Here is a 112,610-nt window from a genome sequence, read left to right as displayed (position 1 = left end):
CTGGTGCGGGCGCTCGCCGACGGGCCTGGGATCGTCGTCTTCCGCGGTGCCTTTCCCGACCCGGTGGTCGTGGACCGGGCCACCGAGGTGTTCGAGGCGCTGATCGCCGAGCAGCGCGCCTCCGGCGCGACGGCAGGTGACCACTTCGCCAAGCCGGGTGCCAACGACCGGGTGTGGAACGCGCTGGAGAAGGCGGCCCTCCACGACCCGGAGGCCTTCGCCGACTACTACGCGAACGACATCCTGGCCCTCGTGGCCACGGCCTGGCTGGGCCCCGGCTACCAGGTCACCTCGCAGCTCAACGTGGTCAACCCGGGCGGCGCCGCCCAGACCGCGCACCGCGACTACCACCTGGGCTTCCTGTCGAACGAGGCCGCCGCCGCCTATCCGGCGCAGGTGCACCGCCTCTCCCCCGTGCTGACGCTCCAGGGCGCGGTCGCGCACTGCGACATGCCGGTGGAGTCCGGGCCGACGATGTACCTGCCGCATTCGCAGAAGTACGAGCCGGGCTACCTCGCCTGGCGGCTCCCGGAGTTCCGGGCGTACTTCGAGGCGCACCAGGTGCAACTGGCGCTCGCCAAGGGCGACGCCGTGTTCTTCAACCCGGCCCTCTTCCACGCGGCCGGCACCAACCGCTCGGCGGACATCCGGCGCATGGCCAACCTGCTCCAGGTGTCGTCCGCGTTCGGGCGTGCGATGGAGACGGTGGACCGGGAGGCGGTGTCCAACGCGGTGTACCCGGTTCTCCTCCAGCGCAAGGCCGAGGGGGCCGACCAGGCCTGGCTGGACCAGGTGGTCGCGGCGAGCGCCGAGGGCTACCCCTTCCCCACCAACCTCGACAGCGACCCGCCGGTCGACGGTCTGGCCCCGCCCTCGCAGGCGGATCTGGTACGGCGGGCGCTGCGCGAGGACTGGACGCCGGAGGCGCTCCGGGCGGAGCTGCGGACCGGTACCGAACGGCGAGAGAGCTGAGGAATTCGATGGGACTTCTCGACGACAAGGTCGTCCTGGTCAACGGCGGCAGCCAGGGGGTCGGCGCGGCCATCGCCCGGGCCGCGGTCCGCGAGGGGGCGGTCGTGGCCGTCACCGGGCGGCGGGCCGGCCCCGGCGAGGCGCTGGTGGACGAACTGACCGCCGCGGGCGGCAAGGCCCTGTACGTCCAGGCCGACCTCTCGGACGCCGAGCAGGCGAAGGCCTCCGTGGCCCGGGCCGTGGAGACGTACGGCCGGGTCGACTGCCTCGTGAACTCCGCCGGTCTGACGTCCCGGGGGACGTTGCTGGACACCACGCCCGAGTTGTTCGACCAGCACATCGGGATCAACCTCAAGGGCCCGTTCTTCGCGATGCAGGCGGCGGTCGCGGACATGGTGGGGCGCGAGGCGCCCGGCACGATCGTCAACATCATCACGTCGTCGGCGCACGGCGGACAGCCGTTCCTGGCGCCCTACGTCGCCGCCAAGGCCGGGTTGATCGGGCTGACCCGCAACGCCGCGCACGCGCACCGGTGGGACCGGGTCCGGATCAACGGCCTCAACATCGGCTGGACGGCGACCGAGGGCGAGGACGCCACGCAGAAGACCTTCCACGGGGCCGGGGACGACTGGCGCGAGGAAGCCGCCGCGAAGCTGCCCATGGGCAAGCTCGGCCAACCGGACGAGATCGCCGACTTCGTCGTCTTCCTGCTGTCGGACCGGTCCGGGGTGGTCACCGGGTCGGTGATCGACTGGGACCAGAACGTCCTCGGTGGACTCGACTGAGCACTCTCCGCAAGAAACCCTCCCCCCTTCTCTAGGAGCAGCACCCCCATGCGTATCGGAATCCTCGGCCTCGGCCGCATCGGCGCCTTCCACGCCGAGACCCTCTCCGGACTCGACGCCGTCGACTCCCTCGTCGTCACCGACCCGTTCGCGGACGCCGCCAAGGCCGCCGCCGAGCGCTTCGGGGCCGAGGTCGTGGATTCGCCGGAGGCGCTGCTGGCCGCCGGCGTGGACGGCATCGTCGTCGCGGCGGCGACGGACGCCCACCCGGCGCTGATCCTGGCCGGGGTCGAGGCCGGCGTCCCCGTCTTCTGCGAGAAGCCCGTCGCCAGGACCATGAGCGAGGGCGTCGAGGTACTCAAGGCCGTGCGCGGCCGGGACGTGCCGATCCAGATCGGCTACAACCGCCGTTTCGACGCCGGGTTCGTGGGCGCCCGCGCCGCCGTGCAGAGCGGTGAGCTGGGCACACTGCACACCGTCCGCTCGACCACGCTCGACCCGGCGCCGCCTCCGGCCGCGTACATCGCCGCCTCCGGCGGCATCTTCCGCGACTGCTCGGTGCACGACTTCGACATCATCCGCTGGGTGACCGGCCGCGAGGTCAGGGAGGTCTACGCCGTCGGCGGCAACCGGGGCGCCGACTTCATCAAGGAGGCCGGCGACGCCGACACCACCGGCGCGATCCTCACCCTCGACGACGGCACCATCGCGGTCGTGTCCAACTCCCGCCACAACGCGCGCGGTTACGACGTCCGCATGGAGATCCACGGCTTCCAGGACTCCATCGCCGTCGGCCTGGAGGACAAGCTGCCGCTGCGCTCGGTCGAGCCGGGCGTGACCTTCCCCGCGGGCACCCCGCACGACTTCTTCATGGACCGCTTCACCGAGGCCTACCGTGCCGAACTGACCGCGTTCACCGAGGTCGTGGCCGGCACCCGCCCCTCCCCCTGCACGATCGAGGACGCCCTGGAGGCGGGCTGGATCGCGGACGCGTGCACACTGTCCCTGCACGAGCACCGTCCCGTGACGATCGAGGAGGTACGGCAGGCATGAGCGAGAAGGGCCGGGAACCCCTGCGCATAGGTGTGCTGGGAGCCGCGCGGATCACCGAACGCTCCCTGATCGACCCGGCCCGGGCGACCGGCCACCGCCTCGTCGCGGTGGCCGCCCGCGACCGTGCCCGCGCCGAGGCGTTCGCCGCCGGGCACGGAGTGGAGCGGGTGGCGGGCTCGTACGCCGAGCTGATCGCCGATCCCGAAGTCGACGTCGTCTACAACCCGCTCGCCAACGGCCTGCACGGCCCGTGGAACCTGGCCGCCCTCGCGGCCGGCAAGCACGTGCTGTCGGAGAAGCCGTCGGCGAGCAACGCAGCGGAGGCTGCGGAGGTGCGTCAGGCCGCCGGGAACGCCGGGACGGTCTTCATGGAGGCCTTCCACTACCTCTTCCACCCCGTCACCCGGCGCCTCCACGAGCTGCTGGCCTCGGGCGAACTCGGCGACCTGCGGCACGTCGAGGCCATGGTCGCCATCGCCGCCCCGCCGGACACCGACCCGCGCTGGGCGCTGCCGCTGGCCGGCGGCGCCTTGATGGACCTCGGCTGCTACAGCCTGCACGCGCTGCGGATGCTCGCCCCCTGGGCGGGCGGCGCCCCGCGCCTGGCCGCGGCCCGGGCCGGGGAGCGCGCGGGCGCGGCCGGGGTCGACGAGTGGCTGGACGCCGACCTGGAGTACCCCGGCGGCGCGACGGGCTCGGCCCGCTGTCACATGGCGTACGACGGCCTGGACATGAGCATCCGGCTCGTCGGCTCCCGGGGCGAGGCGACGGCCCCGAACTTCGTCCTCCCTCATCTGGACGACAGGATCGTGATCCGCACCCCTCAGGGCGAACGCACGGAACACCTCGGCACCCGCTCGTCGTACACGTACCAACTGGAGGCGTTCGCGGCCCGGGTGCGGCAGGGGACGCCGCTGCCGCTGGACGCGGGCGACGCGGTGACGACGATGGAACTCATCGACGCGTGTTACCGGGAGGCCGGGTTCGAGGTCCGGCCCCGCACGAGGATCTGAGGCACGGCGAGAGGGGCCCGGGGTACGGCTCCGGGCCCCTTTCTCACGCGTACAGCGCCGGCTTCTCCACCAGTTCGATCTCCACCCGTCCCCCGTCCTCCAGCGCCCGCACCCCCGCCTCGCACACCGCCGCCGCGGCGTAGCCGTCCCAGGTGCTCGGGCCGGTGACCTCGCCGCGGCGGGTGGCGTCGATCCAGGTCTGGATCTCGTGGTCGTAGGCCGCCTCGAAGCGGTCGGTGAAGTCCTGGGCGATGGTGCCGCCCCAGCGACCGGCCATGTTGGTGACCAGGGCGTGGCCGTCGCCGATGCGGGCGGTGCCGCGTTCGCAGACCACCTCGGCCTGGACCTGGTAGCCGAAGCCGCAGTTGACGAAGATCTCGACGTCGCTGAGGGCGCCGCCGTCGGTCTCGAAGACGACGAACTGGGGGTCCTGCAGGGCGTTCGGGGCGCTGGCCGACGGGGTGGGGCGCAGCACCGTGACCGCCGTGATCTCGTGGCCCAGCAGCCAGCGGGTCGCGTCGGCCTCGTGGGCGACGGAGTCGCTGATGAGCATGGAGCTGGTGAAGAAGGGCGGGCTGGCCGCGTTGCGGTGCCGGTTGTGCACCATGAGCGGGCGGCCCAGCTGGCCCGTTGCCAGCAGGGCCTTCAGCTTCGCGTACTCGGGGTCGTAGCGGCGCATGAAGCCGACCTGGACCCGGCGGTGGCCGAGTCGCTGTTCGGCTTCGAGGACGCGCAGGGCGGAGGCCGCGTCGGGGGTGAGCGGCTTCTCGCACAGGACGGGCAGATCGTGCTCGAAGGCGGCGAGGAGTGTGGCCTCGTGGGCCGGGCCCGGGGAGGCGATCAGGACGGCGTCGACGTCGGCCGCCGCCATCGCGGCCGACGGGTCGGTGTAGGCGGTGCAGCCGTCGACACGGGCGGCGACGGCCTTCGCGCGCTCCGCGTCGACGTCCACGACGGCTGCCACCCGCGCTCCGCTGGTGACGGCGTCGATGCGGCGCACATGGTCGGCGCCCATCCTTCCGGTACCGATGACCGCGACTCCCAGAGTGGCACGTTCCGTCATGGCCGTCCTTTCGGTTCGTCAGGCGCCGCAGGACCTCAGGAACTTGCGGGTGCGCACCGCGATCGGCAGCGGCTTGTCCGGCTCGCAGGGGTACATGTCCTGCTCGACGATGGCGAAGAGGTCCACGCCGAGCTTCTGCGCGGCCGTCAGGACGGGGCCCAGCTCCGGGACGCCTGCGGGCGGTTCGCACATCACACCGCGCGCGACGGCCGGGCCGAACGGGACCTCGTTCTTGACGACGTCGGCGAGGATCTCCGGGTCGACCTGCTTGAGGTGCAGATAGCCGATGCGCTCGCCGTACGTCTCGATCAGCTTGACGCTGTCGCCGCCACAGTAGGCGTAGTGCCCGGTGTCCAGGCAGAGGTTGACCGCGTCGGAGTCGGTCGAGTCGAGGAACTGCTCGACGTGCGCCTCGGTGTCGATGTGGGTGTCGGCGTGCGGGTGGACGACGATGTCCAGGCCGTACCGGTCCTTCACCTCGCGGCCGAGGCGCTCCATGCCCGTGGTGAGGTTGCGCCACTGCTCGGTGGTGAGCTCCGGGGGCTCCAGGATCTCGGCGGTCTTGTCGTCGCGCCAGAAGGACGGGATGACGACCAGGTGCTTCGCGTCCATGGCTTGAGTGAGGGCGGCGACCCGGCTGACCTGCTCCCAGGTGGAGTCCCACTCGGAGGGACCGCGGTGCAGTCCGCAGAAGATCGTGCCCGCGGAGACCTTCAGGTTCCGCTTGGTCACCTCGTCGGTGAGCCGGGCCGGGTCGGTCGGCAGGTAGCCGTACGGGCCGAGTTCGATCCACGAGTAGCCGGCTTCGGTGACCTCGTCGAGGAAGCGTTCCCAGGGCACCTGCTGGGGGTCGTCGGGGAACCAGACGCCCCAGGAGTCGGGGGCGGAGCCGACCCGGATGCGGTCGAGCGCGAAGGCCATGTCAGGACTTTCCTTCCGAAGACGTGGCTACGGGAGCGGTGAGGTCCGCCTCCTCGGGGAGCTCCTCGACGTCGACGCCGCGAACCTGCGCCAACTCGTGCTTGAGGGAGGCGAGTTCGGTACCGCCGGCCATGTGGTTGGTCAGCTCTTCGAGGCTGACCTCGCTGCGGGATGCGGACAGTTCCATGGTGCCGAGGCGCAGCACGCTGAAGTGGTCGCCGACCATGTAGGCGTGGTGCGGGTTGTGGGTGATGAAGATGACGCCCAGGCCCTTCTCGCGGGCGGCGGCGATGTACTTCAGCACCACACCGGACTGCTTGACGCCGAGGGCGGCGGTCGGCTCGTCCAGGATGAGGACGCGGGCGCCGAAGTAGACGGCGCGGGCGATGGCGACGCACTGGCGCTGGCCGCCGGAGAGCGTGCCGATGGGCTGCTCCATGTCGTCCAGGACGATGCCCATGTTGCGCAGCTCTTCGTCCGCGGTCTTCTTCATCTTCTCGATGTCGAGACGGCGTACGGGCCAGGGGCCCTTGGTCATCTCGGAGCCGAGGAAGAAGTTGCGCCACACCGGCATCAGCGGGACGACCGCGAGGTCCTGGTAGACCGTCGCGATGCCCTTGTCGAGGGCCTCGCGCGGGGTGGAGAAGCGCACCGGTTCGCCGTCGACGAGGAACTCGCCCTCGGTGTGCTGGTGCAGCCCCGAGATGATCTTGATGAGAGTGGACTTGCCGGCGCCGTTGTCGCCGAGGACGCAGGTCACCTTGCCGGGGTGGACTTCGAGGCTCACGCCGTGCAGGGCGCGGATGTTGCCGTAGGACTTGCCGGCGTCGCGGAGTTCGACGAGGGGACGCTCGCCGGCGGGCGGGGTGTCCTTGCGGACGGCACCGTGGGTGCCCGTTTCTTTGCTGGTCATCGCGGTCACCTCCGGGTCGCCGTGCGCTGGACCCACAGATTGATGAGAACGGCGCCGAGGAGCATCACGCCGAGGAAGGCCTTGAACCAGTCGGGGTTCCAGCCGGCGTAGACGATGCCCTGCTGCACCATGCCGAACATGAAGGCGCCGAAGACCGGGCCGATCGCGGAGCCGTAGCCACCGGTGAGCAGACAGCCGCCGATGACGGCCGCGGCGATGTAGATGAGCTCCTGGCCCACGCCCTCGCCGGACTGGACGGTGTTGAAGGAGAACAGCTGGTGCATGCCGACGAACCAGGCGCCGAAGCCGACCAGCATGAACAGCGAGATCTTGGTGAAGGTCACGGGCACACCGACGGCCCGCGCGGAGTACTTGTTGCCGCCGACGGCGAAGATCCAGTTGCCGTACTTGGTGCGCAGCAGCACCCAGGTCGCCAGGGCCGCGAAGACCAGCCACCACACCACGGTGATCTTGACGTTGACGCCGCCGACCTCGAAGGTCGAGGCGAAGAGCTTCTGCGCCTGCGTGAAGCCGTCCATGTCGCTGATGTCGTCGGTGGCGACGTTGCCGGTGACCAGCTTGGTCACGGCGAGGTTCACGCCCTGGAGGATCAGGAAGGTGCCGAGGGTGACCAGGAAGCTGGGCAACCCGGTCTTGACCAGCATCCAGCCGTTGAACGCGCCGATCGCGAGCGACACCAGGAGGGCGACGATCACGCCGACCCACACGTTCATGGTCAGCTGGTAGCTGAGCATCGACGCGGTGAGCGCCGAGGTGACCACGGCGACACCGGCCGACAGGTCGAACTCGCCGCCGATCATCAGCAGGGCCACGGGCAGCGCCATGATCCCGATGGTCGACGACTGGTACAGGATGTTGGCCATCGAGCTGCCGTCGCGCACCGGCGGCGCCGCGAACAGGAAGAACACGAGCACGGCGACGGCGCCGAGGAACACACCGACCTCGGGCCGGGCGAGCAGCCGCAGCGCCAGCGGGCGCTGCCTCGTCCGGCCGTCGGACTGCTTCCGGCCGGGGGCCGGCGGTGTGTCCACCGCCGGCTCAGCCTGCTGGGTCATGCTCATCACCGGGTGCCCTTCGCGGCGAACTCCCCGATCTTGTCGACGTTGGACTTGTCGACGAAGGCCGGACCGGTCAGCACGGGCTGCTCACCGCCGCCGCTGTAGTTGCCGTTGTTCTTGTAGAGCCACAGGCCGTCGACGGCCAGGTAGCCCTGGAGGTAGGGCTGCTGGTCGACGGCGAACTGGATGTCGTCGCCCTTGATGGCCTTGATGAGGTCCTTGTTGAGGTCGAAGGTGGCGACCTTCGCCTTGCTGCCGGCGTCGCCGATCGACTGCACGGCGGTCAGCGCGAAGGGCGCGCCGAGCGTGACGACGTAGTCGATGGAGGGGTCCTGCTTCAGCTTGGCGGTGATCGTCGACTTCACGGACGGCATGTCGGTGCCGTTGACGTTCTGGGTGTCGAGCTTGCCGTCGAAGGTCTTCTCCACGCCGTCGCAGCGCTGGGTGAGGCCCACGTTGCCCTGCTCCTGGACGACGCAGAGCGCGTGCTTGGCGCCGACCTCGTTGAGCTTCTTGCCGAAGGCCTCGCCCGCGACGGACTCGTCCTGGCCGAAGAACTCCAGCATGTTGAGGTTCTTCCAGTCGCTCAGGCCGGAGTTGAGGCCGACGACGGGTATGCCGGACTTCTCGGCCTTGCCTATGACGCTCTTGAGGGCGTCCGGCTTGGCGAGGGTGACGGCGATGCCGTCGACCTTCTGGTCGATGGCGTTCTGGACCAGGTTGGCCTGATTGCCCGCGTTCGGGTCGGCGGAGTAGATGAGCTTGATGTTGTCCTTGGCGGCCGCGGCCTCGGCGCCCTTGCGGACGGTGTCCCAGAAGGTGTCGCCGGGTGCCTGGTGGGTCACCAGGGCGACGGTCATGCGGGGCGTGGTCGCCTTGCCCGCGGAGGCGTTCGCGGCGCCTTCCTCGGACTTCTTGCCTCCGGAACTGCTGGAGCAGCCGGCGAGGGTCAGGGCCGCTGCCGCGGCCACGGCGACGACGGGCGCGAACCTGCGAGAGCGGGGGTGAGAAGAGCGGTCCATCTTTCCTGGCACCTCACTGTGCTACTGCGGGGGAAAGGAAGGGATCACGAAGGGATCCGTGGTCCCGGAGCCTTACGGAGTCCGGATCATGATGCCGCAAACCGACTGTTGCGATGGCACGGGATACAAGTCCCTGCCGCGCCCGCTGTCAATACTTTGTCAAGACATCATTTCACGAGCAGGTCCGAATGTAAGTACAAACTATTGACAGCGCCGCCCTCCGCGACCTACACCTGGGGGGCGGCAGGTCCCGTGGATCCACGCCCCCACCGTGTCAGGGCGCCTCAGGACCCGCATCCCCAGCTTCCCGAGGAGGTCGCGCATGGCCGAGCCAGCCCAGTATTTCGATGTGATCACGATGGGCCGCATCGGGGTCGACCTCTATCCCCTGCAGACCGGGGTCCCCTTGGCCGAAGTGGAGACCTTCGGGAAATTCCTGGGAGGTTCGGCGGCCAACGTGGCGGTCGCCGCGGCCCGCCTCGGACGCCGGACGGCGGTGATCACACGCACCGGCGACGACCCCTTCGGCACCTACCTGCACGAGGAGCTGAAGGGCTTCGGCGTCGACGACCGCTGGGTCACCCCGGTCGGCGCGTACCCGACGCCGATCACGTTCTGCGAGATCTTCCCGCCGGACGACTTCCCGCTGTACTTCTACCGCCGCCCCAAGGCCCCCGACCTGGAGATCCACACCGACGAGCTGGACTTCTTCGCGATCCGCGGCGCCCGGATCTTCTGGATCACCGGCACCGGCCTGAGCGAGGAGCCGAGCCGCTCCGCCACGCTCGCGGCCCTCAAGGCCCGCGACAATTCGGGGATCACCGTCTTCGACCTCGACTGGCGGCCGATGTTCTGGCGCGACCCCGCAGAAGCCCGCCCGTACTACCGCGAGGCGCTGCGCCACGCCACGGTCGCCGTCGGCAACCTGGACGAGTGCGAGATCGCCACCGGTGTGCGCGAGCCGCAGGCCTGCGCGGACGCGCTGCTGGAGGCGGGCGTGGAGCTGGCCGTCGTCAAGCAGGGCCCCAAGGGCGTGCTCGCCGTGCACCGCGACGGCAGCCGGGCCGAGGTACCGCCGGTGCCCGTCGAGGTGGTCAACGGCCTGGGCGCGGGCGACGCCTTCGGCGGCTCGCTCTGCCACGGCCTGCTCGCCGGCTGGGACCTGGAGAAGACCATGCGCCACGCCAACGCCGCCGGCGCCCTCGTCGCCTCGCGCCTCGCCTGCTCCTCCGCGATGCCCACCGAGTCCGAGGTCGAGGACCTCCTCGCCGGGGTGCCGTCGCCGAGCACGAGCCACTGAAACGGAGTCTTCCTTGAACATCGGCATCCCCGACCTCACCACGGTCAGAGCCCGCAACCCCGAGGCCGTCGCCGAGGCGGCGGCCCGGCGGGTGCGGCGGCCGTTGATCGGCGGCAGCGGCCGGCTGATGATCGTGGCCGCCGACCACCCGGCGCGCGGCGCCCTCGGGGTCGGCGACCGGCGCCTGGCCATGGCCAACCGCGCGGACCTGCTGCGGCGGCTGTGCATCGCGCTGTCGCGGCCCGGCGTCGACGGGGTGCTCGCCACCGCCGACATCCTGGAGGACCTGCTCCTGCTCGGGGTGTTGGAGAACAAGGTCGTCATGGGCTCGATGAACCGCGGCGGACTCGCCGGCGCCTCCTTCGAGATGGACGACCGCTTCACCGGCCACCGCGCCGAGGACATAGCCCGGCTCCGCTTCGACGCGGGCAAGCTCCTGGTCCGCATCGACTACGACGACCCGGGCTCGCTGACCACCCTGGAGTCCACCGCGCGGGCGATCGACGCCATGGCGGACCGGCGACTGCCCCTGTTCGTCGAGCCGTTCATCTCCCGGCGGGTCGACGGCAGGGTCCGCAACGACCTGTCCGCCGAGGCCGTCACCCGGTCCGTCGCCATCGCCTCCGGGCTGGGCGGCACCTCCGCCTACACCTGGCTGAAGCTGCCCGTCACCGACGACCCGGACGACATGGCCGAGGTCCTGGAGACCTCCACGCTGCCCGTCGTCCTGCTCGGCGGCGAGATCGGCGATGACCAGGAGGGCGCCTACGAACGCTGGCGCAAGTCCCTGCGGCTGCCCACCGTCCAGGGCCTGGTCGTCGGGCGGTCGCTGCTCTACCCGGCCGAGGGCAGCGTGGAAGAAGCGGTGGACACGGCCGTCGGGCTGCTCTGATGCAAGAGGGACCTGTTGTGATCCGAAAGGCACACGATGACGTATCACCTTCCCGCGGGTAAGGCCCTCGGCGGCCCCTACACCGTCGACATCACTCCCGAGAAGGCCGGCTGGGGCCACTCCGGTCTGCGGATCCTGGAGCTGCCGCCGGGCGGCGCGCACTCCTTCGACACCGGTGACAGCGAGTGGATCGTCGTCCCGCTGAGCGGCGGCTGCACGGTCGCCGCGGCGGACGACTTCGGTCAGGACACCTTCGAACTCCAGGGCCGCGCCGATGTGTTCAGCGGCGTCAGCGACTTCGCATACGTCCCGCGCGACGCCCGCGCGTCGGTGACGTCCGCCGGCGGCGGCCGGTTCGCGCTGACCGGCGCACGCTGCACCCGCCGGCTGCCCGCCCGCTACGGCCCGGCCTCCGAGGTGCCCGTGGAGCTGCGGGGCACCGGGAACTGCTCCCGGCAGGTCAACAACTTCGGCGCGGCCGGGGTCTTCGAATGCGACAAGCTCATCGCGGTCGAGGTGATCACCCCGGGCGGCAACTGGTCGTCGTTCCCGCCGCACAAGCACGACGAGCACCGGCCGGGCGAGGAGTCCGTGCTGGAGGAGATCTACTACTTCGAGTTCGCCGGCCACGACGGCACGCCCGGACTCGGCTACCAGCGGGTCTCCCCCTCCGGGCAGGGCCGCGGGACGGACGTCCTGGCCGAGGTCCGCGACGGCGACGTCGTCCTCATCCCGGACGGCTGGCACGGGCCGTCGATGGCCACGCCCGGCCACCACATGTACTACCTCAACGTCATGGCGGGCCCGGAGGCCGAGCGCGCCTGGCTGATCTGCGACCACCCCGACCACGCCTGGGTCCGCGACACCTGGCCGGACCAGCCGGTCGACCCCCGGCTCCCCCTCTACACCGCCCCGGAGACCTCCGTATGAGCGCCCCCACCCGCAGACTGACGACCGCCCAGGCGCTGGTCCGGTTCCTGTCCGTGCAGTACACCGAGCGCGACGGCGTGCGCCGCCGGCTGATCGCCGGGACCTGGGGCATCTTCGGCCATGGCAATGTTGCCGGGGTCGGTCAGGCGCTCCTGGAGGCGGGCGAGCACGTCATGCCGTTCCACCAGGGCCGCAACGAGCAGTCCATGGTGCACGCGGCCGTCGGCTACGCCCGGCAGCTCGACCGCCTGTCCGCGCAGGCGGTGACGACCTCGATCGGCCCGGGCGCCACCAACCTGGTCACCGGCGCGGCCCTGGCGACGATCAACCGGCTGCCGGTGCTGCTCCTGCCCGGCGACTACTTCGCCTCGCACGCCCCCGACCCGCTGCTCCAGCAGCTGGAGCACCCGGTCGAGGCCGACGTGTCGGTCAACGACACGCTGCGCCCGGTGTCGCGGTACTTCGACCGGATCACCCGCCCCGAGGCGCTGATCCCGTCGGCGCTCCAGGCCATGCGGGTGCTGGCCGACCCGGCCGAGACCGGCGCTGTCACCCTCGCCCTGCCGCAGGACGTGCAGGCGGAGGCGTACGACTGGCCGGAGGAGTTCTTCGCCGAGCGCGTCTGGTACGTACGGCGTCCCGCGCCGGACCCGGTCGAGCTGACCGCCGCCGTCGAGGCGATCCGGTCGGCCGAGCGGCCGCTGATCGTGGCGGGCGGCGGCGTCCACCACAGCGAGGCCGAGACGGCGCTCAAGGCGTTCGCGGACGCCACCGGCATCCCGGTCGCCTCCACCCAGGCCGGCAAGGGCTCGCTGCGTCACGACCACCCCGCCGACGTCGGCGGCATCGGCCACACCGGCACGGCGGTCGGCGACGCACTCGCCCGCACCGCCGACCTGGTGATCGGTGTCGGCACCCGCTACACCGACTTCACCACCGCCTCCGGCACGCTCTTCCAGAATCCGGACGTGCGGTTCCTCAACCTCAACATCACCGGCTTCGACGCGCACAAGCTGGCCGCGCGGACGCTGGTGTGCGACGCGCGGTCCGGTCTGGAGAAGCTGGCCGAGGGGCTGGCCGGGCACCGCGTGTCCGAGGCCTACGAGGCCGAGTACCGCGCCGGCAAGGAGCGCTGGGACGAGGTCGTCGAGGCCGCCTACCGGGCCGCCGACGAGAACGCGGTCCCGACCCAGACGCAGGTGCTGGGCGCGCTGGACGCGGCCGTCGGCGACGACGACGACGTGGTCATCAACGCGGCCGGTTCGCTCCCCGGCGACCTGCACAAGCTGTGGCGCTCCCGCAGCCCGCGCCAGTACCACCTGGAGTACGGCTACTCCTGCATGGGCTACGAGATCCCGGCCGGCATCGGCGTCCAGCAGGCCGCCCCGGGCACCCCGGTGTGGGCGCTGGTGGGCGACGGCACCTACCTGATGATGCCCACGGAGATCGTCACCGCCGTCCAGGAGGGCCTGCCGCTCAACATCGTCCTGATCCAGAACCACGGCTACGCCTCCATCGGGGGCCTGTCGGAGGAGACCGGCGGCGAACGCTTCGGCACCGCCTACCGCTTCCGGGCCGCCGACGGCACCTTCACCGGCGCCCCGCTGCCCGTCGACCTCGCCGCCAACGCCGCCAGCCTCGGCATGGACGTGCTGCGCGCCAAGACCGTGCGCGAGCTGCGCGAGGCGCTCGCCGCGGCCCGCGCCTCCGACCGGCCGACGTGCGTGTACGTCGAGACCGACCCGGCCCCGACCGCTCCCCCGGCCGAGGCCTGGTGGGACGTGCCGGTGGCCGAGACCGCCTCCCGCGAGGCGGCCGTCGAGGCCCGCGGGCGCTACGACCGCCAGGTGGCCGGACGCCGCCGCCACCTCTGAACGCCCGCCGATCTCCCCGCTGACGTCAGGCTCCACGAAAGGCCCTTGCGCACCATGAAGACCATCACCCACTGGATCGACGGCAAGCCCGTCGAAGGCACCTCCGGCCGGTTCGGCCCCGTCTACAACCCGGCGTCCGGCGCCCAGGAGAAGCAGGTCGCGTTCGCGTCCGTCGACGAGGTGGATGCCGCGGTCGCCTCGGCCAAGGCCGCGTTCGAGAGCTGGGGTGAGTCCTCCCTGGCCAAGCGCACGGCGATCCTGTTCAAGTACCGCGAGCTGCTGGACGCCCACCGCGACGAGATCGCCGGGCTGATCACCGCCGAGCACGGCAAGGTGCACTCCGACGCGCTCGGCGAGGTCGCGCGCGGCATGGAGATCGTGGAACTCGCGTGCGGCATCTCCGTCCAGCTCAAGGGCGAGCTGTCCACCCAGGTCTCCACCCGGGTCGACGTCGCCTCGATCCGCCAGCCGCTGGGCGTCGTCGCGGGCATCACACCGTTCAACTTCCCGGCGATGGTGCCGATGTGGATGTTCCCGCTGGCGATCGCCTGCGGCAACACGTTCGTGCTGAAGCCGTCGGAGAAGGACCCGTCGGCCTCCTACCGCCTGGCCGAGCTGGCCACCGAGGCGGGACTGCCGGAGGGCGTCCTGAACATCGTGCAGGGCGACAAGACGGCCGTGGACCGCATCCTGGAGCACCCGGACATCGAGGCGGTGTCCTTCGTCGGCTCGACGCCGATCGCCAAGTACATCCAGCTGAAGGCCGTGGAGCACGGCAAGCGGGTGCAGGCCCTGGGCGGCGCCAAGAACCACATGCTGGTCCTGCCCGACGCCGACCTGGAGCTCGCCGCCGACCAGGCGATCAACGCGGCGTACGGCTCGGCGGGCGAACGCTGCATGGCCGTGTCGGTGGTCGTGGCCGTGGGTGACATCGGTGACGAACTGGTCGGCAAGATCGCCGAGCGTGCGAAGAACCTGCGGATCGGCCCGGGCGACGACCCGGCGTCCGAGATGGGCCCGCTGATCACCCGCGAGCACCGCGACAAGGTGGCCTCGTACGTGGCGTCGGCCGCCGGGCAGGGCGCCGAGGTCGTCGTCGACGGCACGGGCTTCTCGGTCGAGGGACACCCCGAGTGTGCGGACGGCTTCTTCCTCGGCGTCTCGCTGCTGGACCGGGTGCCGCTGACGGCGGACGCGTACCGGGATGAGATCTTCGGGCCGGTGCTGTGCGTGGTCCGGGCCGAGACCTACGACGACGCCATCAAGCTGATCAACGACTCCCGCTGGGGCAACGGCACCGCGATCTTCACCCGGGACGGCGGCGCGGCGCGCCGCTTCCAGATGGAGGTCAAGGCCGGCATGGTCGGCGTCAACGTGCCGATCCCGGTCCCCGTCGGCTACCACTCCTTCGGCGGCTGGAAGGACTCCCTCTTCGGCGACCTGCACATCTACGGCAACGACGGCATCGCCTTCTACACGCAGGGCAAGGTCATCACCACGCGCTGGCCGGACCCGTCCGACGGCGGCATCAACCTCGGCTTCCCGAGCAACTCCTGACACCCGAGGGGGTTCATCCATGGCGAAGACCGGTGGCCGGGCCCGTACCACGGCCGCCCACGCGCTCGGTTCGCTGGACTTCGCCCTGGACCGGGGCAGTCCCGTGCCGCTCTACCACCAGCTCGCGCAGCAGCTGGAGGCGGCGATCGAGCACGGGGTCCTCGCCCCGGGGAACCTCCTGGGCAACGAGGTCGACCTGTCGGTGCGCCTCGGCCTGTCCCGCCCCACCGTCCGCCAGGCCATCCAGTCCCTCGTCGACAAGGGGCTGCTGGTCCGGCGGCGCGGGGTGGGCACGCAGGTGGTGCACAGCCAGGTCAGACGGCCGCTGGAACTGAGCAGCCTCTACGACGACCTGGAGGCGGCCGGACAGGCGCCGACCACCGAGGTCGTGCGCCACGAGGTCGTCCCGGCCTCCTGCGACGTGGCCGCCGCCCTCGGTGTGCCCGAGGGCGGCGAGGTGGCCGTCCTGGAGCGGGTGCGCCGCACGCACGGCCGTCCGGTGGCGCTGCTGTGCAACTACCTGCCGGTGTCCCTGCTGGATCTCGACGGCGCCCGCCTGGAGTCGACCGGTCTGTACCGCATGATGCGCTCGGCGGGCATCACCCTGCACAGCGCCCGCCAGACCATCGGGGCCCGCGCGGCGACCGCCGAGGAGGCGTCCCGCCTGGACGAGCAGGAGGGCGCGGCGCTGCTCACCATGCAGCGCACGGCGTACGACGACACGGGCCGCCCGGTCGAGTACGGGACGCACCTCTACCGGGCCGCGCGCTACACGTTCGACTTCCAGTTGCTGGTGAGGCCTTGACCGGACACCGCATCCGGGTGCAAAGTCGTACATATACACCGTAAACATACGGTGCCACCCGACGCGAGAGTGCTGGCATGGCCCGCAGGAGGAAGTCGACGAACGCGCGAGGAGCCGGCTCCTCGTGGGCGCCCTCGACCGTCCTCGTCACCGGCGGGGCCGGTTTCATCGGCAGCCACACCTGCGTGGAACTGCTGGACCACGGCTACGAAGTGATCGTGGTCGACGACTACTCCAACAGCACACCGCAGGTCTTCGCCCGGGTGGAACGGATCGCCGGCCGCTTCGTCGGCGCCGTCTACGAGCTGGACATCCGTGATCGGCACGCCCTCTCGGCCGTTTTCGACCGACACTCCGTGGACGCCGTCGTGCACTTTGCCTCGCACAAGGCGGGGGGCCTGTCGACACGGATGCCCGTTACGTACTACGACACCAACGTCGGCGGCACCACCGCCCTGCTGCGGACCATGCACGAGCACGGGGTGCACCGGCTGGTCTACGCGTCCTCCTGCTGGCTCTACGGCGACGCCGGAGGCGGCCCGCTCGACGAGGCCACCCCGATCCGGCCCGGGACGCCGTACGCGTCCTCGAAGTGGATCTGCGAACAGATCCTCGCGGACGTGTGCCAGCGCCATCCCGAGTACACCGTGCGGTGCCTGCGCTACCCCGTCCCGGCGGGGGCCCACCCCAGCGGACTCATCGGCGAGAACCCGCGCCACACCGAGAACCTGCTGCCGTACCTCGCCCAGGTTGCCGTCGGCCGGCGCGAGAAGCTCTCCGTCTACGGTGACGACTACCCGACCCGCGACGGCACCGGGATCCGGGACTATCTGCACGTCATGGACACCGTCGAGGCGCACCGCGTCGCGCTGGACCACCTGGCCGGCCCGCCGGGCATGCAGGTGTACAACCTGGGTGCGGGAACGGGGAGTTCGGTCCTCGACGTCATCACGGCCTTCACCCGGGCCAGCGGCAGGTCGATTCCGTACGACATCGCGCCCCGCCGCCCCGGAGACGTCGCCGAGCTGGTCGCCGACGCGACGGCCGTGGGGCACGCCTGGGGCTGGCATCCCACCCGGGATCTCGCCGACGTGTGCCTGGACGCCTGGCGCTTCCAGCGGCTCAACCCGCACGGTTACGAGGACACCGCGCGGCGGCCGGAGACGAAGGAGTAGGCCGCCATGCGGCCCCCGCCGACCGGCAGAGGCGGCCCGGCCCGACGCCTGTCGGCCGGCTACGTCGTCCTGATCGTGATTCTCACCGTTCCGTACGTGTCCGTTCCCGCCCTGCGTACGCCGCTGTGGGCCCTCATCGGGCTGGCCGGGGTCGCGGCCGTCCTGACCGGGGTGCGGGTCCGCCACCCCCCTCGGCCCCGGCCGTGGCTGCTGCTCGCCGCCGGGCTGCTGGCCTTCACCGCGGGCGGCACCTTCTCCCCCGCGCAGGAGGCGTACCTCTCCACGTCGAACCCGGTCCCGTCCTGGGCGGACGCCTGCCGGCTCGCCGTGTTCCCACTGATCGCCATGGGCCTGTCCGGTCTGCTGCGCTACCGCTGGACGGGCCGTGACCTGCCCGGCCTGCTCGACGCCCTGGTCATCACCGGCGGGCTCGCGCTGCCGGTGTGGGTCTACCTGGTGCAGCCGCTGGCCCGGCAGGAGGGTCTGACCTGGCAGCAGCGTGCGATCAGCGTCGCCCTTCCGCTCGGGGACATCCTGGTGCTGGCCCTGCTGGTCCGGCTGCTCTCGCGCTGCCCCGCCCCCGGCGCCGGCCGGGCCGGCCGGCTGCTCGTCCTGGGCGCGCTCACCCTGTTCGGCTTCGACATCGCGCACGGCATCCTGCGGCTCAACGGCTCCTGGCAGGCGGGCACGCTGCTGGACGTCGGAGGCATCGCGTTCTGCACCGCCTGGGGCCTGGCCGCACTGCACCCCTCGATGGCCCGGCTGACCGCCCCGAACTCGCCGCCACAGTCGCCGCTGCCGCCCCGACGCCGGCTGCTGCTGCTCGCCGCGGCGACCCTGATCCCGCCCGCGATCCTCGTCCACGAGGAGAGCCTGGGCCTGGCCTACGACGCGACCGTGCTGGCCGCGTTCTCCGGGGCGCTGTTCCTACTGGTGATCCTCCGGCTCGCTCTGATGGTCGTCGCGCACCGCCGGGCCATGACGCGCGAGCTGGCCCTGCGCACCGCGGCCGCGTCCCTGGTCGGCACGTTCTGGCCGACGGAGATCGAGCAGGTCTGCGACGAGGCGGTCACCGACCTGTTCGGGCCGCAGGGCACGCACGTGACCCTGCTGCTGTCGGCCGCGGAGGCCCAGGACCTGTACACGCGTCTGGCGCACCGCCCCGCCTGGGTCGGCGGCCCCGTCGCCACGCGCGACCAGGCCGCCGAGGTGGCCCGGGGCCGCACCGTCATGGTTCCGGTCGACGATCTCGGGCCCGAGATCGCCGCCCGGCTCGGCGCGCTGCAGACCGCCCTGCTCTGCCCCATGGTCCAGCCCGAGCGGCCGGCCGGAAGCGAGCTCCCGGGCGCACTGCTGGCGGCCGGCTCCGAACGCCAGCTCAGCGAGATGCGCGGCTCCCTGGAACTGCTCGCCTCGCAGGCGGGGCTCGCGACGGAACGCATCGCTCTGCGGCGGGAAGTCATCCGCAAGGAGAACGAGGCCTACTTCCGCACGCTCGTGCACAACGCCTCGGACGTCATCCTCATCGTCGACGACGACACCACCGTCCGCTACGCCAGCCCGTCCGCGCCGAGCGTGTTCGGCAGCGCCGAACTCACCGGCATCCGGCTGCCGGACCTGGTAGACCCCCGGGAACGGGACCGGGCCGTCCGGACCCTGGCGGCCACGAGCGACAACGGCCCGCAGGAAGCGCACGACAGCTGGCGGGTGCTCCGGGACACGGACCGCATCGAGGTGGAGGTGCGCTGCCGCGACCTGCGCCGGGACCCGACCGTGGGGGGCCTGGTCGTCACCCTGCGGGACGTCACCGAGCAACGGCAGCTGGAGCAGGAACTCACCCGGAGGGCCTTCCACGACTCCCTGACCGGCCTGCCCAACCGCGCCCTGCTGCTGGAGCGGACCGAACGCGCGCTGCGCCGGGGCCACCGGGAGTCGACGAGCACCTGTCTGCTCTTCGTCGACCTGGACGACTTCAAGATCGTCAACGACACGCTCGGCCACTCGGTCGGCGACCGGCTGCTGTGTGCCGTGGCCGAGCGCCTGTCGGGGACGCTGCGCCGTACCGACACCGCGGCGCGGCTCGGCGGCGACGAGTTCGCCGTGCTGATGGAGGACGCGGAGCAGCCCCTCGACGCCGAAGTGCTGGCCGCCCACGTGGTCCGGACGCTGAGCCGGCCGTTCCATCTGGACGTGGAGACGGTGAGCGTCTCGGCCAGCGTCGGCGTGGCCACGGCTCAGGACAGCACGAACGCCGGGGACCTGCTGGCACTGGCCGACCTGGCCCTCTACGCGGCCAAGACGTCCGGCAAGCGCACCTGGCGCCGGTTCCGGCCCCAGCAGCGGATTCGTGTGGTGGAGCGGCACGACCTGCAGGCACGGCTCGACCAGGCCGTCGCCAAGGAGCAGTTCGGCGTGCGCTATCAGCCGGTGGTGGACATCGCGCGCGGCGACGTCGTGGGATTCGAGGCCCTGCTCCGCTGGCCGGAGTTCGGGCCCGACCCGGTACCCCCGGGCCAGTTCATCCCGCTCGCCGAGGAGACCGGGCACATCTCGGCGCTGGGCGCCTGGGTGCTGCGCAGGGCCACGGCCGACCTCGCCCGGCTCCAGCACCGCACGCCGGGGTTCGGCCCGCCGTACCTCAGCGTCAACGTGTCGGCCCGGCAGTGGCGGGACACCAGCTTCCTGGACGAGGTGTGCACCGCCCTGGACACCACCGGCCTCGCCGCGGGCACGCTGCAACTGGAGCTCACCGAGTCGGTGCTCATGCGGTGGACCGAGCAGATCGGTGCGCAGATCCAGGCGCTGAAGGACCGCGGGGTGCGTATCGCGGTCGACGACTTCGGCACCGGGTTCTCCTCGCTGCGCTATCTCCGTGACTTCCCCATCGACGTACTGAAGATCGACAAGTCGTTCATCGACGGCATCCCGCAGGACCCCCAGCAGGTCGCCCTGGTCGAGGGCATCGTCCATCTCGCCGACACCCTGGGCCTCCAGGTGATCGCCGAGGGCATCGAGGAGGAGCCGCAGCAGGAACTGCTGGCGGACATCGGATGCCGGTACGGACAGGGCTTCCTGTTCGCCCGGCCCTTGACCCTGGAGCAGAGCGAGGCCGTGCTGCGGCAGCGGAACGACGGGCGGCGGGAGGCGAGTTGAGGGCGAGGACCGCCGGCTTCACCAGCGGGCCGTCGGACTTCGCCGGCTCCACGGGGACGCCGGTGACAGTCCGAACGCCGTCTCCACCAGCGCGATGTGGCTGAACGCCTTGGGCGCGTTGCCCAGTTGACGGCCCGCGACCGGGTCCCACTGCTCGGCCAGCAGACCGACGTCGTTGCGGGTGGCGAGGACCCGCTCGAAGGCCTCCTGGGCCTGCCGGCGGTGCCCTGTGGCGGCGAGGGCGTCGGCGTACCAGAGGGAGCAGGAGACGAAAGTGCCCTCGGCGTCGTCCGCTTCACCCGACCCGGCGCCCTGTGTGTACCGCCGGACGAACCCCCCGTGATCGAGCCGGCTCAGTGCGCGCACGGTGCCGGACACCCGCTCGTCGCGGGCGGGCAGGAACCCGACCCGGGGGATGAGCAGCGCCGAGGCGTCCAGGCCGGGTGCTCCGTAGGACCGCACGAAGGACCGCTGGGCGGTGTCCCAGCCCTCCCGGCAGACCTCCCGGTGCACCTCGTCGCGCATGGCCCGCCACTGCCCGGAGGAGCCGTTGCGCCCGAGCAGCTCGCCCATGCGCACGGCGCGGTCGGCGGCCACCCACGTCATGACCTTGGAGTGCACGAACTGGCGTCGCCGGCCGCCCACCTGCCACAGGCCCTGGTCCGGTTCGCGCCAGTGCCGCAGCAGGAATCCCATGAGCGACTCGACCAGCTCCCACACATGGGCCGGCATCGGGATCCCGGCACGCAGCGACAGCCACAGCGTGTCCATGACTTCGCCGTACAGGTCCAGCTGGAAGCAGCTGACCGCCGAGGTCCCGAACCTCACGGGCTGGGAGCCCTCGTAGCCGGGCAGCCAGGGTGCCTCGGTCTCGGGCAGCAGCCGCTGCCCCTTGACGCCGTAGACCGTCTGCAGGTCGGCGGGGTCACCCGCGATGGCCCGCACCAGCCAGTCCAGCCAGGCCGTGGCCTCGTCCCGGTATCCACTGCGCAGCAGGCAGGACAGGGTCCGGCTGGAGTCGCGCAGCCAGCAGAACCGGTAGTCCCAGTTGCTCTCACCGCCGATGCGTCCGGGCAGCGAGGTGGTGGGGGCGGCGACGATGCCGCCCGTGGGGGCGTAGGTGAGGGCCTTGAGGGTGATGAGGGAGCGCACCACGGCGTCCCGCCACGGTCCCTGGTAGCGGCACTGGGCGGCCCAGCGGCGCCAGAAGTCGACGGTCTCCTTCACGGCGGTCTCCGCCGGGACGGACATGGGCGAGGGCGGGGCGGGGCGGTGCGAGGGGGTCCACCCCAGGGTGAGGGCGAACCGGCGCCCGGCCGTGACGGTGAATTCCCAGACGGTGGCGTCCTGGTCGCCCCGGTCCCGCACATGGCCGTCGGCGCCGAGCCAGACGGCGTCCGGGCCGGCGACCGCGACGGTGCAGTGGCCGACGTCCCGGACCCAGGGCACGATCCGGCCCTGGTGGAAGCGGAGCCGCAGGTCGCTGCGCAGGTCCACGGTGCCGGACAGGCCCTCGACGAGCCGGACGATGCACGGCACGTCGGCCCGCGGAGGCATGACGTCGGTGACGCGCACCGTCCCCGTGGGGGTCTCCCAGACGGAGTCGAGGACCAGCGTGTCGGCGCGATAGGAGCGGCGCGTGCAGCAGCCGCCGGAGACGGGGGCCAGGCGCCAGCGTCCGTTGTCCTCGGTGCCCAGCAGGGCCGCCAGGCAGGCCGGGGAGTCGAAGCGCGGCAAGCAGAGCCAGTCGATCGACCCGTCCCGGCCGACCATGGCGGCCGTCTCCAGATCGCTGACGAGGGCGTATTCCTCGATGGGTGCATTCATGATCGGGGGCTACGCCGACGTGCACTTTGCCTCCTTCCAGCCTACGCCGGACAAAGCACCCGGCACAGGCTTCCCCGGCCGCGGGAGAAGCACAGCTCTTGACCTCAGGGACAAAAGGGGCAAGATGTACGTATACGCCGTAAATATATGGCGTCTCCTCCACGGGGGACGCTCCACCGGAAGACACGGCATCATGACAAATACGCAGAATCTGACCGAGCACCCCTCCTTCGTCGCCCAGGCCGGCAGCAACGGCTCCGCGCACGCCGACCGGGCCGCACACCCCCTGCGCCGGTCCGGGGACCGTCCGCCGCCCCGCGCCACCGTGAGCCTGGTCGTCCCCGCCCGCAACGAGGCGCGCAACATCCCCTGGGTCTTCGAGCAGATCCCGGACTGCGTCGACGAGGTCATCCTGGTCGACGGGGACTCCGTCGACTGCACGGTGCACATGGCGACCCGGTGCCTGCCGACCGTCCGCCACGTCGAGCAGAGCGGCCCGGGCAAGGGCAACGCCCTGCGCACCGGCTTCCTCTCCGCGACCGGCGACCACATCGTGATGATGGACGCGGACGGCAGCATGCTCCCCGGGGAGATCCCGCACTACCTGCACTTCCTCGACAACGGCTTCGACTTCGTCAAGGGCTCCCGGTTCATCGCCGGCGGCGGCTCCCTCGACATCACGCGCATCCGGCGGCTCGGCAACCAGATGCTGCTGGCCGCCGTGAACCACCTCTACGACGCCAAGCTGACGGACCTGTGCTACGGGTTCTGCGCCTTCCGCCGGGACTTCCTCGACGACCTCGACCTGCACTCCTCGGGGTTCGAGATCGAGACCGAGATGATCGCGCACGCCCTGCGTTCGGGACTGCGCATCGCCGAGGTCCCGAGCCTCGAACTGCCCCGGCGCAGCGGACGTTCCAACCTGCACGCGATCTCGGACGGCCGCCGGGTGCTGCGCACGCTGCTGTCCGAGCGGCCCGGGGCCCGGACCGCCACACGCTCCGGCGGGAGCCCGGCATGAGCGCCACCCGGCGCCCGGCGGCCGCTTCCCGCCCCCCGGCGACGCATCCAGGTCCGGCCGGGCCGGCGTACGCGCCGGTCGGGGTCGTCGACATGGATCTGACGCGACCCCACGAGTTCCGCCGGCCCGGGGGCCCGGGACCGGTCCGCCCGACGGGACCGGTGCTGGCCCTGGTGCGGCTGCGCGGCCGCCCCCTGGGGCTGGTCACGGCGGCCGGCGAAGAGGGCGGCACGCCCGAGGACCTGTGGCGGTCGGCGGCGGACACGGCGCGGGAGCGGTTCCTGCTCCCGCGCACGGGAGGGTTCGCCCGGGCACCCGTGCTCGCGCCGCCGTCCATGAGCGTGATCGTCGCGACGCACAACCGGCCACGGATGCTCGGGGAGTGCCTGAACTCCCTGCTGCGGGTGGACTATCCGCACTTCGAGGTGATCGTCGTGGACAACGCCCCGGCCGACGACGCGGCCGAGCGGCTGGTCCGCGACGTGTACGGGAGCCGGGTCCGCTACGTCCGGGAGCCGGTGGCGGGCCTGGCCCACGCGCACAACCGGGGCCTGGCCGCCGCCCGCTGCGAGATCGCCGCCTTCACCGACGACGACACCCTGGTCGACCCGGGCTGGCTCACCGCGATCGCGGAGGGCTTCGCCCGGGAGCCCGGTGTCGGCTGCGTCACCGGACTCATCCTCCCGGCCGAGCTGGAGACCGCGGCCCAGGCGGCGCTGGAGCGCCATGGCGGTTTCGCCAAGGGGTACGCACCGCGCACCTGGTCCCTGCGCAACCCGCCGAAGGACCCCCTGTTCCCGTTCACGGCGGGGCGCTTCGGCTCCGGCACCAACATGGCCTTCCGCAGGTCCGCGCTGCGGGCGCTGGGCGGCTTCGACCCGGCCACGGGCACCGGAACGCCGGCCCACGGCGGCGACGACCTGCTCGCCTTCTTCCGGATCCTGACGGCCGGTCACACCCTGGCCTATCAGCCGGACGCGATCGTCTGGCACCGCCACCGCCGCACACAAGACGCCCTGGACGCCCAGGCGTTCGGCTACGGGGCCGGGCTCGGCGCGTACCTCACCGGCGCCCTGGTGAACGAGCCCCGCATGATCCCGGCCCTGCTGCGCAGGCTGCCCCGGGGCGTCCGGTACGCCCTGGCCCGGACGCACCGTGCAGCGGAGGCGGACACCACCCGGACGCGACGGCTCGCCCGCCTGGAACTGCGCGGCCTGCTGTACGGGCCGATCGGCTATCTGCGCAGCCGCCGGCGGAACCACACCGCCAGCGCCGGGGCCTGAGGAGAGACCGTGTACACGACCCAGGACACCATGCCCGAGGAGACAGCCGACAGACCCGCGGCCGCGGACACACCCGGCCGGGGGCGGTCGCTGACCTCGGCGGTGCGCGCCGGGATCGGCCGTGTCCTGCCCAGCGAGCCGCTGGTGCGCAACGGCCATCTGCTGGCGATCGGTTCCCTGGTCAACGCGGGAGTCGGCGCGATCTTCTGGTTGTTCGCCACCCACTGGTACGACGACGAGGTCGTGGGCGTGAGTTACTCCGCCCTGTCCGCGTCCCTGCTCCTGGCCAACATCGGCCAGCTCAATCTCAACGACTTCCTGATCCGGTTCCTGCCCTGCTCCGGACGCCATACCCGCAGACTGCTGCTCACCTGCTACGCGGTGACCGCCTCGTGGAGCGCCGTGGTCTGCCTCGTCTTCGTCCTGCTCGTGCCCGCCATCTCGCCCGAACTGGCCTTCCTGCGGGACCCCCTGGTCGCCGTCTGGTTCGTGGCGGCGACGGCCGCGTACACCATCTTCGTCCTGCAGGACGGGGCCCTGACGGCGATGCGCCGCCCCGGCTGGGTCGTGGCGGAGAACCTGGTCTTCGCCTTCGTCAAGATCGCGCTGCTCGCCGGTGGTGCCCTCCTGGTCCTGAAGACCGGGATCCTGCTGTCCTGGGCGGGAGGCCTGCTCATCTCCCTCCTCGTGGCCAACTACCTCCTGCTGCGGCGGGCGGTGCCGCGCCACGAGCGGGAGAACCCGGACGCCGTGCGCCCGCCGCGGCTGCTCAGCTACGCGGCGGCCGACTACACGGGCTCCCTGTTCCGGATGGCCGCCTACACGCTCGTGCCCCTGATGGTGCTGAACGCCCTCGGGGCGAAACAGAGCGCCTACTTCTCACTCGCCTGGATCATCGGCTACGTGCTGTTCCTGGTGGTGCGCAACATGGGCAGCTCGCTGGTCGTCGAGGCGGTGCGCCGACCCGAACGGCTCGCGGAGCACGGGCTGCGGGTGCTGCGCCACTCCGGGATGATGCTGGCCGCCGGTGTCGCCGTGATCGTCGCCGGGGCCCCGTGGATCCTGAAGCTGTTCGGGCCGGGCTACGCCGAGAACGGCACCACCCTGCTGCGTCTGCTGGCCCTCTCCGCACTGCCCAACCTGGTGTTCAGCGTGACCGTGGACGTGCTGCGGGCCCGACGCCGCATGCGCCTGGTGGTGGGGCTCCAGATCGCGCTGTGCGTGCTGGTGCTGGGCATGGTCCAGCTCCTGCTGCCGGTGTTCGGCGTGACGGGTGCCGGTATCGCCTGGCTGGCGGCCGAGTGTCTGATCGCCGCGCCCCTGCTGATCTGGCGGTCCCGCTGGCTGGACCCCGCAGCCGGGATGCACGTCACGACCTCCGGGAGTACCTCATGAACACCGCACCGAGCCTCTCGGTCGTCGTGTGCGCCTACACGCTCGACCGCTGGGAGGATCTGCAGGCCGCCATCACCTCCGTCCAGTCCCAGCGCCGTCCGCCGGACGACGTCGTGCTGGTCGTCGACCACTGCCCGGAACTCCACCGGCTCGCAGGCCGTCTGCTGCACGGCGTCCGGGTGCTGCCCAACCAGCAGCGCAAGGGCCTGTCCGGCGCCCGGAACACCGGCGTCGAGGCGGCCGTCGGGGACGTGGTGGCCTTCCTCGACGACGACGCGACCGCCCACCCCTCCTGGGCGGACCGCCTGCTGGCCGACTACCGCGACCCGCGGGTCCTCGGGGTCGGCGGGCTCGTCGTCCCCTGGTGGGAGACGGACCGGCCCGCCTGGTTCCCCCCGGAGTTCGACTGGGTGGTCGGCTGCGCGTACCGCGGTCTGCCCGAAGAACGCGCGCCGATCCGCAACTTCATCGGGGCCAACATGTCCTTCCGCAAGGACACGCTCCGCACGGCCGGCGGCTTCCGCACCGACCTGGGGCGGGTGGGCACGCGGCCCCTGGGCTGCGAGGAGACGGAACTGTGCCTGCGCATCAGCTCCCGCCGCCCGGACGCGGTACTGCTCTACGACCCCTCGGCCGCCGTCCGGCACCGGGTCCCCGCCGCACGCGCCACGTGGTCGTACTTCCGGTCGCGCTGCTACGCCGAGGGACTCTCCAAGGCCCTGGTGGCCCGGTACAGCGACGGCCCCGCCTCCCTGTCCAGCGAGCGCGCCTTCCTCACGTCGACCATCCCGCGCGCCTTCCGTGAGGCCCTGCGCCCGGGCCGGTCCGCTCCGGTGCGTACCGCCCTCGCTCTCGCTCTCGGTGTCGGCGCCACCGCCCTCGGATACGTCGTGGGCTCGGTACGCGCCCGGCGCGCCTCCGTCCCCGCCGGACCGGCCTACCACGCACCCGTGAAGGGGAGCCCGGCATGACGTACCAGCCCGTTCCCGTCTTCGTGTATCACTCGGTATCCGCCGACCCGCCCTCGTGGATCGCCCCGTTCACCGTGTGCCCGCGTGTCTTCGCCGAGCAGCTCGACCTGCTCGCGGAGCACGGCCGGGAGGTCGTCCCGCTGCGGCGCCTGACCGCCGCGCTGCGCGGCGGTCCGCCGCTGCCGGCCCGGTCGGCCGTGCTGACCTTCGACGACGGGTTCGCCGACTTCCACTCCACCGTGGCGCCGCTGCTCGCCGCCCGGGGGCTGCCGGCGACCCTCTACGTCACGACGGGCGCGCTGGGCGGACTGTCCTGGCCGCCGGAGAAGGGCAGTCTCCTCCCGCCCGCGCCGATGCTGACCTGGCGTCAGGTACGGGAGCTGGACCCGCTCGTCGAGATCGGCGGGCACACCTTGAGCCACCCGCAGCTGGACACCGTCCCCCGGCAGGCCGCCCGGGAGGAGGTCGAGGGTTGCAAGGCCCGTCTGGAGGACGCCCTCGGGCATCGCGTCGACGCCTTCGCCTACCCCCACGGCTACTCCGACCGCACGGTCCGCCGGCTGGTGGACGAGGCGGGCTGGACCTCGGCGACGGCCGTCCGGTACGGCTTCAGCTCCGGCGCGGACGAAGTGCTGCGCATCGCCCGGCTGATGGTGCGTGCCGACACCGCACGGGACCGGTTCCTGGCCTGGGTCCAGGGCACCGGGGCGCCCGTCGCGCCGTTCCCCGAGCGGGTCCGGACACGGGCCTGGCGAGGCTACCGGCGGCTGCGGGCCGGCATCGACCGCCCCTACCCGTCGCTGCCCACGCCCGCTCGGTGAGGCTCCTTCACTCCTGCCAGACGCGCACCCAGTCCACCGTCATCCGGGCCGACTCCACCGAGGGGGGCGGCGACTTCGGCACTCCGACGGCGAGATTGACCAGAACCTCCATGGGCACGTGCGGGATCCGCTCGGGCTCGGTCACCCGGAAGCGCCGGACCCCGTCGACGTACCAGCTCACCTCGTCGGGGGTCCAGAGCATGCCGAACACGTGGTGCTCGTCCGGGAACGGGACGGGGCCGTAGGTGCCGCGGGCCCGCTCCTCGCCGTCGGGGCTGCGCCAGTGCGCGTACATGAAGACCCGGTCGGTGCCGCCGAGGAACTCCATGATGTCGAGCTCGGGGGGCGTGAACTTGGACGCGGGCATCATCCAGAACGCCGGGAACATGCCCGCCTGTCCGGGGATGCGGATGGACGCCTCGAAGTATCCGTAGGTGAAGACGTGCCGGGGGTCGCCGTACCAGTCGTCCCGGCCGGTCGAGATCATGCCGGACCGCCAGGGGTACGTCTTGTCGTCGCTGCCCCGTGTCTCGCGCCGCTCGGCGTCCAGGCTGAGCAGGCCGTCGCGGACGGACACCTGGCCGGGCAGGTACCACTGCTTCTCGTCGTTGCCGCTGTTGGTGCAGCCGTCCTGGTTCCAGTCGTAGCAGGTCGCCCAGCGGTCGGTGTCGAGTTCCGAGCCGTCGAACTCGTCGTGGAACGTCAGTTTCCAGTCCTGCGGCACGGGCTTCGGCCTGGACACCTCCGCGTCCGGATCGGTGGCGCCGCAGCCCAGGGCCAGCACCAGTGCCAGCGCGGCCAGGGCGGGGCGCAGTCGTCGCGCGCGCACGGGGCTACCGCCGTTTCCCGGCCGTCACGGCGGCGGTGAGCCGGCGGGCGGCGAAGCCGGTGCCGGCGACGAACCGCAGCAACGGCCCGAAACTCGGGGCCGCCGCAAGCCCGGTGAAGTACAGGCCGGGCGTCGAGGACTCGAACCCGGAGGTCAGCACCGGCGCTCCGGCGAAGACCCGCAGCGACTGTCTCAGGCCCGGATCGAGAAGGTCCAGGCGGCGGATGTCGACCCGGTAGCCCGTGGCGGCCAGGACGTGGTCGACCACGATGTCCTCCGGCCGGCCGTACTCGTCGAGCAGCCGCAGCCGGACCACCCCGTACCCCGGCTCGGCGCGGACCAGCGTGCGGCCGCACAGGACCGGGAACCGGCCGGCCGCCCGCTCCTTCAGCCACCAGGCCCCGGACGGTCGCGGTACGGTGCGCAGCAACTCCATGCGCAGCGGCGCGGGGAGGCGGCGGTAGGCCGCCCCGCCCCGGCTGACGGCACCCAGCAGCGGGCGTCCGCGGCCGAGCGGGGAGCCGGGCCCCCGCAGCCGGGACCGGTCGCCCGTTCCGTTCGGCGGCGGGGGGTCGAAGACCACGGCCGACGTGCGGGCCACGACGGTGGGCCGGGCCCGGGCCTCGTACAGCAGGGTCGCGAACTCGAGGGCGGACTGCCCGGCCCCGAGGACGGCCACGCGCTCCCCGGTGAAGCGGCGCAGATCCCGGTGCTGACTGGTGTGCGAGGCGAGCCCTTCCTCGGCGCACGCCCGCAGCGCCCGGGGGACGTAGGCGTAGGGCACCGCGCCGGTGGCGAGTACCACGGAGGCGGCGAGCGGTTCCTCACCGGAGTCGAGGAGCAGCCGGAAGCCGCCCTCGGCGGCGCGGATCCGGCGTACCCGGCACGGCTCCAGTTCGGGCACCAGATGCTCCTGGAACCAGCGTCCGTAGTCGACGTACTCGGCGAGCGGCACCGGACGGTTGTCGTCGGCCCCGGCCAGGCCACGGGCCGCGCGGAAGTCCGCGAGGGCGTAGCCGTGCCGCGGTGTCGCGATCGCCGAGGCGGCCGGGCCGGTCTGCAGGAGCATGCCGTCGGGCATGTGGGCCCGCCACGACTCCATGGTCTGCCCGAAGACGCGCAGCCGTACCGGGGCGGCCTGCAAGTGGCAGGCGGTGGCCAGGCCGTACGGACCGGCTCCGACGACGGCGACGGTGCCCCGGTCGCCCGGCGGGCCGGGGCTCCGCGGCCGCGGGGGCGGGGTTCCGGGTGCCGTCCGTGCCGTGGTGCCCGGCTCGTGCTGGCTGTCCGTCGCCGGGGCGGGCCGGGTGCCGGGGGGTGACGGTGCGTCGTCCGGGGCGGTGGGCCGCGCGCCGGGCCGGCGACTGCCCGGTGTGGGCAGCAGCGCCAGCAGCGAGGTCATGGCCGCGAGGGTGCTGATCACCCGCGTGGTGGTGAAGGTTTCGCTGAGGTAGAACGGCTCCACCGCGAGGACCGCCAGGCACAGGCTGAGCAGCACGGCGAGGAACGCGGTCTCCACGACGAACGGCCAGCCCCTCTCGTGCCAGGGCGTGGGCCTCGCCCACCGCGTGGCCGCGAACCCCGGGCACAGCAGCAGGAACACGCAGACGACCAGCGTGCGCCAGACGCCCGCGCCGGGCAGGGCCAGGGTCGCGGCGAGCGCGAGCCAGCCGGACAGCGCGAGTGCGATGCGCAGCGGCCATCTCCAGCGCGGCGGAAGGCTCAGGGGGAGGGTGGTCATGGCGCCTCTCCCGCGTCTGGGTTCTGGTAGCGGAAGACCACGGCGTCCTCGTTGCGGAACACGCGCACGAAGCCCCAGGTGTTCGACATCGCCTCGTCCATACGCCGCATGGTGTCGGCGGGCAGCGTCCCGTTGAGGTAGCACTCGGCGGCCTGGGCGCGGCTCAGCACGATGTAGGCCGGTTCGCGCACGGTGGCACCGTCGATGAACGGCTCCATCCCCTCGATCGGGTTGTCCACCAGCCGCTGGCGCACCTTCAAGTCCTGTTCGTTGAGCTGGATGCGCGGATGCTTGTCGTAGTTCATCTCCAGGCCGGGCACGTCCGACGTGAGGGAGACGATGAGGGACCCGGGAGGCGTGGTGGCCGTGACGAAGTGAGTGGCCGCCACCTCCTGCTTCGTGAAGTAGTTGGCCGACTCCTTGCCGTAGTAGCCGAAGAGCAGCCCGCCGAGCATCGCCAGCAGCAGCGGGGCGACCAGGAACACGCGCAGCCGTGGGTGTCTTCGGGACTCGAACAGCAGGGCCGAGATGAGCAGGGCGGCGGCAGGCAGCGCGAACAGGTAGGCGCGGAAGATCATCTCGCCGCCGTAGGAGTTCGCGATCAGGACCGGCATGGGGGCCAGGACGAGCAGCGGCATGCCGGTACGGCGGATCCAGCGGCGCCTGACGAAGGCGAGGGCCGCCAGCAGGAACACCGCGGCGGACAGGCCGCGGTCGATCCAGGAGACCTGTACCTGCCCGGGCGCGGCGGCACCCAGGGTCGCCAGTCCGGAGACCACGTTGGAGTCGGGTTCCAGCAGCGCGCCGACGAACTCGCTCAGATTGGCCGAGACGAACGGGCGCGCGACGGTGGCGTCCCAGACGACGGTCAGCAGCACCCCGGCGCCCAGCACCGGCAGCAGCACCCGCCGGTTGCGGCGCGGGAGGGACAGGGCGACCAGGGCGCTGACCATCATCAGCGGGGTCAGCGGGTGCGAGCAGACGATCACGCCCATGATCAGCACGACGAGCAGGAATCTGCCGACGGGCCATGCCCTGGCCCGGTCGCCCGGTGGCCGCTCGGCGAAGGCCCGCAGCTGACCCATCAGGAGGGCGATCAGGGTGACGAAGAGCAGGAACGCGAACGCCTGGGGCGCGAAGTAGTCCTGCCCGACCCACGAGCAGGAGTAGAAGATCCAGACTGCTCCCCAGATCAGCCTCCGGTTCGTGGTCACGGCCCGGTAGATCAGCAGCAGCGGGGCGAGCAGCAGGACGTTGTTGACGGGCGGGGCCCACACCGCGTAGCCGAGCGCCGACTCCAGGCCGGTGGCCTGCACCACCAGTGCGTTCAGGTGGAAGAAGCCCGGCCATTGGTCGTAGACGTCGAGTTTCTCCGCGCCGGGCACGCTGCCGCCGTTGCGGATCATGGCGTCCACGACGGCGACGTGCTTCCACGCCCAGCCGTAGCGCAGGGTGGGGTACAGCAGCGCGGGGGTGGCGTGCAGGATCGCGATCAGACCGAGGACGTAGGCGGCGAACCAGCCGCCCCGGGTCCGCCGGTCGGACAGGGCCACGCAGAAGCCGACGGCGAGCAGCCCGAGGGCGACCCAGAAGAGCACCGGAAGCACCTGGAGCAGGCCCAGGTCGGTCATGGCGTTCAGATTCACGTGGCGCAGGGAGAGCAGCCACAGGACGAGCGCGAGGGGCAGGGCGGCCCGGACCGCCCACTGCGGTGCCGTCGTCCGCCGCCGGCCCGACGACCCGACCGGCGTCCCATCGGGTCGCCTCGTCTCCAGGGGAGCACGCGGCGCCCACTGACCGATCGTCAGCGGCGAACGCTTGCCCATGGATATGCCTCCCGCACAGCGGGTGCGACGACCGGGCCAAGGGCGCCATCCGCGGCGCTTCCTCCATCGGCACACACCAGCGATCCATGCCGCCAATATGCGGCATAAGTGCTAAAAGTTACGTTACTGCCGTTTGCTGCGACCGGCAGCGCGGATGGACCGACCGTCAGAGGAGAGCAGTGACACCACGAGTGATGACGCCGTCCCGGCCGGTGCACCGCATGCGGACGTCGCTCGTCGCCGCCTCCACCGCCCTCGCGGTGCTCCTCCCGGTCGCGGGCTGCGGTACCTCGGACGAGGGCGGCGGCGTCCCCCGGCCGGACCACATCGTGGTGGTCGTCGAGGAGAACCGGGGCTACGAGGACATCATCGGCTCGCCCGAGGCCCCGTTCCTCAACGAACTGGCCCGCAAGGGCGCCAATCTGACCCAGTTCTTCGCCATCACCTATCCGAGCCAGCCGAACTATCTGGCCCTGTTCTCCGGTTCCACGCAGGGCGTCGACAACGACTGCCCGAACGATTTCTCCTCCCGCAACCTCGCCTCCCAGCTGCTGCAGGCCGACCTGACGTTCACCGGCTACGCGGAGAGCCTGCCGAGCGTCGGTTTCGAGGGCTGCACCAGCGGCCCCTACGTGCGCCGGCACACGCCGTGGGTGAACTTCACCAACCTGCCCGACTCCGTCAACCGCCCGTGGACGGACTTCCCGGAGGACTTCTCGGACCTGCCGGAGGTCTCCTTCGTCATCCCGAACCTCGACAACGACATGCACGACGGCGGCATCGAACGGGGCGACGCCTGGCTGCGGAAGAACCTCGGGGACTACGCGGACTGGGCGATGACCAACAACAGCCTGCTGGTGGTCACCTGGGACGAGGACGAGGGCGGCGAGGACGAGGACAACCACATCCCGACCGTCGTCGTCGGCGAGCAGGTGAAGCCGGGCGACCACGACCAGCCCAACAACCTGTACGGGCTGTTGCGCACCATCCTGGACGCCTACGACCTCGACCCGCTCGGCCACAGCGCCGAGGCCGAGCCCCTGGACATCTTCAAGGGCGACGGCTGACCGGCGCGGTCAGGCGTCCTGGAACCGGATCACGCGTTTGACGGCCGTGCGCAGTCCGCGCTCGACGGAGGAGACGGGCAGCCGTTCCCGCCAGTAGCGGGGGGACGGGCGGCCGACCGCTCCGAAGCCGGCCTTGAAGTGCTCCAGCGAGGATCCCGGGGCCGACTCCCCCAGGTCGAAGATCCGGCAGCCCTGCTCGCAGGCCTCCTCGATGGCGAGCCGGTACAGCAGCGGGGTCGCCCGGACCGGATGGGCGACATCGCGGTTCATGGCGGCCCGCCAGAACTTGGCGTGCGGGCCGTGCCGCAGGACGACGATGGACGCGGCGGGCTCCCCGGCGTTCCAGGCCACCCAGAGCGCGCAGGACGCGCCGAACCGGTCGGCCACCGCGGCCAGCCGCCCGGTGGGGAACTCCCGCCTCCTGCGCCACCGGGCCAGCACCGGCGGCTCGTGCTGCTGAGCGGCCCAGCGCTCGATGGACTGGTCGTACAGCTCCTGGAAGACGGGGACGAGCCGGCCGGTGCGGTCCACCTCCACGTCGAGGTGCGCCTTCTCGGCGCGTTTGACGTCTCGCCGGACCCGGGTGTGGAAGCGGTCCCGCCACACGGCGCCGAAGCCGCCGTCGAGGTCCACCGCCTGCGTCATGTGGGGTTCCAGCCGGAAGGCTCCCGGGGCGGCCCGCTGCCACACCTCCGCGCCCTGCGGCCGGAAGCGCACCCCGACGCGCAGGGCGGGCAGGCGCGCCAGGTCGTCGAAGACCGCCCGCGCCTGCTCGTACTCCGTCCCCTCGGGCGTCACCGGCCCGCCGATCCCCCATCCGGCCGGCCAGGACTCCTGCGCGTCCAGCCGGCGGGGACGCCGCTCCCTGCCGACGAGCGGCAGCACGATCCGGCTGCCGTCGGGGAACGCGTAGAGCCGGCTGGCGTCCCGGTACGGCCCGGTCGCACACAGGCAGTCGAGCCAGGTGGGCGTCTGGGTGACACAGATGTCCGGGTCCCGCGCGGCCAGTTCCCACCACGTCGCCCGCGGGGCCGGGGTGGTGACGTGCGCGGGGCCGGAGGCGGTGTCGATCAGGAGTTCGGCTGATGCGTTCACGGCGTTCTCCTGCGGTGACGTGGGCTCTGCGCCGCTGCTCGGGCGGGCGCCTCGCCCTCGTGCGCCAGTACCTCCCCGAGCACGGACACGACGTTGTCGGCGACCCATCGGTGGCTGCGCGCGTACCGGGCCGACTTCTCCAGGTTCCCCGCGACGTGCCACAGCCAGGTCAGCAGCGTCACGGCCGTCTCCGCCCGCGGGCCGGAGGGCAGGGCCCGCACGCCGGCGAGCAGCCGCCGGTCCTCGGGCAGCAGAGAGGCCCGCCGCACCACATCGGCCACGACCTCGCCGAACTCCCGCCCCGAGAGCTGGTGCCGCATGGTCAGCACGAAGGTGTGGCAGTCGAGCAGGGAAGGGCCGTCCGGGACCGCGCCCGCCCAGTCGATCACCCCGGACAGGGTCCCCCGGTGCTCCGACAGCAGCACGTTGCCGGGATGGAAGTCGCCGTGCGTCCACCCCACCAGCAGGTGGCGTCCGGCCAGATCGCGTTCCACCCGTTCACGTACGGCCGCCAGGGCCTGCGCGCCCTCGCCGTGGCGGCACCAGCGGACCTCCTCGGCGAGGACGGCCAGCCGGGGCTTCACCCAGTCCGTCAACCGGGCCGTCACCTCCTGCGTCCGCCCGGTGGCGCGATGCAGCTCGCGGATCGCCGTGAGGGCGGACACGGTGACCCGGCGGGCCAGCTCCGGCGAGCGCCGCAGCAGCACGTCGGCCTCCACACCGGGCAGGCAGGTCTCCACCAGCAGCGGCAGCGGCCCGTCCAGGCGCCGTTCCTCCACCACGGGAAGCAGCCGCCGCCACGCGCCGAGCCGCTCGTCCCGGGTCAGCTGCCGCACGGCCTCGCACTCGTGCGCCAGCGAGGCGGTCGCGCGGGCGCTGCGGGGATGCTTGACCAAGGCCGACTGCGCGTCGCCGGCGTCGAGCCGGAAGACGAGGAGATCGGAGAAGGTCCGCCGGGGCCGGTGCGGGTCACCCTCCGCGCCGAGCGAGGCCGTGAGCCTGCGGGCCGCCAGCGCGTCGACGGGACGCGTCAGAAGAGGGACGGGACGCAGGGGGAGAAGGCCCCTCAGCTCCTCGGTGAACGTCACCCGGCACTCCCTTCAGCCAGATGCACGCGAATAGCCTCATATCACCTCTTTTCATCTTCGGTGCAGCTCGACTGAGGTGCGACTCGGCCCGCATCGTGTATGTGTACGTCGTAGAAGAGCCGGCCCCGCCGGCCCCGTCCTTCGGCACACGAGGAGGCAGCATGGCGAACGGCCGTGGGCCACGCGAGGCCCGCCGCGCCAGCGACCGCGGCCACTACGGCCGGCTGAACCGGGAGCGGGTGCTGGCCAGCGCCCTGGCGCTGGTGGACCGTGAAGGGCTCTCGGCGCTCAGCATGCGCCGCCTCGGCACCGAGCTCGGCGTGGAGGCCATGGCGCTCTACCGGTACGCGGCGAGCAAGGACGCCCTGCTGGACGGGCTGGTCGAGGCGCTCTACCTGGAGCTGGAGGAGCGGCTGGCCGCCGACGCGGACGAGGATCCGGACTGGCGGGCCGGACTGCACCGGATCGCCCGCTCGACCTATGCCGTGTGTCTCACGCACCCGCGGGCGGTGCCGCTGCTGGCCACGCGTCTGCTGGCGGTCCCGCTGGCCCGGCGGCCCGCCGCGGTCCTGCGCGATCACGAACGGGTGCTGACCCTGCTGCGGGGCGCCGGTTTCGACACGTCGGCCGCGGCCGACGTGTTCCGCGCCTTCACGGCCTGGCTGCTGGGCTATGTGTCCGTGGAGCTGCGACCGACGGTGGACAACCCGGACGAGACCGACCCGGCCTTCCGCCTCGGACTGCACCGGCTGTCCGCGAAGGAACTGCCGATGCTGCGGGAGACGGCGGCCGCGCTCGCCGAGCAGGGCGGTCCTCAGGCCCTCGCGGCCGGGCTGGACGCCCTGCTCGACAGCTTCACGAACGGCTCCTCGCCCGCAGCATCCGGCTGAACGGCGTGTCCGGCCGCTCCAGGCGCTCCCCGTCCAGCGTGATGTCGACGATCTCGTTGAAGAAGGCGACGCGCCCCTGGATCACCGCCACCGCGGGCAGCGGCTCGGGATAGGTCCACACGAGGTTGGGCGGCACGTCGGCCTCGCCGCGCCAGGACCAGTAGGCGGCGGTGCCCTTGTAGGGGCATCCGGTGTGGTGGTCGGTGGCGTCGAACAGGTCGAGGCGGACGTCCTCGCGGGGGAAGTAGTACCGGGTGGGCAGGGAGGTCTCGAAGAGCAGGACGGGGGCGTGGCTGTCCGCGACGACCTGCCCGTCGATCTCGACCTGCACGTGCCGGCTGCTCGGCAGCGCATCGACGCGTTTGTGCGGGTCACGGGGGTGGATGAAGATCTCCTCGTCCTCCTCGTACCAGTGGTCGAGGCCCGAGTCGGTGCGCAGGAACCATTCGAAGGCGATGTGCCCGGCCAGGTCGTCGGTGGGGAACGTCCAGGCCGCGTTCTCGCGTGTCTCGCCGCCGGCGTCGAGGTCGTAGAAGATCCGGGAGCCGGTGTGGCTGCCGGTCCGCGGGCTCTTGGCCGGGCGGAGGAGGTCGGTGCGGACGTCCGCGCGCGGGAAGGCGTACTGCGGCACGGGCAGGTGGGGCTCCCAGACGAGCACCGGGTGCCGGCTGTCGACGACGGTGACGTCGCCCTTGCGGCCGCGCACCCAGCGCTCGCTGGGCTCCCACATGAGGCCTTCAGGGGTGGTTCTGATCGAACGGGCGGCGGGGTGGGCCGGGCGGGTGGTCATGGCCGGTGCTCCTTCCGGAGGTCCGGAGGCCGTTCCCCTCCACGGTCCCACGGTCTCAGTGCGCCGCGTCCAGCCGGGCGCGCTGCTCCGGGGTCAGCTCCAGGTCCACCGCCGCCAGGTTCTCCTCCAGCTGGGCCACCGAGGAGACCCCGGCCAGCGGAAGGACGGGCAGTTCGCCGCCGATCTGCCAGGCCAGCACGACCTGGTTGACGGTCGCGCCGGCCTCCCGGGCCACCTCGCGCAGGGCCGCCAGCCGGGCCGGGGTGCCGGGGTGGTCGAAGTCGGCGGGCAGCCGCTCCGGGCGGGCGTAGGCACCCTTGAGCAGCGGTGAGTACGCGACCAGGGTCAGGCCGGGCTCGGCCCTGAGGTAGCCGAGCAGGTCGGGGCCGGCGTGGCCGAGGCTGCCGTCCGGGAAGATGCCGCCGGGGACGTCGGTGCGGGGGCGCAGGTGGGTGTGCGCGTACTGGAGGACCTCGTAGCCGGGCAGTCCGGCCGCGGCGGCGAGGGCCCGGGCCCGTTCCACGCGCCAGACGGCGTGGTTGCTCACGCCGAGCAGTCCGACGGTGCCCTCGGCGACCAGGGCGGCGAAGGCCTCGACGGTCTCCTGGAGCGGGACGGTGTGGTCCTCGATGTGCGCGTACAGCAGGTCCAGTTTCGCGAGGCCGAGCCGCTCGCGGCTGCGGTCGGCGGACTCGCGGATCACCTTCGCGGACAGGCCCTCGGGGTGGTCGACGTAGCTGGTGCCGGGGGCCAGGGGGCGGGCGCCGAGCTTGGTCGCGACGACGATCTCGTCGCCGATGCCGCGGCTGCGCCGCCAGCGGCCGAGGAGTTCCTCGCTCTGGCCGCCCTGGCCGCCGTCGGTCCAGAACGCGTAGTTGTCGGAGGTGTCGATGAAGTTCCCGCCGGCCTCGACGTAGCGGTCGAGCACGGCGAAGGACGTCGCCTCGTCCGTCACCGAACCGAACAGCATGGTGCCGAGCGCGAGGACACTCACCTCGCGGCAGGTGGTGGGGTCCGTACCGATCGTGCGGTACTTCATGGCTGTCGCTCCCTCCCTCGTACCCCGGGCTTCGGGGCACGAAGGGGAGTCTTCAGCTTGGAGTGCTCTCGAGGTCAAGGGCGTACGCACAACGAAAAGAGCCCCGCAGGCATCGGCCTGCGGGACCCTTCACACCGTCGGGACGACAGGATTTGAACCTGCGACCCCTTGACCCCCAGTCAAGTGCGCTACCAAGCTGCGCCACGTCCCGGTGCGCGCCACCCGCGGTGAGCCGCGTGATCGCGCGAACAGCACCTTACCCCACACCCCTGGCCGCGCCGAAAACGGGCCGGGCGGGACAATCGGCGTATGGGCAGCACTGGAGAGACCTACCCGGGCCGGCCGGGCGACGCACGGGACCGCGACAGCGAGGGGCGGGCGCGCAACGCCCGGCCCCGGGACGGTCTCGGGCGGCCCCTGCCGTACGACGCCGACGGAGTGGCCCGGCAGCCCGAGGGCGTCGTCCGCACCCCGGAGGAGACCGTCGCGCAGGCGCAGCGGCTGCTGGACGAGGGCAAGCCGTTCCACGCGCACGAGGTCTTCGAGGACGCGTGGAAGTCGGGGCCCGACGAGGAGCGCGAGCTGTGGCGCGGCCTCGCCCAGCTCGCCGTGGGGCTCACGCACGCCGCCCGCGGCAACCTGACGGGCGGGGCCCGCCTGCTCCGGCGCGGGGCGGGCGCGGCCGAGGCCTGGGTGTCCGGCTCCGGGCGGACACTGCCGCACGGGATCGACGTGGCGAGCGTCGCCGCATGGGCACGGGAGCTGGCCGAGGACGTGGAGCGGCACGGCCGGCCGGTGGACGCGGGGGCGCGGGCCCCTCGGCTGCGGGGTGGGGCAGCCGGGCGCTGAGCCGGGACGCGCGCCGCGGAAGCCGGGGGGTGGCCACGCCACGGGGCGCTGCCCCGGCCCCCGGGGACCGCGAAACGACCGCGGTGCATGCGCCCCCACCCCCGTGCGGCAGACTCGGGGCGTGCGAAAGATTCATGTCATCGGTATCGGCGCGGGCGACCCCGACCAGCTCACCCTCCAGGCCGTCAGGGCGCTGCGGAGCACGGACGTGTTCTTCATCCTGGAGAAGGGCGAGGTGAAGGCGGATCTCACCGGGCTCCGCCGGGACATGCTCGACGCGCACGTACCGCAGGGGACGTACCGCGTCGTCGAGGCGCGCGACCCGGAGCGGGACCGGAGCGCCGGCGGCGCGGCCTACTCCCCCGCCGTCGGGGACTGGCGCAGCGCCCGTGCCGACATCTACGAGCGGCTGATCACCGAGGAGCTCGCCGAGGAGCAGACCGGCGCGTTCCTGGTGTGGGGGGACCCGTCGCTGTACGACAGCACGCTGGGAATCCTGGAGGAGGTGCTGGAGCGGGGCGCCGTGGCGTTCGAGTACGACGTCGTGCCCGGCATCAGCAGCGTCTCGGCGCTCGTCGCCCGGCACCGCACGGGCCTCAACCGCGTCGCCCGGCCCGTGCAGATCACCACCGGCAGGCGGCTCGCGGAAGGCTTCCCGGAGGGCGTGGACGACGTGGTGGTGATGCTCGACGCCCACCAGACCTTCCGGCAGTACGCGGACCAGGACGTGGACATCTACTGGGGCGCCTACATCGGCACCCCGGACGAGATCCTCGTCTCCGGCCCGATCGCCGAGGCCGCCCCCCGCATCGAGCGGTTGCGGGCCGAGGCCCGCGAGCGCAAGGGCTGGATCATGGACACGTATCTGCTGCGCCGTCACCCCCGCGACTGACGGGACCGGCAGGCATATCACCGGGCATCCGTGCGGACGTTCCGGCACGCGCAGGCAGCCCGCAGGTGCCCAGCCCCAGCCGCTCCAGTACGCCCTCCACATCGGGTACGGCCGTCACACCGTCCGGCGGCGGCGGCCGCCGTACGACCACGACCGGCAGCCCGAGGTCCCGGGCCGCTGTGAGCTTGGCCGCCGTCGCCGCTCCCCCGCTGTCCTTGGTCACCAGGACGTCGACGCGGTGCTCGCGCAGCAGGGCCGTCTCGCCCGGGACGGTGAACGGGCCGCGTGCGAGCAGCACATGGGTGTCGGGCGGCATCGGCGGCTCGGGGGGATCCACCGACCGCACGACGAAGTGGAGTCGCGTCAGGTGGGCGAAGGAGGCCAGTCCGAGACGCCCGGTGGTGAGCAGCACCCGGCGGCCGAGACGCGGAAGCAGGTCCGCGGCAGCGTCCAGTGAGGGGACCGGGTGCCATTGGTCCCCGGGACCGGGCCGCCACCCGGGGCGGCGGAGCACCACCGCGGGTACGCCGGTCTCGGACGCGGCGCGCGCCGCGTTGGCCGTGATCGACTCGGCGAACGGGTGCGTGGCGTCGACGAGCGCGTCCACGCCCTGCTCCCGCAGCCACCCGGCCAGGCCCCCGGCCCCGCCGAAGCCCCCGACGCGCACCTCCCCGTCGAGCGCCCCCGGCTCGGCGACGCGCCCCGCGAGGGAGGTCGTGACGCGAACACCGGGGCGCGCGGCCAGCGCGGCGGCCAGAACACGGGCCTCGGCCGTGCCGCCGAGGATCAGGACATGAGGGGACACGGCGTCGAGCGTACGAGGTCCGGCACGGCGGGCGGCGGGTCGGGGGCCGGGGCCGGTCGGTGAACGCGGCACCTGTCGCAGGTGGCGCGGGCCTGCCGGCCCGGCGAACACGGCGCCTGGCACCGGCGGACGGGACGGCTGCCGGCCGGCGAAACGGACGCCCACCAGCGAGCCCCGTCAGCGGCAGCGGCAGCGGCAGCGGCAGCGGCACGGCACGGCGCTGACCGGCGAGCACGGCGCCACGCCGTACCGAAAGCGAAACGGGTCCCCACCAGCGAACGCCACCCCCTCCCCCGGCGGCGAGGCCGGGTGCCGACCGGCGGGCGGCGCTTCCCATGGCTATCGTCCTGCCATGGACTCCGTGCGTGCCGTGCTCGTGGACATCGACGGTGTGCTCACCGTCTCGTGGCGGCCGTTGCCCGGGGCCGTCGAGGCGTTGCGGGAGGTCCGGGCGGCCGGGTTCGGCGTTCTGCTGGTCACCAACACCACGTCCCGTACCCGGGCGTCGATCGCCGGGACGCTGGCGGAGGCGGGGTTCCCGGTGTCCGCCGAGGACATCCTGACCGCGCCCGCCGCCACCGCCGCGTATCTCGCCGAGCACTGTCCCGGTGCCCGGTGCGCGCTGCTGAACAGCGGTGACATCGCGGAGGACCTCGACGGTGTCACCGTCGTCGGGGCGAGTGACACCGGGGCCGTGCCGGATGTCGTCCTGGTCGGCGGGGCCGGTCCCGAGTTCGGCTACGCGGCGCTCGACCGGGCCTTCGGGCATCTGCAGCGCGGGGCCCGGCTGGTGGCGATGCACCGCAACCTGTACTGGCGTACGGCCGAGGGGCTGCGGCTGGACTCGGGGGCGTTCCTGGCCGGGCTGGAGCGGGCCGCGCGAGTGGAGGCCGAGATCACGGGCAAGCCGTCGCGGGCGTTCTTCGAGTCGGCGCTCGCCCGGCTCGGCGTCGGCGCGGACGAGGCGGTGATGGTCGGGGACGACATCGACTCCGACGTGCTGGCGGCGCAGCGGGCCGGGGTCACCGGGGTGCTCGTGCGGACCGGGAAGTTCCAGCCGGAGACGCTGCGGGACGCAGGCGGCACGCCCGACCACGTGATCGACTCCTTCGCGGACCTTCCGGCGCTGCTGCGGGAGTCAGCGCAGGAGTAGTTGCAGACCGCCCAGGATCGTCGCCGCGATGACGAGCTGCTCGAACAGCCGCTGGTTGATCCGGTGCACGGCCCACTTGCCGAACAGCGCCCCGGGCACGACGAACGCCACGAGGGCCAGGTCGAGGAGCAGCGAGCGGCCGTCGATCAGGCCGAGGCCGGCGCTGAAGGGCAGCTTGGAGACGTTGACGATCAGGAAGAAGAAGGCCGAGGTGCCGAGGAAGCCGAGCTTGCGGAAGCCCGCGGAGAGCAGATACATCGACATCACGGGGCCGCCCGCGTTGGCGACCATGGTGGTGAAGCCGCCGAGGACGCCGTAGGAGCGGGCCTTGAGGCGGCCCGACCGGGTGGTGACCGACTCCGGATCCTCCTCCTTGTCGGCCGTGCGCCTGCGCCACACGGTCACGGCGGCCATCAGCAGCAGGATCGCGCCGATCGAGGTCCGTACGATCGCGTCGTCCGCCCAGATCAGGAACACCGTGCCGACGACGACGCCCGCGGCGACCGCCGGGAACAGCCGCCACAGCGTGGGCCAGTGGGCGTGCCGCCGGTAGGTGGCGACGGCCAGGAGGTCTCCGGCGATCAGGACGGGCAGCAGCACGCCGGTGGAGGCACGGGCCGGCAGCACCGCCGCGAAGATGGCGAGACTGACCGTGTTGGCCCCGCTCACGGCGGTCTTCGAGAAGCCGACGAGCAGGGCCGCGAAGGCGAGGGCGGCGAACTCCCAGCCAGTGATGTGCCAGAGCGTCATGGTGTTCATGCGAACACTGATGCTATGTGCAACGAACAGGTGCTCGTAAGCGCTGTCTCGCCTGGTGGGCCCCGCTGGCGCGGCGGGGGACGTCTAGGGCCGTTCGACGAGCAGCGCGCTCCCCTGGCCCACCCCGACGCACATCGTGGCGAGCCCCCGCCCCGCCCCCGTACGTCGCATCCGGTGGAGCAGCGTCGTCAGGATGCGGGCGCCGGAGCAGCCCAGGGGGTGGCCCAGCGCGATGGCGCCGCCGCTGGGGTTCACCAGTTCGGGATCGATGCCGAGCCGGTCCATGCAGGCCAGGGCCTGGGCCGCGAAGGCCTCGTTGAACTCGGCCTCCTCCAGGTCGCCGACGCTCCAGCCGACGCGGGTCAGCACCTTGCGGGTGGCGGGGACGGGGCCGATGCCCATGACGTCGGGGTGGACACCGGCGGAGGCGCCTGCGACGTAGCGGCCCAGGGACTCCAGGCCCAGGTCGTTCAGGGCCTCCTCGCTGACGAGGAGGAGGCCGGCGGCGCCGTCGTTCATCGGCGAGGCGTTGCCCGCGGTGACCGTGCCGCCGTCGCGGAAGACCGGCTTCAGCCGGGACAGCTTCTCGTAGGAGGTGTCCTCGCGGACGCACTCGTCGGTGTCGACGACCACGCCGTCGGGGCGCTCCACGGGGAGGAGTTCGTCGTCGAAGTGGCCGTTCTTGCGGGCCAGGGCGGCGCGTTGGTGGCTGCGCAGGGCGAAGTCGTCCTGGCGTTCGCGGGGGATGCCGTACCGCGCGGCGACCTCCTCGGCCGTCTCGCCCATGGCCAGCAGGCCGTGCAGATCGCGCATCGCCGGGTTGACCAGGCGCCAGCCGAGGCGGGTGTCGGCGGTCTCCATGCGGTGCGGCAGGGCCTCGTCGGGGCGGGGCAGGACGAAGGGGGCGCGGCTCATCGACTCGGAGCCGCCCGCGATCACGATGTCGGCCTCGCCGGCGGCGATGGTGCGCGCGGCGGTGGTCACGGCCTCCAGGCCCGAGGCGCAGAGGCGGTTGACGGTGGCGCCGGGCACGGCGTCGGGGAGGCCCGCGAGCAGCGCGGCCATGCGGGCGACGTTGCGGTTGTCCTCGCCGGCCTGGTTGGCGGCGCCCCAGTAGACGTCGTCGACGCGGGCCGGGTCCAGCGCGGGCACGCCGGTGACCAGGGCGCGGACGACGGTCGCGGCGAGGTCGTCGGGCCGGATCGAGGAGAGGGATCCCCGCAGTCTGCCGATGGGGGTGCGGCGGGCGGCCGCGAAGTGGACGGGACGCACGAGAGGCTCCTCACACCGCGCATTAATTAGCACTGCTAGTTTCGGACTATAGACCCTCGGGCCACCGCCTGTGAAGATTCTGCGCCTCCCGGTGGTCCCCACAGGTCATATCGCAGGTCGGACGAACCGCTGCGTCGGGTTTGCACCAGTGCGCCCGGGGCACCCGCGCGTTCATGGAGTGGTTGCGGAGCGCCGCCTGCGTGGACGAGGACCCCGAGCTGTTCTTTCCCGTGGGCACCGCCGGCCCCGCCCTGCGTGACGTGAGCGCCGCCAAGCGGGTCTGCGCGCGCTGCCCGGTGACCCACCAGTGCCTGAGCTTCGCGCTGAGCAGCGGGCAGGCCTCGGGCGTGTGGGGCGGCACCGGCGAGGAGGAGCGCGACGCACTGCTCCGCGCGACCAGGAACGACGCGAGAAGGAGAAGCGCCCTATGACGGCTGTGAGGAGCACCCTGCCCGACGACGCCCGAAAGGTCGCCTGCGAGGCACTCCAGGACACCCTGGTGGAGTTGCTCGGGCTCTCGCTGGTCGGGAAGCAGGCGCACTGGAACGTCGTCGGCCCCCGGTTCCGGTCCATCCACCTCCAGCTCGACGAGGTGGTCACCGCGGCGCGGGACTTCGCCGACACGGTCGCGGAGCGGTCCGCCGCGCTCGGTGTCCCGCCGGACGGCCGGCCGGAGACCATCGCCAAGGCCTTCACGCTGCCCGCCCCGAAGGAGGGCTGGGTGCGTGACTCGGACGCCGTGCAGGTGATGGTGGAGGCACTGGAGGACGCCGTCGGCCGGCTGCGCGAGCGCATCGAGACGACCGAGCAGGCGGACCCGGTCACCCAGGACCTGCTGATCAGCATCACCGCGGAGCTGGAGAAGCAGCGGTGGATGTTCGACGCCGAGAACTTCCCCCGCTGACCCGCGGGGCGACGGCGCAGAGCATCCGACCCACGTACGGAAAGGGGCAGGCGATGACCGACGCCCTCGAACTCGACGCGCTGTGGGAGGACTTCCACCGCGTGGTGAACATGACCTCGCAGGAACTCGCGGCCTGGCTGCGGGTCCGCGACGCCGGAGAGGCCACCGAGCCACTGCCGGACCGGGCGGGCTCGGCCACCGGGCAGCACGTCCTGGCCATCCTCCAGAAGCGGCGCACCGACCTGACCGAGGACGACCTGCGCGTGATGCGCAAGGTCGTCGACACGGTCACCGACCAGGTGGACCTCGAGAACGAACCCGAGCCCGAGGTGACGGCCGAGGACACCCGCCGCCGGCACCAGCTGATGACGGTCGGGCACGATCCGCTGAAGGGGTAGACCGCGGGTCCGGCAGCCGCCGTGGCGGCTGCCGGGCCGTCCCATGTGCCCGGTGCCCGCTGCGCCGAACTCGCCGGTGCCGCCGGCCTCGCAGCCTCGGCCGAACAGCCGGCCGCCCTCGGCCGGCCGCCCCCTCACCCGAGCAACCAGCCCCCGTCCACCGTCAGTTCGACGGCGTTCACCGACCGGTTGCGCAGCAGGAAGTCCACCGCGTCCACCACGTCCGCCATCGCGGCGAGCCGCCCCGTGGGCGTCTCGGTGCGCAGCGTGGCGAGCACCTTCTCCGGCTTGGCCTGCCAGTACGGGCTGTCGCCGACGACACCGGGATGCACGGCATTGACCCGGACGGGAGCCAGCTCGACGGCCAGGGAGTTCATCAGGCCCCGCACCCCCGCGTTGACCGTCGCCACCGTCGTCGCGCCCGGGTAGGGGCGCTCCTTGGCCTGACCGCCGAACAGCACGATGGCGCTGTCGTCGTGCAGCCGGCTCCGCAGCGTGTGCACGACCTCCGTGTAGCCGACGAGCTTGAGGGTGACCAGGCGCAGGGCCGCGTCGATGTCGTACTCGGTCACCTTGTTGTCGTCCCGGGAGACGCCCGCGATCACCAGATGGTCGACGCGCCCCATGCCGGCCAGGGCCGCCGCGATCTCCAGCGGCCGTGACAGGTCGAGGGCGAGTCCGCGGGCGCCGACCTCCTTCGCGACCGTTTCGGCCCGCTGGGTGTCGCGGCTGGTGAGAACGACGTCGTCCCCGCGCCCGGCCCGCGTGCGGGCGAACTCGAGTCCGATTCCGGACGTGCCGCCGACGACGAGCACACTGTTCATGACTTCTCCTCCAGTGCCGCGCGCAGGTAGTCCCAGTCCCGCGTGAACCGGTACGAGTGCCGCGACGGCGGTTGCGGCGCTTGTGTCTCCAGCCAGCGCAGCGGCCCGGACCCCGCGTTGACGAACCCGTGCACACACCCGGCACCCGCCCAGGCCAGATCGCCGGGCCCCAGCCGGTACCGCGCGCCGTCGAGGGTGGCCTCGGCCACGCCCTCCAGGATCAGGTACGTCTCCTCGAAGGGGTGGTCGTGGGTGCCGATGACCCCGTCGGACGCGTACCGCACCATGAACATCGTCGAGGCGACCGCGCCCAGATCGCCGTCGATCATCATCTTCACCGTGATCCCGCTGTAGACCAGCAGTGCGGTACGCATGCTCGCCGTGGCGGCCAGCAGGTCCTGCGACTGGCTGCCGGGATCCATCTGGCCGGGCTCGAAGCGGCCGAAGGAACGGGTGCGCGGGTCGCGGACGTCCACCCGGGCCGGCTCGCGCGCGGGCAGGTCCGGCACGGCCTGGGTGTCGTGTCCGTAGCGGGCCCGTGGCACCGGGGCCAGCATGTCCGCCCAGCGGCCGCCTGTACCCCCGGCCCCGCGCCAGGCGTGCGGGACACCGGTCGGCAGCAGGCCGTAGTCGCCCGCCTCCAGCCGGTACGAGCCCTCGGGCACATCGAGGATCACGGCCCCGTCGAGGACGTGGAAGCTCTCCTCGTACGAGTGCACATGGGCGGCCACCCGGCCGTCCGGGAGCAGTTCGCACAGGCCGAAGCCGGTGTGGACGCTGCCGTCGTCCTCGCCGACCAGCGCCCGGCGCCGGTGGCCGTGGCCGTCGTAGGGCGGCTCGGGCAGGTCGGCGGCGTGGCGCACCAGGTGATGGCTCATGCCGGTGCCTTCGCCGCCTTGGCCTCCTTCGCCGCGAGGAGCCGGTCGCGGGACTCTCCGACGAGCCGCAGGGCGCGTGCGGTGTCGCCGAGGAGCCTGCCGTCGCGCTTGTGGAGCACACCGTCGACCAGGACGGTGTCCACGTTGGAGACGTCGGCGCACAGCGTCACCGCGGCCACCGCGTCGTGCACCGGGGCGACGTTCGGCGCGGTGGCGTCGATCGCGACGATGTCGGCGCGCTTGCCGGGGGTCAGGGAGCCGGTACGGTCCTCCAGCCCGGCGACGTGGGCACCGTTCACGGTGGCGATCTCCAGCATCTGACGTGCTGTCAGCATGGTGCTGGGGACCGGCATGTTGGCCTGCCAGCAGTCGGCGTTCACGCGGGCGCGCTCGGCGGCGAAGGCCGCGCGGATCTGGGTGAACATGTCGCCGGGCACCGTGGTGACGACGTCGATGCTGAGCGAGGGCCGCAGGCCGTGCTCGATGGCCTGCATCACGGGCGGCCAGCCGTGCCCCATCTGGAGCTCCACCTGCGGCGCGACCGACACCGTGCCGCCGCTGTCGGCGACCATCCGCCACTCCTCCCCGCTGAGGTGACAGCTGTGGACGTAGGTGGTGTCCGGGCCGAGCAGCCCCAGGTCGTGGAGGTGCTTCACCATGCCGAAGCGGCCGGCCAGCCGCCCCATGGCCACGTGCACGGTGATCGGGAGGCCCAGCTCGCGCGCCATGGCCCACTCGGCGACGACGACCTCGTTGACGCAGAAGCCGGGGCCGCGGGTGGCGAGGCCCATGGTCAGCAGGCCGTCGTCGGACGCGAAGTGCGTCGACCGGATCCGCCGTACGTCGTCCGCCGGGATCGCGACCTTGCTCTCGAACCAGTACTCCGCGAGGGAGGTGTTGGCGCTGCCGTACGCGTACTGCGCCCGGATGCCGGACTCCGCCAGGCCCTGGATCGCCGCGTCCGGGTGCTCGGGGGTGTTGTTGATGTGCGACCAGTCGACGAGCGTGGTGATCCCGGCGTTGAGGCACTCCAGGGCGCCCGCGAGATTGCCCGCGTACACGTCCTCCGGGGTGTACAGGGGTGCGAAGGTGTCGAGGATGTCGACGAAGTAGTCGTCCAGGGTGGCGTCGGGCGCGACGCCCCGGATGGGGGCCTCCCAGGTGTGGCGGTGGGTGTCGACGAAGCCGGGGATCACGATGTGGCCGGTCATGTCGAGGACCTCGGCGTCGGCGCTGATCTCGGGCTCGACGGCCGCGATCCTGCCGTCCTCGACGAGGACGTCCCCCTGGGGCAGGTCCCCGATGTCCGGGTCCATCGAGATCACGTGACCGGAGCGCAGCAGTGTCCTTGTGGTCATCGCGCTTCCTCCCATGGGGTGTTCGGTGGCGGGTGTGCGGCTCAGTACACGGTGAGCCTGCGGACCTCCGTGACGACCTTGTCGACGGTGGGGATGACCTGCGCCTCCAGCGCGTCGGCGAACGGCAGCGGGACGCACTCCCCCGCGACCCGCCGCACGGGCGCGTCCAGCAGGCCGAATCCCTCGTCGGCGACGACCGAGACGACGGTGGCGCCCCAGCCGCCCTGGTACGGGTTCTCCTCGACGGTGACGAGCCGCGAGGTCCTGCGCAGTGAGGCGAGGACCGTCGCGGCGTCCAGCGGGACCAGGCAGCGCAGGTCGATCACTTCGGCCTCGATGCCCTCCCCGGCCAGTACGTCGGCGGCCGTCAGGGCCAGGGGGACCATGGAGGCGAGCGCGACCAGCGTGACGTCGGCGCCCTCGCGGACGACGGCGGCCCGGCCTAGTTCGACGACGTGGCCGGCCGGGGGCGGCGGGCCCTTGGTCGCGAACAGACCCTTGTGCTCGAAGAAGACCACCGGGTCGTCGCTGCGGATCGCCGCCGCCAGCAGGCCGATGACGTCGGCGGGTGTCGCCGGTGCCGCGATCTTCAGCCCGGGGACGGTCAGGGCCCAGTTCTCGGTGGCCTGGGAGTGCTGGGCGCCGAAGCCGAGCCCGCCGCCGTTGGCGGTGCGCACGACGAGGGGCACGGTCACCTGGCCGCCGGTCATGTAGCGGACCTTGGGGATCTCGTTGGCGAGGTAGTCCCAGCAGCAGGCCAGGAAGTCGGAGAACATGATCTCCGCGACGGGCCGCATCCCGGTCATGGCGGCGCCCATCGCCGCGCCCACGATGGCCTGTTCGGATATGGGCGTGTCCCACACCCGCTCGGGCCCGAACTCCTTCAGCAGACCCGTGGTCGTCTTGAACACTCCGCCGGCCGCGCCGATGTCCTCCCCGAGGCACACCACCGACGCGTCCCGCCGCATCTCCCGGGCGATGCCCTCGGCGACCGCGTCCCGGTAGGTGATCACGTCCGCCATGCGGCACCCCCGTCCGCCCACACGTCGGTCAGCGCCTCGCGCGGATCGGGCGGCGGCGCGGCCTTCGCCGCCTCCACGGCCCGCTCCACGACGGCCCGGGCCCGCTCGTCGGCCTCGGCGACCGTCTCCTCCCCCACGCCCAGCTCGGCGAGGCGCCCGCGCGCGAGGTCCAACGGGTCGTGCTTCAGCCAGCGTTCGACCTCCTCGGCCGGGCGGTAGGCCGCCGGGTCGGTGCGGCTGTGCCCGAAGTGACGGTAGGTCTCGGCCTCCAGCACGGCGGGCCCGTCTCCGGCCCGGGCCCGCCGTGCGAGCCGCTCCACCGTCTCCTCGACCGCCACGACGTCGTTGCCGTCGACGACCTCGCCCGGGATGCCGTAGGCGGGGGCCCGGTCGGCGGCGGGGCGGGGCACGGCCGTGACGTCGGCGATCGGCGTGTACTCCATGTACAGGTTGTTCTCGCACACGAACAGCACCGGCAGCTTCCACACGGCGGCCAGGTTGAGGGACTCGTGGAAGGCGCCGATGTTGGTCGCGCCGTCGCCGAAGAAGGCGACCGCGAGCTGGTCGGTGCCGCGCAGCCGGGCCGACCAGGCCGCGCCCACCGCCATCGGCAGATGGGACCCGACGATGGCGTACGAGCCGAGCATGCCGGTGGCCGCCTTGGTCAGGTGCATGGAGCCGCCCTTGGCCCCGCACAGCCCGGTCGCCCGGCTCATCAGCTCGGCGAGGCACTCCTCGGGGGTAGCGCCCCGGGCGAGGGCATGGTGGTGGCCCCTATAGGTGGCGAACACATAGTCGTCCGGGCGCAGGGCGGCGCTCGCCCCCACTGCGATCGCCTCCTGCCCGGCGGCCAGGTGGGTGGTGCCCTTCACGAGGCCCTGCAGGAACAGGTCGTGGGCGGCCTTCTCCGTCCGGCGGATGACGTTCATCCGCTCGTAGCGGTCGAGGAGCGCGGTGGCGTCCATCAGCGGTCCCCGGTGTTGAGGTGGGACTGCGCCTCGCGGCGGGTGTTCAGCTCGCCGCCGACCGTCCAGTACTTGCGCCCGGCCACCAGCAGTTCCTCGGCGGGGAACTTGGTGATGACCTCGCAGCCGTCGGCGGTGACGACCAGTTCCTCCTCGATCCGGGCGGCCGACCAGCCGTCGGCGGCCGGCCAGTACGTCTCCAGGGCGAACACCATGCCCTCTTCGAGGACTTCGGGGTGGTCGAGGGAAACCAGCCGGCTGAAGATCGGTTTCTCCCAGATCGACAGGCCGACGCCGTGGCCGTACTGGAGGGCGAAGGCGGCGGTCTCGTCGGCGAAGCCGAACTCCTCGGCGCGCGGCCAGACCCGCACGATGTCGGCCGTGGTCGCGCCCGGCCGGACCAGGGCGATCGCCTGGTCCATGTACTCCCGGCAGCGCACGTACGCGTCCCGCTGCGCACCGGAGGCGCTGCCCACGGCGAACGTGCGGTAGTAGCAGGTGCGGTAGCCGAGATGACTGTGCAGGATGTCGAAGAACGCCGGGTCGCCGGGGCGGATCAGCCGGTCGCTGTAGACGTGCGGATGCGGCGAACAGCGCTCGCCCGAGATGGCGTTGACGCCCTCGACGTACTCGCTTCCGAGGTCGTAGAGCACCTTGCTGACCACGCCGACGCACTCGTTCTCGCGCACCCCCGGGCGCAGGTACCCGTACAGCTCCTCGTAGGCCGCGTCGACCATGGCGCAGGCCTGGGTGAGCAGGGCGATCTCGTCGCCGGTCTTGATGCGGCGGGCCTCCAGGAAGACCTGCTGTCCGTCGACGACGTCGATGCCCTCGGCGCGCAGCGCGGCGAGGACCGGCATCTCGGCGACGTCGACGCCGAGAGGTTCGCCGGCGAGCCCGTGGTCGCGCAGTTCGGCGGCGACCTTGGCGGCCACGTCCTCGGCGATCCCGGCGTCCGGGTGGAAGGCACCGCGCAGGGTGGAGATGCCGGCCCGGGCGCCGGTGGGCGGGCCGCCCTTGCCGTCGCTGTAGTCGAGCCACGGGTTGTACAGCTGGTGGTGGCGGGCGGCGGAGCCGAAGTCCCAGACGACCGGTTCGCCGTCGCGCACCAGCAGGGCGAAGCGGATCAGCTTGTCCATCGCCCAGGTGCCGATGTGTGTGGCCGTCATATAGCGGATGTTGGCGAAGTCGAAGCTGAGCACCGCGCCCAGCTCGGAGCGGTTCAGCGACTCGTGCAGCCGGGCCAGCCGCTGCCCGCGCAGCCGGTCCAGGTCGATGCGCTCTTCCCAGTCGACGGCGTTGGGTCCGTATGTGTGGATCGCCATGGCGACCACCCCCACTTCGGAGTGAACGCCCGAGTGCGGTGGGTGTCAAGTGTCACTGAACATCGCCGGACACGAACCAGACACCCACAGCCGGTACCTCTCCATCGTTGCGGTAGCGGTGGGGGGTCGTCGACTCGAAGCAGACGGAGTCGCCCGGCCGCAGGGTGTGCTCCTCGAAACCGAGGGTGAGGATCAGCTCGCCGGAGGTGAGATAGCCGTACTCGGTGCCGGCGTGCCGCATCAGCGCGCCGGAGCCGGAGGACGAGCCGCCGGGGCGGTACGTCACCAGCAGGAAGTCGGCCTCCGCGCCCGGCACCCGCCCGAGACGCTCCCACACGACCCCCGAGTCCAGCTCCAGCGTCTCGCGCCCGCCCGCGTCGACCAGCGGTCCGATCCGCCGCTCCGGATCGGCGGCGAAGGCGGCCAGGGCGTGCGTCACGGTGATGGGGGACGCTGGGAGCGGGCCTGCTCCGGCGCCCGCCCGGACAGTCCGCCGGACACCCTCCGGAACACGCTCCCGGGCATCGAAGAGGGACTCCACGGAGATCCCCAGCGCCGTGGTGATCGCGTACAGCGTGCTCACGGACGGCTGGCTCTTCCCGGTCTCGATCTGCGACACGAGACTCGCCGACACACCGATCTCCCGGGCCAGCGCTCGCAGGCTCGTGCCGCGCTCCAGACGAGCCTGCCGGATCCGCGCACCGACCGGCGGCACGACGACGGGGGACACGGGCGGCTCCTCTCCAGGGCGGGCGTGTGCAGTTTCATTGAACAGCCCGCGCGGCGTACGACGCCAGGGAGAGGCCCCGGTGGCGCTCACCCGATCGGTCCGACGCCGGTGGTGGGCCGTCGGCGGCGGTGGTGCGCTGAGGGCACGCGTCACGTTCTCAGGAGGCACTCCCGATGACCCGTCGTCCGTCCCGGCTCGTCCGCGTCCTCTCCTCCGCCCTGGCGGCGGGCACACTGCTCTCGACCGCCGCCTGCTCGGACGACGGCGGCACGGAGAGTTCGCGCGTCTCCGGCATCACGGCGTCGCAGGTCGCCGATGAGCGGCAGACCCCCTCTCCCACCGCCACGCTCTCCACGAACGGCGCACGGACCGCGCTGATCACCGAGGCGGACATCGAGGACGACTGGACGCAGGTCAAGGACACGGAGGCCGAGAACTGGCACGACAGCCTGCTCATCGGCACGGTCGACGTCTCCGACTTCCTCACCGCCAAGGCACAGGCGTCCGACTGCCAGCGGCTCCTCGACTCCCTGTTCGACGACGATCTGCTGGGCAAGCCGTCGGGCGCGTCCGAGCTGCGCGGCTTCGAGGAGGGCGACTCCCGCCTGCTGTACCAGGTCGCCTCCTACGACCGGACCGACCCGCAGGACTCCCTGAACTGGATGGCGACCCTCCCGGAGAAGTGCGACCAGTTCACCGTGACCGACGGCAAGGAGCAGCGCACCGTCCAGGTCATCGAGATCCCGCTGCCCAAGGTGGGCGACGCCCGTCAGGGCCTGCGCGTGACGGTGCAGGGCTCGGCCGGCGGCGACGACGCCACGCTGACCCTGGACGTCGCCGCCGTCCGCGTCGGCGACGACGCCCTCACCGTCACGGCGGGCGGGCTCGACGGGGACGAGAACGATTCCGTGAAGCAGGCGGTGCAGCAGGGAACCCAGCGCCTCAAGGACGTCCTGGCCGGGAAGTCGCCCGCCGCGAGCCCCAACTAACCTGGCCGGCACAGTCGGCAGCTCCCTCGCACCCGCCGGACACCACCCCGACCGCCGTGCCCGCTCCGCCGATTCCCGGGACAGCGTGATCACCGGAGCGGCACAATGGCGGCGGTGACCGGCGTCGGTCGTGCGTGCGAGGAGAGGACGAGTCGTGAGTGATGGCCACACCCCTTCGGGAGGGTCGGCGAGGCTGAACACCGGTGTGGCGCACAACGCCCGCGTGTGGAACTACTGGATCGGCGGCAAGGACAACTACGAGGTCGACCAGCAGGTCGGCGAGCACGTCGCCGGCATGTTCCCGATCATCCGGGACATCGCCCGGGCGGACCGGGACTTCCTCGGCCGGGCCGTGTCGTTCCTCGCCGGTGAGCGCGGCGTGCGGCAGTTCCTCGACATCGGCACGGGACTGCCGACGGCGGACAACACCCACGAGATCGCCCAGCGGATCGCACCCGACTCGCGCATCGTCTACGTCGACAACGACCCGATCGTGCTGGTGCACGCCCGCACCCTGCTCACCGGCACCCACGACGGCGTCACCGCCTACATCGACGCCGATGTGCACGACCCGGACGCCATCCTCGAACGGGCAGGGCACACGCTCGACTTCACCCGGCCCATCGCCGTGATGATGCTGGGCATCCTCAACTTCGTCCTGGACGTCGACAAGGCCCGGAACATCGTGCGCCGCGTGATGGCCGCGGTGCCCTCCGGCAGCTACCTGGTCCTCACCCACCCGACCTTCGACGACGAGCTCGGCGGCGCGGGCCAGATCCCGGCCATGAAGTTCTGGAACGAGAACGCCACTCCCCCGATCACGGCCCGCAGCGGCGCGGACATCGCCGCGTTCTTCGAGGGGCTGGAGATGCTCGAACCGGGCATGGTGTCGTGCGGGCAGTGGCATGCCGAGCCCGGATCGGCCGTGCTGGTACCGCAGTACGGCGCGGTGGCCGTGAAGCCCTGACGCGCGGCGCCGACAGGCCGCTCAGGACCGTGGAGGACCGAGGAGGACGCATGACCACCCTGGCCGATCCCGTCCCCGGCGGCCGCCCCGGCGACGTCGAGCGGGCCACCGCCCTGAGCGGTGAACTCGCCGGCCGGGGTGTGCACGGTGTCGTGCTGTCCTACGTCGACACCGCGGGCATCGGCCGGGTGAAGGCCGTCCCGACGGCCCGGCTCGCCTCCGCGGCCGCCTGGGGCGTCGGCATGTCGCCGGTGTTCGACGCGTTCCTGGCGAACGACTCCATCGTCACCACCGACGTCCTCGGCTCCCCCGACGGCGATCTGCGCCTCTACCCGGACCTGGACCGGCTCGTCGTGCTGGCAGGGCAGCCCGGCTGGGCCTGGGCCCCGGTGGACCGTGTCACGCAGGACGGGGAGCGGCATCCCGGCTGCGGGCGTACGTTCCTGCGCCGGATCGTCCACGAGGCGGCCGAGCGGCACGGCCTCACCTTCAGGGCGGCGATCGAGGTCGAGTGGACCGTGGCCCGGGGCGACGCCCCCGGCGACGCGTTCGTGCCCGCGACGACCGGTCCGGCGTACGGTGCGGCCCGGCAGGTCGAGCTCGGTGACTTCTCCGCCGACCTGCTGGCGGCGTGTGCGGCCCAGGGCATCGACGTCGAGCAGGTCCATCCCGAGTACGCGGCCGGACAGTTCGAGATCTCGGTGGGTGCCGTCGATCCGGTGGCGGCGGCCGACCGCAGCGTGCTGGTCCGGCAGACCGTCCGGGCAGTGGCCGGGCGGCACGGCCTGAAGGTGTCCTTCGCCCCGGCCGTCGTGGGCCAGGGCGTCGGAAACGGCGGGCACGTCCACCTCTCCGCCTGGCGCGAGGGCGTCAACCTGCACTCCGGGGGCGAGGGCCGGTACGGCATGACGGCCGAGGCGGAGTCGTTCACGGCCCGGCCTCCTCGCCCACCTGCCCGGCCTCACGGCCGTGACCGCCCCGAGCCCCGCCAGCTATCTGCGGCTCAGGCCCTCCCAGTGGGCCGGGGTGTACACCGCCTGGGGCCGCGAGACGCGGGAGACCGCGCTGCGCGTCATCACCGGCACCGCGGGGCTGCGCGACCAGGCGGCCAACCTGGAGATCAAGCCCGTCGACCTGGCCGCCAACCCCTACCTCGCGATCGGCTCCCTGATCGCCGCCGGGCTGGACGGTCTGACGTCGTCCGCCGCCCTGCCCGGCGAGACCACCGGCGACCCGGCCCGTCTGGGCGAGGCGGAGGCGGCGGCCCGGGGCGTGCGGCGGCTGCCGGTCTCGCTGGAGCGGGCCGTCGAGGAGTTCCGCGCGGACGAAGCCCTGCGGACGGCCCTCGGCCCGGTCCTGGCCGACGCGGTGATCGCCGTACGGCGGGGAGAAGTGGCGTCCGTCGCCGGGCTGGACGACGACCAGGTGGCGGCGGCGTACCGCTGGAAGTACTGACGTGAGCGCGATCCGCGAGGCGCTCGACTCCCTACGGCTGGTCGACCACCACTGCCACGGCACCGTCACGGCCGACCTCGGCCGGGAAGCCTTCGAATCCCTCCTCACGGAGGGCGAGGCCTGGCCGGGCATCTCGCCCTTCGACAGCCCCGTGGGCGTGGCCGTGCGCCGCCACTGCGCTCCTCTGCTCGACCTGCCCCGGCACGCCCCCGCCCGGGAGTACCTGGCCCGCCGGTCGGAACTCGGATGGCGCGAGGTGCAGCGCCGCTTCCTGCGCGCCACGGGCACGGACGTCTTCTGCGTCGACACCGGCTACGCCCCCGACCGCATCACCACACCGCGGGACATCGCCGAGGCCGCGGGCGGCACCGCGTACGAGGTCGTGCGGCTGGAGGGGGTCGCGGAGTCGGTGCAGGCCGCGGGGGTCGCGCCGGACGCGTACGCGGACGCCTTCCGCGCGGCCGCGCTGGACGCCGTGCGGCGGCCCGGGGTGGTGGCCGTGAAGTCGGTGGCGGCCTACCGCACCGGCTTCGACCTGGACCCGGGCCGCCCCTCGGACGCGGAGGTCACCGAGGCGGCCCGGCGCTGGCTCGTCAGGGGCGGCCGCCTCGACGACCCGGTCCTCGTACGGCACCTGCTGTGGACCGCCGTCGAGCTCGGTCTGCCGCTCCAGCTGCACACCGGGTTCGGCGACAACGACATCCGGCTGCACCGCGTCGACCCCACCCACCTCACGGACTGGCTGCACCTCACCGCCGGGACGATCCCCGTCCTGCTCCTGCACTGCTGGCCCTACCAGCGGCAGGCCGCCTACCTGGCGGCGGTCTTCGAGCAGGTGTACCTCGACGTCGGCCTCACCCTCCACTACGTCGGCCCCGCCCGGGCCGGTGCGGTCCTCGCGGAGGCCCTGGAGATCACCCCGTTCCGCAAACTGCTGTACAGCTCCGACGCCTACGGTGTGCCCGAGTTCCACCACCTCGGGGCGCTCGCCTTCCGGCAAGGCCTTGCGGGACTGCTCCAGGAGCGGGTGGACGCCGACGAGCTGTCCCTGCCGGACGCCCTGCGGATCGCCCGGTGGGCCGGGCGGGACAACGCTCTCAAGGTGTACCGGTTGCAGGCCGACGGGCCGGAGGACGATTGAACAGGCGTGTGGCCGGTCACAGTTCTCCTGGAGCGGCTACCCAGGAAGTCCGAACGGCTGAAAGTATGATCAAGCAATGTCTGACATGACCGAAACCACGCCCGGCTGGCTGTCCTCCGACGACCTGGAGATGACACGTGCCCGCATGCCGATCCTGTACGTCGAGGCCGTCCCGGTACGCGTCGACGACAGCGGCGAAGTGACCAGTGTCGGCCTGCTGCTGCGCATCGGGCCCGACGGTACGGTCAGCCGGACGCTGGTATCCGGCCGCGTACTGCACCACGAACGCGTCCGCGACGCCCTCCTGCGCCACCTGGAGAAGGACCTCGGGCCGGTCGCGCTGCCCCGCGTCCCGGCGTCGCTCCAGCCGTTCACGGTCGCGGAGTACTTCCCGACGCAGGGCATCACGCCGTACCACGACCCCCGCCAGCACGCGGTGTCCCTCGCCTACATCGTGCCGGTGACGGGCGACTGCCGGCCCCGGCAGGACGCGCTCGACCTGGTGTGGTTCAGCCCGCAGGAGGCCGTCTCGGAGGCGTTGCAGAGCGAGATGCCGGGCGGGCACGGGGTGCTGCTGAAGCAGGCGCTGGCGCATGCGGGCTGCGCGATCTGAGGCCTAAGCTCTACTCACGTGACCGACCTCCGGCCGGGAGGCGCTCGTGATGGCGGCGGAGCGGCAGGACCCATTCGCGGGGCAGCACCTGCCCGGGCTGCACGTGCGTCTGCGCACGGAGCTGGGCCGGATCGACGAGCAGTTGCGCGCCCTGCTGGACGCGATGGACCGGATGCAGGGTCTGCTGGACGCCGTCGTGTCCATCAGCCGCGAGGTGGAGCTGCCCGCGGTGCTGCACCGCATCGTGACCACCGCCATGGACCTGGTCGGCGCCCGTTACGGTGCCCTCGGCGTCCTCAACGAGACCGGTGAGCACCTGGAGGAGTTCATCACCGCCGGCCTCTCCGAGCGGGAACGCGCCGACCTGGCGGATACCGGCCTGCCGACCGGCCGGGGCGTTCTCGGCCATCTGATCAGCCACCCCGAGCCCCTGCGGCTCGGCGACATCCCGGCCCACGCCTCCTCCGTCGGCTTCCCGCCCGGCCATCCGCACATGCGGACCCTGCTCGGTGTCGCCATCAGCGTCCGCGGCGAGATCTACGGCGACCTGTACCTCTCCGAGCGGCGCGACGGGCAGCCCTTCGACGTCCATGACGAGAACGTCCTGACGGCCCTGGCCAGCGCCGCCGGCATCGCGATCGAGAACGTCCGCCTCTTCGAGCAGGTACGCCTCGGAGCCGAGCAGTTCCAGCGGCTCCTGCTGCCCGCGCTGCCCGACCTGCGACCGTTCACCGCCGCGGCCGTCTACCGGCCGGCCGCGGAGCCCAGCAAGCTCGGCGGGGACTGGTACGACGCGATCCCGCTGCCCGGCGACGTCGTGGCGGTCGTCATCGGCGACGTGGTCGGCCACGATCTGCACGCCGCGGCCGCCATGGCCTCCACCCGCAACATGCTGCGCGCCCTGCTCTTCGACGGGGGCAGTTCGCCGGGCGCGGTCCTGACCCGGCTCGACCGCACGCTCCAGGCGATCACTCCCAACCCCGTCACGACCACCGCTCTGGCCCGGATCGAGCCGGAGGGACCCGGCTGGCGACTGAGCTGGAGCACCGCGGGGCATGTCCCGCCCGTGCTGATCACCCCGGAGCGCCGGGTCGAGATCCTGACCGCCGAGCCCGGGCTGCCGCTCGGGGTCGACCCCGAGGAACCGCGCCCCGACCACTCCCGCTTCCTTCCCCCCGGCACCACCCTGCTCTTCTTCACCGACGGCCTGATAGAGCATCCCGCCCACCCCATCGACGAGAGCCTCGGCGAGCTGGCCGATCTCGCCGCGGTCCACGCCGCCCTGCCCCTGCGCGACTTCGTGCGCGCCCTGGCCGATCACCATCCCAGCGACGGCCACGACGACATGGCCATCCTCGCCCTGCGCACCCCGCCCGCCTGACGCCCGGGCGCCCTGCGAGGACCGAACATCCAGTTCAGCGGTGTTGTGGAGGATCCGGCAGATCCGGCGGATGATGGTCGAGAGGATGTCGATGCGGAGGGTCCCCGATGGCTGTCGCGCGGCAGGCATGGCCCCGGCGCGGCGGCTGGGCCGCCCTGGAGATCTGTGTCGTCGCCGCGCTGTACTACGGCTCGGCCGAGCTGGGACTGCTCCAGCAACTGGTGCGCGGCCAGGTCACCCCCCTGTGGCCGCCGAGCGGTATCGCACTGGCGGCCCTGCTCCTGCGCGGACCGCGGGTCTGGCCCGGGATCGCTCTCGGCGCGTTTCTGGCCAACATCACGCTGGGACCCTCGCCGCCCGCCGTCCTCGCGATCACGGCGGGCAACACGCTCGCACCGGTCTGTTCGTACGTTCTGCTCCGCCGTGCCGGGTTCCGCAACGACCTGAACCGGCTACGGGACGCGCTGTCGCTGATCTTTCTCGGCGCCTTCACCGGCATGCTGGTCAGCGCCACGATCGGCAGCGGGACGCTGGTTCTCACCGGGGTGCTGGACGCCGGCGACTTCGCGCCGGCCTGGTCGGTCTGGTGGACCGGCGACGCGATGGGCGTCCTGACGGTCACGCCCTTCCTGCTCGTGCTCCGCTCGGCCCGATGGCCCCGGGGCGTTCCGCTGTCCCGGTGGGTGGAGGTGATCTTGCTGGTGGCGGCCACGGTCTGCGTCGGCTTCGTCGAGACCAGCAGCACACCGCTGCTGTTCCTCGGCTTCCCGCTGCTGATCTGGGCCGGCTTCCGCTTCCAGCTGGCCGGGGCCGCGCCCTGCGCCCTCGCTGTGTCGATCTTCGCGGTCGTCGCGGCCGGGCAGAAATCGGGCCCGTTCACCGGCCATGACCTGTTCACCAACATGATCACCCTGCAGGCGTTCAACGGTTCCGCCTCGTTGACCGCGCTTCTGCTCGGGGTGGCCGTCAGCGAGCGCGCCCAGACCGAGAGGGAGATCGCGCAGGCGTGCAACCAGCTCGCCGCGATGGCGACCAGAATCGCCACCAGCGACCGCCGCCCGGCACTCCCCGCCACGAGAAATGATCAAGAGGCCGTATCCATGGAATCCGATACGGCCTCTGACTCACTGCCTCACAGTCGGGACGACAGGATTTGAACCTGCGACCCCTTGACCCCCAGTCAAGTGCGCTACCAAGCTGCGCCACGTCCCGTTGCCCGTCTGACCTGGGGATTCCCCCGGCCGAACGCGCAGGGAAACAATACCGCACTCGCACCGGTGATCGCGCATCCGTTTCCGGTCGACGGCGCTTGACTTCAACGTTGGTTGAGGTTGCACGCTCGTCCTCATGACCGACGCGACGCAGACGTACACGCATGCCGGTCTGCCGGGACTGATGGGTCTGATGACCGGCGACGAGAAGCACGGACCGGCCGCGACGTCCACGCTGGACGTGCTCTGGGTGCTCTACGACCGGGTGCTGCGGGTGAGCCCGGAGGGCAGGACCGACCCGGGGCGGGACCGGTTCCTGCTGTCGAAGGGGCACGGGCCGATGGCGTACTACGCCGTGCTGGCCGCCAGGGGCTTCGTGCCGGTGGAGTGGCTGCCGGGCTTCGGCTCGCTGCTGCGGCACGCGGTCGCCGCGGGCGATGACAAGGTGTACGTACGGCTGTCCCTGCAGTCCAACGGGCGGGCACTGCCGGTGGACGGGTGGCGCTTCCGCACGGTCCGCGAGGGGCGCTCGGGTGTGGTGGTCGCCGTCGGGCCGATGCTCGACGCCGTACTCGCCGCCACCGAGGGGCTGGACGTCACCGTCCTGTACGCGACCACGGTCCGCCCCTTCGACGGAGCCGCCCTGCGCCGGGCCACCGAAGCGTCCGGGACGGACGTCGTCCTCGTCGAGCCCTACCTGGCGGGCACATCGACGGCCGCCGCGAACGACGCGCTGCCGGATGCGCCGCACCGGGTCCTGGGGCTGGGCGTGGGCCGTCGTGAACTGCGGCGGTACGGGCGGCTGGAGGAGCATGTCGCCGCCCACGGCCTGGACGCCCGGTCGCTGCGGGAGCGCATCGGGGGCTTCGTCGGGGCGGCGGCGCGCGGGTGAGATCAGGAGGGCGTCACTGCGCGGGCAGGCCGAGCCGGGGATGGGCTTCCAGGAGCCGGGTCGGGGCTGCCTGGCGCCAGGAGTCGGCGAGGATGTCCCGCAGCTCGGCCTCGTCCTCGATGGCGTCGAGCCGGGCCCGGACCCAGGCGAACTGCGACTCGTGGTCGGCGATCCAGAACTTCCCCGGCTCGGCGAGCACCAGCTCGTCGCGCTCCTCCTTGGGGCAGCGCACGGCGATGGAGGTCTCGTCCTCGGGCAGCGTGGCGAACATCTTTCCCGCGACCCGGAACGTGGGCATGCTCCAGGCGATCTTCTCCGTCGTGTCCGGCAGGGACAGGGCGATCCGTCGTACGTCTTCGGCATCCGGCATGGCAGGCACCGTATCGGCTCCCACTGACAATCACCTGGTGAGAGCGGTTGCCGGTACGTGCTTGTAGTAGATCGTGGTCGGCCGCAGCACTCCGCCGGGGTCGGCCGCGTAGTCGGGGATCGCGCCGACGGGGGTCCAGCCGGTGGATCGGTAGAGATGCTCGGCGGGGCTGCCGGTCTCGGTGTCCAGGTGCAGGAGGGTGACACCGGCCGCCGCGGCCGCGGCCTCCGCCGTGGCCAGGAGCCTGCGGCCGAGACCGTGGCCACGGGCGTCCGGGTGCACCATCAGCTTCACCAGCTCCGCGCGGTGACGGCTGTTGGCCTTGTCGGGCAAGGCCAGGCTCACGGAGCCGAGCACCCGCGCCCCGTCGTACGCCGCCCACACGACGAGCCGGCCCGCGGCGACGTCGGCGGCCCGCCCCTCCCACCAGGCCAGGGCCTCCGCCCGGCTGAGCGGGGCGAGGAAGCCGACCGAGGCGCCGCCGTTCACGGTGTCGGCCAGCAGCGCGGACAACTCCCCTGCGTTGTCCAGCAGTCGGGCCTCGTCCAGTCGGATCACGGCCGCACCACCGCCAGCAGGTACCCGACGCCCTCGGGAGCGGCGCACCGGAACCGGGTCGGGCCCCACACCCGCATCCGCAGGCAGTCGCCGGTGCCGAGGTGGTGCTCGGTGTCCTGCGCGGTCACGTCGAGCGCCCCTTCCAGGACCCAGATGTGCTGCTCCAGTCCCGCGACGGGCGGACGGTCGTAGGCGATGTCGGCGCCGGGTGCGAGGCGGGCCTCGACGAGTTCGCCGCGCAGGGCGGAATGCGGCGGCGACACGGACCGCCGCACGAAGCCGGAGGCGCGGTCCTGCCACACCTGCTGGCCGGCGAAGCGGACGACGGCCTCGGGTTCGGCCTCGACCTCGCTGAGCAGCTGGGACATGGTGCGCCCGTAGACGGCGCACAGGCGGTTCAGGAGGGAGGCCGTGGGGCTGATCTCCGCCCGTTCGGCCCGGGACAGGGTGGACCGGCTCACCCCGCTGCGGTCGGCCAACTCACCCAGGGACCAGCCGTGTTCGGCCCGCAGCCCGGCCAGGCGTGCCCCGAGCCGGGCGTCGACGGGATCCACCTCGTCGTTTCTCATATCCGGGACGCTATCCCGGATATGCGACAGCTCTGTTAAGAGGTGCTCACACCTGGGCCGCCGCGCCGAGCGCGTCCAGCACCGGGCGGATCAGGGGGTGCTCCTCGGCTCCCCTGCGTACGGCGGCGAAGACCCGGCGGGTGGGGGCCGTGCCGTCGACGGGGCGTACGACCACCCCCGTGAGGTCCATGCCGCGCAGCGCCGAGCGCGGCACCAGGGCGACTCCCGCGTCGGCCGAGGCGAGGGCGACGACCGCGCGGAAGTCGTCCGAGGAGTGCTCCATGCGCGGCTGGAAACCGGCGTTCTCGCAGGCCAGGATCACCACGTCATGGCAGGGGTTGCCGGGGTACGGGCCGATCCACGCGTCCTTGGCCAGTTCCGCGAGCGGCACCTCCGCCGCGCCGGCCATGCGGTGGGTGACCGGGACCACCGCGTCGAAGGGCTCGGCGTACAGCGGTACGTGGGTCAGTCGCGGGTCGTCGGCGGGCGGGGCCCCGCGGTACTCGACGGCGACCGCGACATCGACCTGCCGGTCCAGCACCATCGGCAGGCTGGCGTCGCCCTCGGCGTCCTGGACGCGGATGCGGATCCCGGGCGCCGACCGGGCGAGAGAGGCCACCGCGGGTGCGACGACCAGGGCGATGCCGGTCGCGAAGGAGGCCACGGTGACGGTGCCGGCGGCACCCGAGCTGTACGCGGCGAGCTCGGCCTCGGCCCGCTCCAGCTGGGCGAGGACCGCGTTGGTGTGGTTGAGCAGGATCTCGCCGGCGGGAGTGAGCCGTACGCCCTTGGCGCCGCGCTCCACGAGCCGGTGGCCGGTCTCCTGCTCCAGGGCTGCGAGCTGCTGGGAGACGGCCGACGGGGTGAGATACAGCGCGGCGGCAGCCGCCGTCACCGTACGGTGGTCGGCCACCGCCCGGAGGATGTGGAGCCGCCGCGCTTCGATCATGCGATCGATTGTCTCAAATGCACCCCGTGCTGCCGGTCAGCCCTCCAGCTCGGCCCGTGCCGCCACGAAGGCGTCGACCGCGCGGTTGACGTCGTCCGTGGAGTGCGCGGCCGACAGCTGGACGCGGATCCGGGCCTGGCCCTGCGGCACCACCGGGTACGAGAAGCCGATCACGTAGACGCCGCGCTCCAGCAGCAGCTCCGCCATGCGCCCGGCGACCGCCGCGTCACCGATCATCACCGGGGCGATGGCGTGGTCGCCGGGGAGGACGTCGAAGCCCTCCTCGGTCATGCGGCCGCGGAACAGGGCCGTGTTCTCGGCCAGCCGGACGCGCAGGTCGTCCGCCGACTCCAGCAGGTCGAGGACCTTCAGGGAGGCCGCCGCGATGACCGGGGCGAGGGTGTTGGAGAACAGGTACGGCCGGGAGCGCTGGCGCAGCAGGGCGACGATCTCGGCGCGGGCGGCGACGTAGCCGCCGGAGGCGCCGCCGAGTGCCTTGCCGAGGGTGCCGGTGATGATGTCGACGCGGTCCATGACGCCGTGCAGCTCGGGCGTACCGCGGCCGCCGGGGCCGACGAAGCCGACCGCGTGGGAGTCGTCGACCATGACCATCGCGTCGTAGCGGTCGGCGAGGTCGCAGATCTCGCGCAGCGGGGCGACGTAGCCGTCCATGGAGAAGACGCCGTCGGTGACGATCAGGCGGCGGCGTGCGTCGGAGGCCTCCTTGAGCCGGGCCTCCAGCTCGGCGAGGTCGCGGTTGGCGTAGCGCAGGCGGCGGGCCTTGGACAGGCGGATGCCGTCGATGATGGAGGCGTGGTTGAGCGCGTCGGAGATGACCGCGTCCTCCGGGCCGAGCAGCGTCTCGAACACGCCGCCGTTGGCGTCGAAGCAGGAGGAGTAGAGGATCGTGTCCTCCTGGCCGAGGAACGCCGACAGCCGCGCCTCGAGTTCCTTGTGCACCTCCTGGGTGCCGCAGATGAAGCGGACGGAGGCCATGCCGTAGCCCCAGCGGTCCAGGGCCTCGTGGGCGGCGGCGACGACCTCGGGGTGGTCGGCGAGGCCGAGGTAGTTGTTGGCGCAGAAGTTGAGGACCTCGCCGGGGCGGCCGCCCGCGGTGACACCGACGGTGGCGGACTGCGGGGTGCCGATCACGCGCTCGGGCTTGTGCAGGCCGGCGGCGCGGATCTCGTCGAGGGTGGCGCGCAGGTCGTCGCGCACGGAGTCGAACATGGGGGAAGCTCCTAAGGTGCTCGCGGTGAGAGGGAGTTACGCAGTCCAGTCGAGGATGACCTTGCCGCCGCGGCCGCTCGCCGCGTCCTCGAACGCCGCCTCGAAGTCGCGGTGGCCGTAGCGGCCGGTGATGACGGGCGCGAGGTCCAGGCCGGCCTCCAGCAGGACCGACATGGCGTACCAGGTCTCGAACATCTCGCGGCCGTAGATGCCCTTGATGGTGATCATCGAGGTGACGATGCGGGACCAGTCGACGGGGAACTCCTGCGCGGGCAGGCCGAGCATCGCGATCCGCCCGCCGTGCGTCATGTTGGCGATCATGTCGCGCATGGCCTCGGGGCGGCCGGACATCTCCAGGCCGATGTCGAAGCCCTCGCGCAGTCCGAGCGTGCGCTGCCCGTCGGCGATGGTGGAGCCTGAGACGTCGAGCGCGAGGCTGACACCGATCTTGCGGGCCAGCTCCAGCCGCTCCTCGCTGACGTCGGTGATCACGACGTTGCGGGCGCCGGCGTGCCTGGCCACGGCGGCGGCCATCAGGCCGATGGGCCCCGCGCCGGTGATCAGGACGTCCTCGCCGACGAGCGGGAAGGACAGCGCGGTGTGCACGGCGTTGCCGAACGGGTCGAAGATCGCGGCCACGTCGAGGTCGACGGGCACCCGATGCACCCAGACGTTGGCGGCGGGCAGCGCGACGTACTCGGCGAACGCCCCGTCCCTGCCCACGCCCAGGCCCACGGTGGCGCGGCACAGGTGCCGGCGCCCGGCCAGGCAGTTGCGGCACTTGCCGCACACGAGGTGGCCCTCGCCGCTGACCCGGTCGCCGATGCCGATGTCGGTGACGTCCCGCCCGGTCTCGACGACCTCGCCGACGAACTCGTGCCCGACCACGAGCGGGGTGCTGATCGCCTGCCGGGCCCAGCCGTCCCAGGCCCGGATGTGCAGGTCGGTGCCGCAGATTCCGGTGCGCAGCACCTTGATGAGTACGTCGCCGGGCCCGACGGTGGGCTCGGGGACGTCCGCGAGCCACAGCCCGGGTTCCGCCTTCTGCTTGACCAGCGCCTTCACCGCTACGGCTCCAGTGGGTGAGTCCCGGCTCCGGGCATGCCGAAGGAACCCCTGGACCGGGAGAGGAGTGGGATCGCACAGCAATCTGCCGTACGCCGGCCCGGCGGTCCATCGAGGATTTCTTAAGCGCCGCCTCAGCTTTCCTTCACGCACTCAGGGGCCCCGTGGGAACCCCGGGCTTCAGTAGGGCGGCAGGCCGTCCCGGCTCTCCAGCTCCACGGCGAGCTGCGCGGCGTGTTCCTTGATCGCCGTCAGGCCCGGTTTCCCCCACGGCCGCGGCTCGACGTCCGCGACGCTGACCGTGCCCAGCACCAGGCCCGTGCCGTCGATGAGCGGTGCCCCCAGATAGGAGCGGATGCCGAACTCGTCGACCACGGGATTGCCCGCGAACCGCGGATAGTCGCCGACGTCCTCCAGGGCGAGGGCCTTGCGTCGTGCCACCACATGGGGGCAGAAGCCGTGGTCGCGGGGCAGGGCACGGCTGAGGCGCGGGCTGGTGCCGTCGCTCCGCACCACCGGCGCGACAGCGGGCACATGCAGGCCCGCGTAGAACTGCCCTTGCTCGTCGGGGAGGTTGACCATGGCGTACGGCGCCCCGGTGAGCTCGGCGAGGCGGTGCGCGAAGGAGTCGAGTGCGGGTTCGGGGTGCTCCCCCAGGCCCAGTCGGCGCAGTCGGCGGGTGCGGGCGGGGGCCTCCTTGTCCTCGGGTGTGAGCAGCAGACGACCGGCCGGGCGCGGCGGGTCGTAGGTCATGGGCATGCTCCTGGGCTGTGGGCTTGAGTCATATATGGCCTCCGTGGCGGGTGTGAGGGGGTCACATGTGGGCGCCATACCCCGTGGCGGGGGCCGGCGTATGGGCGATGAGATGGCGCACCAGGGTCAGCAGGGTCTGGACCCCGGAGCTGGAGATCCGCGCGTCGCAGCACACGACGGGGACGTCCTCGGACAGATCCAGGGCACCGCGCACCTCCTGGGGCTCGTAGCGGTAGGCGCCGTCGAACTCGTTGACGGCGACGATGAAACCGAGGCCGCGTTGTTCGAAGAAGTCGACGGCGGCGAAACACTCCTGCAGTCGGCGGGTGTCGGCGAGGATGACCGCGCCGAGCGCGCCCTCGCACAACTCGTCCCACATGAACCAGAACCGCTCCTGTCCGGGCGTGCCGAACAGGTACAGCACATGTCGGGGGTCGAGGGTGATGCGGCCGAAGTCCATGGCCACGGTCGTCTCGACCTTGTTCTCGATGCCGTCGAGGTTGTCGGTGGCGGCACTGACGGTGGTGAGCAGTTCCTCCGTGCTGAGCGGGGCGATCTCGCTGACCGCGCCGACGAAGGTCGTCTTGCCCACGCCGAACCCGCCCGCCACCAGGATCTTCAGTGCGGTGGGGAACGGGTCGGCGCCGTGGCCCGGTCCGTCGGTGTAGTCAGAGCTGTCGTCGTAGTCCATCGAGCACTGCCTCCAGAAGGGCCCGGTCCGTCGGGTTGTGGTGGAACGCGGGGGGCTTGGTGGTCAGCGCCCCGCAGTCGACGAGGTCCGCCAGCAGCACCTTGGTGACGGCCACCGGCAGTTTGAGATGGGCGGCGACCTCGGCGACGGCGACGGGCACCCGGCACCGCTCGAGCGCCTGCGCGTGCTCGGGGCCGAGATAGCCGAGGGGGGTCGCCCCGGTGGCCATCACCTGCGACACGAGGTCGAGCGCTACGGTCGGACGGGTGCGGCCGTTGCTGACCGTGAACGGCCGCACCAGCCGCCCGGCCGCGTCGTCGAGCCAGGGCCCGTCGCCGGCCGCCGTCACGCTCAAGGCCTCATCGCCGGGGATTCGACGGACTGCCGGGGAGCGGTCACCAGGTAGGGGCGGACGCTCTTGACCAGCATGGCCATCTCGTATCCCAGCACGGCCGCGTCGGCCTCGCGGCCGGCGAGCACGGCCAGACAGGTGCCGGAGCCGGCGGTGGTGACGAACAGCAGGGTCGAGGCGAGTTCGACGACGACCTGCCGCACGTCGCCGCCGTCACCGAAGCGGACACCGGCGCTGCGGCCGAGGGAGTACAGGCCGGAGGCCAGGGCTGCCATGTGGTCGGCGCTGTCCGGGTCGAGGCCGTGCACGGACTTCACGAGCCCGTCGCAGGACAGGAGCACCGCGGCGGTCGTGTGCGGTACGCGCTGCACGAGGCCGCTCATCAGCCAGTCGAGATCGGATACATGGGCGGTCGGCGCATCGCTCGCCATGGTGGATCGACTCCTTGGGGTACGAAGGTCTGTGGGAGCGCTGGGGGTGGGGGCGGGAAAGGGGGTGGGGGCGGGAAGGGGGGTGGTCATCCGGCGGGTGCGCTCCCGTCCTGCCGGGTGGTGGTCGTGCGGTGGTCGGAACGGGCCCCGGGGGCCGGCCTGCTCGAGGGGGACAGCTCCGAGGGAAGCGCCTCGAGGTGAACCGGCCGGACGGGCATCGGCTCCCTGTGGGCGGACCCGCTGGGTGCTGGGTCCGTATGGGCGGAGTCCGTGTAGGCGGAGCCCATGGACGTGGAGTCCATGGGGGTGGAGTCCATGGGGGTGGAGTCCATGGGGGTGGAGTCCATGGGGGTGGAGTCCATGAAGGTGGAGTCCATGTGGGCGGACCCCATGTCGGCGGACTCCATGTGGGCCCCGTCAATGTCGCCCCACTCCGTGGTGCCGGCCTCCATGGTCTGCTGGGCCTCGGCGAGGCTGATGCCGCGCTGGAAGGCCGCCATCAGACCGGGGTCGTGGCCCGCGAGGGACTCGGGGTCCTGGCGTGGTGTCGGGCCGTCGCGCAGCTGGGGTGCGATGTGCTCCTGGGCGCGGCGACGGGGCAGTTGGGGCTTGCCCATGGTGCCGCGCACGGTGCCGTTGTGGGGGGTGGGCGGCTCGGTGACGTTCTCGGCGAGGACACGCCGGTCGTCGGGACTGATACCGGGCCGGGCCTCGGCCGGGGTGGGACGCTCCCGCCGGGCCCCGCGCATGGGCAGGGGCGCGGGCCGACCGCCCTGCGGGCTCCCCCCCGGGGCCGCTTCGGCGTCCGGCTCGTGCCCCTGGGGGGCGGCGGGCGCGGCGAGTTGGACCGACGGCCCTGATCCGGACGCGGGCGGCGGCACGGACGAGACTCCGAAGTCCGCTTCCCCTACCGGGGAATGCCCCCTGGAGGTGCCGCCGACAAGGGCCCCGGCAGCAGCACCGGCCTGCCCGTTCTGCTCATGCCGTCCGGCCTCCCTGCCCTGCCCGGCCCGACCGTTCTGCCCGGTCGGCCGCCCCGGTACAGCCGGAGGATCCGCGCCGGCGGCACCGCTTTCCGGCTGCCCCGCTCCCCCAGGCGTCCCCGCCCCCGCCTCCGCTCCCAGCAGCGCCTGCGGTACGACGAGCACCGCTTGCACTCCGCCGTAGATGTTGGTCTGGAGGCGGACGGTGATGCCGTGCCGCCGGGCGAGCTGGGAGACGACGAACAGCCCGATGCGGCCGTCCGCGAGGAGCCGGGCGACGTTCACCTGGTCGGGGTCGGCGAGCAGCGCGTTCATTCGCGTCTGCTCCTCCAGGGGCATGCCGAGTCCGCGGTCCTCCACCTCGACGGCGAGCCCGGAGGTGACGAGGTTGGCGCGCAGCAGGACCTGAGTGTGCGGGGCGGAGAACACCGTGGCGTTCTCGACGAGTTCGGCCAGGAGATGGATGACGTCGGCGACGGCGTGGCCGCGCAGCTGTCCGTCGATCGGCGGCACGAGCTTGACCCGCGAGTACTGCTCGACCTCGGCAATGGCCGAGCGCAGCACTTCGGTCATGGAGACCGGGTTGCTCCACTGGCGGCGGGAGACGGCCCCGCCGAGCACGGCGAGGTTCTCGGCGTGGCGGCGGATGCGGGTGGCGAGGTGGTCGACGTGGAAGAGCCCCTTGAGAAGGTCGGGGTCCTCCATCTCGTTCTCCAGCTCGTCGAGGATGGAGATCTCGCGGTGCACGAGTGACTGCAGGCGCCGGGCGAGGTTGACGAACACCTCGAGCTTCTGTTCGCTGCCGGCCTGGCTGGAGAGCTGGGAGGCCTGCACGACGGCGGTGACGGCGCCGTCGTGCGCGCGGGACAGGTCGGCGGCGAGGAGGTCGAAGTCGTCGGCGTCCTCGGCGGGACCGCCGTGCCGGCTCTGCGGGGCGAGCTGCGGCGGGCCGTCGCCGCGGCGCAGCGTCTCGACGAGGGTGCGCAGGTCGGCCTCGCGCCGAGCGGTGCTGCGGCGCAGGATGCCGAGGCGGTCGTGCACGGACCGGGCGGCCCGGTTGGCGGCGATCGCGGCGACGACGATGCCGACGAGGGCCACGAAGACCGCGCCGCCGAGCACGGCCCACAGGGTGAGACCCGGCCGCGCTCCGGTGGAACGGACGGTGAAGAGGACGGCGGCGCAGCCGCTGAGGGCGACGGCGACGGGGGGCAGCACCGCGATACGCAGCAGCTGGGGCCGTATATGGGTCTCGGGCAGCGCGGGTGCGGTGCGGGCGGCAGGCCGCCCGTGCCGCCCGCCCTCACGGCGGTCTGCGCGTGTGGCCGGGGCGCGGAGGTGAGACATCGGTGTCCTCGTACTGGTCCGTCGGGCCTGCGAGCCAGGGGAGCTTGCGGGGGTGCGATCGGGTTCGCGTGGGCGCTTGCGCGCGCCCCGGGCAGCGCGCCCTGTCTCACCCCGTTTCCGTACGGCACCGACGCCACCGCGGCCCGCGTGCCGGCCTGGTCCGAAGACCTCGGCGACATCCGCGCCGTCCCCGGCAGTACCCGTGCCGGCGTCGGTGGCTCGCGGGCAGCGGGGATCCCCGTCGCGTCGACTCCCTCGTCCGCCCTGCGCCTGCACGTGCCGGCCCCCGCTCCCTGATCCGCCCTGTTTCCCGACGGCCACTGACAGTAGTCGCCAGCGCATCATGTGCGGTGGGCAGTTGACAAACTCATACGGTGAGCGTCCCGCTCTGGTATGAGCTCTCGCACGACAGACCGATTACACCTCTCGCCATCCGACCGCGAACGAAAGGAATTCGATCCGACCTGGTCAGAAGCGGTCACACCGAGACGGCGAGGGCCGGGGAGACTCTCGCTCCCCGGCCCTCGCCGTTGGTCTGCCGTACGCCCCGGGTCAGCCCGCCGGGAGCGTCTCGGGGTCCACGGTCCCCCTGCCGGCCCCACGATCACCGTCACTCACCGTATCGGTCTGGGCCACGGCTGCCGCGTCCGACGCGGTCTTGATGCCGGCTCCGGCGAGGGCCTCCGCGGCCTGGCGGCCACCCGCCGGGCGAGCGCCACCCCACGCCACCACGGCTCGGACGGGACGTTCTCGGCCGCGGGCTCGAAGGGCTGGCCGGGCCGGGGCAGGGCGACACCGGCGCGCACCGCGCAGGCGTTCATCGAGGCGTTCCTGGCCGAGGCACTGCCCACCGACGAAGCCAGCCGCGCCTTCCACCTGGTGTGGACCTCCTACGCGGTGCTGGCGATGACCGACGCGGATCCGGCCGCCGAGCCGTTCGTCGCCGGGCCTGATCGCCTGGAGCGACACCTGACCGACGTGCTCAGCCAAGCTCAGTGCGACGGCCCGCCGGCCGGCGGGCGGGATCCGGCGGAGGAGGCGGCGCGACTGCCGGCCTTCAGCCGCGGGCTGGGCACCGGTGCCCCCGTCGGCCAACGGCCCGCCGAAGCAGCCATGGCCATCCCGCGCGCCCACCTCGACCAGCTCTTCGACGACCGTCTCGTACGGTCGCCCCCCTGTCGCATGGGCGCAGCCCGCTCGCGTGTGGGTGCCGTGGTCGGTGAGGTGGTGTCTGTCCGTCCCGAACAAGGCGGGGAGCCGGAGCGCGGCCCCCGGTCAGGCGTCGATGATCACGGGGATGATCAGTGGCCTGCGGCGGTGGGTGCGGAAGGCCCAGTTGGCCACGGCGCGGGCGATGAGCTGTTCGAGCTGGTGGGCGTCGCCGACGCCTTCCTCGGCGGCGGTGGCCAGCGTCTTCTCGATGACGGGGATGACCGGCTCGAAGGTGGTGTCGTCGTGGACGAAGCCGCGGGCGAGGAAGTCGGGGGCCTCGGCGAGGGCGCCGGTGTCGGCGTCGACGATGGCCACGACCGTGATGACGCCCTCCTGGGCGAGGGTGACCCGGTCCTTGAGGGACGCCTCGGTGGCGCCGCCGACTTCCATGCCGTCCACGTAGACGTTGCCCGCGGGCACCTTGCCGGTGATGGCGGCGCGGCCGTCGACGAGGTCGACGACGACACCGTCCTCGGCGACGACGACCCGGTCGGGGTCGACGCCGGTGCGGATGGCGAGGTCGGCGTTGGCGCGCAGGTGGCGGAACTCGCCGTGCACGGGCATGACGTTGCGGGGCCGGACGATGTTGTAGCAGTAGACGAGTTCGCCGGCGCTGGCGTGGCCGGAGACGTGCACCTTCGCGTTGCCCTTGTGGACGACGTGGGCGCCCCACCGGGTCAGGCCGTTGATCACCCGGTAGATGGCGTTCTCGTTGCCGGGGATGAGGGAACTGGCGAGCAGGACGGTGTCGCCCTTGCCGATGCGGATCTGGTGGTCGCGGTTGGCCATCCGGGACAGGGCGGCCATCGGTTCGCCCTGGGATCCGGTGCACACCAGGGTGATCTTGTGGTCGGGGAGCTTCTCCAGCTCCTTGGTGCTCACGACCAGGCCGGAGGGGACCTTCAGATACCCCAGGTCGCGGGCGATGCCCATGTTGCGGACCATGGAGCGGCCCACGAAGGCCACCTTGCGACCGTGCTGGTGGGCGGCGTCCAGGACCTGCTGGATGCGGTGTACGTGGCTGGCGAAGCTGGAGACGATCACCCGCCGCGGCGCCGTGCGCATCACCTGCTCGATCGCCGGGTTCAGCTCACGCTCCGAGGTGGTGAAGCCGGGGACCTCGGCGTTGGTGGAGTCGGTGAGGAACAGGTCCACGCCCTCCTCACCGAGGCGGGCGAAGGCACGCAGATCGGTGATCCGGTCGTCCAGCGGGAACTGGTCCATCTTGAAGTCACCGGTGTGCAGCACCATCCCGGCGCCGGTGCGCAGGGCCACCGCGAGGCTGTCCGGGATGGAGTGGTTGACGGCCACGAACTCGCAGTCGAAGGGACCGAAGCCGCGCCGGTCACCCTCGCGCACGCGCACCGTGCGGGGCCTGATGCCGTGCTCCTTGAGCTTGGCCTCGATGAAGGCGAGGGTGAGCTTGGAGCCGACGAGGGGGATGTCCCTCCGCTCCCGCAGCAGATAGGGCACGCCGCCGATGTGGTCTTCGTGGCCGTGGGTGAGGACGACGGCGACGATGTCGTCGAGGCGGTCCCGGATGGAGGTGAAGTCGGGCAGGATCACGTCCACGCCGGGCTGGGTCTCTTCGGGGAACAGCACGCCGCAGTCGACGATCAGCAGCTTGCCGGCATGCTCGAACACGGTCATGTTCCGGCCGATCTCGCCCAGGCCGCCCAGGGCGGTGACCCTCAGCCCTCCCTCGGGCAGTGGCGGGGCGGCTTTGAGTTCTGGGTGCGGATGGCTCATACCCTCACGCTACCGAAGCGTCTTCCGGGACGATCCGCCGCCTACCTGCTGGGGCGAGTCGCGGCGCGGCGCCGGGCCCTCGGTCACTGTCCTCGACCTCGTCCCCCGACACCGGAGCCGCCACGGACGGGCCGGAGACTGAGCGCCTCCTGGCCGCCGTACGCCTCGCCAGCACCCTCCCCGCCGCGCGCCCCGCCTTGGCCATCCTCCGAAACCTGACCGGGCATTCGCGAACGGTGCGATGAGCAAGCACGATCCGCTCATCGCCACCTCCGACGCCCGCCCGGAGGTCCGGACGGCCCTCGCCGCACCGCCCGACGACCGCCGCTACACCGAGTGCGCCAGGTCCGGGAGGACTTGGCGATGGTTCAGGTCGGCGCATGAGGTGGAGGGAGGAGCCGAGCCGTGGCGCTGTTCATGCGACGCCTGGGGCCATCACTCGCCCCTACGGCAGTGATCCGGACTCACCGCTGCACGGCGTCACCGAAGAGGTGACGGGCGCCGCAGACGGCTGATCGACACGCGGCCGGATGGCATCGAGGGGCGCGGACCGCCATGACCGTGCCCCTCGTCTGGTACTGCGACCGCCGGCGCGGTTCAGGCGCCCGAGCGGGCGTCGGCCTGCAGGCGGCGACGGAGTGTGGTGGCGAAGTCTTCGGCCATCTCCAGGCGGGCACGCAGGGTCTCGCAGCGGGCGTCGGCCACCTTGCGGTAGGAGTCCAGCCGCTCCCGCAGGCGCTCACGCTCCTCGCCGGCGGGCGGGTCGTCGGTGGCGGCGAGGCGGTCGGTGATGTCCAGCAGGTCGCGCATCTCCTCCAGGGAGAAGTCCAGCGGCTTCATCCGGCGGATCACCATGAGGCGCTCGACGTCGGACTCCGTATACAGCCGGAAGCCACCCTTGCTGCGGGCCGAGGGGATCACCAGGCCCACTTCCTCGTAGTGCCGGATGGTGCGCAGAGACAAACCGGTCCGCTCGGCCACCTCACCGATCTGCATCTGCCGCTGATCCGTCATCGCTCCATGATCCCCTTCATTGTTTCCTTCGATTTTCGAATCCTTAAAGCAACCCACTTTACGTGACATGAATCACTGGATCTTGGCGGGCATTTACCTATGCTTCACAAGCCGCAAGTCACACTCTGCCCTCACGTCAGGGTAGAGTCTCTACGTGTTCACGGCCGCCGCCGAGAGTGACGGCAGGAGTGAACCCATAGCGTGGGCCTGACCGGGCCCCGATGGCATCCGAAGACTTCCGGGCCATGATGCCCGACCGGCAGCCGGACGGCTGCCTTGCAGATCGGCCGGGCCCCGTTGAAGTGGCCGGGCCGCCGAGGATTCCGCCTCATGCGTGCGCGGAGTCGTGTGTGCCTTACGGCATTACTTCGTAGACGACGTGGAAGCGTCCGCCAGCCGCTGACGCATCCGCCTGGACAGAAACGGTTGCATGTCCTCACTGCTGCCCGCAGCCCCGAAGTTCCGCCCGTCCAAGCCCGACTGGCTCGACTCCCCGAAGGTCCTGCGCACCGAGGTGCTGGCCGGCCTGGTCGTCGCCCTGGCCCTCATCCCCGAGGCGATCTCCTTCTCCATCATCGCCGGGGTCGACCCGGCGGTCGGCCTGTTCGCCTCCTTCACCATGGCCGTCGTCATCTCGGTCGTGGGCGGCCGCAAGGCCATGATCTCCGCCGCGACCGGCGCGATCGCCCTGGTCATCGCCCCGCTCAACCGCGAGCACGGCCTTGGCTATCTGATCGCGGCAGTCATCCTCGCCGGCGTCTTCCAGGTGATCCTGGGCGCGCTGGGTGTGGCCAAGCTCATGAGGTTCGTGCCGCGCAGCGTCATGGTCGGTTTCGTCAACGCCCTCGCCATCCTGATCTTCATGGCGCAGGTGCCGGAGCTGCACGACGTGCCGTGGATGGTCTACCCGCTCGTCATCGGCGGTCTCGCCCTGATGGTGCTCTTCCCGAAGGTCACCAAGGTGATCCCGGCCCCGCTGGTCTCCATCATCGTCCTGACCGTGATCACCGTGGCGGCCGCGATCGCGGTGCCGACTGTCGGCGACAAGGGCGAACTGCCCTCCTCACTGCCCGTGCCGGGCCTGCCCGACGTGCCGTTCACGATGGACACGCTGACCACCATCACCCCGTACGCCTTCGCGATGGCGCTGGTCGGTCTGATGGAGTCGCTGATGACGGCCAAGCTGGTCGACGACATCACCGACACCCGCTCGGGCAAGACCCGCGAGTCCATCGGTCAGGGCGTCGCCAACGTCGTCACCGGCCTCTTCGGCGGCATGGGCGGCTGCGCCATGATCGGCCAGACGATGATCAACGTGAAGGTGTCCGGCGCCCGCACCCGCCTGTCGACCTTCCTGGCGGGCTCCTTCCTGATGGTGCTGTGCATCGTCTTCGGCCCGGTCGTCTCCGACATTCCCATGGCTGCCCTGGTCGCCGTCATGATCATGGTGTCGTTCGCGACCTTCGACTGGCACTCCATCGCCCCGAAGACCGTCAAGCGGATGCCGCTCGGCGAGATGACCGTCATGGTCGTCACCGTCGCGTGCGTGGTCGCCACCCACAACCTGGCCATCGGCGTCGTGGTCGGCTGCATCACCGCGATGGTCGTATTCGCCAAGCGCGTCGCGCACCTGGTCAACGTCTCCGGTGTGGTCGACCCCGACGGCAACCAGGTCGTCTACGCCGTCACCGGCGAACTGTTCTTCGCCTCCTCCAACGACCTCGTCTACCAGTTCAACTACACGGACGACCCGGACGACGTGGTCATCGACCTCTCCGCCGCCCACATCTGGGACGCCTCCTCCGTCGCCGCCCTGGACGCCGTCGAGACGAAGTACGCCCAGCGGGGCAAGAAGGTGACCATCATCGGCCTGAACAAGCCCAGCGCCGACATGCACGAGCGCCTCGCCGGCCAGCTGACCGGCAGCCACTGACCGGCCCGGCCGTCCTTCCCCGACCACGGAAGTATCGGGGGGGGGCGGCCTTTCCACGCGTGGGCCGGGCCCGGAAAACGCTACGTCTCCGGGAACCCGGTGCACAGGCGCGGCTCAGCAATCCATGATGCGTGTTCGAACGACAACGGGGAGCGGCCCCTTGTGCGTCGGCAAGGGCCTGGACTGCTGGGTACCCGCCGCACGCTCCCGGCGGGGCACGCCGTCCAGCGAACGCACCAGGCGGTCTCGCTCCATGCCGGGAAGACGTGCCAGCAGGCGCACGATCTGACGGAGGTCATCCTCGCTCGCTGTCATCGATCACCCGCAAGGTCGAGATCGTGCCTGGGGGCCTCGGCAGCAGCCTGCGTCGGCCGGGGCCGACGCCACGGGTGAGCGATCGGATGGGACACCCCACGCCACCAAGGGTCACAGGGCAGCTTCCCCGCCGGCTCGAACGGCTCACCCGGCCGCGGGAGCGCCACCGCCTGGCCGGCCTCCTCGGCCGCGTCCTTCGTCCACTCCCCCGGCTCCGCCCACACGTGCAACGCCAGGTTGAACGTCCCCCAGTGGATCGGCAGCAGCACCCCGCCCGGACTGCCTCCCTGCAGGTCAAGATGGGCCTGCACCCCCTGGGCAGGCGACATGTGAATGTCTGGCCAGGCACCGGGCAGCGGCGTATGGTCCGTGTGGTTCTTGGGCCAGAAGTCGGAGTACGCACCGATCTGGATCATCGTGGCGTCGAACGGCCCGTGCTCGGCGCCGATCTCCTCGAAGCCGTCGAAGTAGCCGGTGTCGCCGCTGTGGTAGATCCGGTGCTCCTCCCCGGCGACGACCCAGGAGGCCCACAGGGTGTGCTGGGTGTTGCGCAGCCCGCGGCCGCAGAAGTGCCGGGCCGGGGTGGCCGTCAGGGTGAGGCCGCCGATCTTGGTGGTCTCGTGCCAGTCCAGCTCGCGCAGCCGGTCGGCGGACACGCCCCAGTGCTCCAGGTGCGCGCCGACGCCGAGAGGAACGGCGAACAGCGTGTCCGTGCCGGCGAGCGCCTTGATGGTGGGCATGTCCAGGTGGTCGTAGTGGTCGTGCGAGATGACCACGACGTCGACCGGGCCGAGCGCGGCCAGCGGCAGGGGCACGGGGTGCAGCCGCTTGGGCCCGGCGAAGGAGAAGGGGGAGCAGCGCTCGCCCCACACCGGGTCGAACAGGACGCGCCGGCCGTCGATCTCCGCGAGCACGCTGGAGTGCCCCATCCACGTCAGCCGCAGCCCGGTGGCCGGGGGCCGGGCGATGTCGGCGAGGGTGGTGGAGTGCACCGGAACGGTGCCCTTCGGGGTGCGGCGGGGCCGGGTGTCCTTGTCGAAGAAGACCTTCGCGAAGTCCAGGGTCGAGCCCGAGGGGCGGATCCGCGCGGGGCCGCCGGGGTTCTGGAAGACCCCGTCCCTGAAGTGGGGCGATCTGCGGATGCGCGCCATGCGCTCACCGCTCGGGTCCGCGCCGAACCCCCCGGGCTGCAGCGCGCGGAGCCCGGAGCTCAGGGTACGGAAACCGGCCACGGTACCTCCAGATGGAGTCGGTCAGGCTTTCCATTATGGTCGGCCCCTCCGACAACACCGGATCACAGGGGCCCCACCGGAGGCGATACTGACCCGTGATTCAGTATCCCGGCGGCGAAGGAGCCCGTATGGCCACCCCCCTGCTGTCCCTGACCTGGACCGATCACCTCACGGGACGGCAGGGCTTCCTGGTCGTCGACCGGCTGGTGCGCGGGGTCGCCAGCGGCGGTCTGCGGATGCGCGCGGGCTGCACCCTGGAGGAGGTCACCGGCCTGGCCCGCGGCATGAGCCTGAAGGAAGCCCTGCACTACGACCCCGCGAGCCGCTACGTCCCGCTCGGCGGCGCCAAGGGCGGCATCGACTGCGATCCCCGGGATCCTGAGGCGTACCCGCTGCTGGTGCGCTACCTGCGCGCGATGCGGCCGTACATAGAGAGCTGCTGGACGACGGGCGAGGACCTGGGGCTCACCCAGGACCTGGTGGACCGGGCCGCCGCCGAGGCGGGGCTGGTCTCCTCGATCCAGGCCGTGTATCCGCTGCTGGACGACGAGGCCGAGGCCCGGCGGCGGCTCCGGGACGCGTTCGCGGTCGAGGTCGACGGCATCGGTCTGGACGAGCTGGCCGGCGGCTGCGGTGTGGCCGAGGCGGCCCTGGCCGCCCTGGACCGGGCCGGTGTGCCGTACACCGGGACGCGGGTCGCCCTCCAGGGGCTGGGCACCATGGGCGGGGCCACCGCGCGCTTCCTCACGCGCGCGGGGCTCACGGTCGTGGCCGTCGCCGACCTCAAGGGCACGATCGTCAATCAGGCGGGCCTCGACGTCGAGGCGCTGCTCGCCGCGCGGGACGCCCACGGCACGGTGGACCGCTCCGCGCTGCGTCCCGGCGACCGCGAACTGCCGGGCGAGGCCTGGCTGTCGGCCGACGCGGACGTGCTGGTGCCGGCCGCCGTGTCGTACGCGATCGACGCCGGGAACCAGGAGCGGATCACCGCCCGTTGGGTGGTGGAGGCGGCCAACATGCCCGTACGGCCGGAGGCGGAGCCGCTGCTGGCCGCGCGCGGAGTGACCGTGCTGCCGGACGTCGTGGTCAACTCGGGGACGAACGCGTGGTGGTGGTGGACGCTGTTCGGGGACATCGGAGCCGACGCCGAGGAGGCGTTCGCGTACACCCGCCACTCGATGCGGGCCCTGGTGGAGCGGATGCTGGCCCGCGCGCAGGCCGACGGGACGACACCGCGGGCCGCCGCCCACGCGATCGCGGCCGACCGGCTGCCGGTGATCGCGGAGCGGTTCGGCTGGTTCCGGTGAGGTCCCGCCGCCTCCTCGACGACGGCCGTGGCGGGCCGGGCCGGACAGGCCGAAACGCCCCGTCGAGGGGCGGTACGTGCGTGGGTAGGGTGACGGCGTGACGAGAGTCCGGTTGAGTGTGGCTCAGCGGCGCGGGGATCTGCTGCGGGCCGCCATCGAGCAGATCGAGGCGAGGGGTGTGGCGGCGGTCAGGATCGCCGACGTGGCCTCGGCGCTCGGCGTGAGCAACGCGCTGGTCCTCTACCACTTCTCGACGAAGGAGCAGCTGGTCGCCGCCGCGTTCCGGCACGCGGCGGAGGGCGACCTGGCACATCTGCGCAAGGTGCTGGGCCGCCGTTCGCCGGCGCTGCGCCGGCTGCGGTCGGCCGTACGGTGGTACGCCCCGACCGGGCAGGCCAAGGGCTGGCGGCTGTGGATCGAGGGCTGGGCGGTGGCGCTGCGCGACCCCGCGCTGCGGGAGGTCGCCCAGGATCTCGACCGGCAGTGGAAGGCGGCCCTCGCCGAGGTCATCGCGGAGGGCGTGGCCGCGGGCGAGTTCCGCTGCCCGGACCCGGCCGGTACGGCCCTGCGTCTCACCGCCCTCCTCGACGGTCTCGCCGTCCAGCTGACGTCCTACGCCGGGGCGGTGCCTCGCGCACGGGCCCAGGAGTGGGTGGAGGAGGCGCTGACCCGCGAGTTGGGCCTGGAGCAGGAGCGGCTGACGTCCTAGACAGGCACGCTCCTGCGGGTGCGGGCGGCGCCGGTGTCCCACCCGGCGCGGCCCGCACCCGCAGGAGCCGCTCTCACGCCACCGGTGCGATCCGCATCCTGATGTCGTCCGGCGACAGCGCCCCCTTGGCCGTCACGTGGTCGCCCGACGACTCCCCGCGCAGCCGGCGCCCGATCCACGGCACGAGGAACTCGCGCGCCCAGGCGACGTTGTCCCGCCGCATGTCGAGCGCCCCGCGCGGGGGCAGCGGAGGCCACGCCTGCTCGGGGTCGGCCGGCACGTCGAGGCCGAGGACCTGGCCCGCGCGGAGCGCCACGCGCGTGTGCCCCTCGGGCGACAGGTGCAGCCGGTCGGCGTCCCAGGCCCTGCGGTCCTGCACACTGCGCAGGGACCACAGGTCGAGCACCGGGCAGCCGTACCGGTCGGCGATGGCCCGGACATGGCCGTTGTAGGTGGCGATCTTGCCGCGCAGGTGCTTGAGCACGGGCACGCCACGGGTGTCGAAACCGGTCGTCACCATGACGGTGCCAGACACGGCGGTGAGCTGGACCAGGGCCCGCTCGAAGCGCTCGGCCACCTCGTCCGGGTCGGTGCCGGGCCGGATGATGTCGTTGCCCCCGGCGCAGAACGAGACGAGGTCCGGGGCCATTTCGACGGCCCGCGGAACCTGGTCCGCCACGATCTGGTCGAGGAGCTTTCCGCGTACGGCGAGATTGGTGTACCGGAAGTCGCCCTCTGGCCTGCGGTCGGCGAGCAGGACGGCGAACCGGTCGGCCCAGCCGACGAACGCGCCGTCGGGGCCGGGATCACCGACGCCCTCGGTGAAGCTGTCCCCCAGCGCCACGTACGACCCGATCACTGCTTTGCTGTCACTCTTCGAATCGTCTGCCACAGCAGGTCATGATTCACCTTCGAATGTGACCTACGCGACCGTAGGAAAGGGTTGACGGACGGTGAGATAAGCCACTCCCAAAGGGTTGGCCAACTCCGGAATACACCACTCGTCAGGAATGTTTCGGGGTCAGTCGCCAGACTCGGAACGCACTGATCCGGAAATGGCTCCACACGGTCCGGAAGGCGAAGTGCCCGCTCGTGTACGGCTGCGGGTCGGTGTAGCCGAAGACGAGCCGCCCGTTGTTCCACCACTGGACCGTGGAGCCGTCGGAGACGATCCGGACCCGGTTCGGCTCACCCGGGACCAGCAGCGGCTCGGTGTAGTCGAAGACCAGGGGGCGGACGCCGGGCCGGCCGACGTAGCGGCGCAGCCGGGTCGTGGTGTTGTAGTTGGCGCCGTAGCCCGCGTAGTACGCCGTGAGGTGGTCGTACTCGTCGAGGGCGCCGCCTCGCGCAGTCGCGAAGAGGTCGTCCGGGGAGCGGACGTCGGTCGCGTTCCAGAAGTTGTTGAGGTCGGAGACGCGGTCGTTGACCCCTCCCTCGGACACCGGCGTGGCGGTGTACTCGAGGACGTACGGGCCGTCGAGACGCCGCGTGAACCAGACGGTCGCGCCGCTCGGTACGTCGATCTCCAGGACGCCGCGCGAGGCGCTGACCGTGCCGCCGTCCTGGAGTTCGGTCACCCACTGGGTGAGGCCGTGACAGAAGTCGTCGCGGGCGATGAGGCGTCGGCGCCCGGGGGCGGCACTCGCGCTCCCCGGCGGGGCGACGGCCGCCAGAGCGGCTCCGGCTGCCAGGGCTGCGAACGTTCTGCGGGTGGTCGGCACGGGACACAGCTCCTTCAGAAAGCGCTTGCACTCACGACGTGATCACTGTGTCTCAACTGCCGCCCCCTGTCGATCCCTTGAGGCGATCGACGCGGACACACCGAAGGCCGGACCCGGGGATCGGGGTCCGGCCTTCGGCCGCGTGTCAGGCAGGTGGTCGTGCGGTCGGTCAGCCGACGGAGACGCCGTGCGAGCGCAGGAAGGCGACCGGGTCCACGTCCGAGCCGTAGTCCGGCGTGGTGCGGATCTCGAAGTGCAGGTGCGGTCCGGTCACGTTGCCGGTCGCGCCCGACAGGCCGACCTGCTGCCCGGCGGTCACGGTCTGGCCGGCCGAGACGGAGAGCTGGGACAGGTGGGCGTACTGGGCGTAGTGGCCGTCGTTCAGCTTGATGACGACCTGGTTGCCGTACGCGCCGCCCCAGCCGGCGGAGACGACGGTGCCCGCGCCGACGGCCTTGAGGGAGGTGCCGGTCGGGACGACGAAGTCGACACCGGTGTGGTAGCCGCTGGACCACATGCTGCCGGACATGCGGTACGGCGTGCCGACGGTGGCACCGTCCACCGGGAGGGCGTAGCCGCCGGCGTTGCTCTCGGCGGCGGGCTTGGCGGCGGCCGGCTTCGCGGCGGCCTCCGCCTTCGGGGCCGACTCGGCGGCGGACGACTTGGAGGCCGAGGACTTGGAGGCCGAGGACTTGGAGGCCGAGGACTTCGGCGCGGACGGGGCCGCGGGCTTCGGCGCGCTCGCCGCCTTCTTGCCGATCGACAGCTTCAGGCCCGGGTGGATCAGCGACGGGTCGGAGCCGACGGCGTCGCGGTTGTCCGCGTAGAGCTTCTTCCAGCCGCCGCTGACGTTCTGGTCGTCGGCGATCTTCGCGAGATAGTCGCCGGCCCGCACGGTGTACGCGCGGGCGCCGTTGGCCTTTTCGGCGGTCTTCTTCTCGGCGGCCGGAGCGGACTGGACGGCCTTTTCGGGAGCCGACTGCGGGGTGGCGGCGTGGGCGCCGGCGGCCCCCATGAGCGGCAGGGCGAGGGCGGCCCCGCCGGTTCCGGCGACGGCGATGGAGCGGGTGAAACGCTGAGTCTTGGGGCGGCGGTGCTTACCCTTCGCGGGCATGGCGAATTCCTCTCCGTCGCCTGCGAGGTGAGCTGTCGGGTGCGGGCTGGAGATGCCCGGCCGCGCCGTGGCGCGGCTAAACCCCAAGCCGTTCCGGGAACCGGAACAGGCGTCTTACCTGTGGGTCCCCCGCTCCTGCCGTACGTCGGGTCAGTGTGTGGGGCTCCGGGCGGCGGCAGGATTAGGCGTCCGTCCGGATTGGTGTGGAACGTAAGCGACCACGACGCAATAGGACAAGCTTGCGGTTGCCCGTGACGGTGTTTTTCTTGACGCGTCGGCACATGTGACGTCACCGAGCGTGGATTACGGATCTCCCACTTTCCTCAATAGCCCTGAATAACGTCAGAATTACGTGAACATGGCAACAACACATCGTCACGAATATGACGATGGTCACGCACCCCGACCTCATCTCCTTTACGATCGGGGCACGTTACCCCTTAACGACTGAAGCGCCTCATTCGGGCAGAACGCCTACTTCCGCTTAAGGCGGACGATCGCGGCGTCCAGATCCCCGCGCAGACCGACCCGCAGTCCGTGATGGAGCAGTACGACCCCTCGGTGAACTTCGCCCGTTTCGAGGCATTCGTACGACGCTGTCGGGTCGAGGCCGCGCAGCCGGAGCGCCGGCACGGGCTCGCCGTAGCGCTGCGCCTGGAGCCAGGCGAGGACGACGGTCTCGCCCCCGAGGACGTACTGCACGGCGCTCAGTCCGCCCTCCGGGGGACGCAGCCGGTACAGGTCGCCGCGCTGCACCACGGGCCGGATCTCCTTGTAGAGCCCCACCCACTCCCGCGCCTCGTCGAGCTCCCCCTCCGTCCACTTCGTGAGGTCGCCGCCGACGCCCAGCACACCGGCCATGGCGCTGACGAAGCGGAACCGCAGGGAGCTGGCCCGCCGATTGAGCATGGCGTTCGGACTGTCGGTGACCCAGGCGGCCATGACCCGGGCCGGATGGATCTGGCTGAAGCCGTGCTGGATGGCGAGCCGGTCGAGCGGGTCGGTGTTGTCGGAGGTCCACACCTGGTCCGTACGGCTCAGCACGCCGAGGTCGATCCGGCCGCCGCCACCCGAGCAGGACTCGAAGGCGACGCCCGGGTGGGCGGCCCGCAGCCGGTCCAGCAGGGCGTACAGGCCGTGCACGTGGTCGATCCACAGCCGCTGCGGGTAGGGGTCGTCCGGCCAGCCGGCGTCGGTGAAGCAGCGGTTGAAGTCCCACTTGATCGATCGGAGCGCTGGAAAGGAGCGCGTCGAGCTGCTCCCACAGGTACTCCCGGACGTCCTCGCGGGCCAGGTTCAGCACGAGCTGGTTGCGGAACTCCGTCCGCTTTCGTCCCGTTTGATACTGAACCCAGTCCGGGTGCGCGCGGTACAGGTCGCTGTCCGGGTTGACCATCTCGGGCTCGACCCAGATCCCGAACTGCATGCCGAGGCCGTGCACGTGGTCGGCGAGCGGCTTCAGTCCGCCCGGGAAGCGATCGGGATTCGGAGTCCAGTCGCCCAGTCCGGCCCGGTCGCCGGTGCGTGCCCCGAACCAGCCGTCGTCGACCACGAACAGCTCCACGCCCATGGCGGCGGCCCGCTCGGCGAGGGCCCGCTGCTGCTCCTCGGAGATGTCGAACTCGGTGGCCTCCCAGGAGTTGAACAGCACCGGCCGGTCCCGGCCGGCGTCCGGGATCACGTACGCCCGCTGGTACGCGTGCCAGGCGCGGCTCGCCCCGCCGAAGCCGCCGCCGCTCCAGAGCCCGGCGAAGACGGGGGTCGTGTACGACTCCCCCGTGCCCAGCGTCAGCAGGCCCGAGTCGTCATAGCCGGCGCCGCCGGTGATCTGCACGCGCGCGTCCGGGAGCTGGGCCACGGCGACGCGCCAGGACCCGGACCAGCCCAGCGCGCAGCAGTAGACCTCGCCGCCCTCCTCGGTGGCGTCGGTGTCGAGGGCGACCCACGGCAGGTGCTGGTGGGAGGTGTGGCCGCGGCGGCTGCCGATGACCTTCTCGCCGTGGGTGAGGGCGGAGCGCGTCAGCCGGGACTCGGCGCCCCAGCGGCCGTGCAGCTGGGACAGCCGCCAGGTGTCGCGGTCGGGCAGGGTCCAGGCGGCGGAGTCGGCGCGCAGCAGCTCGACGGCCGGCCCCCGGTTGTCCAGGGTCACCCAGCGCTCGACGACATCCGTCGAGGAGCGCATCCGGTAGTGCAGCGTGACGGCGAGGTCGCCGTCGCGGAACCGGAGCCGCAGCTCGCCGTCCTCGGTGTCGTGCCCCTCGAAAACCCACTCGGTGCCGCGCCGCTCCGCCGTGCGCACGGACAGGGCGGGACGGACGAAACGGGGGCCGCCCTCGACGGGGTAGTCCTCACGCCCGTCGAGCGGGGACTCGAAGGGCCAGTAGTCCGGCAGCGGGCGGACGGCGAGGGCCTCGGCGTCGGCGAGGCCGATCCGCGGGCCCCAGTGCAGGTGCAGCAGCTCGTCCCGGTCGGTGACATGGACGGCGTAGCTGCTGGCCGGCCCGGAGAGCACCCACGTACGACCGTCTTCGGAGATGTCCAGCATCATGCCCTCACAGATTCGAACAAGCCCGACCAGGTGCGACCAGGCGGCAACATCATCAAGGGCAGCGGGGGCTCCGGGCAACGCCTGTGGACAACTCATTGCCCCAGGCAGGCATGTCGTATCGTCGAGTGGTGCCCGCCGACGAGCCGCGGCGGCGGCGCCGAAGGGGAGGAGCCCTCGTGACACAGCAGGTCCCGTCGACCGAGCCCGAGCTGGCCGGAGTGCGCAACTTCCGTGATGTGGGCGGACTTCCGACCGTGGACGGACGGCGGGTGCGCCAGGGAGTGCTGTTCCGCAGCGGCCACCTCGCCCACGCGACCGGGGAGGACGCCGCCTTCCTGAGCACTCTGAGCCTGCACACGATCTTCGACTTCCGCAACGCGGCCGACCAGAAGCTCGAGGGCCCGGACGTCGAGCTGCCCGGCGTGCGCAATGTGAACCTGCCGCTGAGCGACCCCGCCGACGGCGCCGAGTTCTGGAAGATGGTCCGCGACGGCGATCTGGACCAGCTGCGCGAGATCCTCTCGGACGGCAAGGGCGCGGGCCGCATGATCGCCTCCTACCGCACGATCATCAAGCACCGCACCGACGAACACTCCCGGGTGCTGCACGCGCTCGCGCAGGACAGCGTCCCCGCGCTGATGCACTGCGCGGCGGGCAAGGACCGCGCGGGTCTGTCCGTCGCGGTGACGCTGCTCGCGGTCGGCGTCGAGCAGGAGGCGATCGTCGAGGACTACCTGAAGTCGAACGCCAAGCACCGCCGTTACAAGGTGCACCGCAGCAGCTCCGCCGCCTCGGCCTACTCCCCCGAGGTCATGGAGCTGCTCAGCCCCCTCTTCGACGCGCGCGCCGAGTACCTGACGGCGGCCTTCGACACCATCGAGGAGACCTGGGGCGGCGTCGACCCCTACCTGGAGAAGGGGCTGAAGCTCACCCCGGAGACCCGAGAGCGGCTGCGCGAGCGGCTCCTCGACTGAGGCGCCCGGGCGGGGGCTACTTCGCGCCGACCTCGAACAGCAGGTACACGAACGCGGCGAAGACGTGCCCGAGGATGAGATAGATGAACAGCCTCACCCACAGGGTGCGGGGAAACTTCTCCTCCATGTCGCTCATGACGCCTCTCCAGGGGTGGGGCCCAGGCACAGCGCGGCCGTGGGGCTCTGCAGCAGGGTGTGGACGAAGAGCAGCTCGACGCCGTCGTGGTCCTCGGCGGCGATCCGGTGCGGGGTGAGCGAGTCGAAGTGGGCACTGTCGCCGGCCGCCAGCCGGTGCGTGGAGTCCCCGAGGCGCAGCCGCAGCCGGCCGCGCAGCACATGGAGCCACTCCTCGCCGGGGTGGACGCGCACGACGTCGCCCTGGGAGCCGTAGGGGACGTGGACGCGCAGGGCCTGCATCCCGCGGCCGGTGGCGCCGGCCTGCCAGTAGGTCCAGCCGCCCGCCGCGGTCGGTTCCATGTCGGCCGCGCGGATGACGGCGTCCCGGCCGGCGACCGTCTCGCCGAGCAGCTCGGCGACGGTCGTACCGTAGACACGGGCGAGCGCGAGCAGCATCGGCAGCGAGGGCTGGCGCTGCCCGGTCTCCAGACGGGAGAGGTGGGCGGGCGACAGCCCTGCGGCGCGGGCCGCGGCCTCGAGCGTCAGGGAGGCCTGGCGCCGCAGGGCCCGCAGCTGAGGTGCGACGGCGGGCAGCGCACCGGCCGCCGGTTCGGCCGGCGAGTCGGCGCCGGAGGGCCGCTCGTTCTCGGAGGAGCTCATGGCTCCATTCAGTCGGAGCTTTGCCTCACCGGCAAATTTCTTGCCTCACAGGCAAGACCCGAAGACCCGCCGCCTACCGGTTGGCCACCGCCTGCTTGACCAGTGTCTTCCCGAAGTCCCACACCAGCCCGCCGTTGTGCGCGTCGTCCATCACGGCCGTGAAGGCGTCGACGAACCGGTCCACCTCCCGCTCGCCGATGATCAGCGGCGGAATCAGCTTGATCACCTCCATGTGGTCGCCGGAGACCTGGGTGAGGATCCGGTGCTTCTGGAGCAGCGGAACGACGACCATCTGCGCGAACAGTCCCTTGCGAGCGGCCTGGAGCATGGTCCAGCGACTGCGCAGCTTCAGCGACTTCGGCCGGCCGAACTCGATGCCGATCATCAGGCCCCGGCCGCGGACCTCGGCGAGCATCTCGTACTGGTCCGTCAGCGCCGCCAGCCGGGACCGGAGCTGCTCCCCGGTGGCGCGGACGCCCGCGACGATCTGCTCGTTCTCCATCACCGACAGCACCGCGAGACCCGCCGCCATGGCCTGCGCATTGGACCCGAAGCTCGCCGAGTGGACCAGCACCCGGTCCATGGACGAGTAGACCTTCTTGAAGATCCAGTCCTTGCCGATCGTGGCGCCGACCGGCACATAGCCGCCGGAGAGCGCCTTGGCCACACACACCAGGTCCGGTTCCACGCCGTCCTCGTGCTGGTAGGCGTAGAAGTCGCCGGTCCGGCCGAGGCCCGTCTGCACCTCGTCGGCGATGAGCAGCGCCTTGTGCCGGTGCAGCAGCTCCTGGGCGGCCCGCAGCCAGCCGGGCGGGCCCGTGAGGACGCCCTTGCCCTGGATCGGCTCGACGATCAGCGCGGCGACGTCACCCTGCTTCAGCTCCTTCTCCAGCGCGTCGAGATCGCCGAGCGGAACGGCCGTGTCGGGCAGCAGCGGGGCGAAGCCGTCGCGGAAGCCGGACTCGCCGTTCACGGAGAGGGCGCCGGTGGTCAGGCCGTGGAAGGCGTGCGCGCAGTACAGGACCCTGGGCCTGCCGGTGACGAACCGGGCGAACTTCAGGGCGCCCTCGACGGCCTCGGTGCCGCTGTTGCCGAAGAACACCCGGTCCAGGTGCGGGCTGTGCGCGAGCAGCTTCTCGGCCAGCAGGCCCGGCAGCGGCTGGCAGTCGAAGCGGGTGAGATCGGCGAGCTGCGCGTCCAGGACGTCGTGCAGCGCCTTGCGGACGACGGGGTGGTGGCGGCCGAGGCCCATCACCCCGAACCCGGCGAGCATGTCCAGGTAGTCGTTGCCGTCCGCGTCGTAGAAGTATGCGCCTTCGGCGCGCTCGTAGACCTTGTCGAAGCCGATGGTGTGCAGCATGCGCGGGAGCTGGTGGTTGAGGTGCCGGGTGTGCAGCTCGTAGCGCTCGGCCCCGCGCTCGGCCAGCAGCTTGCCGAGGTCGAACTCCCCGGCCTGCGACGACTCCGACGCGGACTCGGCGGTTGTCATTCCTGTGGCTCCTTGGACAGCTCGTCCTTGACGGTCAGGCTCGCGCTGATCCGTCCGGCGACCTCGACGGGTGTCAGGCCGATGTCGGCGAGCACCTCAGCGCGCTTGGCGTGCGCGAGGAACTGCTCGGGGATGCCGAACCGCCGTACCGGCACGTCCACCTCGGCGTCGCCCAGGGCCAGCGCCACCGCCGAACCGACCCCGGCCGCACGGCTGTTGTCCTCGACGACGGCCACCAGGCGGTGCTCGGCAGCGAGGCCCGGGAGCGCCGGGTCGACGGGCTTGACCCAGCGCGGGTCGACGACGGTGCAGCCGATGCCCCGGGCTTCGAGCAGCTCGGCGGCCTGGAGGCAGACCGGCGCCATCACCCCGACGGCCACCAGGAGAGCCTGCGGCCGGTCGGAACGGTGCAGCACGTCCAGTCCGCCCACCCGGTCCACGGCCGGGATCGACGGGCCGACGGACTCCTTCGGGAACCGCAGCAGCGTCGGCGCGTCGTCGACGGCGACCGCCTCGCGCAGCTGCGCGCGCAGCTGGTCGGCGTCCCGCGGGGCGGCGATCCTGAGCCCGGGCACGACCTGGAGGACGGACATGTCCCACATGCCGTTGTGAGAGGCCCCGTCGACGCCGGTGACCCCCGCCCGGTCCAGGACGAAGGTCACCCCGCAGCGGTGCAGGGCGACGTCCATGAGCAGCTGGTCGAAGGCGCGGTTGAGGAAAGTGGCGTAGACGGCGACGACCGGGTGCAGGCCGCCCGTCGCCAGGCCCGCCGCGGACACGGCCGCGTGCTGCTCGGCGATGCCGACGTCCCACACCCGGTCCGGGAACCGCTCGGCGAACCCTCCCAGGCCCACGGGATGCAGCATGGCGGCGGTGATCGCCACCACGTCCAGGCGCTCCTCGCCGATCCTGACGATCTCCTCGCCGAACACGGAGGTCCAGGAGGGGCCGCCCGACGGGGAGAGCGGTGCGCAGGTCAGCGGGTCCATCACGCCGACGGTGTGGAAGTGGTCCTCCTCGTGGGCGAGGGCGGGCTCGTAGCCGCGGCCCTTCTCCGTGAGGCAGTGCACGAGGACCGGCCCGTGGAAGCGCTTCGCGCGCCGCAGCGCGGACTCCACGGCTCCGGTGTCGTGCCCGTCGATCGGCCCCACGTACTTCAGGCCCAGGTCCTCGAAGAGGCCTTGCGGGGCGAACGCGTCCTTGAAGCCCTTCTTCGCGCCGTGCAGGGCTTCGTAGAGGGTGTTGCCGACCAGGGGCGTGCCCTGGAGCACGTCCTTGCCCCAGGCGAGGACCCGTTCGTAGCCGTCCGTCGTGCGCAGCGTGGCGAGGTGGCCCGCGAGGCCGCCGATGGTGGGGGCGTAGGAGCGTTCGTTGTCGTTGACGACGATGATCAGCGGGCGGTTCTTGGCGGCGGCGATGTTGTTCAGGGCCTCCCAGGCCATGCCGCCGGTGAGCGCCCCGTCGCCGATGACCGCGACGACATGGCCCTTCTCGCCCTGCACCTGGCGGGCCTTGGCGAGCCCGTCGGCCCAGCCGAGTGCCGTGGAGGCGTGGCTGTTCTCGATGACGTCGTGCTCGGACTCCTCGCGTGAGGGGTAGCCGGACAGGCCGCCCTTGCCGCGCAGCTTGGAGAAGTCCTGGCGGCCGGTCAGCAGTTTGTGGACGTAGCTCTGGTGGCCGGTGTCCCACAGGATGCGGTCGACCGGCGACTCGAAGACCCGGTGCAGGGCGATGGTCAGCTCCACCACGCCCAGGTTGGGTCCCAGATGGCCGCCGGTCCTGGCGACCGCGTGCACCAGGAACTCCCGGATCTCTTCGGCCAGTTCGACTAGTTCCGCCTCGGACAGCGCCTTCAGGTCACGTGGTCCCCGGATGCTCTCCAGAATCGTCACGCTCGGGCCCCCTTCGGATTCCGTGCTGCTCAGCTCACGGTGACGGCCGGCTCCCCCGACCCCACGCCGTCCTGCTCCATCTGCTCGGCGATCTTCATCGCCTCTTCGATCAGCGTCTCGACGATCTTGGACTCGGGGACGGTCTTGATGACCTCGCCCTTGACGAAGATCTGCCCCTTGCCGTTGCCGGAGGCGACCCCCAGATCGGCCTCCCGCGCCTCGCCGGGCCCGTTGACCACACACCCCATGACGGCGACCCGCAGCGGCACCTCCATGCCGTCGAGCCCGGCCGTGACCTCCTCGGCCAGCTTGTAGACGTCGACCTGGGCGCGCCCGCAGGACGGGCACGACACGATCTCCAGCCGGCGCTCCTTGAGTCCGAGGGACTGGAGGATCTGGATGCCGACCTTGACCTCCTCGGCCGGCGGCGCGGACAGCGACACCCGGATCGTGTCGCCGATGCCCCGCGACAGCAGCGCCCCGAACGCCACCGCCGACTTGATCGTGCCCTGGAAGGCCGGCCCCGCCTCCGTCACGCCCAGGTGCAGCGGGTAGTCGCACTGTTCGGCCAACTGGCTGTACGCCTCGATCATCACGACCGGGTCGTTGTGCTTGACGGAGATCTTGATGTCCCGGAAGCCGTGCTCCTCGAACAGGGACGCCTCCCACAGCGCGCTCTCCACGAGCGCCTCCGGGGTCGCCTTGCCGTACTTCTGGAGGAGACGCCGGTCCAGCGACCCGGCGTTCACACCGATCCGGATCGGCGTGCCGTGGTCCTTCGCCGCCTGGGCGATCTCCTTGACCCGGTCGTCGAACTGCTTGATGTTGCCCGGATTGACGCGGACCGCCGCACAGCCCGCCTCGATGGCCGCGAACACGTACTTGGGCTGGAAGTGGATGTCCGCGATCACGGGGATCTGCGACTTGCGCGCGATGGTCGCCAGGGCGTCCGCGTCGTCCTGCGTGGGGCAGGCGACCCGGACGATCTGGCAGCCTGACGCGGTCAGCTCCGCGATCTGCTGCAACGTGGCACCGATGTCCGACGTACGGGTCGTCGTCATCGACTGCACCGACACCGGGGACCCGCCCCCGACCGCCACCGGACCGACCTGGATCCGGCGCGAGACGCGCCGCTGCGCGATCGGCCGGACCGGCACCTCGGGGACACCCAGCGGGACAGCGGTCATGACGTCACTCCCGGTTCCCGGAGACCGTCTCGCGCATGGCGCGCAGGGACTCCTTCAGCGATCCCATGGTGGCCAGGACGGCGGTGGGCTCGTAGCCGCAGTGCGCCATGCAGTTGGCGCAGCGCGGGTCCTTGCCGCGGCCGTACTTGTCCCAGTCGGTGTCCTCGACCAGCTCCCGGTACGTGGGCACGTACCCGTCGCTCATCAGGTAGCAGGGGCGCTGCCAGCCGAAGAGCGAGTAGTTCGGGATCGCCCACGCCGTGCACGGGAAGTCGACCTTGCCCTCCAGGAAGTCCAGGAAGAGCGGGGAGTGGTTGAGCCGCCAGCGCCGCCGGTTGCCGCCCGAGAAGGCCTTCTTGAACAGCTCGCGGGTCTGCTCCACGCCGAGGAAGTGCTCCTGGTCGGGGGCCTTCTCGTAGGCATAGGCGGGCGAGATCATCATCTCGTCGACCTGGAGGTCGTCGTTGAGGAAGTTCAGCACCTCGATGATGGTCTGCGGGGTGTCGGTGTTGAAGAAGGTCGAGTTGGTGGTGACCCGGAAGCCGCGCTGCTTGGCCTCCTTGATCGCCGCCACGGCCTCGTCGAACACACCCTCCTTGGCGACCGACTCGTCGTGCCGCTCGCGCAGCCCGTCGATGTGCACCGCGAAGGCGAAGTAGCGCGACGGCGTGAACTGGTCCATCTTCTTGCGCAGCAGCATGGCGTTGGTGCAGAGGAAAACGTACTTCCGCTTGGCCACCAGCTGACGCACGATCTCGTCGATCTGCGGGTGCATCAGCGGCTCGCCACCGGCGATGGACACCATCGGGGCACCGGACTCCATGACCGCCCCCACGGCCTGGGCGACCGGCATCCGCTGCTTGAGCACCCCGGCCGGATGCTGGATCTTGCCGCACCCCTCGCATTTGAGATTGCAGGCGAACAGCGGCTCCAGCTCGACGATCAGCGGAAACTTGTCCCGTCGGCGGATCTTCTGTTCAGCCAAGTACGTAGCGACCTTGATGGACTGTCGGAGCGGCATGGCCATCTGGCTCACCTCCTGGGGAGCAGCAAGGAACGGTGCCATTCGAAGAAAGCGGGAAGGACGGAACGAAGGACGCGGAAAGCTGATATTCCACCGCGCACCGTGCCGATCCGGACGAGTTCATGTTCAGGAGCGTCCACGACCACCCGGACGGCCGCAACCGGGCGCTCGCCCGCGCGCACGGCGCTCAGGAGCGTGACGGCGGACTCCATGTCGACCGCGATGGCACCGGTCGTGCGCAGGGCGGACCGTTCGGGGCCGCGCACGACGTGGTCGGAGCCGGTGAGCGGCCCGGTGTGCACGGTCCGCCCGGGCAGCGCGCGGGCCAGCTCCTTGACCAGCAGCTCGGTCCCGACGCAGGGGGTCGTGCCGCGCGGGTCGCGGGTCTCCTCGGCGACGACCAGGTCACCGGGGTGCATGCCCGGCGCGAGCCCCGCGCAGAAGCCGGTGGCCAGGACGGCGGCGTCGCGCAGGGCCGGGTCGGCCAGCATGCGGGTGACGGCCCGCTCGGCGGCCACCGGCCCCATGCCCGTCCGCAGCACCGTGACCGGCCCGTCGGCCCCGCCCCGGCCGCCCGCGCGCAGGGCGAACTGCTCGATGCCGAGCGCGCAGGCGATCAGCAGCGGGACCGGGGCGGTCTGTGCGCTCATCAGCTCCCCTTGGCCTCGGCGAGCGGCGTGCCGGTCCCGCTCCCCCGGAGCTTCTCGGCGAAGGGCTCCCCGTGCAGATAGCGGCCGAGCGCGGTGAGCGGGAACACCTGCCGGTAGAGGTGGTAGTTGATCGAGAAGTCCCACGGGAAGCCCGTCCCCGTGAAGTACGGCTCGTCCCAGGAGCCGTCCGCCTGCTGGGTCGCGGCGAGCCACTCGACTCCGCGTTCGACGGTTTTGGAGTCCCGCTCCCCCGCCGCGAGCAGGGCCATCAGCGCCCATGCCGTCTGCGAGGCGGTCGAGGCGCCCTTGCCGCTCCACTCCTCGGGGTACTGGTAGGAGCGCAGGTCCTCGCCCCAGCCGCCGTCGTCGTTCTGGACCGACTCCAGCCAGGCCACGGCCCGCCGGATCGCCGGGTGCGCGGCGGGGATGCCGGCGGCGGTCAGGGCGGGCACGACGGATCCGGTGCCGTAGACGTAGTTGACGCCCCAGCGTCCGAACCACGAGCCGTCCGGTTCCTGCTCGGCCAGCAGCCACTCGATGCCGCGCCGGGTGCGCGGGTCGTGGGCGAGGCCCTCCACCGCGAGCATCTCGACGACGTGCGCGGTGACGTCGGCGGAGGGAGGGTCGATGACCTCGCCGAAGTCGCAGAACGGCAGCCGGTTCGGGAAGGGGCTGGTGTTGTCGACGTCGAAGGCGGCCCAGGCGCCGTTCCTCGACTGCATGCCGAGCGTCCAGCGCATGCCGCGCGCGACGGCCCGGTCCAGCCGCTCCGGGTCGTGGTGGGTGATCCGGCGCAGCGCGAGGATCACCTCGGCGGTGTCGTCGATGTCGGGGTAGTTGTCGTTGTGGAACTCGAACGCCCAGCCCCCGGGCGGCAGTCCGGGCCGCTTCACGGACCAGTCACCGGGCCGGACGATCTCCTCGCCCAGCATCCAGTCGGCCGCCTTCACCAACTGCGGGTGATCGGCGGGCAGTCCGGCGTCCACGAGGGCGATGGCGGCCAGGCAGGTGTCCCACACGGGTGACTGGCAGGCCTCGATCATCCGGGCCCCGTCCTCGCGCCACACGGCGAACCGGTCCAGGGACGCCAGCCCCTCGCGCATCACGGGGTGCTCGAGGTCGTAGCCCAGCAGGTGCAGGGCGATGATCGAGTACACGGCGGGGGGCTGGATGCCGCCCCAGCAGCCGTCGTTCTCCTGCCGCTCGATGATCCAGCGGGCGGCGCTGTTCATGGCGGCTCTGCGCAGTCTGCGCGGCGCGACCTTCCGCAGGGCGTGCAGGCCCTTGTCCATCCGCTGGAACGCCCCGTCCCAACTGAACGGCGGGGCCAGCGGCTTGGGCGGGTTGGGCCGGTCCGGGTCGGTGTGCAGCTCGTCGAGCGGGAAGGGCGCGGGGCGTACCGGCCGCTTGGCGGAGACGATCGTCAGCGGGACGATGGTCTGCCGCGCCCAGCAGCCGAAGTCGTAGATGTTGAGCGGCATCCACTTCGGGAAGAAGACGAGTTCCGGCGGGAGTTCGGGCAGGTCCTCCCACTTCCACCAGCCGAACAGGGCCAGCCAGATCCGGGTGAAGACCCGGGCGGCGGCGATGCCGCCCTGCGCGCGGATCCAGGCCGAGGCCTTCGCCATGTGCGGGGCGTCGGGCGCGTCACCGGCCAGACGGAGGGCGACGTACGCCTCGATGGTGGCGGACAGTTCGCTCGGCCCGCCGTAGAAGGTGGCCCAGGTGCCGTCCTCGCCCTGCTCGCCCCGGATGAAGAGGGCGGCGGCCTGCGTGGTCTTGTCATCGCGGATGCCCAGGAACTGACGGAGCAGCAGGTCCTCGGCGTCCATCGTGACGTTGGTCTCGAGGTCGCCCTTCCACCATCCCTGGGCGTCCTGGCGGGAGAGCAGGAAGTCGGTGGCACGCCGGGCGGCGCGTGCGGCGGCTTCCGGTACCCCTGCCGCCCCGGGGGTGTCCGTGTCCGTGTCGGTTTCGCTGGCCGCGGCGGCGCGGGGTGGCAGGGCCCCGGTGCTTCCGTCGGTCGTCGCTGTCATGGCTTCCCCTTCGTGCAGTGGTGCAAGGTGTGCAGCTGCTGTGGGTCCGCCGTCGGCCGGTGCTCCGTGATGACTCGCGGCACCGGCCGGCGACTACGCGAGGGCTATTCGGCCGATGGTGATCATCTCTTTCGTACGACGACGAAGTCCGCGAGGGCCGTGAACTGTGCCCGCACCCGGTCGGGCATGTCGACGGCGTCGAGGGCTTCGATGGCGATGGTGTGCTGACGGCGTGCCTCGTCGGCGGTCCACTCGCGGCCGCCGGCCTCCTCGATGAGGGCGGCGCGGGCCGCGAACTCCTCCTCGGAGAAGTTCGCGAAGTCGCTGCTCTTGGCGTCGGCGGCGAGGATCTCGCCGAGCCGCTCGGAGGCCGGGCCGCCCGCCGCGAGGGCGGCCACGACCGGCAGGGACTTCTTGCGCTGACGCAGGTCGCTCCAGGTCTGCTTGCCGGTGGAGACCGGGTCGCCCCAGATGCCGAGGAGGTCGTCGACGGCCTGGAAGGCGAGGCCCAGGTGGTAGCCGTACTTCTCGAGGGTGTCGGCGGTGCGGTCGTCGGCTCCGCCGAGGACCGCGCCGATGGAGCTGGCGCAGGCGAGCAGGGCGCCGGTCTTGTTGCCCTCCATCTCCAGGCACTCCTCGACGCTGACGCGGTCGCGGTGCTCGTAGGAGATGTCCTGGGCCTGGCCGTCGATCAGGGCGCGGGTGGCGGTGGTGAGTCGGCGGGTGGCGCGGCCGGCCTCGACGGTGCCGAGTTCGAGGAGCACCTCGTTGGCGAGGGCGAACAGGGCGTCGCCGACCAGGATGGCCTGGGCGGGGCCGTGCACCTTCCAGACCGTGTCGCGGTGGCGGCGCTGCTCGTCGCCGTCCATGAGGTCGTCGTGGAGGAGGGAGAAGTTGTGGACCAGTTCCACGGCGACGGCGCCGGGGATGCCGGTCTCGGGGGCTGCCGACATGACCTCGGCGGACAGCACCGCGAGGGCGGGGCGCACGGCCTTGCCGCCGTCCCCCTCCGCGGGCCTGCCCTGGGCGTCGATCCAGCCGAAGTGGTAGGCGGCAACAGTGTCCATGGGAGGTGCCAGGCGGTCGACGGCCGCCCGCAGTACCGGTGTGGCCAGGGTCCGGCCGCGCTCCAGCAGCGCGGTCACGTCCACCGCCTCGGCAGTCTTCGAGGCCGGGGGCACAGTGGGCACAGTCTCTCCTCTTGTCGCGGTACCGGGGGTGCGGGGGTCGCCTGCCGCGCCGGCCTGAGCCGGCATCATGCCGCCTCCTCGAACTCGAAGAGGGCTTGCGGACGGGGCCGGCCCAGGGCGCCCAGCACGGCGTCCGCCGCGCTCACACCACTGCGGACCGCACTCTCCATGGTCGCGGGCCACCCGGTGGCGGTCCACGCTCCGGCCAGGTAGAGGCCGGATGCCTTGGTGCGGGCGCCGGGCCTGAGGCGCCCGACGCCGGGGGTGGGAGCGAACGTCGCGGTGCGCTCCCGGGTGACGAAGAAGTCCCTCACTTCGGCGCCACGGGCCAGCGGCAGCAGCCGCTCCAGCTCGGGCAGATACCGCTCGCGCAGCACGGCGACGGGCTCGTCGATCTCGTCCTGGGCGACCGACTGCGACAGGGCGAGGTACTGCCCCTCGCGCAGCCCGGACGCGTCGGTCCGGTCGAAGACCCACTGCACGGGGCTGCCGAGGGCGGTGAAGAACGGCCGGCCGAGGACCTTCCGGTCGTAGACCACATGGACGTTGAGGATGGGCGCGGTGCCGATCTCCAGGAGCCGTTCGGGCGCGTCGAGGGCGCCCACGGGCAGCAGGTCGTGCGCCTCACGCTGCGGTACGGCGAGGACCACCGCGTCGGCCTCCAGCGTCTCCCCGGGGACGTCGACGGCCCACTGCCCGTTCGCGTTCGCGGAGACGGAGGTGACGCGGGCACGGACCTCGGTGCGGACGCCCGCGGAGTCGAGCGCCTTGCGGGCCAGCCGGTCGTGCAGCTCGCCCAGCGGGACGCGCGCCCAGCCGATGTCGGCCGCGCCCGGGTCGGACAGCAGACCGGTCTTGAACACCATCGCGGCCAGCGCCAGGGAGGCGTCGGAGGCGACCGCGTTGAGGGTGGCGACCCCGACCAGGTCCCACAGGGCCTCGACGGCACGCGCCGACTGGCCGTGCGCGGCCAGCCAGCTGCCGAAGTCCTGGGCGTCCAGCGCCGGGTCGGTGAGGTCGAGTCCCTTGAGCGCGAGTGCGGCCCGGCCCACCCCTGCACGGTCGGCGAGCGACAGGTGCGGATAGGTGGCGAGGCTGCGCCCCAGGTGCAGGGGCACGGGCAGCGCGTCGCGACGCAGCCTGCCGAGCCGCCGCCCCGCGGGCCGCGCGGCGTCCAGGACGGGTACGTCGAGCCGGTCCTGCATTGGGGCCAGTGCCGCGCCCTCGATGCGGTCGAGGAACCAGCGGTAGGCGGTGCAGCAGCGCAGGTAGACGTGCTGGCCGTTGTCGACGGTGAGATCACCGCGCTGGAAGGAGAAGGCCAGACCACCGAGCCGCGGCCTGCCCTCCAGCAGGGTGACGCGCACGCCGGCGTCGGCGAGCGCGAGCGCGGTGGTGACACCCGCGAGCCCGCCGCCCACCACGACGGCGTGCCGCCCTGCTGCGGCCGGTCCCCGAGACCGTGTTCCGTGGGTCATCGCGCACCCTCCCCCGCGGCCCGGGCGTGCTGCTCGAACGCTGCACGACCGGCCGTCTCCGTCAGGGACGCGGCCCCGCGCCGGAGGGTTGCCCGCCGCTTTTCGCCGACGGCGGCACCTGTGTCCCTCACGCACGCCTCCTGACGGTCCGCCGGGTCACATGCCGGGCGTCCAGGCCGGACAGGCCGCGCACGGCGACGTACGCCTTCTCCCGGCCGGGCAGGGAGACCCGGCCGCGCAGCACGGCCTCCGGGTCGCGCTCGATGCGGTCGAGGAGGCGGCGGTAGATGCCGGCCATGGCGGCGACGCAGGCACCGCTGCGCCGGTCGAGCATGGGGAGCAGCCGGTAGCCCTCGGCGAACAGAGCGCGGGCCCGTCGCACTTCGAAGTGCACGAGACCCGCGAAGTCGGAGCCCTCCGGCGGCCGCGGCCCGCTGAAGCCGGCCGAGCAGCCGAACTTGGCGAGATCGTCGGCGGGCAGGTAGGTCCGCCCGCCCACGGCGTCCTCGCGGACGTCTCTGAGGATGTTGGTGAGCTGGAGCGCGAGCCCGAGCGTGTCGGCATACTCCGGCGCGCGGTCCACGCCGCGTGCCCCCGGTTCCGTACCGAAGACGCCCAGCGAGAGACGCCCGATCGCGCCCGCGACGCAGCGGCAGTAGACCTTCAGGTCGTCCCAGGTCTCGTAGGTCTCGCCGCGGACGTCCATCAGGACGCCGTCGATGAGCTCGTCCAGGCCGCCGAGCGGGATCGGGAAGTGCCCGGCCGCGTGCGAGAGGGCGACGGCGACCGGGTCGGTGTCGTCCTCGTCGACCTCGTCCTCGCGGATCCGGGTGAGCAGCGCCCGGGTCTCCTCCAGCCTGCCCACCTTGACGTCGTCGGCGAGCGCACCGTCACCGATGTCGTCGACCCGCCGCGAGAACGCGTACAGCGCCGACATCGCACGGCGCTGGGGCGTCGGCAGCAGCCGGATGCCGTAGGCGAAGTTGCGGGCCTGCCGCCCGGTGACGGCTTCGCAGTAGCTGTAGGCGGCGAGTACCGGTGGGGACGCGTGTGGTTCCGACTCCACGGTCCGGATCACCCCTCTCCTCGCAGAGTCACGCCGACCTCACGCAGCAACCGGACCTTGCCGGGCTTGGGCGGGCCGGGAAGTACGTCGAATCCGGCGGCGGCGATCGCGTGGACGGCCGCCCTTCCCCCCGCCACGAACCCTGCGAGCAGCAGCTTCAGCCTGCCGTGGACGCTACCCACCAGGGGGGCGCCTTCATTCAGGAGATCCCGAGCCCTTTGCGCTTCGTACGCAATCAGCGCACGGACCGACGCTCCGGCGGTTTTCGTGGCGAGATCCGGTTCCTGGACATGGAAGCGTTTCATATCGGCTGCGGGCAGGTAGACGCGGTCGCGGCCGAGGTCCTCGGCCACGTCCTGGAGGTGCTCGACGATCTGGAGCGCCGTGCAGATCATGTCGGAGCGGCGGATCCGCTCGGGTGTCGAGGTGCCGGTGACGGCGAGAACGAGACGGCCGACGGGGTTGGCGGACAGCTCGCAGTAGGCGAGCAGGTCGTCGTAGGTCTCGTAGCGGCTGACCAGCTGGTCCTGGCGGTTGGCGGCGATCAGGCCGAGGAACGGCTCGGGGGTCAGCGAGCGGCGGCGAACGGTCGGCTGGAGGCGGCGCAGCAGCGGATGGCGCGGGGTCGCGTCGAAGACCCGGCGCAGGTCGGCCTCGAAGGCGTCGAGCAGAACCAGCCGGTCCTCGGCCTCCCGCGGGGACACACCGAGCAGGCGGGCGTCGGCGCCGCCGGGGGCCAGGTCGCCGTCGCCGATGTCGTCGACCAGGCGGGCGAAGCCGTAGACGGCCATGAGGTCGGCGCGCCAGGCCCGGGGCAGGAAGAAGGGGGCCACCGGGAAATTCTCGCCGGCGGCCTTGTCGAGCGTGCCGCGCTCCGGATCGAGGGGGCGCGCCGTGCCGGTTCCCGTCACCGCCGGCTGCCCGGCGCGGGGACGGCACGTGCTGCGTGGAGCTGGGGAGTTTCCGTAGCCATCGCCGTCACATCTCCCGTTCTACACTGCCGACCCAATACGCACTATTTCGGACACGCCGCCCGGCCGTCCGCACGGTGTTCCGACGGGCGGTGTCGCGCATTATTGCCCTGATTGCCGCGTTTCGGGACCGGTACAGCTTACGTTGTACAACGCGCCACGGTTCGTCAGGGTGTCCCGCACATCACGAGAACACACCGATTGGCCCCAAGATTCCTGCGATGGGCCGGAGTTGACGTTTCCTTTGCAGACGCCGGGCCCCGCCGGAGCAGTTCCGCCGGGGCCCTGTCCGAATCGGGCTACTTGCCCGTGAACTTCTCGTACTCCTTGAGCACCTCGTCGGTGGGGCCGTCCATGCGCAGCTCTCCGCGTTCCAGCCACAGGACGCGGTTGCAGGTGTCGCGGATGGACTTGTTGTTGTGGCTGACCAGAAACACCGTGCCGGCTTCCTTGCGCAGCTCCCGGATGCGCTCCTCGGAGCGCTTCTGGAACTTCCGGTCGCCCGTCGCCAGGGCCTCGTCGATCATCAGGACGTCGTGGTCCTTGGCCGCGGCGATGGAGAAGCGAAGCCGGGCCGCCATGCCGGAGGAGTAGGTGCGCATGGGCAGGGTGATGAAGTCGCCCTTCTCGTTGATGCCGGAGAAGTCGACGATGTCCTGGTAGCGCTCCTTGATCTCCTCACGGGACATGCCCATGGCGAGCCCGCCCAATATGACGTTGCGCTCGCCCGTGAGGTCGTTCATCAGGGCCGCGTTGACACCCAGCAGCGAGGGCTGACCGTTGGTGTAGACCTTGCCCTGCTCGGGGGGCAGCAGCCCGGCGATGGCGCGCAGCAGGGTCGACTTGCCGGAGCCGTTGGAACCGATCAGGCCGATGGCCTCGCCGCGGTAGGCGACGAAGGAGACGCCGCGCACGGCGTGCACCTTGCGCACACCCCGCTCCTCGCCGCGCTTGACGATGCGGCTGAGGGCGGCGGTGGCGCTGCCCTTGCCGCTCTTGGCTCCGTTGACGCGGTAGACGATGTGCAGGTCGTCGGCGATGACGGTGGGCACGCGCGGGTCGTCCTTCTTGAGCTCAGCCACGGCCGTACCTCTCTTCCGCCTTCCAGAAGTAGACGAAGCCGACTCCGCCGGCCAGAAGCGCCCAGCCGAGGGCGAAGGCCCACACATGATCGGGGAGGTACGAGGAGCCGTACCCGTCGATCAGCGCGAAACGGATCAGGTCCATGTAGATCGCGGCAGGGTTCCACTGCAGGACGTCCGTAATCCAGGCCGGGAGGTCCTTCTCCGCGAGCATCGCCGGGATGCTGAACATCACGCCGGACGCGTACATCCAGGTACGCAGGATGAAGGGCATCAGCTGAGCCAGGTCGGGCGTCTTGCTGCCCATGCGGGCGAAGATCAGCGCGAGGCCCGAGTTGAAGACGAACTGCAGGGTCAGCGCGGGCACGAGGAGCAGCCAGGACAGGTCGGGAAAGCTGCCGAACGCCAGCATGACCACGACGAGCACGACCATGGAGTAGAGCAGCTGCTGAAGCTGCTGGAGCGCGAAGGAGATCGGCAGCGAGGCCCGCGGGAAGTGCAGGGCGCGCACCAGGCCCAGATTGCCGGAGATGGCACGCACGCCCGCGAGCACCGAGCTCTGGGTGAAGGTGAAGACGAACACGCCGGTCACCAGGAACGGCACGTAGATGTCGTGCGGGATGCCGCGCCGGGCGTTCAGCAGGAGGCCGAAGATGAAGAAGTACACGGCCGCGTTCAGCAGTGGCGTGGCCACCTGCCACAGCTGACCGAGCTTGGCCTGGCTGTACTGGGCGGTCAGCTTCGCCCGGGAGAAGGCGAGGATGAAGTGACGCCGGTCCCAGAGCTGACGGACGTACTCGATGAGGGACGGCCGGGCGCCGCTCACGGTCAGCCCGTGCTTGGCGGCGAGTTCTCTCGCCGTGAGGCCCTCGTCGGGCGCTGCGGGCGCGCTCACCGCGACCGTGGCGTCGTGCGTTGTCTCACTCACTAGTGGAAACTTTCGTCTTCGAGATGCTCGGCCTGTGCCGGGTCCGGCATGAGCCGGGGCCAGGGTACGGCCCGGGGCTCCCGGGTTTTCCCGGATACGAGCTTGTCAGATGACGGGGGGCCGGCCCAGCCGGGTCAGCCGCCACACCGTACGCCACTTCATGGGCCGCCGGGGCCCGCACGAGGTGGTCCAGCCTTCGCGGAATCCGCCGAACCAGGCCCGCAGCGCACTGCGGGAGGGGCGGCGCAGCAGAGTGAGCAGCAACCACACGCCGAGGTAGACCGGGACGAGCGCCGCCGGGAGGTTGCGGCGGGCCAGCCAGACGCGGTTGCGGGCGACCATGCGGTGGTAGACAGCGTGCCGCGAGGGAGCGGTCGTCGGGTGGTACAGCACCATGTCGGACCGGTAGTCGATCATCCAGCCCGCGTCGAGGGCCCGCCATGCCAGGTCGGTTTCCTCGTGGGCGTAGAAGAACGCGTCCGGAAGCCCGCCGACGTCGGCGAAGACGCGGGTGCGGACGGCGTTGGCGCCGCCGAGGAAGGTCGTCACGCGCGAGGAACGCATCGGGTCGGAGGCGCGCAGCCGGGGCACGTGGCGGCGCTGGGTGACGCCGGTCTCCGGGTCGGCTATGCGGAAACTCACGATGCCGAGCTTCGGGTCGGCCTCGAACGCCGTGCGGCACAGCTCGGCGGTGTCGTGGCCCGCGAGCAGTCCGTCGTCGTCCAGGAAGAGCAGGAGGTCGACGTCCCGGCCGGCGGGGCCGAAGGCCTCGATGCCGACGTTGCGGCCGCCGGGGATGCCGAGGTTCTCGGGCAGCTCGATCGTGCGGACGCCCTCGGGGACGTCCGGGACGGGCGAGCCGTTGCCGACGACGACCACCTCGACGCGGTCGCCGTCCTGCTTGGCGACGGAGTCGAGCAGGGCGCGCAGCTCCTCGGGCCGGTTACCCATGGTGATGATGACGGCGCCGACCTTCATGCCGCTCACTTCAGCCTGCTCGAAGCGAGGATGGACACGAGGTGCAGCAGGGTCTGCAGCAGCGCGATGCCGGCCAGCACCGCGACGCCGAGCCGGGAGAAGAACAGGTCGCCGCGGACCTGGTCGACGATCGCCAGCACGAGGATGAGCAGGGACGCCTCGATGCCGAGGATCAGCCGGTGGAACTTGAAGGCGGCGGCGGCCTTGCGGGCCAGTGCCATGCCGGAGGTGCGCATCTCGGCGGCGGCCTCCTTGACCGGCGGCTTTCCGGCCTGGTGCCGGGCGACGCCGACGAGGTCGGTCTCCGCCTTGATCAGGATCGCCCCGAGGGCGGCCAGGGTGCCGAGGAAGGCCCACAGCCAGTCGATACGGCCGCTGCCCCAGAGGTCTGCGGCGCGCAGGCCGAAGCCGACGAGCACCGCGGCGTCCGTGAGGTAGGCGCCGACCCGGTCCAGGTAGACGCCGTTGAGCGAGTACTGCTTCTTCCAGCGCGCGATCTCGCCGTCGACGCAGTCCAGCAGCAGGTACAGCTGGACCATGACCACGCCGAGGACGGCGCCCGCGATCCCCGGCACGAGCAGTGCCGGGGCCGCGAGCACACCGCAGACGGTCATCAGGTACGTGAGCTGGTTGGGCGTGACCCTGGTGTTGACCAGGTAGCGGTCGACCCGCAGGGACACCTCGCGCATGTAGAGGCGTCCCATCCAGTGCTCACCGCTGCGCCGGTCCTTCACCCCTGGGGGGTGAACGACGGGGCGGAGTTCAGCTACCGATGGCCTTGACATAGTCGGCGTAGGTGTCCTTGATCTGTTCGGTGTTCAGGTCGAGGTGTTCGAGGATGGTGTAGCGGCCGGGCCGGGTCTCCGGGGCGAACTCGACGGCCTTGACGAACTCGTCCGTCGTGAAGCCGATCTCGTCCGGCAGCACGGGCAGCCCGTGCCGGCGCAGCACCTCGGCCATGTATGCCGACTCCTCGTGCGCCCCGCGCAGCCACATCGCGAAGGCCGCGCCGAGACCGCACTGCTCACCGTGGGCGGCGGCCCGCTTCGGGTAGAGCAGGTCGAAGGCGTGGTTGATCTCGTGGCACGCCCCGGAGGAGGGCCGCGAGTCGCCGGAGACCGACATGGCGATGCCGCTGAGGACCAGCGCCTCGGCGAGCACCTGGAGGAAGTTGTTGTCCCCGATGCCGCCCGGGTGCCGCAGTACGGCCTCACCGGCCTGGCGGGCCATGGCCGCGGCGAGGCCGTCGATCCGCTCGCCCTTGACGCGGTTGGCGAGCTCCCAGTCGGCGATCGCCGAGATGTTGGAGACGGCGTCACCGATGCCGGCGCGTACGTAACGGACCGGCGCCTCATGGATGACGTCCAGGTCGATGACGACCGCGATCGGGTTCGGCACGCCGTACGAGCCGCGGCCCGCGTCGTTGTCGAGAGTGGCGACCGGCGAGCACAGGCCGTCGTGCGCGAGGTTCGTCGGCACGGCGACCAGGGGCAGGCCGACGCGTGCCGCGGCGAACTTGGCGCAGTCGATGATCTTGCCGCCGCCGAGGCCGACGACCGCGTCGAAGTGGCCGGCCTTTATGTCACCGGCCAGCCGGACCGCGTCGTCGAGGGTGCCGCCGCCGACCTCGTACCAGGTGGCGCCGGGCATGCTCGGCGAGATGCGCTCGCGCAGCCTGGCGCCGGAGCCGCCGCTGACGGCGACGGCGAGGCGCCCGGAGTGCGAGATGCGCTCGTCGGCGAGCACGCACGCCAGGTCGTCGAGGGCACCCGGGCGGATGTCCACGACCAGCGGCGAGGGAATGAGCCGGGTCAGTACTGGCATGCGATCTCCCGTCCGCGGGCGAGGTCGTCGTGGTTGTCGATCTCCACCCACTTGACGTCGCCGATCGGCGCCACGTCGATACGGAAGCCGCGGTTCACCAGCTCCTGGTAGCCGTGCTCGTAGAACTGCTGCGGGTCGGTCTCCCACACGGCCTTGAGCGCGTCGGCCAGCTCGGGGGCGGCGTCGCCCTCGATCAGCGTGACGCCGATGTACTCACCGGTGGCCTCGGCGGGATCCATCAGCTTGGTGATCTTCGTCATGCCCTTGGCGGGGTCGGCGACGACCTTCATCTCCTCGTCGGCCAGGTCCTTGACCGTGTCCAGCGCGAGGATGATCTTCTTGCCGTCACCGCGGGCGGCGAGCAGCGTCTTCTCGACGGAGACCGGGTGGACGGTGTCGCCGTTGGCGAGGATCACCCCGTCCTTGAGGGCGTCACGCCCGCACCACAGGGAGTAGGCGTTGTTCCACTCCTCGGCCTTGTCGTTGTCGATGAGGGTGAGCTTGAGGCCGTACTTCTGCTCGAGGGCTTCCTTGCGCGCGTACACGGCCTCCTTGCGGTAGCCGACGATGATCGCGACCTCGGTGAGACCGATCTCGGCGAAGTTGCCGAGGGTCAGGTCGAGAACCGTGGGTTCGCCTTCTATGCCCGCGGGCCCGACCGGCACCAGCGCCTTGGGGAGGCTGTCGGTGTAGGGGCGCAGACGCCGGCCGGCGCCGGCCGCGAGCACGAGGCCGATCATGCGGTTTCTCCTTCATCGTGTACGGCGGGTGCGCCACCCTGGTGGGCGGCGACCCAGAAGCGGATGCTCTCGACGAGCACCACCAGGGCCAGGGCCACGGCCAGTGCCGTGAGCGCGACCGTGAACTGCGAGGCGGTGAGCAGCGCGGCGAGGACGGTGACGAGCAGCGTCCGCCCTTCGTGCCCCCCGATGGAGCGCACCAGCCAGGCCGGGGGCGCTCCGGCGTCGCCGCGGATGCGGTAGACCGTGTCGTAGTGATGGTAGGCGACCGCCGCCACCAGCCCGAAAGCCGCGGGAAGGGCTCCGTTCACGTCCGATCGGGCCGCCAGGACCAGGACGGTGCCGTACTCGGCGGCGCGCAGGAACGGGGGGACCAGCCAGTCGAGGGCGCCCTTCAGCGGGCGGGCGACGGCGAGGCCGGAGGTGAGGGCGTAGACGAGGGCCGCGACGATCGGCCAGGGGCCGCCGAAGTCCGTCAGCGCCGCGGTGAGGACGACGGCGAGGCCGCCGAGCAGGGCGACGACCGGCGCGGTGAAGCCCGGCAGCTTGCGGGCTGCTTTCTTGAACGCCTCCGCGAATCCCTGCGCGAGCGGGCCGCTGTCGGCGAGGTCGGCCAGGGCGCCGGCCGCCCGGTCGGTCCGCCTGGCCTTGCGGGTCAGGGAGCGCAGCACCCGTCCGGCCGTGGTGTAGGCGGCCGCGAAGGCGCAGCCGATGAGCAGCGCGTAGAAGGTGATGCGGGGAGTCGTGACCGCCGTCAGGACCGCGATCATCGCCCAGCGCTCGCCGATGGGCAGGACGATCATCCGCCGTACCCAGACCGTCCAGCCGACGCTGTCGAGCTTGTCGGAGAGGGCAGCGGTGGGGCTGGCCAGCGACATTTCACCGAGCGCGGTGGCGTCGTGGTTGGCCTCGTTGAAGGAGAAGTCCACGACGTGCCGGCAGGTCTGCAGGACCATGGCACCGAGGGCCAGGGCCCAGACGTCGTCGCCGCCTCGGGCGGCTCCGAGCGCGAGGCCGGCGTAGTAGGCGTACTCCTTGGCCCGGTCGAAGGTGGCGTCCAGCCAGGCGCCGAGCGTGGAGTACTGCAGGGAGTAGCGGGCGAGCTGCCCGTCGGTGCAGTCCAGCACGAAGGACGCGATCAGCAGGACGCCGGCCGCGACGAAACCGCCGCGGGTGCCGGTGGCCGCGCAGCCCGCCGCTATGAGGGCGGTGAGCAGGGAGGCCGTGGTGACCTGGTTCGGCGTCAGGCCCCGGCGGGCGCACCAGCGGGCGATGTAGCGGGAGTACGGGCTGATGCAGTAGGTGGTGAAGAAGCCGTCGCGGGACTTCACGGCGGACTTCAGGCGTACGGCCTCGTCGTCGACGTCCGTCACGGCCTGCCGTGCCTCGTTGCGGGCCTGCGGGTCGGTGGGGACGGCGGCGACGAGGCTGCCCAGCTCGGGGCGGTGCACATCGGTGCCGTCGGCGTCGAGGGCGGTGAGGATGCGGTCGGCGAGGCTGTCGACCAGGGTGGTGCCGCCGCCGGCGGAGTTCTCGCGGGCCATCGCCCGGGTCAGGGCCTGGCGGCCGGCGGGCTGGGCCGTGACGGCGCCGGGGATCGCGGCGAGCGGGAAGCGGGGATCGGTGAGGCCGAGGCGCAGCGCGTGCACGTGCCCCACGAAGCGGGCGTCGACCAGGGCGACCCGCTCGTCGCCCGGCACCTCGGCGAGGAGGGTCTCGGCCTCGGCGGCGTCGGTCGCGGTCCTGAGGTCGAACCCGAGGGACCGCAGGTCGGCCTCGATCGACGATCCGGGGACCGGCTGGCCGGTGAGGATGGCGGTCGACAACCGAATTCACTCCCTGGGTACCGACGCGTCCGCGCCAGTGACGTACATGATGGGGGTGCCTTCTCCGGTGGCTCCCGGGCGGCATGTCGGCAGAGGCTATCGGATGCGCGGAAGGCCACGTTCACCGCCTGTTCGGCAGCTGGATCGACGGGGTTCGCACAAGCCCTTGCCGCGATCATCATCGTGGATCCGGGGCCCGCCCCACAAACCGCGCCCCGCAGAGCGGACATCGGGGACATTGCGCGGGCAGCCGTCGTGGCCGCATAGGGTGGGCGACCATGACTTGGCTGATCACCGGCGGTGCCGGCTATATCGGAGCCCATGTGGCCAGGGCCATGACCGAGGCCGGGGAGCGCGTCGTCGCCCTGGACGACCTCTCGGCCGGGGTGCCCGCGCGGCTCCCGTCCGATGTCCCGCTCGTGCGGGGTTCCGCTCTGGACGAGGAGCTCCTGAAGCGGGTCTTCGCCGAGCACGGTGTGACGGGTGTGGTGCATCTCGCGGCGCGCAAGCAGGTCGCCGAGTCCGTCGCGCAGCCCACGCGCTACTACCGGGAGAACGTCGGCGGACTGGTGACCCTGCTGGACGCGGTGGCCGGGGCCGGGATCGAGCGCTTCGTGTTCTCCTCGTCGGCGGCCGTGTACGGCGACCCGGGTGTGGACCTCATCACGGAGGACACGCCCTGTGCCCCGGTGAACCCCTACGGCGAGACCAAGCTCGCCGGCGAGTGGCTGGTGCGGGCGGCGGGACGGGCGCACGGGATCTCCACCGTATGTCTGCGGTATTTCAACGTGGCGGGCGCGGCCGCGCCGGAGCTGGCCGACACGGGCGTCTTCAACATCGTCCCGATGGTCTTCGACCGGCTGACGCGTGACGAGCCGCCCAGGATCTTCGGTGACGACTACCCGACCCCGGACGGCACCTGCGTCCGTGACTACATCCACGTCGCCGACCTGGCCGAGGCCCACCTGGCGGCGGCCCGGCGACTGGCCGGGGGTGGCAGCACGGGCGATCTGACGGTCAACATCGGCCGCGGCGAGGGCGTCTCGGTGCGCGAACTCATCACGGTCATCGGCGAGGTCACCGGCGACCGCCGGCCGCCGCTCGTCGAGGAGCGCCGGCCCGGCGACGCCCCGCGGGCGGTGGCCTCCGCCGCCCGGGCAGCCGCGGAGCTCGGCTGGACGGCCCGGCGCGGGGTGCGCGAGATGACGGAGTCGGCCTGGCGGGGCTGGCTGCTGCACCCCGGCTCCTGACCTCCTGGAGGTACCCTGACCTGCATATCGTTTCCGCAGGTCAGGGCACATGACAACGGTGTTCAGTGCCGCGTTGCACATACCCCCTCCCCGTAGTTCACTGGGGTGCCCGAGCACGATCGGGCGGACACAGGGAGGCTGACTTCTCATGGGGGCTGGGCACGATCACGGTCACGCGCACGGCGCGGCCGGCGGTACGGCGACCTCGGCGTACCGCGGCAGGCTGCGGGCCGCGCTGGCGATCACGCTCGGCATCGTGGTCGTGCAGATCGTCGGTGGGGTCCTCGCCGACTCGCTCGCGCTCGTCGCGGACTCGGCGCACATGGCGACGGACGCGCTGGGCCTCGGCATGGCGCTGCTCGCGATCCACTTCGCGAACCGACCGCCCAGCGATCAGGCCACCTTCGGCTACGCCCGGGCCGAGATCCTCGCCGCCCTGGCCAACTGCCTGCTGCTGCTCGGGGCCGGCGGGTACGTCGTGTACGAGTCGGTGCAGCGCTTCATCACGCCGGCGCAGACCGAGGGCCGGCTGGCCCTGCTGTTCGGTGTGATCGGCCTGGTCGCGAACCTGGTGTCGCTGTCGCTGCTGATGCGCGGCCAGAAGGAGAGCCTGAACGTGCGGGGCGCGTTCCTGGAGGTCGCGGCGGACGCCCTCGGTTCGGTCACGGTGATCGTCTCGTCCGTGGTGATCATGCTCACGGGGTGGCAGCCCGCCGACCCGATCGCCTCGCTCGTCATCGCGCTGATGATCGCGCCCCGGACGTGGAAGCTGCTGCGCGAGACGCTGTCCGTGCTGCTGGAGACCGCTCCCCAGGGCGTCGACATGGCGGAGGTGCGGTCGCACATCCTCGCGACGGACGGTGTGGAGGATGTCCACGACCTGCACGCCTGGACGATCACCTCCGGCATGCCCGTGCTGTCGGCGCACGTGGTCGTCAGCTCGGAGGCCCTGAACGCGATAGGCCACGGGAAGATGCTCCACGAGCTCCAGGGCTGCCTCGGCGACCACTTCGACGTGGAGCACTGCACCTTCCAGCTGGAACCCAGCGGGCACGCGGAGCACGAGGCGCGGCTCTGTCACTGACGTGCCGGCTTCCGAGGCGTGTGAGGCAGGTGGGGCGCACGTCGCCGTGGGTGCGCCGGAGAACGCAACCCTGCGCCACGCGCCCGCGCCCTGAGCCCCACAGCTCCGGTAGGGACGATTTTCCGCCTGCCCGGCCGGGCACGATCACCTACCGGGCCCCTTTCCCGGCGTCCGACCGGTGCCGGCCGCGATCCGCGCCGCCGCGCGGGACATGCGGGCGTGCCGCGAAGTGCCGGGAGTGCCGGATTCGTACGGCAGACTTGGGGCGCGAAGACCGATGTGAAGGATGGGTATGCCGATCACACCTGCCACCGCGACGCACAACCCGTCGAACGGCACCGCAGACGCGATTTTGCTGGAACTGGTCGACGAGGACGGCGTGACGATCGGCACCGCGGAGAAGCTCGCCGCCCACCAGCCGCCCGGACAGCTGCACCGCGCGTTCTCCGTGTTCCTCTTCGACGAGTACGGCCGGCTGCTGCTCCAGCAGCGCGCGCTGGGCAAGTACCACTCCCCCGGCGTGTGGTCCAACACCTGCTGCGGGCATCCCTACCCCGGCGAGGCGCCCTTCGCGGCGGCGGCGCGGCGCACCTTCGAGGAGCTCGGGGCCTCCCCGTCCCTGCTGGCCGAGGCGGGCACGGTCCGCTACAACCACCCGGACCCGGAGTCCGGTCTGGTGGAGCAGGAGTACAACCACCTCTTCGTCGGCATGGTCCAGGCCGTGGTGCGGCCGGATGCGCAGGAGGTGGCGTCGACGGTGTTCGTGACCCCGCCGGAGCTGGCGGAGCGGCACGCCAAGGACACCTTCTCGGCCTGGTTCATGACCGTCCTGGACGCGGCCCGGCCGGCGATCAGGGAGCTGACGGGCCCGTCGGCCGGCTGGTGACCCGGGCCCTGACGACGGGGCTCAGGAAAAGCGCGCGGGTTTGAGCGGCAGGGCGGCCCAGATCACCTTGCCGCCGCTCGTGGTGTGTTCGACCTCGCACCTGCCGCCCGCCTCCCGGGTGACCTCGCGCACCAGGAGCAGTCCGCGCCCCCCGGTCCGGCCGTGGTCGGTCTCCAGGGCGGTGGGCCGGTACGGATGGTTGTCCTCCACGGACACCCGGAGCCACTCGGCGCCGACGGCCAGCTCGACGGCGACCGTGGGCGACAGCACCGCCGCGTGCTTCACGGCGTTCGTCACCAGCTCCGAGACGATCAGCAGCAGCCCCTGGGCCAGATCGTCCGAGACCGGCACTCCCTGACGCAGCAGCAGGTCCCGTACGGCGTGCCGGGCCTGGGGGACCGAGGCGTCGACCGCCGGAGCGGTGAACCTCCATACGCCTTCGTACGGCAGCGGTTCCGCGGGCCCGGGGTCGAAGGGCGCCGCGCCGCCCTCTGGGCGCGGACCGAACCCACGCCCGTCGTCGTCCATCGTCCGGTCGCCACCCTCGCGCTCGATTGTCGCCACACCTCGAGTGTTGGTAACGATGCGCCTCGCACCCCGGGACTGAACAGAAGTCAGCAAGTATCGAGCACTTCTGACCGTTGGCGTATGACACGGTCAGTTGTGGGACTGGTCCTGTCCCTGTTGTGCCGTCTCGGCGAACTATTCGGGTTGTACGGGTTTGGCATCCGGATAGCATCCGGCCCATGGAGCCCCAGCTGCAGCACCGCGTGACCGACTCGGTCGCGACGGTCGTCATACGTCATCCCGAGAAGCGCAACGCCATGACGGCCGCGATGTGGCGCTCCCTTCCCGCCCTGCTGGAGGAGCTCGCGGGGGATCCCGCCGTGCGGGCGCTGGTGCTGACCGGCGAGGGCGGCACGTTCTGCGCCGGGGCCGACATCTCGACGCTGCGGGGCTCGCCCGCGCAGGCCCAGGGGCTGGCCGTGCGGGCCGAGGAGGCGCTGGCCGCGTTCCCGAAGCCGACGCTGGCCGCGATCCGGGGGCACTGCGTGGGCGGCGGAGCGCAACTGGCGGCGGCCTGTGATCTGCGGTTCGCCGAGGAGGGGGCCTTGTTCGGTGTGACGCCCGCGAAGCTCGGCATCGTGTACCCGGCCTCCTCGACCCGGCGGCTGATGTCCCTGGTGGGGCCGGCCACCGCCAAGTACCTGCTGTTCTCCGGTGAGCTGATCGACGCGCGGCGGGCGCTGCGCACCGGGCTGGCCGACGAGGTGCTGCCCGAGGGCGGACTCGGCAAGCGGGTCGCCGAGTTCACCCACATCCTGGTGTCCCGTTCGCAGCTGACGCAGGCGGCGGCCAAGGAGTTCGCTGACGGGCGTACGGACCGGGACGCGCACTGGGCCGGGCAGGCGCGCGCGAGCGGCGACACCGCGGAGGGCGTCGCCGCGTTCCTGGAGCGCAGGCAGCCGCGGTTCGGCTGGAGCGTGCCTACGTCAGGATGACGCCGGAGTGCGTGCGGACCAGCTCGACGAGGTGCGCGGGGGCCTTCTCGGGCGATCCGGCGTCGTAGGGCGGCTGCGGATCGTACTCGGTGGCGAGCTGGACGAGCTGCGCGTGGTCGTCGCCCGCGATCCTGCCGAGCAGGGTGAGTCCCATGTCGATGCCGGAGGAGACGCCGGCCGCGGTGACGTACTTGCCGTCGGTGACGACCCGCTCCCCCGTCGGCTCGGCGCCGTGACGCTTCAGCTCCTCCAGGGCCAGCCAGTGGGAGGTCGCACGGCGGCCGCGGAGCAGTCCGGCGGCGGCGAGAAGCAGGGAGCCGGTGCACACGGACGTCGTCCAGGTGCTGGTGGCGTCGGCGGTGCGCAGCCACGTGAGCAGGGGTCCGTCCGCCGCCAGCGGGAGCGGGCCCGGGCCGCCGGGGACCACGATGATGTCGGGGCGCGGTACGTCGGCCAGAGCGCGGTCGGCGACGAGCGCGAGGTTGCCCGAGTCGTTCCGTACGGGGCCGGCCTCCTCGGCGACGAAGACGGTCTCGGCGTCCGGGAGCCGGCCGAGGGTCTCGTAGGGGCCGACGGCGTCGAGGGCGGTGAAGCGGTCGTAGAGGACGATGGCGATCTGCATGGGGGCCTTCCGTCGGCTGTTGTCGGGGGGAT

102 protein-coding genes, 2 tRNA genes, 3 pseudogenes and 1 riboswitch (1 of these 108 cut by a window edge) are annotated in these 112,610 nt (G+C 71.9%); of the genes and pseudogenes, 42 read left to right on the top strand and 65 right to left on the bottom strand.

Annotated elements, in window-relative coordinates; translation table 11 throughout:
• The 4 genes in view from G3I77_RS07910 to G3I77_RS07895 are tightly spaced (at most 48 nt apart) and all read left to right on the top strand, a layout consistent with a single transcriptional unit that may run on beyond the window.
• Positions 1-972, top strand: partial view of a phytanoyl-CoA dioxygenase family protein gene (locus G3I77_RS07910; RefSeq protein ID WP_248501903.1) — the 3' portion only. It extends 186 nt beyond the left edge of the window; only the last 972 of its 1,158 coding nucleotides appear in the window; the start codon falls outside the window, past its left edge; it ends in the stop codon at positions 970-972.
• Positions 973-980: 8 nt separating this feature from the next.
• Positions 981-1,757: an SDR family oxidoreductase gene (locus tag G3I77_RS07905; protein WP_248501901.1), complete on the top strand. Its 777-nt coding sequence runs from the start codon at positions 981-983 to the stop codon at positions 1,755-1,757.
• Positions 1,758-1,805: 48 nt separating this feature from the next.
• Positions 1,806-2,810, top strand: a complete 1,005-nt coding sequence (locus tag G3I77_RS07900) for a Gfo/Idh/MocA family oxidoreductase (protein ID WP_248501900.1) — start codon at positions 1,806-1,808, stop codon at positions 2,808-2,810.
• Positions 2,807-3,823 (top strand): Gfo/Idh/MocA family protein, encoded by a 1,017-nt coding sequence (locus tag G3I77_RS07895; protein WP_248501898.1) that lies wholly within the window; start codon positions 2,807-2,809, stop codon positions 3,821-3,823. Before G3I77_RS07900 ends, G3I77_RS07895 begins: the two co-directional genes overlap by 4 nt.
• A gap of 43 nt (positions 3,824-3,866) precedes the next feature.
• Here the strand turns inward: G3I77_RS07895 and G3I77_RS07890 are convergent, their stop codons facing one another.
• From G3I77_RS07890 to G3I77_RS07870, 5 genes are read right to left on the bottom strand one after another with little or no spacing between them, the layout of a single operon-like run.
• The gene (locus tag G3I77_RS07890; RefSeq protein WP_248501897.1) at positions 3,867-4,886 is read right to left on the bottom strand and encodes a Gfo/Idh/MocA family protein; all 1,020 of its coding nucleotides are present in this window, start codon (positions 4,884-4,886) and stop codon (positions 3,867-3,869) included.
• A gap of 18 nt (positions 4,887-4,904) precedes the next feature.
• A complete protein-coding gene (locus G3I77_RS07885; protein WP_248501896.1) occupies positions 4,905-5,807 on the bottom strand; it encodes a sugar phosphate isomerase/epimerase in 903 nt (300 codons plus the stop codon).
• Between the two features lies 1 nt (position 5,808).
• Positions 5,809-6,720 (bottom strand): ATP-binding cassette domain-containing protein, encoded by a 912-nt coding sequence (locus tag G3I77_RS07880; protein WP_248501894.1) that lies wholly within the window; start codon positions 6,718-6,720, stop codon positions 5,809-5,811.
• A gap of 5 nt (positions 6,721-6,725) precedes the next feature.
• The gene (locus G3I77_RS07875) at positions 6,726-7,802 is read right to left on the bottom strand and encodes an ABC transporter permease (protein ID WP_248501892.1); all 1,077 of its coding nucleotides are present in this window, start codon (positions 7,800-7,802) and stop codon (positions 6,726-6,728) included.
• Positions 7,802-8,821: a sugar ABC transporter substrate-binding protein gene (locus G3I77_RS07870; protein WP_248501891.1), complete on the bottom strand. Its 1,020-nt coding sequence runs from the start codon at positions 8,819-8,821 to the stop codon at positions 7,802-7,804. The genes G3I77_RS07875 and G3I77_RS07870 overlap by 1 nt, the downstream gene beginning before the upstream one ends.
• A gap of 322 nt (positions 8,822-9,143) precedes the next feature.
• Between G3I77_RS07870 and iolC the strand changes: the two genes are divergently transcribed.
• The 8 genes from iolC (at position 9,144) to G3I77_RS07830 (ending at position 20,507) form a co-directional block, all read left to right on the top strand.
• The gene (gene iolC / locus G3I77_RS07865) at positions 9,144-10,121 is read left to right on the top strand and encodes a 5-dehydro-2-deoxygluconokinase (protein ID WP_248501890.1); all 978 of its coding nucleotides are present in this window, start codon (positions 9,144-9,146) and stop codon (positions 10,119-10,121) included.
• A 13-nt stretch (positions 10,122-10,134) separates the two neighbouring features.
• Positions 10,135-11,013 (top strand): deoxyribose-phosphate aldolase, encoded by an 879-nt coding sequence (locus G3I77_RS07860; RefSeq protein WP_248501889.1) that lies wholly within the window; start codon positions 10,135-10,137, stop codon positions 11,011-11,013.
• A gap of 36 nt (positions 11,014-11,049) precedes the next feature.
• Positions 11,050-11,943, top strand: coding sequence for a 5-deoxy-glucuronate isomerase (iolB, locus tag G3I77_RS07855; RefSeq protein ID WP_248501888.1), 894 nt, complete (start codon positions 11,050-11,052; stop codon positions 11,941-11,943).
• Complete coding sequence (gene iolD / locus G3I77_RS07850) at positions 11,940-13,817, top strand: 3D-(3,5/4)-trihydroxycyclohexane-1,2-dione acylhydrolase (decyclizing) (protein ID WP_248501887.1); 1,878 nt, start codon at positions 11,940-11,942, stop codon at positions 13,815-13,817. The genes iolB and iolD overlap by 4 nt, the downstream gene beginning before the upstream one ends.
• A gap of 54 nt (positions 13,818-13,871) precedes the next feature.
• Positions 13,872-15,374, top strand: a complete 1,503-nt coding sequence (locus G3I77_RS07845) for a CoA-acylating methylmalonate-semialdehyde dehydrogenase (RefSeq protein ID WP_248501886.1) — start codon at positions 13,872-13,874, stop codon at positions 15,372-15,374.
• 19 nt (positions 15,375-15,393) lie between these two features.
• On the top strand, positions 15,394-16,179 hold the full coding sequence (locus tag G3I77_RS07840; RefSeq protein WP_248501885.1) for a GntR family transcriptional regulator: 786 nt from the start codon (positions 15,394-15,396) through the stop codon (positions 16,177-16,179).
• A 77-nt stretch (positions 16,180-16,256) separates the two neighbouring features.
• Positions 16,257-17,354, top strand: a complete 1,098-nt coding sequence (gene galE, locus G3I77_RS07835) for a UDP-glucose 4-epimerase GalE (protein WP_248501884.1) — start codon at positions 16,257-16,259, stop codon at positions 17,352-17,354.
• A 6-nt stretch (positions 17,355-17,360) separates the two neighbouring features.
• A complete protein-coding gene (locus tag G3I77_RS07830; protein WP_248501883.1) occupies positions 17,361-20,507 on the top strand; it encodes a bifunctional diguanylate cyclase/phosphodiesterase in 3,147 nt (1,048 codons plus the stop codon).
• An 18-nt stretch (positions 20,508-20,525) separates the two neighbouring features.
• On the opposite strand, the gene G3I77_RS07825 is transcribed toward G3I77_RS07830, so the two are convergent.
• Positions 20,526-22,334 (bottom strand): glycoside hydrolase family 15 protein, encoded by a 1,809-nt coding sequence (locus G3I77_RS07825; protein ID WP_248501882.1) that lies wholly within the window; start codon positions 22,332-22,334, stop codon positions 20,526-20,528.
• A 193-nt stretch (positions 22,335-22,527) separates the two neighbouring features.
• Between G3I77_RS07825 and G3I77_RS07820 the strand changes: the two genes are divergently transcribed.
• The 5 genes from G3I77_RS07820 to G3I77_RS07800 are packed head-to-tail and all read left to right on the top strand — an operon-like array spanning position 22,528 to position 27,825.
• Positions 22,528-23,355 carry a glycosyltransferase family 2 protein gene (locus G3I77_RS07820; protein WP_248501881.1) on the top strand — a complete coding sequence of 276 codons (828 nt, stop codon included), beginning with the start codon at positions 22,528-22,530 and terminating at the stop codon, positions 23,353-23,355.
• The gene (locus G3I77_RS07815; protein WP_248501880.1) at positions 23,352-24,638 is read left to right on the top strand and encodes a glycosyltransferase family 2 protein; all 1,287 of its coding nucleotides are present in this window, start codon (positions 23,352-23,354) and stop codon (positions 24,636-24,638) included. Before G3I77_RS07820 ends, G3I77_RS07815 begins: the two co-directional genes overlap by 4 nt.
• 9 nt (positions 24,639-24,647) lie before the next feature.
• Entirely contained in the window at positions 24,648-26,033 is a 1,386-nt protein-coding gene (locus G3I77_RS07810) for a lipopolysaccharide biosynthesis protein (protein WP_248501879.1), read from the top strand.
• A complete protein-coding gene (locus tag G3I77_RS07805) occupies positions 26,030-27,004 on the top strand; it encodes a glycosyltransferase family 2 protein (RefSeq protein WP_248501878.1) in 975 nt (324 codons plus the stop codon). The genes G3I77_RS07810 and G3I77_RS07805 overlap by 4 nt, the downstream gene beginning before the upstream one ends.
• Positions 27,001-27,825 carry a polysaccharide deacetylase family protein gene (locus tag G3I77_RS07800; RefSeq protein WP_248501876.1) on the top strand — a complete coding sequence of 275 codons (825 nt, stop codon included), beginning with the start codon at positions 27,001-27,003 and terminating at the stop codon, positions 27,823-27,825. Before G3I77_RS07805 ends, G3I77_RS07800 begins: the two co-directional genes overlap by 4 nt.
• A gap of 7 nt (positions 27,826-27,832) precedes the next feature.
• On the opposite strand, the gene G3I77_RS07795 is transcribed toward G3I77_RS07800, so the two are convergent.
• The 3 genes from G3I77_RS07795 to G3I77_RS07785 are packed head-to-tail and all read right to left on the bottom strand — an operon-like array spanning position 27,833 to position 32,221.
• Positions 27,833-28,654, bottom strand: a complete 822-nt coding sequence (locus tag G3I77_RS07795; protein WP_248501875.1) for a glycoside hydrolase family 16 protein — start codon at positions 28,652-28,654, stop codon at positions 27,833-27,835.
• Between the two features lie 4 nt (positions 28,655-28,658).
• Positions 28,659-30,395 (bottom strand): NAD(P)-binding domain-containing protein, encoded by a 1,737-nt coding sequence (locus tag G3I77_RS07790; RefSeq protein WP_308311364.1) that lies wholly within the window; start codon positions 30,393-30,395, stop codon positions 28,659-28,661.
• Positions 30,392-32,221, bottom strand: coding sequence for a glycosyltransferase (locus G3I77_RS07785; RefSeq protein ID WP_248501874.1), 1,830 nt, complete (start codon positions 32,219-32,221; stop codon positions 30,392-30,394). The genes G3I77_RS07790 and G3I77_RS07785 overlap by 4 nt, the downstream gene beginning before the upstream one ends.
• 179 nt (positions 32,222-32,400) lie before the next feature.
• Between G3I77_RS07785 and G3I77_RS07780 the strand changes: the two genes are divergently transcribed.
• Positions 32,401-33,288 (top strand): alkaline phosphatase family protein, encoded by an 888-nt coding sequence (locus G3I77_RS07780; protein WP_248501873.1) that lies wholly within the window; start codon positions 32,401-32,403, stop codon positions 33,286-33,288.
• A 9-nt stretch (positions 33,289-33,297) separates the two neighbouring features.
• On the opposite strand, the gene G3I77_RS40840 is transcribed toward G3I77_RS07780, so the two are convergent.
• Both G3I77_RS40840 and G3I77_RS07770 read right to left on the bottom strand, forming a co-directional pair.
• Positions 33,298-34,383, bottom strand: a complete 1,086-nt coding sequence (locus G3I77_RS40840; protein ID WP_248501872.1) for a GNAT family N-acetyltransferase — start codon at positions 34,381-34,383, stop codon at positions 33,298-33,300.
• Entirely contained in the window at positions 34,380-35,471 is a 1,092-nt protein-coding gene (locus tag G3I77_RS07770; protein WP_248501871.1) for an aminoglycoside phosphotransferase family protein, read from the bottom strand. Before G3I77_RS07770 ends, G3I77_RS40840 begins: the two co-directional genes overlap by 4 nt.
• Positions 35,472-35,632: 161 nt before the next feature.
• On the opposite strand from G3I77_RS07770, the gene G3I77_RS07765 reads away from it, so the two are divergent.
• On the top strand, positions 35,633-36,361 hold the full coding sequence (locus G3I77_RS07765; protein ID WP_248501869.1) for a TetR/AcrR family transcriptional regulator: 729 nt from the start codon (positions 35,633-35,635) through the stop codon (positions 36,359-36,361).
• On the opposite strand, the gene G3I77_RS07760 is transcribed toward G3I77_RS07765, so the two are convergent.
• From G3I77_RS07760 to G3I77_RS07750, 3 genes are all read right to left on the bottom strand, one after another.
• Entirely contained in the window at positions 36,327-37,151 is an 825-nt protein-coding gene (locus G3I77_RS07760; protein WP_248501868.1) for a DUF427 domain-containing protein, read from the bottom strand. The genes G3I77_RS07765 and G3I77_RS07760 overlap by 35 nt on opposite strands.
• 55 nt (positions 37,152-37,206) lie before the next feature.
• Positions 37,207-38,190, bottom strand: coding sequence for an aldo/keto reductase (locus tag G3I77_RS07755; protein WP_248501867.1), 984 nt, complete (start codon positions 38,188-38,190; stop codon positions 37,207-37,209).
• Positions 38,191-38,327: 137 nt separating this feature from the next.
• Positions 38,328-38,401, bottom strand: a tRNA-Pro gene (locus G3I77_RS07750).
• A 98-nt stretch (positions 38,402-38,499) separates the two neighbouring features.
• On the opposite strand from G3I77_RS07750, the gene G3I77_RS07745 reads away from it, so the two are divergent.
• Together G3I77_RS07745 and cobF are read left to right on the top strand one after the other, a co-directional pair.
• Positions 38,500-39,039, top strand: a complete 540-nt coding sequence (locus tag G3I77_RS07745; RefSeq protein ID WP_248501866.1) for a DUF309 domain-containing protein — start codon at positions 38,500-38,502, stop codon at positions 39,037-39,039.
• 121 nt (positions 39,040-39,160) lie between these two features.
• Positions 39,161-39,931, top strand: a complete 771-nt coding sequence (gene cobF, locus G3I77_RS07740; RefSeq protein WP_248501865.1) for a precorrin-6A synthase (deacetylating) — start codon at positions 39,161-39,163, stop codon at positions 39,929-39,931.
• On the opposite strand, the gene G3I77_RS07735 is transcribed toward cobF, so the two are convergent.
• Positions 39,891-40,736, bottom strand: a complete 846-nt coding sequence (locus G3I77_RS07735) for a cobalt-precorrin-6A reductase (protein WP_248501864.1) — start codon at positions 40,734-40,736, stop codon at positions 39,891-39,893. The two genes, cobF and G3I77_RS07735, sit on opposite strands and share 41 nt — an antisense overlap.
• 352 nt (positions 40,737-41,088) lie before the next feature.
• Between G3I77_RS07735 and G3I77_RS07730 the strand changes: the two genes are divergently transcribed.
• On the top strand, positions 41,089-41,889 hold the full coding sequence (locus G3I77_RS07730; protein ID WP_248501863.1) for an HAD-IIA family hydrolase: 801 nt from the start codon (positions 41,089-41,091) through the stop codon (positions 41,887-41,889).
• On the opposite strand, the gene G3I77_RS07725 is transcribed toward G3I77_RS07730, so the two are convergent.
• Complete coding sequence (locus G3I77_RS07725; protein WP_248501862.1) at positions 41,875-42,648, bottom strand: sulfite exporter TauE/SafE family protein; 774 nt, start codon at positions 42,646-42,648, stop codon at positions 41,875-41,877. The two genes, G3I77_RS07730 and G3I77_RS07725, sit on opposite strands and share 15 nt — an antisense overlap.
• Positions 42,649-42,732: 84 nt before the next feature.
• The gene (locus G3I77_RS07720) at positions 42,733-43,920 is read right to left on the bottom strand and encodes a thiolase family protein (protein ID WP_248501861.1); all 1,188 of its coding nucleotides are present in this window, start codon (positions 43,918-43,920) and stop codon (positions 42,733-42,735) included.
• Between the two features lie 173 nt (positions 43,921-44,093).
• On the opposite strand from G3I77_RS07720, the gene G3I77_RS07715 reads away from it, so the two are divergent.
• The 3 genes from G3I77_RS07715 to G3I77_RS07705 are packed head-to-tail and all read left to right on the top strand — an operon-like array spanning position 44,094 to position 45,222.
• On the top strand, positions 44,094-44,351 hold the full coding sequence (locus G3I77_RS07715; protein ID WP_248501860.1) for a WhiB family transcriptional regulator: 258 nt from the start codon (positions 44,094-44,096) through the stop codon (positions 44,349-44,351).
• Positions 44,348-44,824, top strand: a complete 477-nt coding sequence (locus G3I77_RS07710) for a Dps family protein (RefSeq protein ID WP_248501858.1) — start codon at positions 44,348-44,350, stop codon at positions 44,822-44,824. Before G3I77_RS07715 ends, G3I77_RS07710 begins: the two co-directional genes overlap by 4 nt.
• Before the next feature lie 53 nt (positions 44,825-44,877).
• A complete protein-coding gene (locus tag G3I77_RS07705) occupies positions 44,878-45,222 on the top strand; it encodes a DUF3140 domain-containing protein (RefSeq protein ID WP_248501857.1) in 345 nt (114 codons plus the stop codon).
• 134 nt (positions 45,223-45,356) lie between these two features.
• Here the strand turns inward: G3I77_RS07705 and G3I77_RS07700 are convergent, their stop codons facing one another.
• From G3I77_RS07700 to G3I77_RS07670, 7 genes are read right to left on the bottom strand one after another with little or no spacing between them, the layout of a single operon-like run.
• Positions 45,357-46,046 (bottom strand): SDR family oxidoreductase, encoded by a 690-nt coding sequence (locus tag G3I77_RS07700; RefSeq protein ID WP_248501855.1) that lies wholly within the window; start codon positions 46,044-46,046, stop codon positions 45,357-45,359.
• Positions 46,043-46,924 carry a cupin domain-containing protein gene (locus tag G3I77_RS07695; RefSeq protein ID WP_248501854.1) on the bottom strand — a complete coding sequence of 294 codons (882 nt, stop codon included), beginning with the start codon at positions 46,922-46,924 and terminating at the stop codon, positions 46,043-46,045. Before G3I77_RS07695 ends, G3I77_RS07700 begins: the two co-directional genes overlap by 4 nt.
• Complete coding sequence (locus G3I77_RS07690) at positions 46,921-48,282, bottom strand: amidohydrolase family protein (protein WP_248501853.1); 1,362 nt, start codon at positions 48,280-48,282, stop codon at positions 46,921-46,923. The genes G3I77_RS07695 and G3I77_RS07690 overlap by 4 nt, the downstream gene beginning before the upstream one ends.
• Positions 48,283-48,323: 41 nt before the next feature.
• Positions 48,324-49,304: an alpha-ketoacid dehydrogenase subunit beta gene (locus G3I77_RS07685; protein ID WP_248501852.1), complete on the bottom strand. Its 981-nt coding sequence runs from the start codon at positions 49,302-49,304 to the stop codon at positions 48,324-48,326.
• A complete protein-coding gene (locus G3I77_RS07680) occupies positions 49,292-50,269 on the bottom strand; it encodes a thiamine pyrophosphate-dependent dehydrogenase E1 component subunit alpha (RefSeq protein WP_248501850.1) in 978 nt (325 codons plus the stop codon). The genes G3I77_RS07685 and G3I77_RS07680 overlap by 13 nt, the downstream gene beginning before the upstream one ends.
• Positions 50,269-51,594: a Xaa-Pro peptidase family protein gene (locus G3I77_RS07675; protein ID WP_248501849.1), complete on the bottom strand. Its 1,326-nt coding sequence runs from the start codon at positions 51,592-51,594 to the stop codon at positions 50,269-50,271. The genes G3I77_RS07680 and G3I77_RS07675 overlap by 1 nt, the downstream gene beginning before the upstream one ends.
• A gap of 52 nt (positions 51,595-51,646) precedes the next feature.
• Positions 51,647-52,324 carry a helix-turn-helix domain-containing protein gene (locus G3I77_RS07670; protein ID WP_248501848.1) on the bottom strand — a complete coding sequence of 226 codons (678 nt, stop codon included), beginning with the start codon at positions 52,322-52,324 and terminating at the stop codon, positions 51,647-51,649.
• A gap of 173 nt (positions 52,325-52,497) precedes the next feature.
• Between G3I77_RS07670 and G3I77_RS07665 the strand changes: the two genes are divergently transcribed.
• From G3I77_RS07665 to G3I77_RS07635, 7 genes and pseudogenes are all read left to right on the top strand, one after another.
• Complete coding sequence (locus G3I77_RS07665; protein ID WP_248501847.1) at positions 52,498-53,313, top strand: hypothetical protein; 816 nt, start codon at positions 52,498-52,500, stop codon at positions 53,311-53,313.
• Between the two features lie 154 nt (positions 53,314-53,467).
• Entirely contained in the window at positions 53,468-54,280 is an 813-nt protein-coding gene (locus G3I77_RS07660) for an SAM-dependent methyltransferase (protein WP_248501846.1), read from the top strand.
• A gap of 50 nt (positions 54,281-54,330) precedes the next feature.
• A pseudogene (locus G3I77_RS07655) lies at positions 54,331-55,735 on the top strand (glutamine synthetase).
• A gap of 1 nt (position 55,736) precedes the next feature.
• Positions 55,737-56,876, top strand: a complete 1,140-nt coding sequence (locus G3I77_RS07650) for an amidohydrolase family protein (RefSeq protein ID WP_248501844.1) — start codon at positions 55,737-55,739, stop codon at positions 56,874-56,876.
• A 76-nt stretch (positions 56,877-56,952) separates the two neighbouring features.
• Positions 56,953-57,489: an NUDIX hydrolase family protein gene (locus G3I77_RS07645; RefSeq protein WP_248501843.1), complete on the top strand. Its 537-nt coding sequence runs from the start codon at positions 56,953-56,955 to the stop codon at positions 57,487-57,489.
• Positions 57,490-57,538: 49 nt separating this feature from the next.
• Entirely contained in the window at positions 57,539-58,870 is a 1,332-nt protein-coding gene (locus G3I77_RS07640) for a PP2C family protein-serine/threonine phosphatase (protein WP_248501842.1), read from the top strand.
• A 107-nt stretch (positions 58,871-58,977) separates the two neighbouring features.
• Positions 58,978-60,027, top strand: a complete 1,050-nt coding sequence (locus G3I77_RS07635; RefSeq protein WP_248501841.1) for an MASE1 domain-containing protein — start codon at positions 58,978-58,980, stop codon at positions 60,025-60,027.
• On the opposite strand, the gene G3I77_RS07630 is transcribed toward G3I77_RS07635, so the two are convergent.
• Positions 60,009-60,082 (bottom strand) — tRNA-Pro (locus tag G3I77_RS07630). The two genes, G3I77_RS07635 and G3I77_RS07630, sit on opposite strands and share 19 nt — an antisense overlap.
• 135 nt (positions 60,083-60,217) lie before the next feature.
• Between G3I77_RS07630 and G3I77_RS07625 the strand changes: the two genes are divergently transcribed.
• Positions 60,218-60,973 carry a hypothetical protein gene (locus G3I77_RS07625; protein WP_248501840.1) on the top strand — a complete coding sequence of 252 codons (756 nt, stop codon included), beginning with the start codon at positions 60,218-60,220 and terminating at the stop codon, positions 60,971-60,973.
• A 13-nt stretch (positions 60,974-60,986) separates the two neighbouring features.
• Here the strand turns inward: G3I77_RS07625 and G3I77_RS07620 are convergent, their stop codons facing one another.
• From G3I77_RS07620 to G3I77_RS07570, 11 genes are all read right to left on the bottom strand, one after another.
• Positions 60,987-61,343: an MmcQ/YjbR family DNA-binding protein gene (locus G3I77_RS07620; RefSeq protein WP_248501838.1), complete on the bottom strand. Its 357-nt coding sequence runs from the start codon at positions 61,341-61,343 to the stop codon at positions 60,987-60,989.
• Positions 61,344-61,373: 30 nt separating this feature from the next.
• Entirely contained in the window at positions 61,374-61,901 is a 528-nt protein-coding gene (locus G3I77_RS07615) for a GNAT family N-acetyltransferase (RefSeq protein WP_248501836.1), read from the bottom strand.
• Complete coding sequence (locus tag G3I77_RS07610; protein ID WP_248501835.1) at positions 61,898-62,470, bottom strand: helix-turn-helix transcriptional regulator; 573 nt, start codon at positions 62,468-62,470, stop codon at positions 61,898-61,900. The genes G3I77_RS07615 and G3I77_RS07610 overlap by 4 nt, the downstream gene beginning before the upstream one ends.
• Positions 62,471-62,516: 46 nt before the next feature.
• On the bottom strand, positions 62,517-63,419 hold the full coding sequence (locus tag G3I77_RS07605; RefSeq protein WP_248501833.1) for a LysR family transcriptional regulator: 903 nt from the start codon (positions 63,417-63,419) through the stop codon (positions 62,517-62,519).
• A 36-nt stretch (positions 63,420-63,455) separates the two neighbouring features.
• Entirely contained in the window at positions 63,456-64,649 is a 1,194-nt protein-coding gene (locus G3I77_RS07600; RefSeq protein ID WP_248501832.1) for a glycine C-acetyltransferase, read from the bottom strand.
• A 36-nt stretch (positions 64,650-64,685) separates the two neighbouring features.
• Positions 64,686-65,714 carry an L-threonine 3-dehydrogenase gene (gene tdh / locus G3I77_RS07595; RefSeq protein ID WP_248501831.1) on the bottom strand — a complete coding sequence of 343 codons (1,029 nt, stop codon included), beginning with the start codon at positions 65,712-65,714 and terminating at the stop codon, positions 64,686-64,688.
• Between the two features lie 180 nt (positions 65,715-65,894).
• Positions 65,895-66,467, bottom strand: a complete 573-nt coding sequence (locus G3I77_RS07590) for a GAF domain-containing protein (protein WP_248501830.1) — start codon at positions 66,465-66,467, stop codon at positions 65,895-65,897.
• Positions 66,468-66,528: 61 nt separating this feature from the next.
• Positions 66,529-67,158, bottom strand: coding sequence for an ATP/GTP-binding protein (locus tag G3I77_RS07585; protein WP_248501829.1), 630 nt, complete (start codon positions 67,156-67,158; stop codon positions 66,529-66,531).
• Positions 67,136-67,507 (bottom strand): DUF742 domain-containing protein, encoded by a 372-nt coding sequence (locus G3I77_RS07580; protein WP_062930368.1) that lies wholly within the window; start codon positions 67,505-67,507, stop codon positions 67,136-67,138. The genes G3I77_RS07585 and G3I77_RS07580 overlap by 23 nt, the downstream gene beginning before the upstream one ends.
• A gap of 2 nt (positions 67,508-67,509) precedes the next feature.
• On the bottom strand, positions 67,510-67,941 hold the full coding sequence (locus G3I77_RS07575) for a roadblock/LC7 domain-containing protein (RefSeq protein WP_030840841.1): 432 nt from the start codon (positions 67,939-67,941) through the stop codon (positions 67,510-67,512).
• A gap of 86 nt (positions 67,942-68,027) precedes the next feature.
• Positions 68,028-70,268 (bottom strand): ATP-binding protein, encoded by a 2,241-nt coding sequence (locus G3I77_RS07570; RefSeq protein ID WP_248501828.1) that lies wholly within the window; start codon positions 70,266-70,268, stop codon positions 68,028-68,030.
• Between the two features lie 393 nt (positions 70,269-70,661).
• Here G3I77_RS07570 and G3I77_RS41110 point away from each other — a divergent pair.
• Positions 70,662-71,405: pseudogene (locus G3I77_RS41110) on the top strand (TetR family transcriptional regulator C-terminal domain-containing protein); the annotation flags it as partial.
• 138 nt (positions 71,406-71,543) lie between these two features.
• Here the strand turns inward: G3I77_RS41110 and G3I77_RS07560 are convergent.
• Positions 71,544-73,229, bottom strand: a complete 1,686-nt coding sequence (locus G3I77_RS07560; protein ID WP_248501826.1) for a ribonuclease J — start codon at positions 73,227-73,229, stop codon at positions 71,544-71,546.
• Between the two features lie 597 nt (positions 73,230-73,826).
• The gene (locus G3I77_RS07555; RefSeq protein WP_067033138.1) at positions 73,827-74,243 is read right to left on the bottom strand and encodes a MerR family transcriptional regulator; all 417 of its coding nucleotides are present in this window, start codon (positions 74,241-74,243) and stop codon (positions 73,827-73,829) included.
• A 430-nt stretch (positions 74,244-74,673) separates the two neighbouring features.
• On the opposite strand from G3I77_RS07555, the gene G3I77_RS07550 reads away from it, so the two are divergent.
• Positions 74,674-76,176: a SulP family inorganic anion transporter gene (locus G3I77_RS07550; RefSeq protein WP_248501825.1), complete on the top strand. Its 1,503-nt coding sequence runs from the start codon at positions 74,674-74,676 to the stop codon at positions 76,174-76,176.
• A 311-nt stretch (positions 76,177-76,487) separates the two neighbouring features.
• Here G3I77_RS07550 and G3I77_RS07545 read toward each other — a convergent pair whose 3' ends face one another.
• Complete coding sequence (locus G3I77_RS07545; protein ID WP_248501824.1) at positions 76,488-77,723, bottom strand: MBL fold metallo-hydrolase; 1,236 nt, start codon at positions 77,721-77,723, stop codon at positions 76,488-76,490.
• Between the two features lie 128 nt (positions 77,724-77,851).
• Here G3I77_RS07545 and G3I77_RS07540 point away from each other — a divergent pair, with 128 nt between their 5' ends.
• Positions 77,852-79,030: a glutamate dehydrogenase gene (locus G3I77_RS07540; RefSeq protein WP_248501823.1), complete on the top strand. Its 1,179-nt coding sequence runs from the start codon at positions 77,852-77,854 to the stop codon at positions 79,028-79,030.
• A 97-nt stretch (positions 79,031-79,127) separates the two neighbouring features.
• Positions 79,128-79,739 carry a TetR/AcrR family transcriptional regulator gene (locus G3I77_RS07535; RefSeq protein ID WP_308311363.1) on the top strand — a complete coding sequence of 204 codons (612 nt, stop codon included), beginning with the start codon at positions 79,128-79,130 and terminating at the stop codon, positions 79,737-79,739.
• Positions 79,740-79,812: 73 nt separating this feature from the next.
• On the opposite strand, the gene G3I77_RS07530 is transcribed toward G3I77_RS07535, so the two are convergent.
• The 4 genes and pseudogenes from G3I77_RS07530 to G3I77_RS07515 form a co-directional block, all read right to left on the bottom strand.
• Positions 79,813-80,598: an SGNH/GDSL hydrolase family protein gene (locus tag G3I77_RS07530; RefSeq protein WP_248502598.1), complete on the bottom strand. Its 786-nt coding sequence runs from the start codon at positions 80,596-80,598 to the stop codon at positions 79,813-79,815.
• A gap of 145 nt (positions 80,599-80,743) precedes the next feature.
• Positions 80,744-81,460, bottom strand: a complete 717-nt coding sequence (locus G3I77_RS07525) for a DUF6250 domain-containing protein (protein ID WP_248501821.1) — start codon at positions 81,458-81,460, stop codon at positions 80,744-80,746.
• 169 nt (positions 81,461-81,629) lie between these two features.
• Positions 81,630-82,574 carry a LysM peptidoglycan-binding domain-containing M23 family metallopeptidase gene (locus G3I77_RS07520; RefSeq protein WP_248501819.1) on the bottom strand — a complete coding sequence of 315 codons (945 nt, stop codon included), beginning with the start codon at positions 82,572-82,574 and terminating at the stop codon, positions 81,630-81,632.
• A 4-nt stretch (positions 82,575-82,578) separates the two neighbouring features.
• A riboswitch (cyclic di-AMP (ydaO/yuaA leader) is annotated at positions 82,579-82,735 on the bottom strand.
• A 313-nt stretch (positions 82,736-83,048) separates the two neighbouring features.
• Positions 83,049-85,119: pseudogene (locus G3I77_RS07515) on the bottom strand (alpha-galactosidase).
• A 179-nt stretch (positions 85,120-85,298) separates the two neighbouring features.
• Here G3I77_RS07515 and G3I77_RS07510 point away from each other — a divergent pair.
• Positions 85,299-86,096, top strand: coding sequence for a tyrosine-protein phosphatase (locus G3I77_RS07510; protein WP_248501817.1), 798 nt, complete (start codon positions 85,299-85,301; stop codon positions 86,094-86,096).
• Positions 86,097-86,112: 16 nt separating this feature from the next.
• On the opposite strand, the gene G3I77_RS07505 is transcribed toward G3I77_RS07510, so the two are convergent.
• From G3I77_RS07505 to G3I77_RS07415, 20 genes are all read right to left on the bottom strand, one after another.
• Positions 86,113-86,232 (bottom strand): DUF6126 family protein, encoded by a 120-nt coding sequence (locus G3I77_RS07505; RefSeq protein ID WP_248501816.1) that lies wholly within the window; start codon positions 86,230-86,232, stop codon positions 86,113-86,115.
• The gene (locus G3I77_RS07500) at positions 86,229-86,873 is read right to left on the bottom strand and encodes a helix-turn-helix domain-containing protein (protein ID WP_248501814.1); all 645 of its coding nucleotides are present in this window, start codon (positions 86,871-86,873) and stop codon (positions 86,229-86,231) included. Before G3I77_RS07500 ends, G3I77_RS07505 begins: the two co-directional genes overlap by 4 nt.
• 73 nt (positions 86,874-86,946) lie before the next feature.
• Positions 86,947-88,362, bottom strand: a complete 1,416-nt coding sequence (locus G3I77_RS07495) for an aspartate aminotransferase family protein (protein ID WP_248501813.1) — start codon at positions 88,360-88,362, stop codon at positions 86,947-86,949.
• Positions 88,359-90,254, bottom strand: coding sequence for a 1-deoxy-D-xylulose-5-phosphate synthase (gene dxs, locus G3I77_RS07490; protein ID WP_248501812.1), 1,896 nt, complete (start codon positions 90,252-90,254; stop codon positions 88,359-88,361). The genes G3I77_RS07495 and dxs overlap by 4 nt, the downstream gene beginning before the upstream one ends.
• Positions 90,255-90,283: 29 nt before the next feature.
• Positions 90,284-91,441, bottom strand: a complete 1,158-nt coding sequence (gene ispG, locus G3I77_RS07485; protein ID WP_248501811.1) for a flavodoxin-dependent (E)-4-hydroxy-3-methylbut-2-enyl-diphosphate synthase — start codon at positions 91,439-91,441, stop codon at positions 90,284-90,286.
• Positions 91,442-91,445: 4 nt separating this feature from the next.
• Complete coding sequence (gene hpnH / locus G3I77_RS07480; RefSeq protein ID WP_248501810.1) at positions 91,446-92,468, bottom strand: adenosyl-hopene transferase HpnH; 1,023 nt, start codon at positions 92,466-92,468, stop codon at positions 91,446-91,448.
• Between the two features lie 5 nt (positions 92,469-92,473).
• Positions 92,474-93,115, bottom strand: a complete 642-nt coding sequence (locus G3I77_RS07475; RefSeq protein WP_248501809.1) for a 1-hydroxy-2-methyl-2-butenyl 4-diphosphate reductase — start codon at positions 93,113-93,115, stop codon at positions 92,474-92,476.
• Complete coding sequence (gene shc / locus G3I77_RS07470) at positions 93,115-95,151, bottom strand: squalene--hopene cyclase (protein ID WP_248501807.1); 2,037 nt, start codon at positions 95,149-95,151, stop codon at positions 93,115-93,117. The genes G3I77_RS07475 and shc overlap by 1 nt, the downstream gene beginning before the upstream one ends.
• A 122-nt stretch (positions 95,152-95,273) precedes the next feature.
• On the bottom strand, positions 95,274-96,341 hold the full coding sequence (locus tag G3I77_RS07465; RefSeq protein ID WP_248501806.1) for a polyprenyl synthetase family protein: 1,068 nt from the start codon (positions 96,339-96,341) through the stop codon (positions 95,274-95,276).
• Between the two features lie 65 nt (positions 96,342-96,406).
• Positions 96,407-97,819, bottom strand: a complete 1,413-nt coding sequence (gene hpnE / locus G3I77_RS07460) for a hydroxysqualene dehydroxylase HpnE (RefSeq protein ID WP_248501804.1) — start codon at positions 97,817-97,819, stop codon at positions 96,407-96,409.
• Positions 97,816-97,950 (bottom strand): DUF6380 family protein, encoded by a 135-nt coding sequence (locus G3I77_RS41105; protein ID WP_374385356.1) that lies wholly within the window; start codon positions 97,948-97,950, stop codon positions 97,816-97,818. The genes hpnE and G3I77_RS41105 overlap by 4 nt, the downstream gene beginning before the upstream one ends.
• Positions 97,947-98,897: a presqualene diphosphate synthase HpnD gene (gene hpnD / locus G3I77_RS07455; protein ID WP_248501802.1), complete on the bottom strand. Its 951-nt coding sequence runs from the start codon at positions 98,895-98,897 to the stop codon at positions 97,947-97,949. The genes G3I77_RS41105 and hpnD overlap by 4 nt, the downstream gene beginning before the upstream one ends.
• Positions 98,894-99,796: a squalene synthase HpnC gene (gene hpnC / locus G3I77_RS07450; protein WP_248501801.1), complete on the bottom strand. Its 903-nt coding sequence runs from the start codon at positions 99,794-99,796 to the stop codon at positions 98,894-98,896. Before hpnC ends, hpnD begins: the two co-directional genes overlap by 4 nt.
• 359 nt (positions 99,797-100,155) lie before the next feature.
• Positions 100,156-100,938 (bottom strand): ABC transporter ATP-binding protein, encoded by a 783-nt coding sequence (locus G3I77_RS07445; protein ID WP_248501799.1) that lies wholly within the window; start codon positions 100,936-100,938, stop codon positions 100,156-100,158.
• Complete coding sequence (locus G3I77_RS07440) at positions 100,931-101,866, bottom strand: ABC transporter permease (RefSeq protein WP_248501797.1); 936 nt, start codon at positions 101,864-101,866, stop codon at positions 100,931-100,933. The genes G3I77_RS07445 and G3I77_RS07440 overlap by 8 nt, the downstream gene beginning before the upstream one ends.
• A gap of 105 nt (positions 101,867-101,971) precedes the next feature.
• Positions 101,972-102,844 carry a glycosyltransferase family 2 protein gene (locus G3I77_RS07435; RefSeq protein WP_248502595.1) on the bottom strand — a complete coding sequence of 291 codons (873 nt, stop codon included), beginning with the start codon at positions 102,842-102,844 and terminating at the stop codon, positions 101,972-101,974.
• 5 nt (positions 102,845-102,849) lie between these two features.
• Positions 102,850-103,629, bottom strand: a complete 780-nt coding sequence (locus G3I77_RS07430) for a CDP-alcohol phosphatidyltransferase family protein (protein ID WP_248501796.1) — start codon at positions 103,627-103,629, stop codon at positions 102,850-102,852.
• Positions 103,607-104,668 carry an iron-containing alcohol dehydrogenase family protein gene (locus G3I77_RS07425; protein ID WP_248501795.1) on the bottom strand — a complete coding sequence of 354 codons (1,062 nt, stop codon included), beginning with the start codon at positions 104,666-104,668 and terminating at the stop codon, positions 103,607-103,609. The genes G3I77_RS07430 and G3I77_RS07425 overlap by 23 nt, the downstream gene beginning before the upstream one ends.
• A complete protein-coding gene (locus G3I77_RS07420) occupies positions 104,656-105,408 on the bottom strand; it encodes a sugar phosphate nucleotidyltransferase (RefSeq protein ID WP_248501794.1) in 753 nt (250 codons plus the stop codon). Before G3I77_RS07420 ends, G3I77_RS07425 begins: the two co-directional genes overlap by 13 nt.
• A complete protein-coding gene (locus G3I77_RS07415) occupies positions 105,405-107,234 on the bottom strand; it encodes a DUF5941 domain-containing protein (RefSeq protein WP_248501793.1) in 1,830 nt (609 codons plus the stop codon). The genes G3I77_RS07420 and G3I77_RS07415 overlap by 4 nt, the downstream gene beginning before the upstream one ends.
• 278 nt (positions 107,235-107,512) lie before the next feature.
• On the opposite strand from G3I77_RS07415, the gene galE (G3I77_RS07410) reads away from it, so the two are divergent.
• The 3 genes from galE (G3I77_RS07410) (at position 107,513) to idi (ending at position 110,454) form a co-directional block, all read left to right on the top strand.
• Positions 107,513-108,484: a UDP-glucose 4-epimerase GalE gene (gene galE, locus G3I77_RS07410; protein ID WP_248501792.1), complete on the top strand. Its 972-nt coding sequence runs from the start codon at positions 107,513-107,515 to the stop codon at positions 108,482-108,484.
• 148 nt (positions 108,485-108,632) lie between these two features.
• Positions 108,633-109,568, top strand: a complete 936-nt coding sequence (locus G3I77_RS07405) for a cation diffusion facilitator family transporter (protein ID WP_248501791.1) — start codon at positions 108,633-108,635, stop codon at positions 109,566-109,568.
• A gap of 292 nt (positions 109,569-109,860) precedes the next feature.
• Positions 109,861-110,454: an isopentenyl-diphosphate Delta-isomerase gene (idi, locus tag G3I77_RS07400; RefSeq protein ID WP_248501790.1), complete on the top strand. Its 594-nt coding sequence runs from the start codon at positions 109,861-109,863 to the stop codon at positions 110,452-110,454.
• A 21-nt stretch (positions 110,455-110,475) separates the two neighbouring features.
• Here the strand turns inward: idi and G3I77_RS07395 are convergent, their stop codons facing one another.
• Positions 110,476-110,982, bottom strand: coding sequence for an ATP-binding protein (locus tag G3I77_RS07395; RefSeq protein WP_248502591.1), 507 nt, complete (start codon positions 110,980-110,982; stop codon positions 110,476-110,478).
• A gap of 218 nt (positions 110,983-111,200) precedes the next feature.
• Here G3I77_RS07395 and G3I77_RS07390 point away from each other — a divergent pair, with 218 nt between their 5' ends.
• The gene (locus G3I77_RS07390; RefSeq protein WP_248501789.1) at positions 111,201-111,956 is read left to right on the top strand and encodes an enoyl-CoA hydratase/isomerase family protein; all 756 of its coding nucleotides are present in this window, start codon (positions 111,201-111,203) and stop codon (positions 111,954-111,956) included.
• Here the strand turns inward: G3I77_RS07390 and G3I77_RS07385 are convergent.
• Positions 111,943-112,578 carry a DJ-1/PfpI family protein gene (locus G3I77_RS07385; protein WP_248501788.1) on the bottom strand — a complete coding sequence of 212 codons (636 nt, stop codon included), beginning with the start codon at positions 112,576-112,578 and terminating at the stop codon, positions 111,943-111,945. The two genes, G3I77_RS07390 and G3I77_RS07385, sit on opposite strands and share 14 nt — an antisense overlap.
• Between the last annotated feature and the right edge of the window lie 32 nt (positions 112,579-112,610).

It is taken from the genome of Streptomyces sp. D2-8, assembly GCF_023184515.1.
GTDB lineage: Bacteria > Actinomycetota > Actinomycetes > Streptomycetales > Streptomycetaceae > Streptomyces.
This window is presented reverse-complemented; position numbering and strand designations above follow the sequence as displayed.

Excerpts from the sequence above, each read along its gene's own strand:
- G3I77_RS07805 (WP_248501878.1), top strand. The coding sequence starts at position 26,030 with ATGAACACCGCACCGAGCCTCTCGGTCGTCGTGTGCGCCTACACGCTC.
- G3I77_RS07625 (WP_248501840.1), top strand. The coding sequence starts at position 60,218 with ATGACCGACGCGACGCAGACGTACACGCATGCCGGTCTGCCGGGACTG.
- G3I77_RS07505 (WP_248501816.1), bottom strand. The coding sequence starts at position 86,232 with ATGAGCGACATGGAGGAGAAGTTTCCCCGCACCCTGTGGGTGAGGCTG.
- G3I77_RS07495 (WP_248501813.1), bottom strand. The coding sequence starts at position 88,362 with ATGACAACCGCCGAGTCCGCGTCGGAGTCGTCGCAGGCCGGGGAGTTC.
- G3I77_RS07520 (WP_248501819.1), bottom strand. The coding sequence starts at position 82,574 with ATGCCCGCGAAGGGTAAGCACCGCCGCCCCAAGACTCAGCGTTTCACC.
- G3I77_RS07695 (WP_248501854.1), bottom strand. The coding sequence starts at position 46,924 with ATGAGCCATCACCTGGTGCGCCACGCCGCCGACCTGCCCGAGCCGCCC.
- G3I77_RS07845 (WP_248501886.1), top strand. The coding sequence starts at position 13,872 with ATGAAGACCATCACCCACTGGATCGACGGCAAGCCCGTCGAAGGCACC.
- galE (WP_248501884.1), top strand. The coding sequence starts at position 16,257 with ATGGCCCGCAGGAGGAAGTCGACGAACGCGCGAGGAGCCGGCTCCTCG.
- G3I77_RS07715 (WP_248501860.1), top strand. The coding sequence starts at position 44,094 with ATGGAGTGGTTGCGGAGCGCCGCCTGCGTGGACGAGGACCCCGAGCTG.
- G3I77_RS07690 (WP_248501853.1), bottom strand. The coding sequence starts at position 48,282 with ATGACCACAAGGACACTGCTGCGCTCCGGTCACGTGATCTCGATGGAC.
- G3I77_RS07705 (WP_248501857.1), top strand. The coding sequence starts at position 44,878 with ATGACCGACGCCCTCGAACTCGACGCGCTGTGGGAGGACTTCCACCGC.
- ispG (WP_248501811.1), bottom strand. The coding sequence starts at position 91,441 with ATGACCGCTGTCCCGCTGGGTGTCCCCGAGGTGCCGGTCCGGCCGATC.
- hpnE (WP_248501804.1), bottom strand. The coding sequence starts at position 97,819 with ATGACCCACGGAACACGGTCTCGGGGACCGGCCGCAGCAGGGCGGCAC.
- G3I77_RS07635 (WP_248501841.1), top strand. The coding sequence starts at position 58,978 with ATGGCTGTCGCGCGGCAGGCATGGCCCCGGCGCGGCGGCTGGGCCGCC.
- G3I77_RS07475 (WP_248501809.1), bottom strand. The coding sequence starts at position 93,115 with ATGAGCGCACAGACCGCCCCGGTCCCGCTGCTGATCGCCTGCGCGCTC.
- G3I77_RS07640 (WP_248501842.1), top strand. The coding sequence starts at position 57,539 with ATGGCGGCGGAGCGGCAGGACCCATTCGCGGGGCAGCACCTGCCCGGG.
- G3I77_RS07785 (WP_248501874.1), bottom strand. The coding sequence starts at position 32,221 with ATGGGCAAGCGTTCGCCGCTGACGATCGGTCAGTGGGCGCCGCGTGCT.
- idi (WP_248501790.1), top strand. The coding sequence starts at position 109,861 with ATGCCGATCACACCTGCCACCGCGACGCACAACCCGTCGAACGGCACC.
- G3I77_RS07890 (WP_248501897.1), bottom strand. The coding sequence starts at position 4,886 with ATGACGGAACGTGCCACTCTGGGAGTCGCGGTCATCGGTACCGGAAGG.
- galE (WP_248501792.1), top strand. The coding sequence starts at position 107,513 with ATGACTTGGCTGATCACCGGCGGTGCCGGCTATATCGGAGCCCATGTG.
- G3I77_RS07730 (WP_248501863.1), top strand. The coding sequence starts at position 41,089 with ATGGACTCCGTGCGTGCCGTGCTCGTGGACATCGACGGTGTGCTCACC.
- G3I77_RS07905 (WP_248501901.1), top strand. The coding sequence starts at position 981 with ATGGGACTTCTCGACGACAAGGTCGTCCTGGTCAACGGCGGCAGCCAG.
- G3I77_RS07765 (WP_248501869.1), top strand. The coding sequence starts at position 35,633 with ATGGCGAACGGCCGTGGGCCACGCGAGGCCCGCCGCGCCAGCGACCGC.
- G3I77_RS07895 (WP_248501898.1), top strand. The coding sequence starts at position 2,807 with ATGAGCGAGAAGGGCCGGGAACCCCTGCGCATAGGTGTGCTGGGAGCC.
- G3I77_RS07560 (WP_248501826.1), bottom strand. The coding sequence starts at position 73,229 with ATGAGCCATCCGCACCCAGAACTCAAAGCCGCCCCGCCACTGCCCGAG.
- G3I77_RS07900 (WP_248501900.1), top strand. The coding sequence starts at position 1,806 with ATGCGTATCGGAATCCTCGGCCTCGGCCGCATCGGCGCCTTCCACGCC.
- G3I77_RS07870 (WP_248501891.1), bottom strand. The coding sequence starts at position 8,821 with ATGGACCGCTCTTCTCACCCCCGCTCTCGCAGGTTCGCGCCCGTCGTC.
- G3I77_RS07550 (WP_248501825.1), top strand. The coding sequence starts at position 74,674 with ATGTCCTCACTGCTGCCCGCAGCCCCGAAGTTCCGCCCGTCCAAGCCC.
- iolC (WP_248501890.1), top strand. The coding sequence starts at position 9,144 with ATGGCCGAGCCAGCCCAGTATTTCGATGTGATCACGATGGGCCGCATC.
- hpnH (WP_248501810.1), bottom strand. The coding sequence starts at position 92,468 with ATGGCCATGCCGCTCCGACAGTCCATCAAGGTCGCTACGTACTTGGCT.
- G3I77_RS07675 (WP_248501849.1), bottom strand. The coding sequence starts at position 51,594 with ATGGCGATCCACACATACGGACCCAACGCCGTCGACTGGGAAGAGCGC.
- G3I77_RS07395 (WP_248502591.1), bottom strand. The coding sequence starts at position 110,982 with ATGGACGACGACGGGCGTGGGTTCGGTCCGCGCCCAGAGGGCGGCGCG.
- G3I77_RS07605 (WP_248501833.1), bottom strand. The coding sequence starts at position 63,419 with ATGATCGAAGCGCGGCGGCTCCACATCCTCCGGGCGGTGGCCGACCAC.
- shc (WP_248501807.1), bottom strand. The coding sequence starts at position 95,151 with ATGACAGCGACGACCGACGGAAGCACCGGGGCCCTGCCACCCCGCGCC.
- G3I77_RS07885 (WP_248501896.1), bottom strand. The coding sequence starts at position 5,807 with ATGGCCTTCGCGCTCGACCGCATCCGGGTCGGCTCCGCCCCCGACTCC.
- G3I77_RS07820 (WP_248501881.1), top strand. The coding sequence starts at position 22,528 with ATGACAAATACGCAGAATCTGACCGAGCACCCCTCCTTCGTCGCCCAG.
- G3I77_RS07590 (WP_248501830.1), bottom strand. The coding sequence starts at position 66,467 with ATGACCTACGACCCGCCGCGCCCGGCCGGTCGTCTGCTGCTCACACCC.
- G3I77_RS07840 (WP_248501885.1), top strand. The coding sequence starts at position 15,394 with ATGGCGAAGACCGGTGGCCGGGCCCGTACCACGGCCGCCCACGCGCTC.
- G3I77_RS07540 (WP_248501823.1), top strand. The coding sequence starts at position 77,852 with ATGGCCACCCCCCTGCTGTCCCTGACCTGGACCGATCACCTCACGGGA.
- G3I77_RS07790 (WP_308311364.1), bottom strand. The coding sequence starts at position 30,395 with ATGACCACCCTCCCCCTGAGCCTTCCGCCGCGCTGGAGATGGCCGCTG.
- G3I77_RS07745 (WP_248501866.1), top strand. The coding sequence starts at position 38,500 with ATGGGCAGCACTGGAGAGACCTACCCGGGCCGGCCGGGCGACGCACGG.
- G3I77_RS07390 (WP_248501789.1), top strand. The coding sequence starts at position 111,201 with ATGGAGCCCCAGCTGCAGCACCGCGTGACCGACTCGGTCGCGACGGTC.
- G3I77_RS07585 (WP_248501829.1), bottom strand. The coding sequence starts at position 67,158 with ATGGACTACGACGACAGCTCTGACTACACCGACGGACCGGGCCACGGC.
- G3I77_RS07710 (WP_248501858.1), top strand. The coding sequence starts at position 44,348 with ATGACGGCTGTGAGGAGCACCCTGCCCGACGACGCCCGAAAGGTCGCC.
- G3I77_RS07610 (WP_248501835.1), bottom strand. The coding sequence starts at position 62,470 with ATGAGAAACGACGAGGTGGATCCCGTCGACGCCCGGCTCGGGGCACGC.
- G3I77_RS07385 (WP_248501788.1), bottom strand. The coding sequence starts at position 112,578 with ATGCAGATCGCCATCGTCCTCTACGACCGCTTCACCGCCCTCGACGCC.
- G3I77_RS07500 (WP_248501814.1), bottom strand. The coding sequence starts at position 86,873 with ATGAGCTCCTCCGAGAACGAGCGGCCCTCCGGCGCCGACTCGCCGGCC.
- G3I77_RS07825 (WP_248501882.1), bottom strand. The coding sequence starts at position 22,334 with ATGAATGCACCCATCGAGGAATACGCCCTCGTCAGCGATCTGGAGACG.
- G3I77_RS07430 (WP_248501796.1), bottom strand. The coding sequence starts at position 103,629 with ATGTCAAGGCCATCGGTAGCTGAACTCCGCCCCGTCGTTCACCCCCCA.
- G3I77_RS07760 (WP_248501868.1), bottom strand. The coding sequence starts at position 37,151 with ATGACCACCCGCCCGGCCCACCCCGCCGCCCGTTCGATCAGAACCACC.
- G3I77_RS07815 (WP_248501880.1), top strand. The coding sequence starts at position 23,352 with ATGAGCGCCACCCGGCGCCCGGCGGCCGCTTCCCGCCCCCCGGCGACG.
- G3I77_RS07830 (WP_248501883.1), top strand. The coding sequence starts at position 17,361 with ATGCGGCCCCCGCCGACCGGCAGAGGCGGCCCGGCCCGACGCCTGTCG.
- G3I77_RS07420 (WP_248501794.1), bottom strand. The coding sequence starts at position 105,408 with ATGATCGGCCTCGTGCTCGCGGCCGGCGCCGGCCGGCGTCTGCGCCCC.
- G3I77_RS07800 (WP_248501876.1), top strand. The coding sequence starts at position 27,001 with ATGACGTACCAGCCCGTTCCCGTCTTCGTGTATCACTCGGTATCCGCC.
- G3I77_RS07725 (WP_248501862.1), bottom strand. The coding sequence starts at position 42,648 with ATGAACACCATGACGCTCTGGCACATCACTGGCTGGGAGTTCGCCGCC.
- iolB (WP_248501888.1), top strand. The coding sequence starts at position 11,050 with ATGACGTATCACCTTCCCGCGGGTAAGGCCCTCGGCGGCCCCTACACC.
- G3I77_RS07570 (WP_248501828.1), bottom strand. The coding sequence starts at position 70,268 with ATGTCTCACCTCCGCGCCCCGGCCACACGCGCAGACCGCCGTGAGGGC.
- G3I77_RS07575 (WP_030840841.1), bottom strand. The coding sequence starts at position 67,941 with ATGGCGAGCGATGCGCCGACCGCCCATGTATCCGATCTCGACTGGCTG.
- G3I77_RS07880 (WP_248501894.1), bottom strand. The coding sequence starts at position 6,720 with ATGACCAGCAAAGAAACGGGCACCCACGGTGCCGTCCGCAAGGACACC.
- G3I77_RS07600 (WP_248501832.1), bottom strand. The coding sequence starts at position 64,649 with ATGTTCGACTCCGTGCGCGACGACCTGCGCGCCACCCTCGACGAGATC.
- G3I77_RS07620 (WP_248501838.1), bottom strand. The coding sequence starts at position 61,343 with ATGCCGGATGCCGAAGACGTACGACGGATCGCCCTGTCCCTGCCGGAC.
- G3I77_RS07555 (WP_067033138.1), bottom strand. The coding sequence starts at position 74,243 with ATGACGGATCAGCGGCAGATGCAGATCGGTGAGGTGGCCGAGCGGACC.
- G3I77_RS07680 (WP_248501850.1), bottom strand. The coding sequence starts at position 50,269 with ATGGACGCCACCGCGCTCCTCGACCGCTACGAGCGGATGAACGTCATC.
- G3I77_RS07755 (WP_248501867.1), bottom strand. The coding sequence starts at position 38,190 with ATGAAGTACCGCACGATCGGTACGGACCCCACCACCTGCCGCGAGGTG.
- G3I77_RS07875 (WP_248501892.1), bottom strand. The coding sequence starts at position 7,802 with ATGAGCATGACCCAGCAGGCTGAGCCGGCGGTGGACACACCGCCGGCC.
- G3I77_RS07665 (WP_248501847.1), top strand. The coding sequence starts at position 52,498 with ATGACCCGTCGTCCGTCCCGGCTCGTCCGCGTCCTCTCCTCCGCCCTG.
- G3I77_RS07645 (WP_248501843.1), top strand. The coding sequence starts at position 56,953 with ATGTCTGACATGACCGAAACCACGCCCGGCTGGCTGTCCTCCGACGAC.
- G3I77_RS07425 (WP_248501795.1), bottom strand. The coding sequence starts at position 104,668 with ATGCCAGTACTGACCCGGCTCATTCCCTCGCCGCTGGTCGTGGACATC.
- iolD (WP_248501887.1), top strand. The coding sequence starts at position 11,940 with ATGAGCGCCCCCACCCGCAGACTGACGACCGCCCAGGCGCTGGTCCGG.
- G3I77_RS07685 (WP_248501852.1), bottom strand. The coding sequence starts at position 49,304 with ATGGCGGACGTGATCACCTACCGGGACGCGGTCGCCGAGGGCATCGCC.
- G3I77_RS07700 (WP_248501855.1), bottom strand. The coding sequence starts at position 46,046 with ATGAACAGTGTGCTCGTCGTCGGCGGCACGTCCGGAATCGGACTCGAG.
- G3I77_RS07435 (WP_248502595.1), bottom strand. The coding sequence starts at position 102,844 with ATGAAGGTCGGCGCCGTCATCATCACCATGGGTAACCGGCCCGAGGAG.
- G3I77_RS07405 (WP_248501791.1), top strand. The coding sequence starts at position 108,633 with ATGGGGGCTGGGCACGATCACGGTCACGCGCACGGCGCGGCCGGCGGT.